Raw genomic sequence first — 112,371 nt, 5'->3', positions numbered from 1 at the left:
AGGCGATCACCGATCCGGCCAACACCGCGATCACCGTGGCCGCGCCGTTCGCCGGGTCCGACGTCGACGCCGACTTCGTGATCCTGGTGGCCAACCAGGCCAAGTCCGTCGGCGCCGAGCAGGCCAAGGCGGCCCAGGACCGGGCCAACGAGGCACTCGACGCCGCCACCAAGGCCGCCGACGCCGCGGCCAAGGCTGCCGCCGAGGTCAAGCCCGCCTTCGACGCCGCCGCCGCTGCGGCCAGGTCCTCGGCCGACGCCGCCCGCTCCGCCGCCGTCGCCCAGCAGGCGGCCGCCGACGCGGCCGTCGACGGGGCGGCCGCCCGGGCTGCCGCCGCCAAGGCCGACGACGCCGACGCCCAGGCCCACGCTGACGCCGTGCGGGCCCGCCAGGCCGCCAACGCCGCCAGCAACGACGCCGCCATCGCCGGCCGCAGCGCCTCGGCCGCCGAGGCCGATGCCTCCGCCGCCCGCAGCGCCGCCTCCGCCGCCGAAGCCGACGCCGCCACCGCCCGTGGCGCCGCCGACCAGGCCGAAGCCGACGCCACCGCGGCCAACACCGCCGCCGACAGCGCCCAGAAGCACGCCGACGCCGTCGCCGAAGCGGCCAAGAACGCCCGCGACAGCGCCGTCCAGGCCCAGCAGGCCGCCGACCGCGCCGAGGAGGCCGCCCGCAAAGCCGAGGAGGCCAACCGCAAGCAGCAGGCTGACGGTCTCAACGGCGCGCCGCCGCCGGGGATGACCGCTGATGAGGAGGAATACCTCTGGGCCGAGGGCGGCGACGCGTCGGTCAACGAGTTCCAGGACTCGTTGACCGAAGCGTCCCAGGGCATTCTCGACTTCATCAAGCAGAACGGCGCGGATGTCCTGCTCGAGATCATCGGAGTCAAGGACGCCCAGCGATGCTTCGGCGAGGGCGACATCGTCAGCTGCCTGTGGACGGTGGTCAACGCGGCCTCGCTGGTCGCGCTCATCGCCAAGATCCCGGCCGTCGCCTCGGCCATCGCCAAGATCACCGGCGGGGTGACCAAGTTCCTGGAGGCGACCGCCGCCGGGCAGAAGTTCCTCGAGCTGGCCCGCAGCAAGATCGGTCAGGGAATCGCGCGCTGCGCGGAGGGTTTCGCGGCGTTCCGGGCGGCCGCGGCCGGCTGTCTCGTCATCCTCAAGGATTACAAGACAAAGTACTTCAACTTCGACGGCCTGGGCGCGTTCAAGGTCATCAAGAAGGACATGGACCACATGCTGGTCGGTCACCATCCCAAGTACTTCGATCCGGCACAGCGGGTCACCAAGGCGAAATCCACCATGTTTCCGCCGAACATCGACACCGTCGAGGACGTCCAGGAGGCGATCTACTCGATTCTCGCGCAGAACAAGAACCTGCTCAATCCCAGCGTCAAGACCGAAATCAGGGGGATCTACAAGGGGCAGGAGTACCAGGTCGGCTGGATGCCGGGCGGTAAGATCGGCCAGTTCTACCCGGTGGAACCCTAGGTGGTCGGCTTGGACGTGCGGATCTGGACTCTCGTCGAGTCGAAGGGCGAGTTGGTCCGCCTGGATGACAACACCCCGGAGCTGCGCCTGCGGCGCGCCGAGCACTACGACGGCGCGTTGGTGGTGCAGGTCAAGGACAGGCCGCTGATCGATGAGACGACAGTGTGCGACATCGATTGGTTCTGGGGCTCGCTTTGGCGTGACACCAAGGAGTTCGCCAACGGCTCCGACGTGGTGACCTGGCTGCCGGACATCCCGTACGAACTGGCGTTCACCCACCTGACGGAGGGGAACGCGAGGATCTCCTTCTCCGGTCGGGGCACCACGGTGCAACGGTTCTGCGGGGCGCGTGAGCTGGTCGAGGCCATCACTGCCGAGGCGGATTCGTACTACCGGAACATGATCAGGCTGGCCAAGAAGCAGCAACGCATCTGGGTCGACACGCTCGACGACATCCGCGCCTTCCCGGGGCATCCGCGGTGACGGCGAGAGTGACTCGGACCATCGAGTCCCGGCCCGGCGCTGTCAAGGGCTGACCGCGCGTCACCGGAGTGAGGTGGATGCGGCGCTGGATGTCGACCTGGTGGTGACCGAGGACGGGCGTGAGCTGTCCTCGGAGATCCAGTTCCCGGTGGCGCAGGTGCTGGCGTCGCTGCGGGAATGGCAGCGCACGCGGGGAGTCTTCGAGTTCTGGGACCTGTCCTTCGTCCGGGATCGGTGGGGCGTGCGGTTCCTGCCGGTCGGCGACGGGTGGCGGCTGGTCAACGACGATGAGGAGCCGGCGGGGGGGCCCCCGCGGGGGGGGCCCCCCCCCACCCGGCGCGCCCCCGGCGCCGGGGGGGGCGCGGGGGGGGGGGGCCGGGCGGGGCGGCGCGGGGGGGGGGGTGCTCACCCCCGTGGCGGGGGGGGGGGGGCCCGGCGGGGGGGGGCCCCCCCCCGACCTCGACGCCGCCATCGACGACTTCGGGGTCCGGCTGCGGGCGACGTGCGTGGCGCTGCTGGGTGACTGGATTGTCCAGTTCGTCTGAGGGATGACGCCGCCGGCAGGCGAGGCGGACCGGTGGTCTGGTAGACGTGTCCTATGAGCGATGTCATTGACCTGACGGGCAAAACGGTGATCGTGACGGGCGCTTCGTCCGGTATCGGCGCCGCGACGGCGCGGGCCCTGCACGCCGCCGGGGCGGTTCCGGTGCTGGCGGCGCGCCGGGCCGACCGGTTGAAGGAGCTGAGCGAGGAGCTCGGCGGGGCGCTGGGCGTGGCCACCGATGTGACGGACGCGGAGCAGGTGCGCGGCTTGGTGGCCGCGACCCTGGAGCGGCACGGGCGGATCGACGGCCTGGTCAACAATGCCGGCGCCAGCATCGGCGGCCCGATCGCCGATGTCGACCTGGACGAGTACCGCCGGATCCTCGACCTCAACGTGGTCAGCCTGGTCGGCGTCACCCAGGCGGTGCTGCCGGCCATGCGGGAGCAGCGGTTCGGCCGGATCGTCAACGTCAGCTCGGGCACCACCCGGCACACGCTGCCCGGGGTCGGCGCCTACGCGGCGACGAAGTCGGCCGTGAACATGCTCAGCGCGGTGCTGCGCGCGGAGCTGGCCGGCGACGGGATCGCGGTGTCGCTGCTGCTGCCGTCCATCACCGCCACCGAGTTCGGCGACGGCATGTTCCAGCTCGGCGTCGCGCCCCGGCCCGGCATGGTGGTGCACCGGGCGGAGTACGTGGCCGACATCGTGCTGCGCCTGCTGCGCACCGGCGAGGACACCGTCGACATCCCGCGCGGCCCGGAGCAGCCCGACCTCGCCAAGGTGCCGGAGTGAGCCGGCTCAGGTCAGCTTGAGCGTGGGATTGTGCAGGTCCAGCCAGACGCTGACGTCGAGGAAGCGTTCCAGGCCGGACCGCTGGACGGTGGAGATCGACGCCACCGAGGCCGCGCAGGCCTCCAGGATCGCGTCGCGGTCGTAGAACTCCAGGACCGAGTGGCCGGCCGACACGAGGTCGCGGGCGTGGGCCTGGATCGCCGCCAGGTACGCCGGGTCGAAGCTGCCCGGGTAGCCGCTCTTCTTGCGGTCGGCCACGGAGGCCGGGAGGACGTCGCGGGTGGCGCCGCGCAGGATGCTCTTCTCCCGGCCGTCGTAGGTCTTGAGCGACCACGGGGTGTTGAAGACGTACTGGACCAGGCGGTGGTCGCAGAACGGCACGCGGACCTCCAGCCCGACCGCCATGGACATGCGGTCCTTGCGGTCCAGCAGGGTCTGCACCATGCGGGTCAGGTGCAGGTAGCAGACCTCGCGCATCCGGTGCTCCAGACCGGTTTCCCCGTCCTTGTGCGGCACCTCGGCCAGCGCCGTCCGGTAGTGGTCGGCCCGGTAGCCCTCGACGTCGAGCCGGCCGGCCAGCTCCGGGTTCATCAGCCCGACCGGGCTGATCGAGGACTTGGTGGCCGACAGCCACGGGAACGTGTCGACCAGACGCCGCTCGTCGTGGAACCACGGGTAGCCGCCGAAGACCTCGTCGGCCGACTCGCCCGACAGCGCGACCGTCGACTCGTCGCGGATCGCCTTGAACAGCAGGTAGAGCGAGTTGTCGCGGTCGCCGATGCCGATCGGGAAGTCGCGGGCGCCGACCGCGGCCGCGCGGACCGACGGGTCGGCCATCGCCGAGCCGTCCAGCACGATGTCCCGGTGCTCGCAGACGATGTGCTCGGCGACCGCGTGCACGTACGGCGTGTCCAGCTCGGGGGCGATGTCCTCGGCCCGGAAGTTCTCGGCCTGGTTGGCGAAGTCCACCGCGAAACTGCGCACGACCTCGCCGTTGTCCTGGAGCTGCGCGGCGGCGATGGCGGTCATGGCCGAGGAGTCGAGGCCGCCGGACAGCAGCGTGCAGCGCGGCACGTCGGCGACGAGCTGGCGGCGGATGATGTCGTCGAGCAGCTCCCGCACGTGCGCGACGGTCTCCTGCTGGCTGTCGGTGTGCTCGCTGGCTTCCAGCCGCCAGTAGCAGGTCTCGCGCAGGCCGGTCCGGTCGACGACGGCGAGGTGGCCGGGACGCAGCTCGCGCATCCCGTCCCAGATGGCGTGGCCGGGCGTCTTGGCGAACGCGTAGAGCTCACGCAGCCCGTCCAGGGTCACGACCCGCTCGACCATGCTGTTGGCCAGGATCGCCTTGGGCTCCGAGCCGAACAGCACGCCGTCGTCGGTTTCGGTGTAGTAGAAGGGTTTGATGCCCATCCGGTCGCGGATCATGATCAGTTTCTCGGTGCGCGAGTCCCAGATGGCGAAGGCGTACATGCCGTTGAGCCGGTCGACCAGCGACTCGCCCCACTCCAGGTAGCCGCGCAGCACGACCTCGGTGTCCGAGTCGGTGGTGAACCGCGCGCCGCGGGCCCGCAGCTCGTCGCGCAGCTCGGTGAAGTTGTAGGCCTCGCCGGAGTAGACCATCGTGACCGGGCCGTCCGGGGTGTCGACGGTCATCGGCTGCGCGCCGCCGGGCAGGTCGATGACGGCGAGCCGGCGGTGCCCCAGCGCCGCGTGCGGCGCGAACCAGGTGCCCGACGCGTCCGGCCCGCGGCAGGCCATCGTCGCCGTCATCCTGTCCAGTTCCCGTTGCTCCTGTCGCAGGTCGCGCCGGAACGCCACCCAGCCGGTGATCCCGCACATCTCGTGACCGCCTCATTACGTAGAGATGTTGTATTTGTAAACTAATTACTAGGCGGCGGTTGGCCGAGTGGCCATCCGGCAAACGGGTGATGGTCGCCGCTCGACCGGTCACGCAGCGGGGTTATCGCAGGTCAATTCGCGTGTCGCAGGTCATAAAACGAGGAAGCCGCATCCCCGGACGGGGGATGCGGCCTCCGGGTGGCGGAGCTGCCCGTTATGTCGCGCGGATCACCGTGCGGCAGCGGTCGACGACGGTCTCACCCGGGCCGGCGGCGACGCTGTGGTGTTCGAGTTCGGCGTAGCCGCCGTAGTGGCCGTCGTCCTCGAAGACCTGGATGACGTCGCCGGTCTCCTGGTACGGCCCGTCGAGGTAGACGCCCCCGGGCCGGACGTCGATGTGGCGTTCCATCACCAGTCCCGGCCGGGTGTAGCGCAGCAGGCCGGTGGCGACGTCGGAGGTGACGCCGAACTTGGTCATGTGCCGGCCGTGCAGGTCGATGGCGGCGATCCCGCGCGACACCGTGAAGCGGTCGGGGTCGACGGGCTCGGGAAGGTGGTCGCGGAACGAGAACCCGCCGGTGACACCGATCTCCAGGCGGCCGCCGAGAGGGACCTGGACCACGGACCAGGCGTCGACCGGCTGTCCACTTTGGACGTGCAGGACGGTTTCGGTCTCGTACTCGGCGACATAGCGGGTGTCGGCGTGCACGGTGACGTGCCGCTCGACGACGACGCTGGTCTCGGCGCCGGTGTCGCGGTCGACCAGGGTGGCGGTGAGCACCATGTCGAGCCCGTCGGTGGACTGGTGCACGGCGTCCCAGTTGCCGGGATCGATCTCGGCCGGCACGGTGTGGTTGGCCAGGTCGTCCCGGGCCGTGCCGCGCCAGAACCAGTTCCGCTCCGGGCCCAGCCACAGCCGGTCGCCGCCGAGGTTCCAGTCGACCGGCCCGCCGGTCCAGTCGGTCGGCGCGACCCAGAACGCGTCGCGGCCGCGCACGCAGGCCTGCAGGACGCGGCCGGACGAGGGGCCGAAGGTGATGGTCAAGACCGCTCCAGCACGATCACGTCGGCGTCGGTCGACTCCCAGCTCACCGGCAGGCCGGCCGACATCAGGTGGGCGCCGGTGTACCGGCCGTAGCGAGCCGTTGGGTCCAAATCGGACAGTCGGATCCGGGGCTGCCGGGCCGAAAGCGCCGGGGCGCCGTCCAGGGGGCCGGTGTTCCAGGCCAGCACGACGACCTGGTCGGGGCCGGTGTACTGGAGGGCGAACGTGGGATCGGCGGGGGTGCCGATCATCGTCACCGTCGCCGAGCGCAGGAATTCCCGGAGTTCCTTGTACTGCGCCACACACCGAGCGGCCTCGGCTCGTTGGTCGCCGGTCCACGACCGGATGTCCGCGCCGATGCCCAGCGCGCCGGCCATGGCCAGCACGAACCGGAACCGCAGCGAGCGCGGCCGGGGATCGAACATGCCGGGCGCGTCGGTGACCCACGAGCTCATCACGTGCGGGGCGTGGGCATGCAGGAAACCGTACTGAATGGACAGTCGGTCCAGCGGGGCGGTGTTGTCGCTGGGCCACACCACATCGGTGCGGGCGATGGTCGCCAGCTCGACCCGCGCCCCACCGCCGGCGCAGCCCTCGATGGCCACGTCGGGGTGCGCGGCCCGCAGGTGGTCGAGGACCCGCAGGTAGTTGCGGGCATGGGCGCCGTCGAGATCCAGCGACTCCGGCTCGCCCGCGCCGGGGCGGCCGCGTTCGGTCGGCGGCCGGTTCATGTCCCACTTGAGGTATCGGATCGGGTACTCGGTCAACAGGCCGTCCAAAGTGGACAGCACGAACTCGAAGACGTCCTCCCGGCCCAGATCCAGCAGCAGCTGGTTGCGGATCAGGGTCGGCTCGCGGCCGTCGAGATGATAGACCCAGTCGGGATGCTCAGCGTACAGCCGGGACTTCGGGCTGACCGACTCCGGCTCCACCCACAGCCCGAACTCCAGGCCCAGCGCCCGCACGTCCTCGACGAAGGCGCCGAAGCCCTGCGGGAACTTGGCCGGGTCGGGCGTCCAGTCGCCGAGGCCGCCGGTGTCGTCGGGCCGGCCGACGAACCAGCCGTCGTCCACCACGAACAGCTCCGCGCCGAGGTCGGCGGCCACCTTGGCCAGCTCCAGCTGGCCGGCCGCGTCGACGGCGAACTCCGTTGCCTCCCAGGAGTTGTAGAGCACCCGCCGGCCGCCGCGCGAGATCTGGCGCTCGTAGGCGTGCCAGGCCTGAGCCAGGCCGTTGAGGCCGCGAGAGCTGTAGGCGGCGGCGACCTGCGGCGTCTCCAGCGAGGCCCCCGGCGCCAGCAGCACCGCCGACTCGTGCGGCTGGCGGCCGACCCGCACCCGGCAGGAGCCGCTCAGCTCGATGTCGGCGTCGATCCGCCAGGAACCGGGCCACGCCAACGAGAATCCCCACGTCGGGCCGTCGGGCGCGGAGTCGTCCTGCACGGCCAGCCAGGGGGAGTACCCCTGCCCGGCGACGCCCTGCCGGCTGCCGATCTCGAACCGCCCGGCCGGCAGCACCAGTTGCCGCAGCTGGAACTCCTGGGCCCACCGTCCACTCAGGAACGACAGTCGGGCGGTGTCGACCGGAAGGCAGAAGCCGGCGGAGTCGAAGCGCTCCAACCGGATCGGCGTGGAGCCGGTGTTGGTCAGCTCGGTCCAGCGCAGCAGCACATCGGTGCCCGGCACGACCTCGTAGTGCAGATCCGTCCGCAGGCCGCTCAGCGGGTCGGCGAAGGTCAGCCGCAACGACGTCTGCTTGGCCGAGGCCGAGTCGAACGTCCACCACGATTCCCGAGCCGCGCCAACGGGTCCGGCCACCAGATCGGCCCCGGAGAACGGCCGCAGGCCGAACGGGGCGTACTCCACCGGCGCCCCGTCGGCCTCGGTCAGGTACGGTGTGCGGCCCACGTTGGCCAGCGGCGAGGGCCCCTCCTCGACGCCGGCCGGGCCCCACGAACGCAACTCGGCCCAACGCCGATGTTCCGGCAGGCCAACGGTGTAGGTGGTGGTCGCGAGCCGCAGAGTCCACTCCGTCACTTGACCGCCCCCAAAGCGAGCCCGGCCACGAAGTGCCGCTGGAAGCGGAGGAAGACCGCGACGGTGGGAATGGCGGCGATCACTGAGCCGGCGGCGATGACGTTCCACTGCGACACGAACTGTCCTTGCAGGCCCAGCAGGGCGGAGGTGATGGGCATCTTGGTGTCGGTGCGGATCACCGTGATCGACCACAGCAGGTCGTTGAACACCCAGGTGAAGGCCAGCGCGGCCAGCGAGGCCAGCGCCGGCCGGGTCAGCGGCAGGATGATCCGCCAGAAGATCTGCGACGGCGAGGCGCCGTCGATCACCGCGGCCTGCTGGATCTCGCCGGGGATGGCCCGCATGAAGCCGTACAGCACGAAGGTGTAGAAGCCGAGCCCGAAACCGATCTGCACGCCGATCAGCGCGGTCAGGGTGTCGTAGATGCCCAGCATCTCGGCCATCTTCGACACCGGGACCAGCAGGATCTGCGGCGGCAGCAGGTTTCCGGCCAGCATCACCAGCAGCACGGTCCGCCGCAACGGCAGGTCGTAGCGGCTCAGCGCGAACGCCGAGATCGCGCCAAGGGCCAGGGTGACCACCACGGCCGGGATGGTGACGATGAGGCTGTTGACCATGGCCTGGAACTCGCCGCCGTCCACCCACGCCTGGGCGAAGTTGTCCAGCGTGAACGAGTGCGGCAGGGCCCCGACGCCGTTGGCCGCCAGGTCGTCGAAGGTGCGCAGGCTGGTCACGATCACCAGCAGGATGGGCAGCAGCCACAGCAGCGAGATGCCGCCGGCCACGAGGTGGAAACCGCCGGTCTTCCAGGCTTTCGCGCGGCTCACTGCGGCACCTCGCTAGCGCTCGGTGTCCGCGTTCGCGGACGCGCTGTGTCCAATGATTGGCTCGCGAGCTCGCTCATGCGTCGGCGTCCCGGAACGCGCGGACCAGGTAGGTGAGGATGACCCCGAAGGCCAGCACGAAGATCACCACGGCGAGCGCGGAGGCGTAGCCCAGGCGCAGCGACTGGAAGGCGGTGGAGTACATGTAGGTGCTCAGCAGTTCCGATGAGTGGTAGGGGCCGCCGCGGGTCAGCGCCCACACGACGTCGAACGAGCGCAGCGAGTCGATGATGATCACCGACAGCACCACCGAGTTGACGCTGCTCAGCTGGGGCAGCGTGATCTTCGTGAACTGCTGCCACCTGGTGGCTCCGTCCACAGTGGCCGCTTCGTACAGCGTGGGGTCGATCCCCTTGAGGCCGGCCAGATACAGCACCATCACGTAGCCGATCTGCCGCCACAGCGCCGGCACGATCACCGCGTACAGCGAGGTGTTGGCGTCGGCCAGCCACGAGTGCTGCCAGCTGTCCAGGCCCAGCGCGCCCAGAACGGTGTTGACCAGGCCGTCGGGCTGGTAGATGGCCTGCCAGATCAGCGCGGTGGCGACCAGCGAGAACACCACCGGCGTGAACAGCGCGGCCCGGTAGAAGCCGACGCCCTTGCGGTCCTTGAGCAGCAGCAGCGCCATGCCCAGGCCGCCCAGCGCCGACAGGCCGCCGAACAGCACCAGCCACAACACCGTGTCCAGCAAGGCCTTGCCGAAGGTCGGGTCGCTGAACAGCTCGGCGTAGTTGCCGAAGCCGACGATCTCCGCCGGCGAGACGCCGTCCCAGCTGGTGAACGACAGGTACACGCCCTGGATGGCCGGCCAGAACACCCAGAACGACTCGACCAGCAACGGCACCAGCACGAACGCCAGCAGCGTCGGGGACAGGGCGCGGCGCCGGCGGCGCGGCCCCGCCGGCGAGGGCGGGGCCACGGCCGGCGCCGTGAGGGTGGCGGTCATGTCAGGCGGTCCAGATCTTCTTCGCGTTGGTCTGCCACTCGGTGAGGATGGAGTCCACTTGCTCCGGGTGCTGGATGAACTTGATCAGCGCCGTGTCGGCGGTGGGTTGCAGGGCGTCGCTGGAGTCGCGGTTGAAGAACTGGGTCAGGTCGGCCGCCTTGTTCAGCATCTGCTTGCCCTTGGTGATCAGGGCGGTGCCGGCGTCCTTGGCCGCCGGGTTGGCCGGCAGCGAACTGCCCGACGACGACTTCAGGTACGCCTCCTGGGCCTCGACCGTGGTCAGGTACTTCAGGAACTCCTTGGTCTGCGCGGTGCGCTTGGTGCGGGAGCTGGCGAAGAAGCCGTCGGTCGGCGCCTCCTCGGCCAGCGGCACCGACGGGTCGATCACCGGGAACCGGAAGAACCCGATGTCGTCCACGTCCTCCTTGGGCGTGGTGTCCAACAGGAACGTGCCGATCAGCATCATGCCGGTGCGGCCCTGCAGCAGGTTCGTGGTGGCGTCCTGAAAGGACAGTGCCGTGCCCTTGGGGTCGAAGTAGGGCAGCGCCGTCTTCCACTGGTCGAACACCTTGTGCACCTGCGGGTCGGCGAAGGAGTGCTTGCCGGCCAACAGTTCCCGGTGGTAGTTCGCGCCGTTGATGCGGATGTTGAGGTAGTCGAACCAGCCCGAGGCCACCCACGGCGTGGAGTTGTCCGCGCCCAGGCCGATCGGGGTGACGCCCTTGCCCTTGATGGTCTCGCAGGCCTGGAGGAACTCGGCCCAGGTGGTCGGCTCGGACACGCCCCACTTGGCGAAGTTGGACTTGCGGTAGAACAGGCCCCAGAAGTAGTAGCTGGTGGGGACGAAGATCTGCTTGCCGTTGTCGGTGCTGATCTGCTTGAGGGCGTCGCTGTAGCCGGTGACGCCGTTCCACACGTCGCTGACGTCGAGCAGCAGGCCCTTGTCGGCGTAGGAGCGGGCCACCGAGCCGGCGTACCAGGTCATCACGTCCGGCGGGGTGGACGAGGTCAGGTAGGACGGCAGCTGGGTGCGGAAGGTCTCCGAGGCCACCGTGTTCAGGCTGGCCTGCGAGCCGCCCTTGGCGTTGAACGCGTCGATGAGGGCCTGCATGGCCTGCTTCGCCGACGGGGCGGAGAGGTTGGACTGCACGGTCACCGGGCCGGTGGCCGACCCGCCGCCGGCGCCGCTGCCGGTCGAGGTCACGCAGCCACCGAGGGCGGTGGCCGCGCCTACGGCGCCGAGTCCGGCCAGGAAACTGCGCCGTGAGAAGCCCGTGGTGGTCATCAGCGACCCCTGTCCGTTCACGTGAGGTGGGAAGTGACAGTGAGGTTGCAGCGGCGCGGCGGCGGTGTCAAGATATATTACTAAATTAGTATCTCCGGTGGCTGGGCGATACTGTGTCGACTTCACACACGGTGGGGGAGGGGCTCGTTGGCCGGTTACCAGCTCAGGGGCGTGCACGGGCAGACCGTCGAGGCGCTGGCCCGGCGCATCCTGTCCGGCGAGATCCCGGAGGGCGCCACCCTGGACCTGCTGGCGCTGCGGGAGGAGCTCGACGTCAGCCTCACGGCGCTGCGCGAGGCGCTGAAGGTGTTGGCGGCCAAGGGCATCATCGACGCCCGGCAGAAGCGCGGCACCTTCGTGCAGCCCCGCAGCGGCTGGAACATGCTCGACGGGGACGTGCTGCGCTGGCGCTCGGCCGGACCGCCCGACCCCGACCTGCTGGAGCACCTGGCCGAGGTCCGCTCCATCGTCGAGCCGGCGGCGGCCAAGCTCGCCGCCCAGCGGGCCACCGACGCCGACCTGGCCGACCTCGACGCCGCCCTGACCCGCATGGCCGAGGCCGCCGGCAACCCCGGCCGGCTCGTCGACGCCGACCTCGACTTCCACCGGGCCCTGCTCGGCGCCACCCACAACCAGCTCGTCGTGCAGATGGAGCGGGTCATCGCCAGCGGCCTGGCCATGCGCGACCAGGTCGTGCACAACGCCGACCCGGCCGACGATCCCGTGCCCAGCCACCGCAAGGTCCTCGACGCCATCCGCGGCCGCGACGCCGAGGGCGCGGAGCAGGCCATGCGGGCCCTGGTCGACAAGGCCAGCGAGGACCTGCGCCGGATTTCCGGGAACTGACTCCGCGACCGGGCTTCGCATCTCCGGGCAGTGATTGCCCACGGCGAGCCGTGCCGGCCGGCCGCGCTGGCAGGATCGGGACATGACCGACGTATCGGCGCAGGCCGCGCAGGTGCTGCGCACGCTGGCCCTCGACGAGGACCTGAAGTGGCGTGTCCCCGAGGATCTGGTGCTGGGGCCGCTGGTGCGGCGGGTGGCCCGGCGCTACGTGGCCGGTGATCGGCTGGCCGACGCGCTGCCGCGGGCGGCCGAGATCCAGGCGGCGGGGCATCGGGTGAACGTGGAGTACATGGGGGAGAGCTGCCGGGACGCCGAGCTCGCGGTGGCGGAGACGCAGGTTTTCCTCGACGCGGCAACGCAGTTGCCGGCCGGCTGCTCGCTCTCCCTTGACCTGTCCCACATCGGCCTGGCCATCGACCCGGATCTGGCCCTGGACAACGCCGTCCGCATCGCCCGGGCCACCGCCGACACCGGTCGGGAGATGGTGATCTCGGCCGAGGGCTCGTCCCGCACCGACGCGGTGCTGGCCGTGCACGGGCGACTGTGCGAGCAGTTCGAGCACGTCGGCGTGACCGTGCAGGCGCGACTGCACCGCACCGCCCAGGACCTGCCGCGGCTGCTCGACCGGCCCGGTCGCATCCGGCTCGTGAAGGGGGCCTTCCTGGAGCCTGAGGCCATCGCCTGGCCGCGTGAGGCCCCGGAGCTGGCCGAGGCCTACCTGCGCTACGCGGAGCAGCTCAGCGGGCATCTGTGCTCGTACGCCACGCACGACTGGGACCTCATCCGCACGATCGCCAAGGGCCTCGACGCCCGCCCCGACGCCCCGTGGGAGTTCGAGACGCTGCTGGGCCTCGGCCCCGACCGGCTGGCCGAGATGGCCGCCCTCGGCCATCCCACCCGGGAGTACATCGTGTTCGGCACCGAGTGGTGGCTCTACGTCTGCAACCGCATCGCCGAGGACCCGCAGCGCCTGCTCCAGGCCCTGGTCGACGCCGCCGGTCCGAAATAGGGGGATATGTCCCGCTATGGGCGGCTGACCCGTTACGGTGGACCGCTATGGAGCCGCACACCGTCGTGCTCGTGGCACTGGCCGCCGTGCTGGTGATCGCGCTGGTCGGCGCCATCAGACCCCGCCTCGTGCTGCCCGCCGGCGCCGCCGAGCACCAGGTGCTGCTCACCCGGCTGATCACCTTACTGGTGGCCTGCGTGTGCGCCGCCCTCCTGTTGGTCGAGGCCCTATGACCCGGCCAGCTCCACGAAACGGGCCGCGCGGGCGGCGGCAGTTCGGTCAGCTCACCGCCTTCGCGCCGCCGCCAGCGAATACCGGTCGCGGCATGAGCTGTGAAAACTCGTTTACGTCAGATCCTTCCGAATGCCATGGCGCGCTTCCCTGGCGCCATTTGATCTGAATATAGTAGGCGGGTTGTATGCCGCTATTTATAACGTGGACTGTGAATGAATGCACGCCCTGAAGTGCTGGAACAGGTCCTTGTTGAATCCACAAAAAGACCTGAGCAGCCTGAGCGCGTCGTCGCTCCAGGGCCTCGCGTTCGCGGTCGCCAGCAGCGGCGAGCAGCTCCGCGACCTGCGCGTCGTTCAGCTCAGCGCGGCGCAGGCCGCGGAGACGGGGAGGAGTCACCGCAGTTCCTTCGGCGCGATCCTCAGCTCCAGCGCGATCATGTCGCAGACCGACTGGTACATCGAGCGGCCGTCTCGCTTCTCGACGTCCACGAGGTAGTCGTTGGCCGAAGACCAGTCGCCGATGCTCAAGAAGCCCAGACAGAACTGGAGATGGACCTGGGCACGATTGGCCGCCTGCTCCTGCTCGGTCACGCAGCATCGCCGCCGACATGGAGCACCCGCGCGAACCACGACGGTCGTCGATGCCGATGCGGCTGGATCCGCTGCTCCAGGGTGCGCAGCGACTCGCGGGCGTTGAGAAAGGCGACGCATCGCGCGCAGCACGGGCCGGGCGGCGCTTCCATCGGCGCGAGTGTGATCACCGCGCCACAGACCGCCTCGGGCTCCGGCGACTGGGCGGCGAAGGCCTCGTCGGTCACCGCGTGGTCGATGCGATCCGTGCTGGTCAGCCAGCTGGTGAAGACCTTTTCTGATTCCCCGGGCATGTCACAACCATCGGGCTGGCCGGCACACCGACGAGATGTCACCAGAGGGGGCAATCGGGGTCATTGGTGATCAAATCGACGTGCGCCGGACCGGCACCTCGCGTCACATGGCTTCGGCGGCCACGATGTACACATGGCCGAGCCCAACCACCTGCTGCGCACGCGTCGGGAGTCCACGCCGTCGCGCGTGATCCCGAGCGAGGGGATGTCCCGGCCGGAGTTGGCGAAGGCGATCATGCGGTGGCTGTGGGACACCACGAGGACCCGTTACGACCTCGACCCTCGGCTGATTGCGAAATGGGAAAACGGCACGGTGAAGTGGCCAGCCGCGCACTACCGGGCCGCACTCCGCGCGGTTCTCAATGCCAGCTCGGACGCAGAGCTCGGATTCGCGCCATCCGGCCAGCTCGCGTCTGCGGCGACGAGTGCGCTCGGTCCCGCCGTCGAGGCCATGGAGCCGTGGAAGCTGACCGACGTCCTGACCCGCTCGGCGATTTCCGGCGCCGCTTTGGAGCACATGGAGCGGACCATCTTGAGCTACGCCGCGCGTTATCCGACGACCCCGCCGGACGAGCTGCTGCCGCTGGTGTCCGCGCAGCTCCGCCGGCTTCACGACGCCCTGGCCCAGCCGCAGAACCTGTGGGAGCGCCGCAGGTCCGTCGTCCTGCTCGGGGTGCTCGCCGGTCTGTCGGGGAACCTCTGGCTGGACCTCGGGCGGTCGACGACCTCGTCGGACTTCTTCGACCTCGGCGAGCAGGCCGCTCAAGAGGCTGGCGACCCCGACCTGGCGGCGTGGGTGCTGGCCGCGCGCTCGGTCGGCCCGTTCTTCGCCGGCCATCACGCTGTGGCCGGCGAGCTGCTTGCCCGCGCCGAAGACCTTGCCGCCGCGCGGTCCAGCTATCGGAGGCGGGCGTGGATCGCAGGTCTGCGCTGAGGCGATGACCGGCGATCGCGAGGGCAGCCTGCGGGCGCTGGACCGGGCGTACGCCGTGCTCGGCAGCGGCGGACAGCCCGCGTCGGGCACGGACTTCTTCGACGGTCCGCGGCTGAACGGCGTCGCCGGGACCGTCTACCTGGCCCTCGGCGACACCGCGCACGCCGTGCCGCTGCTGGACGCGGCGCTCGACCGACGGGCGCTGACTGACGCGAAGGGGCGAGCACTGATCACGCTGGATCTGGCGGAATGCCGCATCGTCGAGCGCGAGCCCGAGGAAGCGGCACGGCTGACGATGGGCGCGCTGCGGTCGGCCGCCGGCTCCTTGGTCGGGCCGATCGTCGACCGGGCCCGCGGACTTCATGCCCAGCTCGCGCCCTGGCGCACGACGGGCGCGGTGACCGACCTCGACGCGCATTTCAAGGAGCTGCCCCGTGGCTGACTCGTCCCTCTGGATCACCCACGGCTCGCGCAGGATGTACGAGTCGCCCTGGGTCAACGTCGACTTGGACGACGTCGAGGTGCCAGGCGGCCCGCGGTTCGAACACCACGTGCTGCGCTTCCCCCGTGCGTCCGTCGGGACGGTGGTCGTCGACAACGACCGCGTCTTGTTGTTGTGGCGTCACCGTTTCGCCATCGACCGCTGGGGCTGGGAAATCCCGGCGGGGTGGTCGGACGAGGGCGAGGACCCTGTGGAGGCAGCCAGCCGCGAGGTGCTGGAGGAGACGGGGTATCGAGTGTCCGCGGTGGAGCTGCTGACCACCTATGCGCCGATGGCCGGCATCAGCTCGCAGATCTACCGCGTCTTCGTCGCGACCGGGGCGACGCTGGTCGGGGAGCCCGAAGCCGGCGAAGCGGACCGGGTCGAATGGGTGCCGCTGGCCGAGGTGCCGAAGCTGATGACCTCGGGTCAGGTGCCGGACGGGCCGTCGGTGACGGCGCTGGGGTTCTACCTGGCGACGAGGTGACGGTGTGGACGTCCTGTTGGACCTCGCGAAGCTCCTCGTCGGTGCGCTGCTGGGCTACGTGTTGAGCCAGCGAGGCTCGGCACCCACTCCTGCACGACCCCGGCCGCCGTGCTGGTGATCGCGCTGGTCGGCGCCATCAGACCCCGCCTCGTGCTGCCCGCGGGCGCCGCCGAGCACCAGGTGCTGCTGACGCGGTTGATCACCTTACTGGTGGCCTGCGTGTGCGCCGCCCTCCTGTTGGTCGAGGCCCTATGACCCGGCCAGCTCCACGAAACGGGCCGCGCGGGCGGCCAGGGCGGTGAGGTCGCCGCCGGAGGCGGCGTCGCCGACGAGCGGCGAGCCGACGCCGACGGCGATGGCCCCGGCCGCCAGGTAGGCCTCGGCCTCGGCCACGCCGACGCCGCCGACCGGCACGAAGGGGACGTCCGGGAACGGTTGGCGCAGCGCGGAAAGGTAGGCGGGGCCGCCGGCGGAGGCGGGGAAGAGCTTGACGGCCTCGACCCCCAGCGACAGGGCGGTCTCGATCTCGGTGGGGGTGAAGGAGCCGGCCAGGATGGGCAGGCCGGCGTACACGCAGGCGGCGACCGACGGGGACAGCGCGGGGCTGACGGCGAAGGTGGCGCCGGCGGCGATCGCGGCCGAGGCGTCGGAGGTGGTGCGCACGGTGCCGGCCCCGAGCCAGCAGCCGTCGGGGACCTTGGCCGAGGAGATGGCCTCCAGCGCCCCGGGCCCGGTCAGCGAGACCTCGACCAGCCGCACGCCCGACTCGAACAGGACATGGACGGCGTCGCGGGTGGGACCGACGCCGTCGCCGCGGACGATGCCGACCAGGCGGGTCTCCCGCAGCACACTTCCGAAAGTCACCATTCCGCCAGGCTCCCGTCCTCGTGCCGCCACACCGGCGACCGCCACGCGTGCCCGGCCTCGGCGGCCCGGCGCACGGCGTCCTCGTCGATCTCGATGCCGAGTCCGGCCCCGGTCGGCCGGGCCAGCTGCCCGTCGACGAAGGCGAACGGGCTGGTGTCGGCAAGATACCCGGTCAGTTCGCTGCCGGCGTTGTAGTGCAGGTTCAGACTCTGTTCCTGGATCAGGAAGTTCGGCGTGGCGAAGGCGACCTGCACGCTGGCCGCCAGCGAGATCGGCCCCAGCGGGCAGTGCGGGGCGATGCTGGCCCCGTAGATCTCGGCCAGCGAGGCGATGCGGCGCAGCTCGGAGATGCCGCCGGCGTGCGAGGGATCGGGCTGGGCCACGGCGATGCCGGCGTCCAGCACCGGTTTGAACTCCCAGCGCGAGTACAGCCGCTCGCCGGTGGCGATGGGCACCGGGGAACTATCCACAACGGACTTGAGGACCGAAGCCGGTAACTCCGGCAGGATCGGCTCCTCGACGAACAGCGGCTGCACCTCCTCCAGCCGGGGCAGCAGACGCTTGGCCATCGCCGGCGAGACGCGGCCGTGGAAGTCGATGGCCAGCCCGCGGTCGGGGCCGAGCACGTCCCGGGCCTCGTGGGCTCGTTCGAGCACGCCGTCGACGTCGGCCGGGGTGGCGATGGCGTCCATCGGGCCGCAGGCGTTCATCTTCACGGCGGTGAAGCCGCGGTCCACCTGCCCCCGCACCGCCTCGCGAATCCCTTGTGGACGGTCGCCGCCGACCCAGGAGTAGACCCGGATCCGGTCGCGCACCGGGCCGCCGAGCAGCTCGTGCACCGGCACGCCCCGCACCTTGCCGGCGATGTCCCACAGGGCCTGGTCGTAGCCGGCCAGCGCGCTGGACAGCACCGGCCCGCCGCGGTAGAAACCGCTGCGGCGCAACATCTGCCAGTGCTCCTCGATGCGCAGCGGGTCCTGCCCGCGCACCAGGTCGGCCATCTCCCGCACGGCGGCCCGCACGGTCTCGGCGCGGCCCTCCACCACCGGCTCGCCCCAGCCGACGACCCCTTCGTCCGTGCTGACCTTCAGGAACAGCCAGCGCGGCGGCACGAGGAACGTCTCGATGTCAGTGATCTTCACAAGCCCCCGCCTCACGCCTGGTCGCCGGTCGTCGCTCACTGTACTTCAAATCATTAATTATGGATACATCGGGCCGCTGGCATGCCCGGCATCGACCTTTGTGCTTGGAAGGGGGCTTTCCTCCACTCCGAGTGGAGGAAAGCCCCCTTCCAAGCGGGGGGATCGTTATGCTGAGTCCTTGTGGACGGTCCAGCCGCCGTCGACGGCGATGTCGGCGCCGGTGACGAAGGAGGCCTCCGCCGACAGCAGGAACGCGATCACCGACGCCACCTCGGCCGGGTCGCCGAGCCGGCGCAGCGGCGTGGAATCCTGGCTGCGCAAGCGGTCCTCTTCGGACACTCGGTCCCACGCCCCGGTCAGCACCGGCCCCGGCAGCACGGTGTTCACCCGCACCTCCGGGGCGTACTCCACGGCCAGCTGCCGGCCCAGCGACACCAGCGCGCCCTTGCTCGCGGCGTACGCCGGATGCCCGGGCAGCCCGGCCCGGGCGTGCACCGAGGACACCAGCACGATCGCCCCGCGCCGCTGCCGCAGCGAGGGCAGGAACTGGTGCGCGGCAAGGTAGGCAGCGGTCAGGTTGACGTCGATCTGACGCGACCACTCGGCCGGCGTCTGCTCGTGCAGCGGCTTCACGACGACGGTGAAGGCGTTGCTCACCAACGCGTCCACCGGCCCGGCGGCGGCCTCGGCGGCGAGATCCCAGGTCGCCTGCGCGCTGACGTCGCCGCGGACGGCGACCTCGGGGCCGTGGGCGATGTCCACGCCGACCACCCGGTAACCGTCCGCGGTGAGCCGCCGGGCGGTGGCCGCGCCGATACCGGACGCGGCCCCCGTCACGACAGCAATCCGTTCAGACAACAGAACTCCTCGTCACAGCACGGTCTGGTGCACGTGGTCGTCCACACCGCGGACGGCCACCCACGCCGAGCCGTTCGCGCCGGCGGCGACACCGAGGGCGCCGACGATGGCGTTGCTGGCGTATTCGCCGCGGGGGAACCATCCTCCCCACGACCCGTCGGTGAAGTTGCGCTGCCACAGCGTGTAGTCACTGGCTCGGGCGAACAGGTACAGCCGACCGGAGGTGGCCAGCAGCGTCGGCGAGGTGCTGATCACGCCGCCCAGGCCGGTCCAGCCGGTGCCCTGCTCCCACAGCCAGACGCTGTCGTCGAAGGCCCGCACCACGATGTGCGTGCCGTTGGCGTCGGCGACCGCGCTGGGACGGCCGTAGATCGGCTTGTCGCTCGGCGAGCCCAGCGAGGTCCAGGCGCCGTAGCCGCCGCTGCCGCGCTGCCACACCTTGCCGTCCGCGCCGCGGGCCACCAGGGTCCACTGCGTGGGCGAGGTGAACGCGACGGTGGGGGAGTCGCTCAGGTTGCCGCCGAGCTTGATCCAGCTGCCCCAGTGCCCGTTCTGGAACGTGCGCTGGTACGCCGCGTTGTCGGTGCCCCGCACGAAAACGTCGACCCGGTCGGAGCCGGAGGCGTAGGCCGCGGGCTGGCCGACGATCTGGTCGTGGGTCGGGCCGCCGAGCTTGGCCCACTTGCCGCTGCCGACCGTGCTCTCGGCGAGCTGGCCGGAGGCGTCGCGCACGAAGGTGTACGCGTGCGTGTCGTCGAAGCGGACCAGGGCCGGGCTGTCGCTGGCATTGCCGCCGAGGTCGTTGCCGGCGGTCAGGTCGGCGCCGGACAGCTTCAGCATCACGGTGCCGTGCGCGGGCACGGTCGCGGTGTAGGAACCGGTGGCCGTGCCCTTGTCGGCACGGGCCCGCAGGTCACGCACCTTCACGGCGCCGCTGAGGCCGGCCTTGGCGAAGTCGACCGTCATGTCCGAGGGCGTCGTGCCGCGGTTGAACAGCACCACCGCCCGGTTTCCCTTGCCCGACAACACCTTGCTGTACACGTTGCCGCCGCCGGAGTCCGCGATCCGCACGCCCTGGATGGCCAGCGGATCCTGGTCCACGGCGAGGATCTCGGGGTTCTTCATCGTGTTCAGCATCGACTGGGGCAGCGTGCGCGGGTCCGACCCGATGATCAGCGGCGACGCCATCTCGGCCCACATCACGAACTGCGTGGTGGACTCCTCCTCGGTCAGCTCCGTGCCGCCGGTGGGGAAGGGACGCATCGGGATCAGGTAGTCCGGGTCGTTGTAGTGACCGGGGCTCTGCGCTTCCGGGTGCGCCGCGTTGTCGTCCATGTTGCGCACGACCGCCGGCCACTCGCCCTGGGTCGCGTTGCCGAAGGCCACGTCGGTGTCGGTGCGCCAGGAGGTCGCGTTGCCCGGGCCCCAGGTGTAGGCGTAGCCGGCCTGGCGGGTCGATGGCCAGTCGGGCACGCCCCACTCGCCGGTCACCGGGTCGCACAGGTTGAGGATCATCTTGCGGCCACTGGTGGCCACGGCCTGGGCGAACTGCGGGAAGACGACCGCCGGGTCGAGCTTCTGGGCCAGCCCGCACAGGAAGTCGATCTTGACGGCGTCGAAGCCCCATGTGGCGAACTGGTCGGCGTCGCGCTGGTAGTAGCCGCCGCCGCTGCCCAGGCCGCAGTTCTTGCCGTCGTAGGCGCCGGCGTCGGTGTAGATGCCGGCCTTGAGGCCGAGCCCGTGGAGGTACTTGACCAGGTTGTCCAGGCCGTGCGGCCAGCGCGCCGGGTCGACGACCAGGTTGCCCTTGCTGTCCCGGGGAGTGCCGTCGGCCTGCCAACCGCCGTCCAGCCACACGATGTCGTAGCCGGCCTTGGCCAGGCCGCTCGACACCAGGAAGTCGGCGACGCCGTGCACGTTGTCCTCGGTCGGGCGCCCGACGCCGAAATAGGTGTTCCAGCCCATGTACGGGGTGGGGGCCACCGCCGGCGCGCTCGGCTGCGGGTGCTCGGGCTCCGCGGTGGCCGTCGGGACCGCCAGCGAGCCGACGCCCAATGTGATCGCGCAGGCGAGCGTGAGTCTGCGTAAGAACATCGATTCCCTCGTTCCTGGCGGCAACGCTGCTGCCGGGACGAAGGTTGCCGGGGTGGGACCGGCGGTGTCAATAATTATTCCTAATTTAGTACCAGGGCCGGCGCCCGAAAAAACCCGCCGCCGGGATCCGGCGACGGGTCGTTCCGAGGCTTGCCTAGCGGCTGGGCCAGTCCCAGCGGATGCCGAACACGCCGGGGCCGAAGCCCAGGGCGACCGAGTGCACCCCGCCGGACGGGTCGAGCGTGAGGTTGCGGCGACGCGAGGGACCCTCCTCGCCGGCCGGCACGGCGTACTGCTGGCAGCGGGCCGGCAGCCGCGACTGGTCGAAGCGGACCTCGATCACGTACTCCCGCACCGGCAGCCGGAACTTGCGGCAGTAGGCGTTGCCGCTGGCCGGGAACTGCGGACCGGTGTGGTTGAGCTGGTACTCCATGATCACGGTGTCGCCGCGGGCCAGCGTGCGGTCGAAGACCAGCTCGGCCACCAGGATGCTGGACTCCTCGTCCACCGCGGTCCGGCCGACCCGGCAGTTGCTCAGGTTGGCCAGCTCGGGGATCACACCCGGGCCCGACTCGGCGTCGTAGACCATCACCCAGCGGTCCGCGCCGTCCTGCTCCGCGCGCAGCACCTGGCGCACCCACAGGGAACGCTGGCCGCCGTCGGGGGCGATCTCGATGCGGTCGTGCTGGCTGAGCCGGCCGAGCCGGCAGTCGGAGCTGGTGTCGACCCGGTTCAGCAGCGTGGCCAGCCGCTCGCGACGGGACCACAGCGCGTCGATCGGCAGCACCCGGGTCGGCCGGCTGCGGCGACCCCGCGGCCGTGGCGGCCCCAGCAGCGCCGTCAGCGAGCTCGGCGGCACACCGAGCACGGCCTCCAGGTGGCGCAGTGCCTCAAGCGACTCCGGGCGTTCCGGGCGTCTGCGGCCGGACTGCCAGTAGCTGAGAGTGGCGACGCTGATGGTGATGCCGCGCAGCCCGAGCCGGTGCTGGATGCGGTCCAGACTCAACCGGCTGGTCTTGATCGCGGCGCGCAAGGCGTCCGGAAACGGTCCGGTGGCCAGCAGGCCGACCAGTTCGTCCCGGTCGGCTGGCACGGTGTCGGCGAACGACAGGTCCGGATGACCAGCAGCGATCGTCATAGTGACTCCTCGCTGTCAACTTGTCACGCAGCAGTGACACTACTGGGTGAGCACGTGACCATGGCACCTCTGAACGGAGGCTGTGTGTACTCCTATTGGCGTAAAGTATTACTTGGAGTCGCCAGGTGTCCAGTCATACCCGGTTCGACGGTCACGCTTCCGGGTTGGTTCACCTTAGTGTCGGCCCTTGGGCAAGCCCCCAACCGGCCGCCCCGTAGGCTGGCTCGGTGACCGCCCCGAGACCCGCGGGCGACCGCGTGTTCGCCGACGTGGCCACCGCCGTGCTGGGCCCCGGGGACCACCGGTTCGCCGACCTGCTCGACGTGTTGGCCCAGATGCCGGCCGGTCAGCTCGATGTGGTGCATGCCAACGACGACCTGCTGCCGCGGCTGGCCCACGAGAACGGCCTCGACGCCGCGCTGGCCGCCGCCCGCCTCGCCCTGCGGCCCGGCGGCCTGTTCATCGCCGCCGTGCCCGAGCTCGACAAGCTCCGCCGCCTGCGCCCCACCGCCCCGCCGCCCCGGGTCTCCGGCCGCGGCGACCAGCGCCAGGTCACCGTGCAGATCTGGGACTGGGCCGAGGACGGCCAGTCCTACGGCCTGGAGGTCCTGCAACTGGCCCGCTCCGGCAGCGAGTGGGAGCTCATCCGCGCCGTCTCCACCCGCCACCAGGTGATCACCGGCGCCCAGGTCACCGCCGGCCTCACCGCCGCCGGCTTCGCCGCCGTGCAACGCCTCACCCCCAAGGAGAGCGGCCACCCCCTCCCCCTCTGGGTGGCCGTCGCCCCTTAGCAACTGCAAACCCCAATCCCGCATGTGGCAAAAAAGAGGGAGCGGGCGGGTGCGGGGAGGGGATTAGCCGAAGGTGACGTGCTTGGACCAGAAGGCGAGCAGGTCGGCGTCGCCGGTCACGCCGGTCGGCTCCTGGCGGCGGTAGATGATCAGCAGCAGGTCGGTGAGCGGGGCTTCGACGGTGACGGCGGCGTCGGCCAGGCCGCGCTGGTTCACGATGGCGTCGCCGGTGAGGTCGACGTGCCAGGCGAGGTCGGTGTCGGTGGCCCGGAACGAGAGGGTGCGGCCGGGACCGAGGAGATCTCGCTTGGCCGGGTTGTACTCGAAATGCTGAGGGAGGGCGTCGAGTGCCATCCACTCGTCGATCGCGTTGGTGACGACCTCGGGCGCGGCGGTGAACGGCCGGCCGGCGGCCTGCATGGCGTCGGCGCGGTGGACGAGGGTCTCGTGGGTCATCCGGCGGGCGAAGAACGACACCGGCAGCGGGCTCAGCGGCGTCCACACGACGGTGTCCGGCCCGGCGTCGCGAATCGAGGCGGCCAGCTGTCGCGCCCCGTCCAGCAGCCACCGCACCGGCGGCTCGCCGGAGTCGTCGCCGTCGACGTCGCGGCTCGGATCGGGCACCGGCTCCTGGGCCCGGGTCCGGGCGATCTCCTCGATCCACGCGTGCGCCCCGCCGAGGTGGCGCAGCAGCCCGCCCAGGCTCCACTCGGGGCAGGCCGGCACCCGGGCGGTCAGGTCCGCGCCGGCCACGTCGGCGGCCAGCAGCTCGGTCTGGGTGACGATCTCGGCGCAGTGGCGCTCGAAGTCCATCGGTCGTGTCCCCTCAACGAATTGGCATCGGTCACCCTAAGGTCGGGGCCACTTCCGCGTCCTCGACATTACGATTCATCCGCATGTGGGGGATTGTCCTGGTGCTCGTGGCGCTGGCTGGGGCCGCGCTGGCGATTGTCGACCTCTATCGGCGGGCGGCCGCGATGCGGCAGGCCGGGTACGCGATGTTCAGCCGGCTGCCGCTGTCGGAGCTGCCGCGCCCGGTCCGGCGCACGCTGCTGCGCACGATCCTGCGCGGCGAACCAGTGCCGCCCGAGCTGCTGCCCAACGCCCGCAACTGGGCCAACTACATGGCGCTGTCCGCGGGTTGGCGCATGACCTACGTCTGGCTCGCGGTCACGCTCGCGGCCCTGCTGCTCAACATCGTCACGAGCGGCGACCCGCTGACCAACCTGACGTTCTGGCCGTTGGTTGGCTGCGCGGTCGTCCTGGCGGTCAGCGGCATGCTGGCCTCGCAGTACCGTCGCGCGGCCCAGCGGCTGCTCAGGGAGACCTGACCGGCGCGAACCGTTGCGCCAGCTGCATCGCGCCGAACAGGTTGACCCCGACCGTGCCGCGCAGGTCGTCCAGGCTCAGGCTGAACACCCGGATGCCGGAGTCCTTGAGCGAGCGGCACAGCTGCCGGCCGAGCTCCCGGGACACACCGGTGACCACAGCGGTCGGCCTCACCGGTCGCCCCCAGGGCGGGACAGGTCGTAGGCGCGGGCCTGCAGCCGGTACAGCTCGCTGTAGCGCCCGCCGGCCGCGAGCAGCTCCTCGTGGCTGCCCTGTTCGACCAGCCGGCCCCGGTCCATGACCAGCACCAGGTCCGCACCGGCCACTGTGGACAGTCGATGCGACACGATCAGCGTGACGGCGCCAGTGCTCGCGGCCAGCCGCCGGGCCCGGGCCATGTAGTGCTGGAAGATCGCCTGCTCGCTGGGCGCGTCCAGGGACGCGGTCGGCTCGTCCAGCATCAGCAGCACCGGCTCGGTCCGCATGCTGGCCCGGGCCAGCGCGGTCTTCTGCCACTGGCCCTCGGACAGGTCCAGCCCGCCGTACGCCGGCGACAGCCGCGTCCGCATGCCGTGGGGGAGCCGGCCGACCAGGTCGACGGCGTCGGCGTCGGCGATCGCCCGGGCCAGCGCGTCGGGATCGTCCAGGTGGTCGATGTCGCCCAGCCCGACCGCCTCGGCGAAGGTCATCTGCTGGTAGCGGCCGAAGTCCTGGTAGGCGGCGCTGGTGTGGCGCCGCCAGTCCGGGGTGTCCACCGCCCGCAGGTCGACGCCGTCCACGGTGATCCGGCCCGAAGACGGCTGGTAGAACTTGCTCAGCAGCTTGACCAGCGTGGACTTGCCGGAGCCGAACTCGCCGACCAGCGCCACCACGCTGCCGGCCGGCAGCAGCACGGTGACGTCGTCGATGACGCGGCGGTCGGTGCCCGAGTAGCTGAAGCCCAGGTGCTCCACCATGATCCCGGTGGTCAGGCGGGACGGCGCCGGCGCGTCGCCGGCGATCGCGGCCCGCTCGTCGGCGACGTAGGACCGCAGCCAGAGCAGCGGCTCCAGATAGATGCCGGCGTTCATCGTCGTCGTGAGCTGGCCGACCGCGGTCTGCACGGTCTGCTGCAACGTGATCGTCAGCGTGACGACGAGGACCACGTCGCCGGCCGCCGACGCGCCGGACCGGGCCAGGTTCATCACGACGGCCAGCAGGGCGGTGAACGCGACCACGAACACCGTCCAGCCCAGGGCCCGCAGCCAGGCCGCCCGCACCCGGGCGGCATAGCGGCCGGCGGTCGCCTCCCGCATCGCGGCGGCCTGCGCCCGCGCCACCACCGGACCGGCCTGGGCGGTGCGGATCTCCTTGCCGGCGTTGGCATCCGTGGCGATGTCGAACAGGTGCTGCTGGAGCCGGAAGGCCTCGGCCGTGTCGGTCTCGGCCCGGCTCTCCAACGCCCGCGCCCGGCGGTCGCACCACAGGGGAGCCAGCGCGAACACGAGCAGCACCAACAGCCACGGGCTGACCGTGCCCAGCAACAGCAACGTCAACACCAGCTGCACGACGGTGAAGCAGGCCCGCACCGCGGTCCACATGCCGCCGACGATCCGCCGTGGCGCGTTGCGCAGCACGGTGACGCGGTCCAGGTAGTCGCCGCGTTCGAGATGCTCGATCTTCTCCAACGTGGCGATGTCGCGCAGGATCCGTTCCTCCAACGCCACTGCGGCCTTCTCCACCACCATGAACAGGCCGACGAGGCCGTGCAGGCGGTTGAGCACCAAGACCGTGGTGCAGCACAGCGCGGCGATCACCGCGGCCGTCACCGCGACGCCGACGTGCGCGGTGACCAGGTTGTTGACGGCGGCCCGCATCGCCAGCGAGACGCCGATGTTGGCCGCCACCAGCCCGATCTCGGTGGCGAAGACGGTGATCGTGAGCCCCCGCGCCACCCGCCACGAGATGCCGAGCAGCTCCAGCCACAGCCGCGGATAGCGCATCATCACAGGAGGTCCCCCTCGTCGAATCGGTCGTCGAAGCCCTGGTTGAACCGTTCGGCCTGGGTCGTGAACAGCGTGGCGTACCGGCCGTCGAGGGCCATCAGCTCGGCGTGCGAGCCGGACTCGACGATGCCGCCGCTGTCCAGCAGGACGATGCGGTCGGCCAGCCGCACGGTGGACAGCCGGTGCGAGATCAGCACCACCCCGGCCTGCCGCTTGTGCTCGGCCAGCCGGTGGAAGACCTCGAACTCGGACTTCACGTCCAGGTGCGCGGTGGGCTCGTCCAGCACCAGCAGCCGGGCGCCGCTGCGCAGGGCGTACATCGCCCGCGTCAGCACGACCTGCTGCCACTGGCCGCCGGACAGGTCGGTGCCGCCGGCGCGGGACCGCGTCAGCGGCGTGTCCCAGCCGCCGGGCAGCCCGGCGGCGATCCGGTCCAGTCCCGACTCGGCGGCCGCCTGCCGGGCCCGCTCGGGGTCGGCCGGCGTGCCCGCGTGCCCCAGGGTCACATTGTCCATAAGCGACAGTTGATAGCGGACGAAGTCCTGGAACACGATGGAGATCCGGCCGCGCCAGCCGTCGGGGTCGAGCCCGGCCAGGTCCTCGCCGTCCACGGTGATCCGGCCGGCCGTGGGGGTGTACAGGCCGGCCAGCAGCTTGATCAGCGTCGACTTGCCGGCGCCGTTGAGCCCGACCACGGCCAGCAACTCGCCGGGGTGGATCTCCAGGTCGAGACCGTCGAGCACGCGGCGACCCGAGGCCGGGTAGGCGAAGGAGACGTCCTCGAACCGGACCAGCGGCGCCCCGCGCTCCGCCTGGGACGCCGGCTGCCGACCGGTGACCGGGGACGGCGCGAGCTCGGTCCGGAGCTCGGCATAGGCCCGGCAGCCGGGAATCGCGCCCTCGATCTCCAGCGCCTCGGCGAAACCGAGCAGGTTGAGGATGGACCACCCCGCGCCAAGGACCGCCGCGGCGGCGGCCACGTTGCCCAGCGGACCGGCCGCCTGCCAGACGATCAGTCCGAACGCGACGGTCAGCGGCGGCGCGACGATCGCGGCGATCTGCCACTGGTCCACCGCGCTGCGCCGGCCGGCGTGCCACTTCGGGGCCAGCATCGCCATCAGCTGTTCCCGCCAGCGCCGCACCGCCCAGTCCTGCAGGCCGAAGGTGCGGCTCTCCTTGCCGTCGGTCCAGTCCACGGCCAGCTGCCGCCAGTGGTTGGCGGCGATGCCGGCCAGCACCCCGTCCCGCTCGATCTCGATGTGCTCCATGAACTGCCGGCGCCACAGCGACCGGCTCAGCAGCGCGGGCACGATCACCAGCGGCGCCAGCCACCAGGCGAACTCGGCCAGCACGACCGCGGAGGCGAGCACGCCCAGCCACCGCGTCATCAGGTCCAGCTGGGCGGTCGTGCCCTGGCCGGGCGTGCGCTCGGCCCAGAACTCCGGGTCGGCCCTGGCGATCCGGAGCAGTTCGCGCACCCGCGGCCGTTCCAGCGGGGCGATGCCCGGGCTGGACGCGGCCAGCTCGGTGATGGACGCCCGCCGGGCCGCGTCGATCCGTTGCGCCACCAGGTAAGTCACCGGAGTGGCCACGGTCTGGGCCAGGCGGCTGAGCAGCACCACCGCGCCCAGCAGCACCAGTGGGCCGGTCGTGGACCGGCCGGCGAGCAGCCCCGCGACCAGATTCTCCATCGCCAGCGCGGTCAACGCCGGCACCGCGCTGGCGGCCAGCTGGGTCAGCGCCAGGGTCGCGGTCGCCAGCGGGCCGGCGTGCCGCAGCTGGGCCAGCAGCATCATGCGGTCCCGCAGCAGCTGGGCCGCCCGGTGGCGGGAATTCGTCGGTGTCATCGGGGATCCATGTCTGCGGTCAGGACGAGTCTCGTGTGGTCAGTGAAGAAGATCGTCCACTGTAGACACATGGGGCGCTCCTACGTCAGGTAGCCCAGCTCGATCGCTCGGCGCGTGAGCAGGGCCTTGTTGTGCGCGCCGAGCTTGCTGCGGACGCGCTTGAGGTAGGTGTTGACGGTCTCCTCGGTCAGCCCCATGCGGGTGCCGATCTGCCGGTGGGTGAGCCCCTGGGCCACCCACCGCAGGGCCTCGACCTCTCGTCGGCCGAGCCTCGGCGGCGGGTCCGCGTCGCCGGCCGCCCGGAGCACGGCCGCGACCAGGCTCTCCGGCACGGCCTGCGCCGGGTCGGACGTGACGACCACGGTCCGCGGCCCGGGCGGATGGTCCGGGCCGCACACCACCACGTCCGCGTCCTCGCCGGGCGCGACGACCAGGGTGCGCCCGTGCGCGGCGAGCAGGTGTTCCACTCCCAGCCGGACGAGCGGATGCGGCAGCACAACCGCGACCCTGATCACCCGGAACCCCAGTGGCTCAACGAGTCCCGCAGCTCGGCGACCCGCGGCCGCTCGCCCGCGGCCAGCCGGCCCAGCTGGGCGTCGAACCAGTCGAGCACGCCCAGCAGTTCGGCCGGCGTGGCCAGCCGTGGGTCGATGCGCAGGTCGGTGCGGGTCTGCGGGCCCTGGAAGACCTTGAGGTCGAACGGCGCCCCCTCGTGCATCCTGGGCCGCACCCAGGTGTCGCCGTCGGGCGCCGGGGTTTCCGGCGTGTTGACGCCGGGCTCCTGCGTCATCACGTTCAGCGAGCAGTCCACGGCCGGCAGCGGACCGTGGGTCTCGACCAGCCGCGCCAACTCGTCGACGTCGTAGCAGCCGTGCCGGAACGCGGTCAGGCCGGCCAGGGCCGCCCGCTTGGCCAGCGCCACGAAGTCGGTCTCGGCGGTGACGTCCAGCGCCACCCAGGTGCGCTGGTTCATCGAGCTGACGATCCCCTGCCACTCGGGGGTGAGCCGGTTGGAGGCCATCAGCCCGAACACCGGGCGGCCGGTGTCCCGCAGGCGCGCCACCACCAGCGCGCTGAGCGCCAGCATGGCCGCCTGCGGGGAAACCCCCATCGCCGCGCTCGCGGCGGCCAACCGGGCGGCCGACGGCGTCGCCAGCCGCCGGGCCTCGACACGTCCGCCGGACACGGCCGACGACGAGCCGGCCGTGGCGTCGATGATTCCGCGCAGATACTCCATGGCCCGCTGCCGCCGCGTCGCCCACTGCTCGCCGTGCTGCTGCTCGGCCAGCCGGCGCGGGGACAGCGGGTGCTCGGTCGTGATCCGCGCGCTCTCGCGCACGAGGGCGCTGAACTCGTGGGTGATCCGGTCGAACGCGTAGCGGTCGACGAGGACGTGATGCATCGAAACGGCTACGTAGCGGGGAAATCCGTCCGCGTCGAGCAGGGGACGCGCCCGCCAGCCGTACTCACGGGCCAGGTCGAACTGCTGTCGGCCCAGTTCTCCCATGCGCCGCAACGCATCGGCGTGCGTGGTCCAGTCGTCCGCCGCCGGCTCCGGGTCGGGGCCGGCGCCCGGGTGGACGATCTGGCCGTCGGCGGTGAAGCGGGTGCGCAGGCCCTCGTGCCGGACGGCCAGCTGGCGCAGGGCCGCGTGCACGGTCTCCCGCGAGGCGCCGGCCGGGACCCGCCACAGCCGAACCTGGTGGTGCAGCGGAAGTTCTTCGCGCGGGACGGACTCAAGGGAGCGCAGCACGGACAGTTGTCCGAAGGTGAGCGGGGCCGTGGTGCTCACGTCGCCGGCTCCGGGTCACGCAGGCCCGCGATGACCTCCCACAGCCCGGCCGGGGTGGCGAACGTGTCCTCGGACAGCAGATGGTCGGGGATGGTGACGGCGAACGTCTCCTCCAGCTGCAGCAGCAGGCTGACGGTGGCGAGCGAGTCCAGGCCGTGGTCGGCCAGGTTCAGCGTCGGTGTCACCTGCTGGTCGTCGGCCAGCAGGGGCAGGAAGCCACGCAGGGTCTGTTCGAACGGGTCGGCCCACTGCGGTCGGCTCATCGGGACACTCCTCTCGGAAAAAGGGCGAAAAAAAGACCGGTGGGCGGCCAGTGCGGCCGCCCACCAGTTCTCTGTCAGCCGCAGATGGAGCGGGCGCACGTGCTGCGCTTCTTCATGGCTGACCTCCTCTCGTAGTGGGTCGGGTCGTGACCCGGGGCCTGGGCCCCGAGGGTTCAGGGGAGCCGGCCGGCGCCGTCGAGCACGGTCAACGTGCCGATGGCGGTCAGCAGCCGGTCGTTGGCGTAGTTCAGGCTCGCCGAGCGCAGGTCCCGGAAGTGCCGCTCCAGTGGCACCTTCGCGTCCCGCTGATAGCCGGTCATCGCGCCGCCCAGCTGGACAAGGCGGTCCACCGCGGCGAAGGTCAGCTCGGAGGCGGCGACCTTGAGCGCGTCCAACCTGATCTGGAAGGAGTAGCCGCCCAGTGCTCGGCCGGCGCGTCGGGCGTCGACGACCTCGTCGCGGATCCGTGCCAGGTAGGTCCCGCACAGCTCCAGCTCCATCCGGCTGCGGGCCAGCCGGTGCCGGACCAGGTCGCCGGCCGGGTCCATGCTGGACGATCGTTTCGGCGACCGGATCACGCCGACGATGCCGTCCAGCGCCGCCCGCGCCGCGCCGAGCCAGCACGCCGACCAGGTCAGGTGCCCGACCGGGATCATGCTGTCGGTGGCCACCGCGCGGAAGCCGCCCGGCTCGCCGACCACGTGCTCGCGGGGCGTGGCGCCGGACAGCGTCATGCCGACGCTGCGCGTGCCCCGCATGCCCATCGCGTTCCAGTCCCGCACGATGGTGGCGTTCACGTCGCCGCGGTCCAGGTGCACCAGGCTGACCCGGTTGGCCGGGGCGTCCGGCGCGGCTCGCATCGTGACCAGGAAACCGTCGGCCACCTCGCCGCCGGTGACCACGGGGGCGTCCCGGCGGACGCTGACCCGCGGGCCCTCGTCGACCACGGCCGAGCCGGCGGTGAGCAGGCTCGCGCCCTTGCCGGGTTCGGTGGTCACCGAGGCCAGGTAGTAGCCGTCCCGGGCGATCCGCGGCAGCAGCGAGGACCGCAGCGGATCCTTGGCGTGCCGCACCACCGCGTCGACCTGCTGGCAGTGCATCGCCCAGATCATCGCCGTGGACAGGCAGCTCCCGGCCAGCACGGCCGCCGCCGCCACCAGGTCGGTCAGGTCGCCGCCCATGCCGCCGTACTCGGTCGGCACCAGCAGCCCGAACAGGCCGGCCTCCCGCAGTTCGGCCACGCTCTCGTGCGGGAAACGGGCGGTGGCATCGACATCGGCCGCGTGGCGGGCCAGGACCGGCGCCAGCTCGGCGGCGATCGCCTCAGCCTTGCTCATGACACCTCCAGCGCGAGTTCGTCGAGGATCGGGGCCGCGGTCCGGGCCAGCCGGAGCCGGCTCGCGTCCGTGACTTCGCCGTTGGCCAGCACCACTTCCGTGGGCGCGTCCCGGCCGAGGAAGGCGATCAGGCTCGCGCTCAGCCCGTACGCGCCGACATTGGGCACGACCAGGCGGTCGCCCGGCGTGGGCACCGGGGCCGGCACGTCCCGGCCGAGCACGTCGGCCGGCGTGCAGAGCGGCCCGACCAGGGTCACCTTGGCGGTGACGCCGTCGCCGCCGTCCGGGGTGACCGCCGGCCGGGCCAGCCGGCCCAGCCCGGTCATGCCGCCCAGGTGGTTGATGCCGGCGTCGAGCACGACGTAGGTGTGCCCGGCAGTGGTCTTCACGTCCTGCACGGTGGTCACCAACCGGCCGCTGTCGCCGACGAGATAGCGACCGGACTCGAACGCGATCTCCATGGCGTCGGTCCGCCAGCCGGGCACACCGTCGTCCAGCGCCTCGGCCAGGGCCGCCCGCAGCCGGTGGTATCGCGGCCTGGCCCCGGGCCGGGCGTAGGGCGTCGCGAATCCGCCGCCCAGGTCCACAACCGCCAGCGGCAGTCCGGCCCGGTCCCGCAGTCGCGCCGCGAGGGCGATGCTCGCTCGGAAGGCGGCGATCAGACTGTCCTCGTCCCGAGCGTTGCTGAGCGGGAACAGGTGCAGCCCGACCAGCCGGGCCCCGGGCACAGCGGTGAACCGCGCCGGGTTGGCCAGCACCTGCTCCTCGTCCACGCCGAACTGGGTCGGGACGCCGGTCATCCGCAACCCGGTCGCGCCGTCGGACGCACCGTTGACGCGGAGCAGGACACTGGCCTCGACGCCTCGGGCGATCGCCGCCCGGCCGATCCGGTCCAGCTCGCCGGCGGACTCGGCGGAGAACCGCCGCACCCCGGCCGCGATGGCGTGCTCGATCTCCGCGATCGTCTTGCCCGGACCGGTGTAGAGGCAGTCCTCGGCGCGGAATCCGGCGGCCAGCGCGGCGGCCAGCTCCCCGGTCGAGCTGATCTCGGCCCGGCAGCCGGACCGGCGCAGTTCACGGGCCACCGCGACGTGCGGGTTGGCCTTGAGCGAGTAGTAGAGGACGGACTGCGCGGGCAGCGCGGCCCGCAGGTCGGCGAGCGCGCCGGCCACGGCGTCCAGTTCGTAGACGTAGTAAGGACTTCCGTAGCGACGAGTCAGGATGTCGAGGTCAGGCACGGGTCATCTCCGCGTGGTCGATCAGCGCGGCCAGCGCCGTGCGGTCGGTCTTTCCGTTGGCGCTCAACGGCATTCGGTCCAGCACGAGGCAGCGGGCAGGAACCTTCAACGGCTCCAGCCGGTCACGCAGCCGGCGCAGCGCCTCGGCCGGCTCCAGCGTGGTGACGGCGCACAACACCGCCTCGCCTTCGCCCCGCGGCGGCAGCACGGCCGCGTCCTCGATCTCCGGGACGGCTCGCGCCGCGGCCTCGATCTCGGACACGCTCGTCCGGACGCCCCGGTGCTTGAACAGCTGGTCGCGCCGGCCGTGGAAGTACAGGTGGCCATCCTGGTCGACGTGGCCGTAGTCGCCGGTGTGCAGCACGCGGTCGCCGGTGATCGGGTCGCGGGGGAACGGCTCGTCCGGCCAGTAGCCGGCCATGACATGCGGACCGTGCACCGTGATCTGTCCTTCCTCGCCGGGCGGCACCGGGGCGCCGTCCTCGCCGAGGATCCGCACCGTCGTGCCGTCCAGCGGACGGCCCACGGAACCGGGACGGACCAGGTCGTCGTCGGGCTCGCCGATCGTGACACGCTTGCATTCGGTCGTGCCGTACATCAGCTGCACCGCGGCTCCCGGAAACGCTTGCCGCAGCGCGGAAATGTGGTCGGCGGTGAGTTCCTGGCCGGTGTTGGTGAACAGCCGGACCGGCGGCACGTCGCCGCGCTTGGCCAGCTGCGCCAACATGGTGGCCAGCGACGGCACCAGCGGCACCACCGTCGCGCCGTGCTCGACCGCTGTGCTCAGCAGCCGGCCGTCGGCCCGTGAACCGCACAACACCAGCGTCCCTCCACTGTGGGCGGTCAGAAAGACTTGGTAGAGCCCGTAGTCGAAGGACAACGGGAGTCGGCACAGCACCACGTCGTCGGGCCGGTACCGCAGCCGGGCCGCGATCGCCTCTACGGCGAACAGCACCGACCGGTGCGGGCAGACCACGGCCTTGGGCGTGGAGGTGCTGCCGGAGGTGTACATGAACAGCACCGGGGCGTCGGCGTCGGTCGGGTGTGGTGGCGGCACGGCGACCGGCGCGGTGGCCGGCGGAGCGGTCAGCACGAGCGCGGGGCGCGCGTCCTGGCCGATCTGCTCCCATTGCGCCGGGCGCAGGTCCGAACCGAGCGGAACGGCGATCGCGCCGAGGCGGGAGCAGCCGTGGATCGCGGCCACGACCCAGCGCCGTGATTCGGCGCCGATCAGGACCCGATCGCCGGCCTTGACGCCGGCCGCGGCCATGGCCGCGGCGTACTGCTCGGTGTGTCCGGCCAGTTCCGCATAGGTCCACGCCCCGTCGGCGTCCACCACCGCAACGGTTTCCGGCCGACGTGCGGCCGCCATCGTGATGATGTCGTGCAGATAAAGTGGTTTCGATTCGCCGGTCATGTTTTCCGACCTCCCCGGTGACGAGATGAAACCTATCCGCCGGCGGCGAGAAGCGGCAACCACTGTTTCACGGTGCGATTTTTTGCTGCCTCGCGCTGGTGGATCCGTATGCTCCAAGGAAAGCGCTCGTCTTGACCGTTCGTCGGCCGGGCGCGTTCATCCCGTTCACCAATTCGCACACGTGAGGAACTTCAATGACCGCCGTACACTCCAGCACGATCCGCGTTCTGCCCGGTGACGCCGCCGACATCGAGGACCTGCCGTACGAGCTGGTCGAGCGCAAGGGCGTCGGGCACCCGGACACCATGTGCGACGCCATCGCCGAGCGGGCGTCCCGACGCTACTCGGAGTACTGCCTCACCGAGTTCGGGCGCGTCGCGCACCACTGGTTCGACAAGGTGATGATCTACGGTGGCGAGGCCGACATCGACTACGGGCGCGGCGAGATGACCAAGCCGTACACGGTGCTGTTCGCCGGCAAGGGCGCGTACCGCTTCGGCGACCGGGAGATCCCGCTGCGGCGGATCCTGTTCGACGCGGCCGCCGAGGTGCTGGCCGAGGTGACCACCGGCTTCGACCCGAAGCGTCACCTGGTGGTGGAGTGCGCGGTCGTGGACCACCAGGGCGCCGGCCGGGGCCACTCCCGCTACCAGCCGCAGGTGCTGGACGACCTGATCGAGATCGGCGACCCGCGCCTGGTCTCCAACGACTGCAACCTGTTGCACGGCTACGCGCCGCTGAGCCGGCTGGAGCGGCTGGTGCTCGGCGTGGAGCAGCACATCAACGGCCCCGAGTTCAAGCGGGTCAACCCGGACACCGGCTGGGACGTCAAGGTGTTCGGCAGCCGCAGCGAGGACCGGTTCAAGCTGATCGTGAACATGCCGTTCCTGGCCTCCCGGATCTTCTCGCTGGAGCAGTACTTCGAGCGCAAGCGGGAGTGCGAGCAGCAGATCGCCGCGTTCTGCCAGCAGCTGCTGGGCGCGCGGCCGGAGCTGCTGGTCAACCCGACCGACCGCAACGGCAAGCCGTACCTGACCGCGCTGGGCTCGGTCGCCGACACCGGCGACGTGGGCGTGGTCGGCCGGGGCAACCGGATCAACGGCCTGATCACGCCGATGCGCTCGATGAGCATCGAGGCGCCGGCCGGCAAGAACCCGTTGGACCACACCGGCAAGCTGTACGGCGTGCTGGCCCGCGACCTGGCCGCCGAGATCAGCCGGGAGACCGGGCTGGCGGTGGAGACGCACGTGTTCACCTCGAAGGAGGCCCCGCTGGGCTCGCCCGACGAGGTCATCGTGCGGGTGGCCGGCGGCGAACCCGCGCCCGAGACGCAGGAGCGCATCCACGAGATCGTGGCCCGGTCGCTGGCCGATGTCTCGGGCATCACCAAGGAGTTGGTCAGCACCGGGATCGTGATGTGGTGACCGAGGTCCGCCAGTACGTGGTCGGCTCCCGGTTCGCCCGGACCGGCCTGACCTGCGACGCGGAGGTGGCCGAGCAGATCGGCCGCCTCGCCGCGCCGTATCTGGAAGTGACGCCGGAAACCGTGACGGCGTCGGGCGAAGTGCCGGTCGAGTACGCGGTCGAGGGCTGGCTGCGCGACCAGGTCGCCGCCGGCCAACCCGTGCCATGAGCGGGCAGTCGCCGTCTGTGGCCCGGGTGATGGCGGCGGTCGCCGGCGGCGACGCCGAGCGGTTCGACGGACGTGGCGTCAACGCCTCCTACCGGGTCGGGCCGTTGTCGGTGAAGGTCCACCATCCGGCGATGTCCTCGGGGCTGACCGGCGACCGGATCCGGCTCGTCGACTCGGCTTTACGGGGCGCGCCTTGGTATCCGCCGGTGCTGGACCTGGGCTGGCACGGACTTGCCCTCGTTGTGGTCCGGCCCTTCGCCGAGGGACGGCCGGCCGACGACGGCCGCCGGCACGTCGGCGCGCTCGCCGGTGTCCTGGCCGGCCTGTCCGAACGGGCCGACGGCCTGGATGTCGCCGAGGAGCTGATCGCCGACTACGCGTCCCCGTGGCTGGCCGACACCGATCGGGAACTGGCTCAAACCCTGACGGTGCTCGGTGAGCACACCGCGCTGGCGGAGGCGCTGCGGGCGCGGCTGCCCGGTCTCGCTGCCGCGGCGAGCCGACTGTCCGGTGTGGACGCCTCGGTGCACCACGGTGATCTGCACGGCCGCAACCTGGTCTTCGCCGCCGGCCGGTGCACCGTGATCGACTGGGACGAGACCGGATTCTCCCGCCGGCCGGCCGACGCGGCCAAGGCGATGTGGCTGTCCTGTCGGCGCGCCCGCGGCGACTTCGAGCTGGATCACCTGGCTGTGCAACGGTTTCTGCGCGCAGTTCCGGGTGTCGACGCCGTCGACCTTGCCCGGCTCGGCGCGTTGTGGTTCGTGCCGAGCCGGCAGCACGTCACGCTGCTGGGACAGCGCGACGCGTCGTTGGCGCTGTGGTATCTCGGCTGGGTGTCCCGGTTCTGGTCCCGGCTCGGCCGCAATCTCGACATGCTCAGCGAACTGGCCGGCTGACCACGGGGTCAGCCGGCCAGTTCGGCGATCGCTTATTCGGGTAGGTGCCGGGTGTCGCCGAGCGTGACCACCTGTCGGTTGTGGAAGAAGTCATCCTCCCGCAGGGTGGTGATGCTGCCGGAGGCCCCGCGGAAGTTGACCAGCCCGCAGGCTTCCAGTGGCATCCCGATCCACGCCGCGATCACGAAGGTCAGCGCGAACCCGTGTGTCACCACGATCTGGTGCGAGCCGGGCAGCCGCAGCACGTCGTCCATGGCGGCGTAGACACGCCGGCCGAAGACCGCCTTGGTCTCCGCGCCCGCCACTCCTTCCTCGTGGCCCATGCGGTCGCCGACCGCCGGCGGGGGCACGAACCGCTGGTCCAGCCACGCCTGTGGCCGGCCCTCGGCCTCGCCGTACGACTTCTCCCGCAGCCGGCGGTCCAGCCGGGGCGACACGCCGAACGCCTCGGCCACCGCGTCCGCCGTCTGCCTGGTGCGCAGCAGATCCGAGCTGATCAGTTCCACTGTGGACTCTGCTGGCACGGCGGCCCGCAGCGCGGCGGCGATGGCCGACGCCGCCTTCTCCCCGGCCGGGGTGAGGGCGGAGTCGTGCCAGCCGCCGACCACGTGATCGATGTGATGGGTCGCCTCCGGATGGGTGACGACGTGGATCGTGCGCACGGTGTCGGGCGCCTTTCTGTTGTGGACAGCGGAAAATCAGGGGAGGGACAGCTCAAGGAGCGTCAGCCCCCACAGCAGGCGTGCTCGGCCAGCAGCCGCCGCAGCGTGGGGCCGGCCAGGAAACCGGACGCCACCAGGCGCGGCCGGGCGAGCACGTCGCGGACGAAGTCCCACAGCGGCCCGCCGGGTAGCTGGGCGTCCCGGGCGGCCTCCAGCAGCGCCACGTCGAACGCGCACCCCAGGTACCCGTAGATCCGGCACATCAGGCCGACTTGTTGTTCTCGCCGGCGGGCGCGAGGCGGCCGGCCGCCCACTCCCGCAGCGGCAGACCGTGCTCGACCGCACCGCGCTTCTCCAGCGCCGCCAGCACTTCGCGCAGCGACGGCAGGTCGTCGGCGGCCTCCCGGGCGCGGAAGCAGTACTCGTTGGAGATCTCGGCGTTCCACCCGATGGTCTCGTGCAGCTCGCCGCGGAGCAGGTCGAGGAACTCGTCCCGGCCGACGAAGGACGGCCGGTCGTCCCGGACCCGGCGGATCTCGGCGAACGCCTCGTCGATCAGGTCCAGCCAGGCCAGAATCGCCTCGGGCGCGTCGGCCGGCTCGGCGACGCCGAAGGCGTGTAGCCGACGGAACCGGGTGGCCAGGTCGGTCAGGTGCGCGGGCAGCCGGGCCAGGAACCGGCTGAGGTACTTGGGATTGCGGTTGGTGTTGCCGTAGACGTGGGTGAGGCCGCGGAACGTGTCCTGGCCGAGCTTGCGCGCGGCCACCAGCGCGGACTCGTGGTCGCCCTGCACCCACATGCCGGCCAGGTCGCGGAAGTCCGGGTAGCTGCCGACAGCGACGCGGAAGGCCGTGTAGCAGACCTCGCCCGGCGCCAGCTCGGCGGTGATCTCCTCATATGCCTCGGGATTGGTCAGTGGCACGCCGTAGGTCAGGCGGGACAGCAGCCGGAAGTCGACCGCCGACGACGCGAAGCTGGACGACTTGCGGGCGCGGCGCGTCATGCGCTGGTACAGGATGTGGTGCGCGGCCAGCATGTCCTTGACGGCCTGCGCGGTCCAGTACTCCACGTCCACGCCGAGCAGGCTGTCCGGGAGGTAGTCGAAGCTGGCCTTCACCCGGTCGCCGCTGGTGTAGTAGCGCATGTGCTCGGCCCGCGGGAAGGTCTCGCGGTGGAACCGCTCGTCGGGCTGCTCGGCGATCACGCAGAAGTCGAAGTCGGATGACGGCGTGCCGGAGCCGTCGACCAGGGAGCCGGACAGCATCAGCACGTCGCTGTCGACCAGATGGGCCTTGGCCAACACGGCGTTCTCGTCGAACTCCTCCATGCCGCGGATGCCGCTGGCGATGTGGTGGCGGAAGGTGATCATGGCCTCTCCTTAGACGGCGTGCCGGAAGTCGGTGGCCAGCTTGGCCAGGTCGGCGGCGCTGCCGACCTGGCAGCGCAGCACCGGCAGCCGGGCGATGTGGTCGAGGAAGTCGTCGAGCGAGGGCGGGACGGCCCGAGCGGCCACCGGGACGCGCAGCCAGTCCTCGCCGTAGAGGTTGTCGTCCAGCGAGAAGCAGTTGCGTTCGAGGACCTCGGCCACGTGGTCGGGCTTGGCCGCCTCGCAGCAGTAGTCGGCCTCGCGGTCCACCCGCGGCAGCAGCACGCCGGCCAGCACCGACTCCGCCACCACGTCGACCTCCAGGTAGCGGTTGACCTCCCGCGAGCTGAGCTTGAGCTTGTCCTCGCCGTGGAACTGGTCCCAGTCCGACTCCGGCCCCGGGATGCCGGCCCGCACGTCCCAGCCCGAGAAGTCGGTGATGCCCATGACGTCCAGCGATCCCTTGTTCACGGCCAGCGGCAGCGGGCACGCCGTCACCCGGTACTCGTCGCCGACCACGTCGAGGTGCATGCGGTCGTTGCCCATCCAGCCGGCATTCGGCAGCAGCCGCGACAGCGCGATCGCGGTGGTGGACTTGCCCGCGCCGGAGTCACCGATCACCAGATAGGCCCGACCGTCGAACACGAACGCCGACGAGTGCATGACCAGCGAGCCAGCCGCCGTGGCCCGCCGAGTGGCGGTGTCGCGCACGATCCGGGTGAGCCACCGGTCGCCCAGGCCGGAGTCGGGCCGCACGACGGCGATGCTCCGCTCGCCGCGAATCACCGCGGCGACCTCGTCGGAGTTCTCGTCGCGCAACGTGAACACGGTGTGGCCGTCGACCTCGTACTTCGGCTGGCGGAAGCCGCGCGTCAGTTCGTACGTGCCGGCCACGCCGGTCGCCGCATGCCACAGCAGCGCGGCGATCTCGGCCGGCGTGCGGATGTGGTCGACGATGGTCAGCTCAGGCTCGTCGCTGGTCTCGCGCACGTTGAGCATGCCCGGCGGGTAGAAGGTCTCGTCGAGCAGCGCTGCCGCGCCGTCCGTGCCGGTGTGGATCTCGACCGGCAGGTCGCGCACACTCAGCCGACGAGTCGCGCCGGTCGGGCCCGGCGTCGTGAACTGCTTGATGTCCATGGGTTTTCTCCCTCGTCTGTCTCGGGTTCGGCGGGTCAGACCGCCAGATAGCCGCCGTCCACCGGGAGATCCACGCCGGTGATGAAGCTCGCCTCGGGGGAGAGCAGGAACGTGACCGGCGCGGCCACCTCGGCCGGATCTGCGAACCGCTGAAGCAGGAATTTGCCGCCGTGCTCCGGGGCGGCCTCGGCGGTGGCCCGGTCCAGCCCGAGCACCTCGCGGTGGTAGCGCTCGTTGTTGGCGTTCCACACCGTGCCGGGGCTGACCGAGTTCACGCGGACGCCGCGTGGCGCCAACTCCTGGGCCACGCAGCGGGTGAACCCGAGCACGGCCGCCTTGCTCGTGTTGTACGTCAGGTAGCCGTCCTGCGCGATGTGCGCGGAGATCGAGGCGATGTTGACGATCGCGGCGTCGGCGTCCCGCTCCGGCAATCCGTCCGCGAACGCCCGGGTGACCAGCGACAGGCCGACGATGGTCGGGTCGAGGGCCGCGTGCCACTGGTCGGGAGTGGCCGCCAGCCCCTCGAACACGAAGCCGGCGGCGCAGTTGACCAGCAGCGTCGGCGTCGGCCAGTGCGCCGGCGCCGCGGCGAAGGCGTCCCGGATCGCCACCGGGTCCGTCACGTCGCCGACCGCCAGCGCGGCGGTGAGACCCACGCTGCGTAACAGCTCCTGCATCGCCTTGCCGTGCTCGGCGCTCTTGTCGAAGATCAGCACGTGGCAGCCCTCGGCGCACAGCCGTTTCACCACCGCCGCGCCGATGCCCTGAGCGCCGCCGGTCACCACGGCGGTCCGGCCCCGCAACCCGTTCGGATACCTGCTCATGCCGCGTTCCCCTTCCTGAGGGCGGTCCATCGCCGAAGCAGGTTGACAACCTCGTCGCGACCGAGGTCCTCGGTCGCGCCGTGCGGGGACACCAGGTCCCCCGACTCGTCCACGATGTTGTGATCGGCGGCGAACGCCGCGGTCGGCACGCCTGCCTCAGCCAGCGACCGGCCCAGCGGGGTGTGGTCGAGACCGTGTCCGTCGGCGGCGGTGAAGTACCGCCAGGCCTGGACCATGCCTTCCAGGTGGCCGGCGGACAGGTGCACGCCGTTGCGGCCCTCGGACAGCGCGATCCCGGGCCGCCCGCCGAGTGCCGCCGCCAGCGCACCGCGCAGCGAGGTCGGCGCGGCGGCGTTCGGGTTCAGGCTGCCGAGCAGGTTGGCTCGCAGGTCGGCGATCTCCCGGGTGCTGTGGCATTCGATCAGGCCCACCGAGGCCGGCGAATCCAGGTAGCCGGCCGCCAGCGCGGGCACGAAACCGTTGAGCACCACCGCCGCGCGGCCGTGCAGTTCGATGACCGACGCGTAGGAACCGGAGCCCAGCTTGTGGATGCCGGCCTGCCGGCAACGAGTCTCGACCGATGCGGCGGTCAGCTCGGGGTCGTGGGCGGCGACCTCGTACGCACCCACCACGGTCGTCGCGTCGAACCGCTGCCGCAGCGCGTCGAGTTCGCGGCGCGCCGCAGTGGACAGGGCTCGCTCGCCGTCGGCGGCCACGCGGTGCAGACGCGGGTAGTGCGCAAGGAGAAAGCCCAATTCGCCGTAGTCACGGGCCGGCATGACCGCGCAGCGCAGCACGGTCACATCGCCGTCGGCAAGCACCCGCACCGCTTCGGTCAACGACACGGCCGCGGTCTCGGCCGCGAGCACCTCCGGCTTCAGCATCGTCACGAAGTGCGTGCCGCCGACGGGAAAACCGGGCCGCAGCGGGCCGGTGTCCCGGCGCCGGCCGGGCCGGTCGAGCAGCGCGGCCAGGTCCCCCTGCGTTGTCGTCACTTCGCCCCCAACACGGGAATCCGCAAATCGCCGCCGAGTTCGCCCGGCCTGCGCACGTCGAACACCCGCCGCGAGATCGGGCCGCTCCACCGGTGCACCACCTGCTGGCCGTCGAGAACCTCGTCCAGGTAGGCCAGATCGTCCGGCCGGAGCTGGTCGAGCAGGGCCGGCGGCACACGGCCGGGGAACACCGCGTCGGTGTAGTGCAGTCCGAAGTAGACCTCGCGGGCGAAGCCCAGTCGCCCGGCCCGTGCGGTCAGCTCGGCGAAGTCGTCCAGCGTGAGCAGGGCCAGGATGTCCACCAGCTTGTACAGCACCAAATCCTTCAGCGCCAACACCTCGTGGCGCTGCCGGGCCTCGCGGGCCAGGTGCAGGCAGGTGAACACCAGCATGTCGGTCGGCGAGATCACGCTCAGGCCACCGAGGTCGGTGCGCGCGTCCAGCAGCGCCGACACCGCCTCGTCGCTGCGGTTGCCGGTCATCAGGTCGATGGAGAAGTGCATGTCCAGGCGATGGCACTCCAGCAGCGACGCCTCGGGGGTCGGCTTCATGTAGGTGTACGTCTGGTGCGAGTGCGCGGCCATGTGCAGCACCTGGCGGCGGGCCGCCGGCCGGACCGTGCCGGTGGCGTAGTCCCAACTTCCTTGTGTGTAGCCGTCTTCCCGCAGGGCCGCCGTCGCGTCGGGCAGCCGGTCGCGGTCGACCAGGATGTCGTTGTCGTGGAACGCCCGCATGCCGGCGTCGGGATAGGCCATCGCGGCCACGGCCGCGCCCTTGAGCACCGCGCTGCGCACACCGGCCCGCGCCAGCGTCTCCTGGACGTGCGCGGTGCGAATGGCCTGCTCCTGCGCCATCTGGCGTTGCCCGCCGGCGGTCACGCCCAGCGACTTCAGGAAGTAGGCCGACCGCAGCGTCTGCCGGTGCTGGATCGCGTGCCGCAGCACATTCTGCCAGGCCACGCCGAGGACGCGGTGCATGGTGAGCATCCCCAGCACCTGGTTCCAGTCCAGCGGCGCGTCGAGCAGCGTGAGCATCGCGTCCACCTCGTCGGGACGCGGATCCGGCAGCGCCAGCAGCAGCACCAGCCGGACTTCGGGGGACACCGGTTCGGACACCGGACTAGCTCCCTTCGGGACGGAAGTCGTTGAGGAACGCGGCCAGATCGCCGCGGAGGTGGTGGGTCGCGGCGGCCGCCGCCACCCGGTCGGCCCGCTCGGGGGCCGCGCTCACCGCGCAGGCGCTGAGCATCGGCACATCGGACGCCCCGTCGCCGACCGCCAGCGTGCGGCTCAGGTCCGGCTCGCCGAAGCGCTCCCGCAGATGCCGGGCCAGCGCGGCGGCCTTGCCGGTGCCGCTCGGTCGAACCACCCGCGCCCCGAACGGCCCGATCGGCTCCACCGCGCAGCCGAGGTCAGCCGGGATCTCGCCGCGGAACACCGTGATCGCCGTGAGCCGCGCCCGGGTCGACAGTGCCCGGGCGTTGATGCCGATCTGCCGTCGCGGCAGTCGGTACGCCATGGCGAACTGCGCCGCCGCCCGCGCCGTGGTGGCGTGGAACTCGCCCGAGGACTCGGCGACCAGGTCGGCCGCCGGATCGGCGAGCAGCCGCGCCAGCGCCTCGGGCGGGCAGGTTCGCAGGCAGTCGAGCCGGTTGGCCCGCCGGTCCAGCCGGGAGTTCCCCTCGCTGACCAGGACCGCGTCGTCCACCTGCCCGAACAGTTCGTCCAGATGCACCAGGTTGCGGACCGAGCGCGCGGCCCGGCCGGTGACCACGATCGGCAGCACGCCGCGCGCCCGCAACGCCCCGAGCCCGCCGACGATGCCGTCGTACGGCTGGTCGGCCTCGTCGATGAGCGTGCCGTCCAGGTCCAGCGCGGCGTAGCGGATGGTCACGACAGCGCGGCCACGAAGGACTCGAAGTCCCGCAGTCCCACCGCTTCGGTGGCCGGCCGCAGCGGGCTCTTGAACAGGAACGCGCACACCTCGTCGACCACGCCGGCGACCCCGTTGCCGCGGGCCGCCGCGGCCACCCGGATCGCGTTGGCCAGCACACCCGCGGCGTTGGGGCTGTCCTCCACCTCCATCCGGATCTCCAGCGACAGCTGGGAGTTCAGCACCGAGTCAGCCTCGATGCGCAGGAAGCCCACCTTGCGGTCAAGCAGGTGCGGCACGAACCCGTTGGGGCCGGCGGCGACCGTGCTCGCGTCGATGCCGGCGGCGGTCAGCGCGCGGCGCTTGGACTTCTGCTTGCTCGCGGACCGGCCGGGGTCGGCCAGGTTGAGGAAGTCGGTGTTGCCGCCGACGTTGAGCTGGTAGGTGTTGACCACGCGCAGCCCGCGCGAGTGCAGCAGGTCCAGCAGCGCTGTGTGCAGCGTGGTCGCGCCCAGGTGGCTGCGCAGGTCGTCGCCCAGCAGCGGCACGCCGTGGCGCTCGAACAGCTCGACCAGCTCCGGTTCGTGCGCCACCGGCTCCGGCGTCGCGTTGACGAAGGCCACGCCGGCCAGCGCGGCGGCCCGGGCGTAGGCCTGCACGGCGTCGGTGGATCCGGTCGGCAGCAGGCACACCAGCACCTCGGCCCCGGTCTCCACCAGCCGGCGGCGCACCACGTCGGGTTCCATGCCGACGCTGTCCGGGTGCACGGTCACGATCCCGCTCAGCGGCCCCTGCACGCCGTCCAGCAGCGGCCCGGGCTCCACCAGCACGCCGGTGGTGTCCACGGTGACGTGCTCGGTGGCCGCGACCGGCGACTGGAAGATCGCCTTGCTCAGGTCCAGCCCGACCTTGCCGGCGTCCACCTCGAACGCGGCGACGAACTCCAGCTCGCCCAGCCCGTAGCCGCCGATCCGCGGATGCATGATGCCGGCCAGCGGCACGGTGCTCTGCCGCGCCAGCGCCGCGACCTGGACCAGACTGGAGGAGCAGGAGCCGACTCCTGCGATGGCGACTCGGAGAGACCTGTTCATGGCGTCACGAACTCCTGTAGGTGAGGGACACTCGGAAAATCGAGCACGGCGGCGTCGGCCGGGACCGGAGGGTTTCGCCGCGAGGTCACGAGATCGCCTCGGCCAGCGGCGACCGAGCGGCGGTGGCGTTGTCCCGGATCCAGGCCAGGACCTCCGGGCGTCCCGGGATGCCGAAGTGGCCGTTGAGGAAGTCGGGCGTGCCGACGACGTAGGGGTAGCGGTCGGGCACGCCCACCCGCAGGAACGGCACGCCGCGCCCGGTGCCCGCGATGGCCTCGGCCACGGCGCTGCCCAGTCCGCCGATCACCGAATGGTCCTCCAGCGTGACGATCGGCAGCCCGTCGGCGACCAGGGCCGCCACCGCGGCGGTGTCGAACGGCTTGATGCTGGGCATGCTGACCAGCCGCACCCGCACGCCGGCCGCGGCGAACTCGTCGACCCAGCCGCGGGCGACCGCCAGCATGTTCCCGGTGGCGATCAGCGCGGCGTCGTCCCCGTCGGTCACGGTGACGGCCTCGCCGATCCGAATCCGCGTGCCAGGCGGGTGGATCTCCGGCAGATCGTGGTTCTCCAACCCGAACCGCACGTACACCGGCCCGTCCACGGCGCGGCACTGGGCCAGCAGTTGACGGGCCTCGGCCAGGTCGCCGGGGCACACCACCGTCATGTTGGGCAGGGCCCGCGCGACGGCGATGTCCTCGATGGCGATGTGGGCGATGCCGGAGGCGCTGCGGGTGAGCCCCGAGCTGGTGCCGATCAGCCGGATCCTGGTGCGGGCGAACGCGGCGTCGACCCGGATCTGGTCGAACGGCCGGTAGAGCAGGAAGGTGCTGCAGTTCCACAGGAACACCTGCTTGCCGGCGTAGGCCAGGCCGGACGCGATGGACACCGCGTTCTGCTCGGCGATGCCGACGTTGAGGAACCGGTCCGGGTGCTGCTCGATGAACCGCTCGGTGCCGTCCAGCTTGCCGTCGGCCACCACGAGATACGTGTCGTCGGCGCCGGCCGCCTCGGCCAGCAGCAGCTCGGCGACCAGTTCGCCGACGGCGGTCACCGCAGCTCCCGCAGACTGGTGACCAGCTCGCCGAAGCTGAGCCGCCGGTAGTGCCACTCGGCCTTGTCCTCCATCATGGACACTCCTTTGCCCTTCACCGTTGTCGCGATGACCGCCTTCGGCCGGTCCTGCGGCGCCCGCAGCGCCTGCTCCAGCTCCTCGACCGAATGCCCGTCCACCCGGTGGCACTGCCAGCCGAACGCGGCGAACCGCTCGCCGAGGTCGGACCGCACGACGCTGCTGGTCACGAACGAGCCCTGCAGCCGGTTGTCGTCGACGATCACGGTGAGGTTGTCCAGGTCCAGGGACGGCGCGAGCATCGCGGCCTCCCAGATCTGGCCCTCCTGGCACTCGCCGTCGCCGACCAGCACGTAGGTGTGGTAGTCGCGGCCGTCGTGCTTGGCCGCGAGCGCCGTGCCGATGCCGATGGACGGCCCGCGGCCCAAAGGCCCGGCGTCGGCCTCCAGGCCGGGCAGGCCGTAGCGGGCCAGGATCGCCGGCACCTCGCCACCGTCCACATTGAACTCGTCCAGCCGCTTCCGCTCGATCAGGCCGGCGGCCGCCATGGCCAGGTAGATCGCCGCGGCGCAGTGGCCCTTGCTCGGGATGAACCGGTCCCGGTCCGGCCAGTCCGGACGCCGCGGGTCGAGCCGGAGCACCTTCAGGAACAGGGTGTGGATGATCTCGATCGCGGACAGGTTGGACGGGATGTGGCCGGTGACCGCGTGCGCGGTCATCCGCACCACCTCCCGGCGCAGCTGTTGCGGGGTGGTCATCGGCTGGTCCCTTCGGTCGCGCGCGCCTCGTGGTGCTTGATCTGGCGGCTGGAACGCATGCGCCGCATCACTTCGGTCCGTGGCAACGGATGCGCGTCGTCCCAGGCGATCGTGTTCTCCATCAGCTCCCGCACGACCGGCGTCATGCGGTCGAGGTAGCCCGGCTCCCGCATGTAACGCCACGAGGTGTGGCCGCCGGTCGGCTCGTCGGCGGCCTGCACGTTCACGTGCAGCGTGCGGCGCGGCGTGCCGGCCCGGCCGGTGCCCCGGTGCAGCGCGTGGTGGTTCATGAACAGCACGTCGCCGGGCCGGCACCGGACCGAGATCTCGCCGGGCAGCGGCCCGGTCCCGTTGGCGTCCACCGCCGCGCGTTCCTGGTCGGTCAGCGGCCGTCGGTGGGAGCCGGGCACCACGCGGAAGCAGTCGTCGTCGGTGAGGCAGACGTTGAACTGCACGTGGCTGCTGCGACCGTCCGGGTGGTACCGGTCGTTCTCCATGTTGTCCTTGTGCCAGTTCAGCTCGTAGTCCACACGGGACGGTTCCCACAACGCGTGCGCGGTCCAGAAGCGGAGCCGGTCGCCGAGCACCGCGTGCGCGAAACCCGTCACGCCGGGGTGCTCGAACACCTCTGCGAAGACCGGGTCGTACAGCGAGGGCTCGAAGATGTGGCTGACGCCCCAGGTGTCGCTGCCGTTCTCGCCGCGCAGCGTGTACCGGGTCTCGTACTCCTGTGGCTGCGCGCGGACCTTCGACACAGTGCGGTCAACGGCGGACCGCCACCGGGTCAGCGCCGGTTCCGCGATCGCGCCGGGCACCACGGTGAAACCGTGCTCCCGGAACGCGTCTGCGTGTTGCTCCATCATGGATCGAGCTTGCCGCCGCGACGGGCGTTTGTCCGGCCGGGTATCGCCCTGCGGAACCGATCCGCCGCTTGTTTCGTGCGGTGGAACGAACTCAGCCGCCCGGCGGGAACACGCGGAGCAGAGCGGCCATCCGGCGCCCTACCCGCCGATCGGCGATTTCCTCATGGTCGCCGGCGAGGCGCCCGCGCTCAGGGACATTTCTCCGTCGTCTTGACCACCCCGAAGTCGATCTTCACCCCGACCTGGATCTGCTGACCGGCGGCGATGTTCTGGTCGCACACCTTCCAGTTCCGGTCCAGGATCTGGTGCCGCCCCTGCCCGCTGACGTCGTGCGAGCTGGTGAAGAACACGACGTTGCCGGTGAGCTTCTGGATGGCGTCCTGCGCGTCCTGCAGGCCCGAGCCGACCAGGTTGGGCATGGTCCAGTGCTCCACCGGCCGCGCGGTGGTGACGGTGGTGGCGCCGGGCGTGGGTGTGGAGCCGACCTGGCTCGGCGCGCAGCTGGTGGCGACCGCGGCTAACGCCACGCCCACAGCGAGCTTCAACACAACAACCTCCCCAGTCAGGCCTGTCCCTCGATCGTGGCGGTGATCGGCGGTGAGCGGAACACACGATCGGGTGAGATCACCACGTCACCGGCAGGCTCTTGACGCCGTTCTGGAAGTTGGACCGCAGCCGCACCGGGTCCCCGGCCGGCCGCACCTCGCCCAGCCGGTCCAGCACCGCCGTGAACACCGCGGTCATCTGGGCCCGGGCCAGCTGCGCGCCGAGGCAGAAGTGCGGGCCGTGCCCGAAGGTCAGGTGGTCGTTGGGGGTGCGGCCGACGTCGAACCGGTGCGGGTCGGCGAACACCCGCTCGTCCCGGTTGGCCGAGGCGAACCACACCACCACCTTGTCCCCGGCGCGAATGTCCACACCGGACAGTGTGGTGTCGGCGGTCGCGGTGCGGCGGAAGTGCATCACCGGCGTCCACCACCGCAGCATCTCGTCGACGGCCGTCGGCAGCAGCGACCGGTCGGCCAGCAGCCGACGGTACTGCGCCGGATGGCTCATCAGGGCGACCAGCCCGCCGGGGATGCCGTTGCGCAGCGTCTCGTTGCCGGCCACCGCGAACAGCCAGAACAGGTTCTCGAACTCCTCGATCGACACCCGCCCGCCGTCGTCGTCGACGTGCCGCATCAGGTCGCTCATCACGTCCTCGCCGGGATGGGCCCGCTTGTGCTCGCCCAACGCCGTCGCGTACGCGTAGAGGTCGGGCATGCCGGCCCGGGTGCGGGGATCGGGCATCTCGCCGTTGGGCCCCGGCTTCGGCCGCACGGCCATCGCCGCCCGGGCCATGTCGGTCACGCCCTCGGCGTCCACGGTGTCGATCACGGCGTACTCGGGGTCCTGGAAGCCGATCACCCGGCTGCTCCAGTCGAACATCAGGCGCCGGTCCTGCTCCGGCACGCCGAACACCTCGGCCAGGGTCAGCAGCGGCAGATCGGCCAACTGCTTGGCCAGATCAGCCTCACCCCGATCCTGCACGGCGGCCACCAGACCGTCGGCCCACACGGTGATCCGATCCACCAACCGGGTGACAGCTCGCGGCGTGAACGCTCGTGCCAGCAGGCCGCGCAGCCGGGGATGGTCGGGCGGATCCATGTTGAGCATCATCCGCCGCACATAACGCAGATCCGCCGGCGTGGCCGGGTCCCGGATCTGCGTGCCGCCCAGATTCGACGAGTACAGCTGGGGGTTGCGCAGCACCTGCCGCACCTCGGCATGCCGCATGACCGCCCAGAAATCGTCCACCCGGACCACGGCCGCGTCGCGGCGCAACCCGTCGAGAACCTCGTGCGGCACGGCCCGGACATAGGTCTCGGGATCGGTGATCACGGTGGCGTCCACGGCCACGACGCTAGCCCGTCGGGGCCGTGGTGGGGAAAGATCCGGCCGGTGGACACGCTGAAGGTGCGAACAGGCGGAGCCGGCGGACCGACCGTGCTGCTGCTGCACGGGCTGGGTGCGACCGGCGCGGTGTGGGACGGCTTCACCGAGCGGCTGGACCGCCGCTGGATCGCCCCCGACCTGCCCGGTCACGGGCGTTCGGGCCGGCTGCGGCGGTACTCCTTCGGCGCCATGGCCGGCGCGGTGGCCGAGCACCTGCCGGCCGGCGAGCCGGTCACGGTGATCGGCCACTCCCTCGGCGGCGTGCTGGCGATCGCCCTGGCCAGCGGCTGGTTCGGGGTCGAGGTGCGACGCGCGGTCGCCGTCGGCGTGAAGGTGGAGTGGACCGACGACGAGCTCGCCGGGGCGGCGGCGATGGCCCAGCGGCCGGTGAAGGTGTTCGGCAGCAAGGAAGAGGCGGCCCAGCGGTACCTGAAGGTGTCCGGCCTCGGCGGCCTGATGCCGGCCGATCCCGACGGCCTGGCCACCACCGGCGACGGCTGGCGGCTGGCCCTGGACCCGTCGACCTTCGCCGTGGGCCGGCCCGACATGCGGGGCCTGCTGGCCGCGGCCAAGTGCCCGGTGCTGATGGTGACCGGCGAGAACGACCCGATGAGCTCGCCCGAGCAGGTCCGCGCCCTGGCCGAGCACGTCGAGGTGCTGCCCGGGCTCGGCCACAACCTGCACGTGGAGGATCCGGGCACGCTCACGGAGGTGATCACCCGCACCGGCGGCTGGTAGGAAGGGCCTATGACCGCTCTCGGCACCGTCTTCCGGCCCCAGTTCGCGCCCGAGCTCCTGCGGCCGATGGCCGACGCCGCCGAGGCCACCGGCCTCGAACTGCTGTGGGTGTGGGAGGACTGCTTCTCCGAGAGCGGCATCGCCACCGCGGCCGCCGCCCTGGCGTGGACCTCGACCGTGCGGGTCGGCATCGGGCTGCTGCCGGTGCCGCTGCGCAACGTGGCGCTGACCGGCATGGAGCTGGCCACGCTGCACCGGCTGTTCCCCGACCGGGTGATCGTCGGCGTCGGTCACGGCGTGCAGGGCTGGATGGGCCAGGCCGGCGCCCGCGTCTCCTCGCCGCTCACCTTGCTGCGGGAGCACCTCGACGCGCTGCGGGCGCTGCTGCGCGGCGAGGAGGTCAGCGTCGACGGCACGTACGTGAAGCTGGACCGCGTGCGCCTCGACTGGCCGCCCACGCGGCCGGTCAAGATCTACGCCGGCGGCATCGGGCCCAAGACCCTGCGGCTGACCGCCGAGGCCGCCGACGGCACGCTGACCGTCGCCGACGTGTCGGCCGACGGCATCCGCCAGATCCGCGAGCTCGTCGGCCCCGACCAGGAGATCATCGCCGCCCTCTACGCCGCCACCGGCCCCGGCGCCGAGGAGCGCCTACGCCGCGAGAGCCCCGAGGTCGGCGTGGCCGGCGACGCCGAGGCGATCGCCGCCGGCGTCCGTGAGCTCGTCGCCGCCGGCGCGAACACGGTGATCGTCCAGCCCACCGGCGACGAGCCCGACCCCGTCGCCTTCGTCCACCTCGTCGCCACCCAAATCCGCCCCCTCATCCCCTGACCCCCGCCTTTGACGCTTGGAAGGGGGCTTTCCTCCACTCCGAGTGGAGGAAAGCCCCCTTCCAAGCAAGAAAGGGGTGGCTAGAAGCCGGCGGAGCTGTAGGCGGCGTAGGGGACGGGTGGGGCCTGGTCGACGTCGGCGCACTTCTGGGCGCGGGTCAGGGGCCACTGGGTGAGGTACTGGACGGTGCGGCCGGTGTCGGCGATGGCCCGGCGGATGTTGTCGGCGGCGGTGGCGTCGTCGAAGTAGGTCTCGCCGATGATCCACGGCTGGTGGTAGCCCAGGGAGGTCATCTTCTGGTCGGCGTCGACGAACTGCTGGTACTCGTCGCCGTTCCAGCTGTCGCCGTAGAGGTGCAGCTCGAACACGCTCGGCGGGGTGGCGCCGTAGACGGCGGACATCTGGGTGACCCGGTCGGCGATCCACACCGTCATGGAGAAGCCGACGGTGTCGGCGCTGCCGAAGGCGGCGGTGTAGTCGGCCCACAGCCGCTGGGTGTAGGCCCGCAGCGCCGGCTGGTCCGACATCGGCATGCCCTCGTTGAGCAGGTCGATGCGGTACGGGATGCCGGCGGCGGCGATCAGCGGGTGCAGCCGGGAGATCACGCCCCAGTCCTCCCGGTAGGCCGTCTCGTTCATCGACGACCAGCCGTGCGGGTCGTCGACCCCCAGCGGCATGAAGACGACGTCGATCTCCTGGAAGCCGGCGGCCTTGACCGCGGCGAGCAGGTCGACCAGCTGCTGGCGATCGACAGGGGAGAGGTCGCCGGAGCTGGAGTCCATGACGGTGCCCGAGTCGGGGGCGTGCTGGTGGAAGATCCCGATCCGCAGCCGGCGCTGGCCGGCGTCGTGCATCTGGCCGAGCTGGGCGGTGATGGTGTCGCGGCCGCGGTTGAAGCTGTCAATCACCCCGTACGGCTCGCGGTCGCAGCCGCCGGTCAGGTCGTAGAAGTCGTAGTTGGAGCCGCCGGCGGACAGCGGTCCGGCGGGTGCGCCCGTGGCGGTGGGCGGCACGACGGTCAGCAACAGCAGGGAGGCGGCCGCCACGGGCAGCCACTTGTGCTTACGGCGCAAGGAATTTCCCCTCACCGGTCGGATTCCGGGTGCGCGGCGGCACACAGGGAAAGCGCTTACCCCGGAAAGAGATCAATGCGGCGGAAGATCACGAACAGTTGTTGATCTAGCAAACGGTTTACGCCGACGGAGTGTAGGCATGACCCGATCGGGCTAGTCAATACATTCACATTTGACGGCTCGTGACTGTGTGTCGGGTCACAACTGGGGGGTGGGGCGAAATTGGTTCGCGTCAGCACGTAAACTTGGTGCGTGATCAAGTTGATCTGCTAGGCGGCCGCCGGGCCCGCCGGCCGTGGCCGGTGGGCGGACGAGTCCTGCCCCAGCCGATCCTCCCCGGAGTCTGTCTTGATCACCGTCACCGACCTTGAACTGCGCGCGGGTTCGCGCATCCTGCTCTCCGACGCCACGCTGCGCGTGCAGCCGGGCGACCGCATCGGCCTGGTCGGCCGCAACGGCGCCGGCAAGACCACCTCGCTGCGGGTGCTGGCCGGCGAGGGCCAGCCGTACGCCGGCGAGGTCCGCCGCAGCGGCGAACTCGGTTACCTGCCACAGGATCCCCGTGAGGGCGACCTGTCGGTCACGGCCAAGGACCGGGTGCTGTCGGCTCGTGGTCTGGATCAGCTGCTGCGCGAGATGGAGAAGGCGCAGACGGCCATGGCCGAGCTGGTCGACCAGAACGAGCTGGACACCGCGGTCCGCAAGTACGGCCGGCTGGAGGAGCGCTTCGGCGCGCTCGGCGGCTACGCGGCCGAGAGCGAGGCGGCCCGCATCTGCGCCAACCTGGCCCTGGCCGACCGTGTGCTGGCCCAGCCGCTGCGCACGCTGTCCGGCGGCCAGCGCCGCCGGGTCGAGCTGGCCCGGATCCTGTTCGGCGCCTCGGAGTCCGGCGTCGGCGGCAAGGCCGGCACCACGCTGCTGCTGGACGAGCCGACCAACCACCTCGACGCCGACTCCATCTCCTGGCTGCGCTCGTTCCTCAAGCAGCACACCGGCGGCCTGGTCGTGATCAGCCACGACGTCGAGCTGCTGGCCGACGTGGTGAACAAGGTCTGGTTCCTCGACGCCACCCGCGGCGAGGTCGACATCTACAACATGGGCTGGTCCAAGTACCTGGAGGCCAGGGCCGCCGACGAGAAGCGCCGCCGCCGCGAGCGGGCCAACGCCGAGAAGAAGGCGTCCGCGCTGATGGCCCAGGCCGACAAGATGCGGGCCAAGGCGACCAAGGCGGTGGCCGCGCAGAACATGGCCAAGCGGGCCGAGAAGCTGCTGTCCGGCCTGGAGGAGCAGCGCACCGCCGACAAGGTGGCCAAGATCCGCTTCCCGCAGCCGGCCCCGTGCGGCAAGACGCCGCTGATGGCCGAGGGGCTGAGCAAGTCCTACGGCTCGCTGGAGATCTTCACCGGCGTCGACCTGGCCATCGACCGCGGCAGCAAGGTCGTGGTGCTCGGCCTCAACGGCGCCGGCAAGACCACGCTGCTGCGGCTGCTGGGCGGCATGGAGAAGGCGGACGCCGGCGAACTCGTGCCCGGGCACGGCCTGCGCATCGGCTACTACGCCCAGGAGCACGAGACCCTCGACCACGACGCCTCGGTGTGGGCCAACATCCGGCACGCCGCGCCGGACACCCAGGAGCAGCAGCTGCGCTCGCTGCTGGGCACGTTCCTGTTCAGCGGCGAGCAGTTGGACCAGCCGGCCGGCACGCTGTCCGGCGGCGAGAAGACGCGGCTCGCCCTGGCGGGCCTGGTCTCCAGCGCGGCCAACGTGCTTCTGTTGGATGAGCCAACCAACAACTTGGACCCGGCCAGTCGGGAGCAGGTGCTGGACGCGCTGCGCCGCTTCGAGGGCGCGGTCGTGCTCGTCACCCACGACCCGGGGGCCGTTCAGGCGCTGGAACCCGAGCGGGTGATCCTCCTGCCCGACGGCACCGAGGACCACTGGTCGGATGACTACCTTGAGCTCATCGAGTTGGCGTGATCCGCTGGTCGAGGCGCTGATCTGCCACAATGGTCACAGTGATCACTTCACTCACACCGGTGATCAGCCAGAGGTAACTCAACGATCACCGAGAGATGATTTTGCTTGATCGCCTGGCGTTCGGGCCCGTCGTGTTCGATCATTGCGACGACAGGGGCCGCACGCGGCCCGACCTGCACTCCCACGGAAGGCGGGACAAGGTGGCTGACCTGAAGAAGGGCGCCCGGATCACGGGGCCCACGCGGGACAAGCTGGCCGCTGACCTGAAGAAGAAGTACGAGAAGGGCGCCAGCATCCGCGCGCTCGCGGAGTCCACGGGGCGTTCGTACGGCTTCGTGCACCGGGTGTTGTCCGAGTCCGGCGTGCAGCTTCGGGGCCGCGGCGGTGCCACGAGGACCAAGAAGAAGTAGGGCTGGGCGGCACCCGGACGACCCGAATCCCTTAGGCCGTCCGGGTGATCATCGGGATCAGCCGATCGCGCGCAGGAACGTGCCGGCCACGTCGACCGCGGGACCGGACGAGTTCGCGTGCGGCAGCAGCACCGCGAAGGCCACGTCGTTGCGATAGCCGACGAACCAGCCGTGCGCGGCGCCGTTGTCGACCTCGGCCGTGCCGGTCTTGCCGTAGGTGTTGGGCAGCGAGGCCAGCGAGCGGGCGGTGCCGGAGGTGCAGACCTCGCGCATCATGTCGCGAACCTGCGCGAGCACGCCCGCCGACGCAGGCGCGATCCTGCCGTCGGCAGTGGTCTGCTGGCCCCGGATCAACACCGGCGTCGGCACCTGTCCGTTGTGGACGGTGGCGGCGACCACCGCCATGCCGAACGGGCTGACCAGATCGGTGCCCTGGCCGAAGCCGTCGACCGCCCGCTCCACCTGGTCGGTGGCGGCGTCCACGCGCCCGGTGTTGGTCGTGATGCCCGGGATGTCGAAGTCCACCCCCAGGCCCAGTTGCCTGGCCGCGGTGGGCAGGTCGTTCGCGCCCAGGTTCGCCGCGATCTGGGCGAACGTCGTGTTGCACGAGGCGGCGAAAGCCGAGTGCAGCGCGGTGTTGTGGTCCGGGGCGGCGCCGAGCTGGAGCGTGCCCTCGTTGGGGATCGTGCGCGGTCCGATGTGGATGGTGTTCGGGCAGGACACCGTGGACTTCTCGGACAGCCCGTTCTCCAGGCCGGCCGTGGCCGTCACGATCTTGAAGGTGGAGCCGGGCGGGAAGGTGCCGGTGACCGGGCTCTGGCCGCTGTTGTCGAACGGCGTATTTGTCGCGATGGCAAGGATTTCGCCGGTGGAGGCCTGCATCGCCACCAGTGCGGCCGCGCCGCCGGTGACGCCGTCGACCGCCTTCTGGGCCGCGTCCTGGACGCCGGCGTCGATGGTCAGCGCGTAGGCCGCCTTCTTGGCGCCCTCGGCGTTCTCCAGCGTCTTCACGTCCTTGCCGGCCGCGTCGACGATGGTGATCGCCTGCCCGTCCACCGCCTGTAGATCACCGCCGATCGCTTGCTGCACACCGGCTTTCACCGCCTTCGGCACCGAGTCCAGCGTCATCGCCTTGCCGCCGCGGTCGGTCAGCGTGGAGCCGCCGGGCGTGGTGTGGAAGGCCAGCGACTGGCCCGGGGCCAGGTCCGGCTCGATCACCGCGTCCGACCAGTGCACGAGCCACTTTCCGTTGCTCTGCACCATTGTCAGCTGCACCTGGTAGACGAGGTCGACCCTGCTGGCCCGCCAGTCCACCGAGGCGGTCACGCCGTCGGCGGTCATGCTGGCGCTCAGTCGAGCACCGCTCATGTTCTTGTAGACGGCGGTGAGCGCGGTCGTCGCCGCGGTCGGGTTGTCGGTCAGCGCCGCGGCGGCCGAGGCGTTCATCGAGCTGAAGGACTGCACGTAGTCGCGGGCGACATCGTTGGCCGACAACGGTTGCGGCTGCGTGGCCGGCGAGCTGTTGACATAGGTCGACGGCGGTCCGGGCGCGAACAGCAGATACCCGGCGACGGAGATGACAGCCACCACCGCCGTGCCGCCCGTGCCCAGAATCCACCATCTGGTCTTCGACTGCATGAAGTTGAGTCCCCCCTCGGCGCGTCACGTGCTCGCTCGGACGCTAGCCCCTCCGTGACTTCCTTTCCTGGGTATTACTACTCACGACCGGTGTCGGTTCCGTCACGCCAGCACGTCGATGCGGGGGGTGTACTTGGCCAGCAGCGCCTTGTTGGCCGCGTCGCCGCCCGCCACGTTGGCGCTGCGCCACAACGGCAGGTCCACGCCGGCGGTCCTGGCCCGGTCCAGCAGCCGCACCAGCAGCAGGTTCCACAGGAAGGCGTTGGCCAGCGAGGAACTCGGGGCGGTGACCGGGGACGCCTGGGGGTAGGCCGAGTCGCCCGGAATGACCTGGTTGTCGAGCACGAAGGTGGCCTCCTCGGCCAGCGTGCTGCCGGCCCGCTTGGGCGCGACCGAGCTCGTGGCCACCGAGGTGAAGGCCACCACCGGGATGCCGGCCGCCCGGCCCTGCCGGGCCAGCTCCACCGGGTACGGGTTGACGCCCGAGGTGGAGAAGATCACCAGCACGTCGTGCTCGCCCAGCTCGACGCCGTCCAGCACCTCGGCCGCCAGGCCGGACCGGCGCTCCGCCGTCGTGCTGGACACCGCGCCGTGCATGGGCAGCAGCGAGGGATGGTAGAGCGGGCGCACGCAGGCCAGGCCGCCCGCGCGGTAGAAGGTCTCCGCGACCGCCGCCAGCGAGTGGCCGGCGCCGGCGGTGAGCACCACGCCGTCCTGGGTGATGCCGGCCAGCAGCGCGTCCGCCACCTTGTCCAGGGTGTCGGCGTTGTGCTGCTCGATCCGGGCCAGCTCGTCGCGCAGGCTCGACCCGTAGTCCTCGGTCATGCTTCTCCCCTGTGCTTGTGCCGCCCGTGCCGGGCGGGGTGAGGTCGCTCCTGAGCCGGTCTCTTCGCCTTGTCCGGGAAAATCGCTGGAAAGATGCGCTTTTCCCGGACCGCGGCTCCAGAGACCGGCGCGACCTCACGCTAATGGTCCATACCACTCTGCCCCTCGCCGGCCATCCGGTCCAGGTGTTGTTCCAGCGCGTCGAGGCGGTCCGACCACAGCTCCCGGTAGGGCGCGAGCCAGTCGTCCAGCTCGCGCAGCGGTTCCAGGCGCAGCCGGTAGCAGCGGCGCTGCGCGTCCACCCGCACCGTCACCAGGCCGGCCTCGCGCAGCACCCGCAGGTGCTTGGACACCGCCGGCTGGCTCAGCTCCAGCTGGTCGACCAGTTGGCCGACCGAGCGCTCCTCGGCCCGCAGCAGGTCGAGGATCCGGCGTCGGCTCGGCTCGGCGAGCACTTCGAAGGTCGTGGCCACCCGCTTGGAGTACGTCACCGGCTATATGCTTGTCAAGGCATGAGAGTGGCGATCCGGCCCTTCTCACCCGCGGCCCAGCAGACGTCGGGGCAGTCCACGGTGTCGAAGCTCCCGCTGTCGAAGGTCCGCCAGTGCTGGCCGCCGTCCAGACTCACGTCGCTGCCGGTCGGACCGACCGCGATCACCGCCGATCCCAGCCAGGCCACTCCCGACCGATAGCCGCCCACCGTCGCCGCCGAGGCCGACCAGGTCCGGCCGCCGTCCCGAGAAGTGGCCGCCGCCCCCGCGTTCGGCGGCTTGTAGTCCCCGCCCACCGCGACCCCGTGGTCACGGTCGCGGAAGGCCACGGCGAACACGCCCGAGGAGCCGTTGCTGGGCAGGGGAGTGGCCGTCGCGTGCCAGGTGCGGCCGCCGTCAGTCGAGTGGTAAACCCGCGAGTCCGCCCCGCCGCCGCTGCCGATCCAGGCGTCCCGGCCCCGCACGGCCAGGCATTCCCCGCTGGCCGCGAACGCCGCCTCACCCTCCTGCGCCGGCGGCATGCCGTCGCTGGGCAGGATCCGCCAGCTGCGGCCGCCGTCGTCGGTGGCGAGGATCTCGAACCGGCCGTTCTGCGGGTCGCCGAGGATCAGGCCGTGCCGGTCGTCGAAGAACGCCATGCAGTCGTAGAAGCCGGTCGGCAAGGTGTTGGCCTGCGTCAGCCGCCACGACCGGCCGCCGTCGTCGGTGCGGTAGACCCGGGAGCTGTCGCCCTCCCCGGCCGCCATCGCGACCGCGTGCGACGCGTCGAAGGCCTCGATGTCCCGGAAATCCAGCGTCGACGTGTTCGGCGGCCCCACCTGTGCCCACGTTCGGCCGCCGTCCGTGGTCCGCAGCACCGTCCCGCCGCTCCCGCTGGCCCACGCCACCAACGGGCTCACCGCCGACAGCCCCCGCAGCCGAGCGTCGCTGCCGGTCGGGTGCAGCCGCCACCCCAACCCCGGTCTCGCATCGGCCGGGGCCGCCATGGCCACCGCCAGCAGCGCGGCTGCGATTACCGTCGTCCACCTCATGGAAGATCCTCCGGCCGGTCCACGTCCTGCCCGTCCGCCACATCCTCACAGGCGATCTCGGTGACGTCATGCCGCCGGAGGTAGGCCCGCGCGCCTTGATCGCCCCGCGCGACCTCCTTCACGCCCTGCCAGTGCTCCCGTCCGATGAGAACGGGGTGCCCGCGCCGGCCGTGATAGGTCGCCGCCGCGAGGACGTCCGCGTCAGCGTGGGCGATCACCCGCCCGATGGCTTCGGCCGTGACCCCCGGCAGGTCGACCGTCATCACCGCCACCGCGAGTTCCTCTCGCCGGGTTTCCTCTTGCAGGGCCTCGATTCCCCGGCGCAGGGAGGAGCCCATCCCGGTCGGCCAGTCGGGGTTGTCCACCACCTCGGCGTCGCCGAGGTCGGCCGCTCGGACCTGGTCTGCCGCCGCGCCGGCGACCACGATGATCCGGGCGCAGCCGGCCGCGCGCAGGCGATCGACGGTCGACTCCACGAACAGCCGGCCGTGGTGCGGCACCAGGGCCTTCGGCATCCCGTACCGCCGTCCCTCGCCGGCGGCGAGCACCAGCCCGGTCACCCTCGTCACGAGTAAGACCCTAATGCGTTACAGCCTCTTACACCGTGAGCGGGCAACCCTGACGTCGGACTGCTTGATCGGCCGGCGGGCGGCTGGCTTTACTGGATGGGTGAATTCGTCGCCGCGCCGGGTGGTCCTGGCGAGCATGATCGGCACCACCGCGGAAATGTACGACTTTTTCGTCTATGCCTCCGCGGCGGGCCTGGTGTTCGGCCGCCAGTTCTTTCCGGCACTGGACGCCACGGCCGGATTGCTGGCCTCGTTCGCCACGCTCGGGGTGAGCTTTGTCGCCCGTCCGTTGGGTGCGCTGCTCGCGGGTTATGTGGGCGACCGGTTCGGGCGGAAATCGGTTCTGGTCGCGTCCATCGTGTTGATGGGTGTGGCCACGATCGGTGTCGGGCTGCTGCCCGGATACGACACGATCGGTGTGGCGGCCCCGGTGTTGCTGGTGGTGCTGCGTCTTGTGCAGGGCATCTCGACCGGTGGCGAGTGGCCGAGCGCGGCGCTGATTCTGATCGAGCACGCGCCGCCCGGGCGGCGAGGATTTCTGGGGGCGTTCCCGCAGGTCGGCGTGCCGGCCGGGTTGCTGCTGGCCAATCTGGCGTTCATCGCGGTGTCGGCGACGACCAGCCCGGCGGCCTTTCAGGCCTGGGGATGGCGGATCCCGTTCCTGTTGTCGGCCGTGCTGGTGGGGATCGGGTTGTTCGTGCGGAGCCGGGTGTCGGAAAGCCCGGTGTTCGAGGAACTGCGGGAGCGTGGCCGCCAGGTCCGGGCGCCGCTGGCCGTGGTGTTCCGCCGGCACACCCGGGCGGTGCTGACCGCGATCGGGTTGTTCATCGCCAACAGCGCGGTCGGATATGTGCTGATCACGTTCATGAATTCCTACGGCACGACAACGCTGGGCTTGTCCCGTTCCTTGATGCTCACGATGGGCATGATCGGGGCGGCGGCCTGGGGAGGATTCACCATTCTCGCCGGGCGGTGGTGCGATTCCCATGGCCGCAGGCGGATCTATCTGGTCGGCACGATCGCCCTCGCGGCGTGGGCGTTTCCGTTTTTCCTCCTACTCGACACGCGCTCGGTGCCGCTGATCGGGTTGGCCGTGGTGGGCCTCGCCTTCGGTCTCGGGCTGACCTCCGCGCCCCAGGCGGCGGCGTTCGCCGAGCTCTTCCCGGCCGGCGTCCGGTCCACCGGCGTCACCTTCGCCCATGCCTTCGGCTCGGTGCTGGGCGGCGGCTTCGCCCCGTTCCTGGCCACGTGGCTGGTGGACAGCACCGGCACCTCGATGGCCGTCGCCGCCTACCTGGTGGTGACCTGCCTGATCACCCTGGCCGCGGCCGCCGCGCTCCGGGAGCCGTCCGACTTGGCACGCAACACGTATCACCATGTCGCATGAACGCGCCTCGGCCGTAAATAAGTTGCCGGCTGTGGAGGACGAGGAGCGGGCGGAGATCGCCACGGGCCATCGCCCGGCTGGGCCGGCGGCCGCGTGCGGAGCGGTCGCCGGACTCGCTGAGCCTGAACAAGCTCGGTGTGCTCAGCCACCTGCACCGCGTCGGCCCGAGCACGCCCGGGGAGATCACCGCGGCCGAGCGGCGCCGGCCTCAACTCGTGGTTGTCCGCGGATCGGGTGGAGCTGCCGGACCGACGGTCGGGGGCCGGCCGATCCAGTACCGTGATCAGCGCGGTACGTCGCGATCGGAACGGGGTGCGGGTGGACGGCGACAGGGTGGATGGCGACCGGGTGCGCAACGACTTCCGGGGCATCGCCGACACTCTGGTGCAGGCAGATCGGGTGCGCGACATCTACTTCGAAGCGACGGAGCCCGGCCTGCCGAAGGTCGTGCCGGCGCTGGTGCCCGCGCCGCCGGCTCCCTTCACCAACCGGTTCGGGGAACTGGCCCGGGTGCGCGCGTTGCTCGACGGTCCGCGCGACGGCCGCACCCGGCCGGTCGTGGTGGTGGTCCGGGGCACGCCCGGCGTCGGCAAGTCGGCGCTGCTGCGGCAGGTGGCGACGGTGCTCCGGAAGGACTTCCCGGACGGCGCGCTGCACGTGTCGTACGGCGTCGGGGACGCGTCGCCGGCCCAGGCGGCCAGCCGGTTCCTGGTCGCGCTGGGTGTGCCGGAGAAGGCGGTGCCGGTGGCCTACGAGCACCGGGCCGACCTGTTCCGGTCGCTGACCGCCGACGGCCGCATCATCGCCGTCTTCGACGACGTCACCGAGGCCGCGCAGGTCACGCCGTTGCTGCCGAACTCGCCGAACAGCCTGGTGCTGGTGGCCGGGGCGCGGGCCGACGCGCTGGAGGAGCTGTACGTGGACGGGGCCGTCGACGTGCGGCTGGAGCCGTTGACGACCGAGCACGCGATCGAGCTGCTGGAGGCGGTGTTCTCGGACGGGCGCGTCGCCGCCGATCCGGTGGCCGCCGCCGAGCTGGTCGAGGTGTGCGGCCACCTGCCGCTCGCGCTGCGGGTGGCCGCGTCTTGGCTGGCCCGGCGACCGCAGTGGGGCGTGCGCCGACTGGTCGAGCATCTGTCCGAAGTGGACTATGACCCGAACTCGGTCGGCCGGTCGGCCCGGGACAAGGTCTACTCGGTGTTCGACCTGGCCTACGAGGCCCTGCCGGCGTCGACCCGGTCGTTGTACCGGCTGCTCGGGGTCACCGTCGGCGTGCACTTCGGGCCGGCGGTGCTGGCCGCGATGTCCGGGCGGCCGCTGGCCGGGATTCGCGCCGACCTGGACACGCTGACGCAGGCCGACCTGGTCGAGGACCTCGGCGGCGACGTGTTCCGCCTGCACCGGCTGGTCCGGGTGCACGCGCTGCGCCGGGCCGCCGCCGAGGACTCGGACGCCGACCGGGTGCTGGCGCTGCGCCGGGCGGCCGACTGGTGGCTGGACGCGGCGTCGGTCGCCGACATGGTGGCGACCGGCCCGGGTCGGTTGCGGGCGTGGCCGCCGTCCGACCAGGTGATCGCCACGGCGGCGACGCTGCCGAAGACGGCCGGGGTGGCCTGGCTGAACCAGGAGCTGCCCAACCTGCTGGCCGTCATGCGGGCCGCCGCCAAGCAGGGCTGGCACGACGTGGTGTGGCGGACGTTCGAGGCGATGTGGCCGCTGCTGGACGCCCGGCATCCGCACGACGCGTGGCTGGAAGCCGGCCAGCTGGCGGTGACTTCGGCGCAGTTGAGCGGAAACAAGCTCGGCGAGGTGCGCTGCCGGTGCCAGCTGGCCAAGGGCTACCAGGAGCGCGGCTGGTACGACCGGGCGCACGCCGAGCTGGATCGCGCGCCGGCGCTGGCCCCGGGCGGCGACGAGGGTCGGTTCCTGGCGTCCACTTTGGACTTTCGGGGCAATGTGCTGCTGCGGCAGGGCAGGGCCGGCGAGGCGCTGGACTGCTTCCGGACCGCGCTGGAGATCAACGAGCGGCTCGGGCCGGTCCGCGCGGTGGCGCTGATGAGCCTGCTGGTCGGCCGGGCGCTGACCGCGCTGGGCCGGTACGACGAGGCGATGGCGGCGTTCGAGCGGTCACGGGTGATGATCGAGGGCTCCGACTTCGAGTCGCTGCTGCCCAAGCTGCTGGTGAGCCGGGCGAAGGCGTTGTCGGCCAAGGGCGACGACGTCGAGGCCGAGCGGACCCTGCTGCTGGCGGTCGACCGCGCCGGGCCGACCGTGCCCGCGGCCGACGCCCTGGCCGAGCTGAGCGCGTTGGCCGAGCGTCGAGGCGACCGCGACGCCGTCCGGGACTATCTCGATCAGGCCGTTGAGCTGTACAAGAGCATGGGGATCACCCCTCGGGCGGCCGAGGTGCTGGCGGCGCGACCGACAAAGTGAGCGTGCCGGAGTTCGCGCCCACGTCGATTTCCCAACGCTGGTCGGCGTTTTCGCGCCGGTTGCGCACGTCCCACCAGTACACCGCCGAACCGGCCACCGAGGTCGGGACCGAGCCGGTGATCTCGACGCGGGTCCCGTCGCGCAACATCGCCACCGACCCGCAGATGGCCACCCTCGCGCCCGGCCAGTGGATCAGCAGTTCCCCGGGTTCCTCCGGTTCCTCCGACCACACCACTGCCACACGTTGGTACGTACCCGGCACCGAGGTGTCGGCGCGGGCCACCCGGTGGCGACCGGTCGACCTGTCCTCGGCCTCAGGCCGGTCCTCGTTCTCGGCCTTGAGATGCTCGACCACCGGGTATCGCAGCATCACCAGCCTTGTCCCGTCGGCCCGGACCTCGACGTCGAACGCGTCCGGTTCGGACAGTCGCACCACCGGGGGCGGAGCCGGCTCGATGACGATGGGTCGCCGCGGCTTCAACCCGAGAACGGTGTAGATCCGTTGCCGTAGCAGGGTTATCGCCTGCCCTGGCCGGGAGAAGATCGTCTCCGCGATGTCGCCGGCGATGTCGCCCCGGGCCATGGCGTCGTCGAGTTGCGGGTGCAGAGGACTCGCGACGTCGAGTCGGGGCAGCCGTTCGAGCAGGCGGGCCATGGGGGAGCCGGGCACGACCTCGGGCCCGCCGTCGGCGGCCAGCAGCACCGGCCGTCCCGCGCCGACCGCATAGCTGGAAAGCGAGCCATGGTCGGATATGACGACATCGGCTGCCACGATCGCCGCGTGCCACCCCTGCTCGGACGGCACGACGGCCACACCGGACCGGGTGGCTTCCTTCAGCCAGGCGTCGACCTGTAGATCCCCGTGATAGTTCCGGATGTTGGGATGTAGTACGAGGACTACTCGGTTATGGTCGGCCGGCAGCTGCGCGGCGACCCATGCCGGCAGGTCGGTGTCGCCGGCGAGCAGGGAGTTTCTGCCCCAGGTCGAACACAGCAGGACCAGCCGCCGTCCCTCCGCGCCGAGCGCCGCCCGATACCGTGAGCGGCTGGCCATGCTGGCCCGGATCCGGTCCATGCTCGGGTCGCCGGCCACCAACACCCTCGGCACGAGCTCCGGGGCGACGGCCCGAACCGTGTCGATCTGGTTCTCGTGGCTGACGACCAGCGTGTCCAGGACAATTTTTCCTTTGTGCACCAGGCTTTCTGGATTCAGTCCGGAGATCACTCCCGGCTGGTCGAGCGAAAGCCGGTTCAGGCCGGCGCCGTGCGGCATCCCGATGAGCGGCACGCGGATCTCGTGCAGGTCCCCGTTGTCGCTGGCCGTGAGGGCCAGGTCGTACTCGCCCTTGAGGGCTGTCGCCCAGTCCTCGACCACCGCACCGCAGCCGACCAGGTAGTCGACAAGCGGGCCGGAGAACGCTGAGCCGTCGTCCACGGTGAAGGTGAAGGCGACGCGATAGTCCTGGGCGAGGATCGGCACGATGTCCATGAGCCGGCTGACACTGGCCGGGTTGCGGACCAACACCAGCACGTGCTTGTCCGCCTTGACCGTGCTCCAATCCGGCGTGGCCCGCCCTCGTCCCCGCTCGGCGCCCGTCACGTGATCAGTGTACGAACGGCCGCCGGGCCCGGTAATCGCGGTGCGCTCCGGACCCGGGGTGAGCAGACCCGCGATCCGGCGGCTGCCTCATCGGGCGGCGGAGGCGGTGGGCGTTTCCGTTGCCCTGCGGTGATTCCTCGTGGCGGGTAGGCGGCCCGCCACGAGGAATCCCGGGCTAGAGGCCGGTGCCGCGCAACTGTTCGTTCATGATCAGGAACGCGCCGAGGCCGTGCGGATCGTTGGTGGCCCGGGGGCGGGCCAGGTAGAAGGCGGTGTCGCCGACATTGGTGCCGATGCAGATGTCGGCGATGGTGGTCAGGCCGTCGCTGCCGACCGAGACCTGGGCCAGCACGCCGCGGTAGCCGCGCTCGGCCACCGACTGGTAGCTGTGGTCGAGGTAGCCCTTCTGCACGGCCTTGGACAGCGTGTAGGTGAACATCGCCGAGCACGAGGTCTCGGTCCAGTTGCCGGCCAGGGTCGGCTTCTCCGGCACCTGGAACCAGCGGCCGGTCTTGGGATCCTGGTACTTGCGGATGGCCTTGGCCAGGTTCCGCACATTGGTCACGATCTTGGCCCGGTTGGGGTCGGAGCGCGGCGTGTAGTCGAGCACGTCCACGCTGGCCATGGCGTACCAGCCGATGGAGCGGCACCAGAACTCGGGGGAGTGGTGCGTGGTCGGGTCGGCCCAGGTCTGCGTGCCGGACTCGTCGTAGGCGTGCCAGAAGAAGCCGGACGGGTCGGACAGGTGGCTGCCGTAGGTGACCAGCTGCTGGGCGGCTTCCTTGTCGGCGTAGGCAGAATCGTTGAAGGCGGCGCCGTAGCGCTCCAGGAACGGCAGCACCATGTAGGTGCCGTCCAGCCACAGCTGGTGCTGGCGGCTGGTCGCGTGCCAGAAGCCGCCGTCGCTGGTGCGGGGATAGGTGGTGAGGCGGGTGCGGATCTGCGCGGCCGCCTTCTGGTACCGGGGGTCTTTGGTCTCCTGGTACAGCAGCACCAGCAGGTTGCCCGACTGCATGGAGTCCAGGCTGTTGAAGCTGTTGCTCACCTTGCCGTTGGCGTCGACGAAGCGGTCCACCCAGGCCTTGATGTAGTCCAGGTAGGCCTGGTCGTGGGTGCGCTTGTAGACCAGGTACTGGCCGTAGAGGTACAGCCCGGTCTGGTAGCCCCAGCTGCCGAGGGTGGCCGGCGTGAAGCGCTTCATGGTCGAGTCGACGACGGCCCGGGACCAGTCGGTCACCGGCTCGGGGTGGGCGTCGGCGTTGGCCGTGACCGGCAGGATCGGGGCGAGGCAGGCGACCAGAACGATCCCGATCCGTCTGATCCAGCCGCTCCGCGTGCGCGGGCTGGGCATCGTGCTCCTCTCGATGGAGCCCGCGGCGGAAGGCTCGTGGTTCGGCTCCTGAACTCGTACCCCGGTCACGCCGGCAACGTCAAGGCTGGACATCGGATCTATAGTCGTAGTATTCGTACAGAATACGTTTACATCTGCTCAATCATCCGAGGTGTTGGCGTTAGGGCGTTCGGGCCAGTCCGATCGGGCGGGCAAGGCTCCGATCGGTTGAACCGCACGCGGCCTACCTGCGTAAATCCGGAAGTGTGCGCAGTACGTTCGAGCACGGGACAAACACGAGTGGAGTCGAGGCCCGGCCGGACCGGCGAGCCCCGGTCGAAGGGATTCTGGGATCGTGAGGTGGGCGGCCTGCCGCTGCGGGTCGCCCTCCCGGTGGTGCTCGCGCTGGTGACCAGCGTCGGCATCGCCGTCACCACCCTGTGGAGCGGCGCCCCGCAGCCCACGGCGTCGGCCCCGGCCGGTCCGACCGGGCCGTCGCTGGTTCCCTTGCCACCGCCCGTTTCCCCGCCGGTCACCACCACCGCGACGTCGGCCGCGCCCACCACCACTGCGAGCACCGCACCGCCGTCCACCACCGTGAGTCCCAAGCCGCCCGCCGGGCCGTCCCTGCCGGCCCGGGTCGTGACGATGCTGGACGACATCACCGCCGTGTTCGAGCAGGGCAAGACCACCCCGCAGTACGCCACCGTCGTCGACGACCACGACGGCTGCGGATTCAAGGCCGGCTGGGCCAGTTTCTGCACCGCCCGCGGCGATGTGTTCACCGTCGTCAGCCAGTACACCGACGCCGTGCCCGACAATCCGCTGCGCCGGTTCCTGCCGACGTTGCAGAAACTCGGCGAGTCCCACAGCGACGACACCGGCGCCCTCGGCGACGCCTTTGTCAACGACTGGCGCACCGCCGCCGGCGACAAGCGGTTCGACGACATCCAGCTCCGCGTCGGCCACGAGCTGTTCCTCACGCCCGCGCTGGCCATCGCCAACCAGCTCAACATCCGCAGCGCCCTCGGCGCCGAGGACCTGTTCGACACCGCCCTGATGATGGGCCCCAGCAGCAGCGACTGCGACGGCCTGCCCAAGCTGATCACCGAGACCATCATCGAGGCCTCCGGCACCCCCGTCTCCGGCGTCACCGAGCAGGCATTCCTGACCTCCTTCAACCAGGTTCGCGTCAAGCACATGCGCAACCCGTGCACCCCCGGCCGCCAGAAGGTGTGGTCCGCCGCCGTCGACCGCGTGCAGGCCCTGCAACAGCTGGCCGACAAGAACTGCTGGAACCTCTCCCCACCCCTGACCATCGGCGCCGATTTCAACCTGACGATCCGCACCCCCAGCGAATAGCCTTGCCGCCATGCATGTGGCGATCGCGCATGTGGCGTCGTTGGCGACGGGCAAGCCGGCGGATCCGTCGTTGCGGGTGACGTTGCACTTTCATCCCGACCGGCTCGTGGGCGGCGTGCCCATCCTGGAGTGCATGGCCCGGGACGGCGTGTACCGCTCGCAGTTCGAAACCGGCGTGAGCAATGGGGGTCTGACCGCGCATCCCGGCGGGGACCGTTGGCGGTGGGAGAGCCGGCTCTTCGCCGGGGCCTACGACGAAGCGCCGGCGGCCGTACGGCCGAAGTACGGATCGCTCAACTTCCGCCGCCGTCGGTTCGGCGGCTCCCCGCGGTTCGGCTCGGCTCACCTGCGTCTGGCCGGCCATACCTTGGGGCGTAGCACCTTCTGCTATCCGGACAGCGTGTTCGAACCCCGGCATTTCGGTGTGGCGTCGAGGATGTCGGAGCTGGTCGCGTTGGCCGAGGCCGACGACAAGGACCTGCTCGACGACTACATCGAGGCTCATGTGCATGGGGTGGTGGACCTCGGGCGTGATGTCGAGGCGTTGGTGCTCGATCCTTGCTATCGGGCGACTTCGGTGGAGAGCGCGGCCAGGCGGTTGGGGTGTCCGGTCGAGTGGCACGGTGGGTTCGCGCTGGCTGTCGCCGAGCTTTGCCGGCACCCCTCGTATCGTGGGGCCGAGTTCGTGCGCCTTGGCGTTTCCCTTGCGCGTGAAGGCGTCGTCGATCCCCTTGTGCTTGGCGACGCGTCTCGTAGCGGTCTTCATGACGAGCAGGCCCTGAAGCGGGTTTGGCACTATGTGGCCAGGTTCGGCGCTCAGGCGTGAACCAAAGCCGATACGGGACCTCACCCGGCCTGTCGCTGCCGATGGTCGGCCACATACACCCGGGTGGCGCAGCGCGTGGAGCAGAACCGCCGCCGGCCGTTGCGTGAGGTGTCGACGAACACGACGGCGCAGCCTGGCCGATCGCAGACGCCGGCTCGGCCGGAGTCCTCGCAGACCGCATGGGCCAGCCCGCCGGCGGTATAGGCCCGAACACGGTCCACAACGGACCCATCGGCCACGTGGTAGTGCAGGTGCGGTGGACGGCCGTCGTGTCGCGAGATGTAGGGGGCGCTGGCGGAATCGGCCAACAGGCGGTTGAGCAGATCGATCCGAACGTCCACATCGGACTCGGCGAACACCGACCGAAGGCGCTCGCGCCAGGCCATGATCGCCAAGGCCTCGTCCGGGGACATGCTGACGACGGCCATGCCATGGTCGCGCAGCGTCGCCAACACGGCGTCCGGTTCGGAGAGGTTCACCAGGGCGGCCGCCACCTGGGCCCCGGAGCCGCCGTAAGGGTTGAAGTGCACTGAAGCATTACAGCACGCTGGGCTCATGACCGACGAGACCTGTCCCCGCTGCTCATGGCCGGTGGCCGAGCTGCCGCCGGAGGCTCGCCACCCGGGCCGCCGGGGCGTCGAGTACCTGCGCTGCCTTTGCGGCAGCTGGCTGGCCCGGGTCGACGGAGTCATCGTCGGCGCGACCGGGGCCGGCTGACCTCGGCTGCGCGAAACTGCGCGGTTTACCTACTTTCGACGCATGGACACGCAGCCGTGACCACCCGTAGCGTCCGTTCGCGGCGACTACCCGGTGGGAGGCACCGATGGAGATGGGGCGGCGGCGGTTCCTCGCGATCAGCGGCCTGGCACCCCTGGCTGGGGCGATGCCGACCCGGGCCAGCCCGAGCGGCCACAGCTTCGGCTTCGCCGCCGACGGCAGCGGCTTCCTGCTCGACGGCCAACCGTTCCAGATCCGCGGCGGCGAGATGCACCCGGCGCGCATCCCGGTCGAGCACTGGCGGCACCGCATCGCCATGGCCAGGGCGATGGGCCTGAACACGATCTCGATCTACGTCATGTGGAACTACGTCGAGACCCGGCCGGCGTGTTCGACTGGCGCACCGAACGCCGCGACGTCGAGGCGTTCGTCCGGCTCTGCCAGGCCGAGGGCATGTGGGTGCTGCTGCGCCCCGGCCCGTACGTCTGCGGCGAATGGGATCTCGGCGGCATTCCGCCGTACCTGTTGGCCACCAAGGACATCCGCCTGCGCGTGCACGACGACCCCCGCTACCTGGCCCTGTCCGGCTGGACCAAGGGCGTGGTCTGGGTGAACGGCCACAACCTGGGCCGCTACTGGGAAATCGGCCCGCAGCACCGCCTGTACTGCCCGGTGTCGTGGCTTCGGCCCGGCGCCAACGAGATCGTCGTGTTCGACCTGCACCAGACGGTCCCGCAACCGATCAGCTTTGCCCGCACACTGAGCTGAAAGGCAACACGCACGTGCTACCAAAGATCCTGCTCGCCGCGGTGACGGCCGCGTCCTTCCTGACGACGCCCGCCGCCACCGCTGCCGCCGCCACCCCCACCCTCGCGGTGACCCCGCCGATGGGTTGGAACGACTGGGCGCACTACCAGTGCGACTTCACCGAGCAGACCATCCTGTCCAACGCCGACGCCCTGGTCTCCACCGGCCTGGCCGCGAAGGGCTACAACACCGTCACCATCGACGACTGCTGGATGGCGAAATCCCGTGACAGCAAGGGTCACCTCGTCGCCGACCCGGTGAAGTTCCCAGACGGCATGGCCTACGTCGGCCAGTACCTGCACCGCAAGGGCCTCAAGTTCGGCATCTACGAGGACGCCGGCACGCTGACCTGCGGCGGCTATCCCGGCAGCTGGAACCACTTCCAGCAGGACGCGGACCTGTTCGCCAGCTGGGCCGTCGACTACCTGAAGCTGGACGGCTGCAACCTGCCGACCGTGCCGGGCCAGACCGAGGAGCAGACCTACAAGTCGGCCTACGCCCAGCAGGCCGCCGCCCTGGCCAAGAGCGGCCGCGAGATCGTGTTCTCCGAGTCGGCCCCGGCCTACTTCCAGGGTGAGACCTCCTGGTACAGCGTGCTGACCTGGGTCAAGCAGTACGGCCAGCTGTGGCGTGAGGGCTACGACATCGCCACCTACGACAAGAACAAGCCGGACACCGCCCGCTGGGGCAGCATCCTCGGCAACTACGACTACAACCACCCGATCGGCCGCTACTCCGGACCGGGCAACTGGAACGACCCCGACTTCCTCATCGCCGGCGACGGCGGCGTGACCGCCGACGAGTCCCGCAGCCAGGTCGCGCTGTGGGCGATGATGGCCGCCCCGATGATCCTCAGCTCGGACGTCGGCAAGCTCTCGCCGACCGCCGTCGCCACCCTCGGCAACGCCGACATCGTTGCCGTGGACCAGGATCGGCTCGGCCAGCAGGGCACGGTCTACAGCCAGGACGGCGCCACCGACGTGCTCTACCGGCCGCTGGCCAACGGCGACCGTGCGGTGGCCATCCTCAACCGCAGCGGCGTGCCGGTCACCACCAGCACCACCGCCGGCCTGCCGAGCTGTTCCTACGCCGCCAAGGATCTGTGGACCGGCAAGACCTCGAACGCCCTCACCGCAACGGTTCCGGCCCACGGCACCGCCATCTTCCGGGTGAAGCTGGGCAAGGACTGCGGCGCCCCAGGCGCAATCGGCCAGATCTCCGGCACCAGCGGCAAGTGCGTCGACGACTCGAACAGCGGCACCGCCGACGGCAACCCGGTGATCCTGTGGCCCTGCACCGGAAACGCCAACCAGCGTTGGCAGCCGGTCAACGGCGCCGTGCAGAGCCTGGGCAAGTGCCTGACCAACAGTGGCAACAAGGCCGTGCTGTCCACATGCGACGGTGGCAAGGCCCAGCAGTGGTCGTACCGGCTGAACGGCAACCTGGTGAACTCCGGGCTGTGTCTGGACGTCACCGGCGGCGGCAGCGACAACGGCACGGCGTTGCAGCTCTACCAGTGCGGAGACAACCAGTTCAACCAGATCTGGACGCTGCCCAGCTGAGCTAGCCGCTAGCTGAGACCCAGCGCAGCGAGCGTCCGATCCAGCGCGGCGTCCTGCAAGTCCGCGCTGTACATCTCCGGATCGGCCGACGCCATCATCGCGACGCCCTCGGCCAGGCCCATCAACGCCAGGGCGGCCGCGGACACCTGATGGTCCGACCAGGACGGGGCGGCGGCGGCAACGAGTCCGCGGATTCGTTGCCGCCACGCCCTGGTGTTGGCCCGATGCAGCGCCAACAGCTCGTCGTCGCCGACCGCGGCGGCGAGAAACCCCAGCCACACAAAGCTTTCCAGCGTGCCGGCCGCGGTGGTGGACAACCCCTGGGCCAGCACCGCCCGCAGCGCCGCCCGCGGCGAGGGGGCGGCCCGCTCCAACTCCTCGACCCGTTCCCGGGTCCGCGAGTGCAACAGTTCACGGGCGTGCGTGAGCAGGGCCCGTCGGTTGGGGAACCGGTGCATCACCAGCCCGGTGGTGCAGCCGGCGGCCGCGGCCACGGCTCGGATGGTGAGGTGCTCCAGCCCCTGGGTGGCCAGCACATCCCACACCGCCTGGGACAACTGCTCGGCGGCCCGGGGGTTCGCGGCTCGTGACATGACGGCCCTTCTGTCGTAACAGACGTTACCGTAACATCTGTTCCGTGACCACGATCGAAGCCCGCCCCTGGGACGACCCGGCCGGCGTGAGCCTGAGAACCCGTCAGCGCGAAGAGGTCATGGACCGCTACGGCGGCGTCGACACCGAGCCCGGCGCGCACCCCACGGCCGACGACGTCGCCGTCTTCCTCATCGCCTTCGACACTGCCGGCACACCCGTCGGCTGCGGTGCGCTTCGTCAACTCGACCACTCGTCGGCCGAGATCAAGCGCATGTACGTGGATCCGCAGGCCCGCGGCACCGGCGTGGCGACGGCCGTGCTCCGAGCGCTGGAGCGGGCGGCCGTCGACCGCGGCTGGACCACCGTCCGGCTCGAGACCGGCACCGGCCAGCCCGACGCGATCCGCTTCTACGAGCGCGAGGGCTACGTCGCGATCCCGCTCTACGGCGACTACATCGGCAGCGAGCTGTCGCTCTGCTACGAGCGCGTGCTCAGCTCCGGTGCGCCAGCAGATGTTCGATGAGGACCCGGCACAGCTGCTCCGGGGCCTCCTCCGGGATCCAGTGCGAGACGTCCTCGATGATCTCCAGCCGGTACGGCCCGGTCACGTGCTTCTCGGTGGCCATGACCCCGGCCGAGCCGACCGCGTTGTCCTCGGTGCTCCACACCAGCAGCGTCGGCGCCTCGACCGGGCCGACCTTGCCGCCCAGGTCCATCGCCCGGTACCAGTTCAGCGCCGCGGTCAGCGCCCCCGGCTGGGTGAACCGGTCGAGGTAGTGCTCGACGTGGTCCTGCGGGACCTTCCAGTCGTAGATGCGGCGCAGCTTGTCGGCGTTGTCGGCCAGCAGCGTCTTCTCCGCCGACCCGGCCGCCCGGAACGTCTGGATGTAGCGGGACCGCTCGTGCTGGTCCTCGTCGGTGGCACGGGCGTGCTCGAACGCCGCCGGATGCGGCACCGACACGGCGGTCAGCGTGCGCACCCGCTCCGGCATCGCGGCCGCCGCCGCCCAGGCGACCGCCGCACCCCAGTCGTGCCCGACCAGGTCGAACCGCTGCCAGCCGAGCTCGTCGGCGATCGCCGCGACGTCGCCGACCAGCTCCTCCATCCGGTAGTCGCTGACGTGTTCGGGACGCACCTCGGGGGAGTAGCCGCGCTGGTCGGGCGCCACCGCGCGGCAGCCGCCGCCCCCGAGCACCCGCAGCTGCTGCTCCCACTCCAGCGACGACTGCGGGAAGCCGTGCAGCAGCAGCACCTCGCGGCCGTCCTCCTCGCCGCTGGCCAGCGCGTCGAAGGTGCCGGCCGGCGTGGCGATGCGCGTCTTCTCGATCACATGGTCGACTCTAGCGCCGCCTCATGCCGTGCTGATGTCCAGCTCTCCCTGGTCGGTGAGGATCGAGACCGTGGCGCCCGCGGTGGGGCTGCCGTTCTTCACGATCTCGCACTTGAACGTGGCGCCGACCACGATCGGGACGGCATTCGGGCAGGTCACCGTGAGGCCCGTGCCATCGCCGTCGAGCTGCGCCTGCTTGGTCACCTGCTGCTCAAGGGCGGTCTGGTCCAGCACCCGCGGCGCGACCGCATTGTCGTCGGCAAGCACCTTGATCGTCACCACCGCCGCGCAGGCGGCGAGGACGATCGCGGACACCGGCACCGCGAGACGGGCAAAGCTGCGCTGGTGGGCCATGCGCGCATTCGTACCGTCAGCGGGCGGCGACTGCCGGCGATTGAATCAAGCTGTGACGCGGATCACTCGACCGGCGCCAGCTCGCGTTCCTCGACCACCGCGTACCGGATGAGGAACGCGTTCTTCCACAGCAGCGTCGCGCCCCACACCGCGAGGCCGGCGATCATCGCGATCAGCGCGCCGGCGGTGATGTCGGCCGGGTAGTGCACGCCGACGAACACCCGGGAGATGGCGACCAGGGCGGCCACGCCCATGAACCACGGGCCCCACTTGGCCGACACGAAGAACCACATGGCGATGGCCAGCGCGAACGACGCCGTCGCGTGGTCGCTGGGCAGTGACACCCCGGGCTCGTGCGTGATCAGCATGTGCACCTGGTGGGTCTGGAACGGCCGCAGCGACAGGCCGAACATCCGCACCACGACCGACATCACCAGGCCGATGGCCAGGGTCAGGCCGACCTGCCCGATCCGCCACGCGCCGGCCGGCCACCAGCCGTCCTGCCGGGCCCGCACGAAGGTCGCCACCGCGCCGGCGGCGAACAGCAGGAAGATCAGGTACTTGGCGGCGAAGACCATCAGCAGGTCCAGCGGCCCGAACTGGCCGGCCACACCGTTGACCAAGCTGAAGATCTCGTAGTTCACCCGTGCTCCTCACGTCCGTTGTCGATCAAGGATGCCGCACCCGCGGTTCACCCTGTGGACACCAGAACCACACTGCCAGGACATCTGCGGTCGGGTGTGTACGGAAGGTCACACCGAACCGGATGATCGTGGCGTGCGAATGCCCGGCATGCCCAGTTCAGTCGCCCCCGGCCTGCGGGAACGAGGTGAAGGCCGCCGGCCGACCGGCGTGGCGCTGCTGCTGCACGGCGGCCGCGCCCGCAGTCACGACCCGGCCACCCGGTCGAAGCTCACCTACCAGCGGATGATCCCGTTCGCCCGCGACCTGGACCGGCACGGACGCCGCCACGGCCTGCTGGTGGCCCAGCTCAGCTACCGGTACCGCGGCTGGAACGCCCCCGACCTCGACCCGGTGGACGACACCCGCTGGGCCCTTGACCAGCTCCGCCGGCACGAGGCCCCGGTCGTGCTGGTCGGCCACTCCATGGGCGGGCGAGCGGCCCTGCACGCGGCCGACGACCCGTCGGTGCTGGGCGTGTGCGCGCTGGCCCCGTGGACCGAGCCGGGGGAGCCGGTCGAGCAGCTGGCCGGCAAGTCGCTGCTGATCGCGCACGGTGACCGCGAGCGCTGGACCGACCCGGCCCTGTCCTACGACTACGCGGTGCGGGCCAAGTCCGTCACCGCCGACGTGTGCCGCTTCGACGTGCTCGGAGACGGGCACGCGATGCTGCGCCGGGCCGGCGAGTGGACGAGGTTGGTCCGAAGTTTTGTCCTTGGTCGCCTGGGCTACGAACCGATGGCCCCCTGGATCGCGAACGCTGTGCGTGAACCGTCGCCTCGGGGCCTGCGGGTCCCGCTGAGCCTGGAAGGGGCCACATGAGGTCAAGGGTCGCCGTGATCGGGGCCGGCGTCGCTGGGCTGACCGCCGCCTACCTGCTGCAACGGCGCCACGAGGTGGTGCTGTTCGAGGCCGACGCCCGGCTCGGGGGCCACGCCCACACCCACGACCTGGCCACGCCGGGCGGCGGCTACACGGCCGTGGACAGCGGGTTCATCGTGCACAACGAGCGCACGTATCCCAACCTGATCCGGCTGTTCCGGGAGCTCGGCGTGCCGACCCAGGACTCGGAGATGTCGATGAGCGTGCGCTGCGACGGCTGCGGCCTGGAGTACGCCGGCTCGAAGCGGCTGCCGGGGCTGTTCGCCCAGCGGGCCAACCTGGTCCGCGGCCGCTACCTGCGGATGCTGGCCGAGGTGACGAGGTTCCACCGGCACGCCCGGCGGGTCATGGCCGACGAGCGGGCCGGCGACGTCACCCTCGGCGCGTTCCTGGCCGTCGGCGGCTATTCGACGTACTTCACGCAGCACTTCATGGGCCCGGTGGTGTCGGCGGTGTGGTCGGCGGGGGAGTCGGTGTCGCTGAGCTACCCGGCCCGCTACCTGTTCACGTTCCTGGCCAACCACGGCATGTTGTCGGTCGGCGGGTCGCCGCAGTGGAAGACGGTGGTCGGCGGCTCCCGGCGCTACGTGGAGCGGGCGGCCAAGGGGCTGTCGGCGGTGGAGGTCTCGACGCCGATTCGGTGCGTGACAAGGACTTCCGAGGGGGTGGTGATCCGGGACGACGCCGATCAGACGCACGAGGTGGACAAGGTGGTGATCGCCACCCACGCCGACCAGGCGCTGCGGCTGCTGGGCGCTGCGACTTCGCTGGAACAGGAGGTGCTGGGGGCGTTCCGCTACTCCCGCAACGAGACCTGGCTGCACAGCGACCCGTCGGTGCTGCCGGTGAGCCGGGCCGCGCGGGCGTCGTGGAACTACCTCAAGACCAGCTGTCACGACGCCGGCGGGCCGGTGCTGGTCAGCTACGACATGAACCGGTTGATGCGCCTGACTTCTCCGGTCGGCTACGTCGTGACGCTGAACGCGACCGACCGGGTGGCCCCGGACTCAGTGCTCGCCAAGATGGTGTACGAGCACCCGATCTACACCCCGGAAGCCCTTCAGGCCCAACGGAAGTTGCCGTCTCTCAACGACGGGACCGTGGCCTACGCCGGCGCGTACCACGGCTGGGGATTCCACGAGGACGGGTGCGCCGCCGGAGTGCGGGCGGCCGAGTCGTTGGGAGTCACGTGGTAGCGCCCGCCCTGTACGACGTGGAAGTCGCGCACGCGCGGCGTGAACGCGTCGACTACGCCTTCAAGCACCGGGTGTTCCTGTGGCTCGTGGACCTGGACGAGCTGCCGAAGCTGCCGCGATGGCTGCGGCCGCTCGCCCGCTTCGAGTCCCGCGACCACCTCGGGGACCCGGCCCGGCCGATCCGGCAGAACGTGGACGCTTTCCTGGCCCAGCACGGCATCGAGTGCTCGCGGGTGCTGATGCTGGCCAACGCCCGGTCGCTCGGGCACGTCTTCAACCCGCTGACCGTGTTCTGGTGCTACCAGGGGGAATCGCTGGCCTGCGTGGTCGCCGAGGTGCACAACACGTACGGGGAAAGGCACAACTACCTGCTGTTCCCCGACGACGCCGGCCGGGCCCGCACCGGCAAGCGGTTCTACGTCTCGCCGTTCCTCGACCTCGGCGGCGAGTACCTGATGCGGTTCGGCGAACCCGGCCCGCGGCTGTCCGTCACCATCGCGCTGCGCCAGGGCGGGGCCACCCCGCTGACCGCGACCCTGCGCGGCCACCGCCGCCCGGCGACCCCGGCCGCGCTGGTCGGGCTGCTGATCCGCCGGCCGTTCACCACACACCGGGTGTCCGCCCTGATCCGCGCCCACGGCATCGCCCTGTGGCTGCGCCGGATTCCGCTCGTCCCCCGTTCCCCGCACCAGGCCCAGGAGCTCCGATGACCAAGACCAGGACCGCCATTCCGTTGCCCAGCAAGGGGATCTGGCCCGGGCTGGCCACGCCGCCGCGATCGCCGCTGCGGGCCGTGGCCGCCGAGCGCCTGTTCCGGCACGCCGTGCGCACGATCCCGGTGCGCGTCGAGTTCCCCGACGGCCGCGTGCTCGGGGCCGGCGGCCCGGACGCGCCGGTGATGCGGCTGCACCGGCCCGGGGCCTTCTTCCGCCGGCTCGGGGCCGACGCCAAGATCGGCTTCGGCGAGGCCTACATGGTGGGGGACTGGTCCAGCCCCGACGTGGCCGACGTGCTCACGCCGTTCGCCGCCCGCATGGCGACCCTCGTGCCGAGGCCGTTGCAGGCCCTGCGGCGGATCGCCGAGCGCACCCAGCCCGAGGTGGAGGACAACGACCTGGCCGGGGCCAGGGAGAACATCCACCGGCACTACGACCTGTCCAACGAGCTGTTCTCGATCTTCCTCGACGAGACCATGACCTACTCCTCGGCCTGGTTCGACGACCCCGAGCAGCCCCTGGTCGACGCCCAGCTGCGCAAGATCGACGGCGTGCTGGACTTCGCCGAGGTCGCCCAGGGCACGCACCTGCTGGAGATCGGCACCGGCTGGGGCGCGCTGGCCATCCGGGCCGCCCAGCGCGGCGCCCGCGTCACCACTCTGACCCTGTCGGCCGAGCAGAAGACCCTCGCCGAGCAGCGCATCCAGGCCGCCGGCGTGGCCGACCGGGTGCAGGTGCTGCTGCGGGACTACCGCGAGGCCCACGGCAGCTACGACGCCGTGGTCAGCGTGGAGATGATCGAGGCCGTCGGCAAGGGCTACTGGCCCACCTACTTCGCCACCCTGGACCGGTTGGTCCGGCCGGGCGGGCGGATCGGGCTGCAGGCCATCACCATGCCGCACGACCGGATGCTGGCCACCGCCAACGCGTACACCTGGATGCACAAGTACGTGTTCCCGGGCGGGCTGATCCCCTCGGTCGAGGCCATCGAGGACGCCGTGGCCCAGCACACCGGGCTGCGGATCCTGCACGACCGGGCGTTCGGCCAGGACTACGCGCTGACCCTGCGGCGCTGGCGGCGGCGGTTCCTGGACCGCTGGCGCGAGGTGGCCGGGCTCGGCTTCGACGAGACGTTCCGGCGGATGTGGGAGTTCTACCTGGCCTACTCGGAGGCCGGCTTCCGGGCCGGCTACCTGGACGTGCGGCAGTTCGGCCTGGCCAAGTGACCCGCCCGGGTGACGTTGATCTTGGTCGGCGTGCGGTGGCCGCCTAAGGTGCCAGGGGTGGCAGAACAGAGCCCGAAGTTCGACGTGCTGCTGTCCGGGACGGTGTTCCTGGACATCATCTTCACCGGCCTGGCCCACCAGCCGGCGGCCGGCACCGAGGTGTGGTCCACCGGGCTGGGATCCAGCCCCGGCGGCATCGCCAACCTGGCCGTCGCGCTGAGCCGGCTCCAGCTGCGCACCGCGCTGGCCGCCGCCTTCGGCGAGGACGTCTACGGCGACTTCTGCTGGGAGGTGCTGGCCAACCAGGAGAACGTCGACCTGTCGTGCAGCCGGCGGTTCTACGGCTGGCACTCGCCGCTGACCGTGTCCATGGCCGTGGACCGCGACCGCAGCATGGTCACCCACGGCCATCCCTCGCCGGTCGGGCCGGACGAGCTGCTCAACCCGCCGCCGCCCACCCGCGCCGCCTACGTGCACGTCGACCTGCAGGAAGAGCGGTGGGTCAGCGCGGTCAAGGCGCAGGGGGCGCTGCTGTTCGCCGACGTCGGCTGGGACCCCACCGAGAAGTGGGCCCCGTCCATGCTGCGCAAGCTCGACGGCTACGACGTGTTCCTGCCCAACGCCGTCGAGGCCATGAGCTACACCCGCGAGGACACCCCCGAGAAGGCCGCCCGCAAGCTGTCCGAGCTGGTCCCGGTGGTCGTGGTGACCCGCGGCGGCAACGGGGCGTACGCCGTGGACGCCGCCAACGACGTCACCGTGGACGTCGGCGGGCTGAACATGGCCGCCCTCGACCCGACCGGGGCCGGCGACGTGTTCGGCGCCGGTTTTGTGGTCGGCACCCTGGCCGGCTGGCCGCTCGCCGACCGGGTGAACTTCGCCAACCTGTGCGCGGCCCTGTCGGTGCAGCACTTCGGCGGCTCCCTGTCCGCACCCGGCTGGCACGACATCGCCAGCTGGTGGCGCCACCTCGGCCGCCGCGACGCCGCCGAGCTGCACTCCTACGAGTTCCTCAACAACGTGCTGCCCACCGACTCGGCCGCCATGGTCCGCCGCGCCAGCGCCACCATCGGCCTGCGCGGCCTCAACTGACCACCCCCGCGCCGGTCACGCTCGGGGCCAGATCGGGCCGGGAGGACCACCACCTACCTCCTCACTGTCCCGCTCAGCGTCACACCGAATGCGGGTTTCCCCACATTCGACTCCCAGCGCGGACCACATGTGGCGAAACGGGGGGTGGGGCGGGGGCTTTACCCGGGGGCAACGGCGGAGTGGGTTAACTGTGGGGGTGGGGATCGATGGGTTCGCGTCGCCGGTGTGGTTCGCGCTGCTGATCGGCGTGGCGGCGGTGTTCGGCGCCTACTTCTGGATGCAGCGCCGCCGGCGCCGGCACGTGGTGCGCTTCGCCAACATGGCCGTGCTGGACCGCGTCGCCCCCAAGCAGCCGACCCGGTGGCGCATCGTGCCGCCCATCCTGTTCCTGGTCGCCTTCCTGGCCCTGACCGCCGCCCTGGCCGGGCCGATGGCCGAGGCCAAGGTGCCGCGCAACCGGGCCACGGTGATGCTGGTGATCGACGTGTCGCCGTCGATGGACGCCACCGACATCCAGCCGTCCCGGATCAAGGCGGCGCAGGCCGCGGCCAAGCAGTTCGTGGAGAACATGACCGGCGGCGTCAACCTGGGCCTGATCACCTACGGCGGCTCGGCCACCGTGGACGTGAGCCCGACCACCGCCCGCAAGCCGGTGGCCGACGCCATCGACAACATCCAGCTCCAGCCGGCCACCGCCACCGGCGAGGCGATCGCCGCCGCCCTGCAGTCCATCCAGCAGTTCGAACGCGGCCTCGGCGGCCCGGCCAGCGCCCCGCCGGCCCAGATCGTGCTCATGTCCGACGGCAAGCAGACCGCCGGCCGGGACGAGTTCGCGATGGCCAAGGAGTGCAAGGACGCCAAGATCCCGATCAACACCATCTCCTACGGCACCGCCGACGGCGTGGTGCTGCTCCAGAACCAGGAGCAGCCGGTGCCGGTGGACGACGAGTCCCTGCACCAGCTGGCCGACATCTCCGGCGGCCAGTTCTTCAAGGCCGACACCAGCGACAAGCTGAACCAGATCTACGCCTCGCTGGGCGAGCAGATCGGCTACGAGACGCAGGAGAGCGACGTCAGCAAGCCGTTCATCGCGCTGGGCGCGGTGCTGGCGGTGCTGGGCGCGGCCGGCGCGCTGGTCCTCACCCAGCGCCTGCCCTGAACCTGAGCCGCCCTGAACCTGAGCCGCCCTGAACCCTGGGGGCAACCAGCACGTGTGACCACACGTCCCTATTGTGGACATCTGGTCTACGTGGAGGTGCTCTGTGCGCATCGGGCGTGTCATCGGGATCGTGCTGGTGGTCCTGATCCTGCTCGTGCTGGGTGTGTTCGTCTACGCCGACTTCTCGCTGAAGCGGACCGACGCCCTCCAGGACTACGGCGGCCGCCCGGCGGCCGGGGCCGGCACGAACTGGCTGCTGGTCGGCTCGGACAGCCGCGAGGGCCTGACGGATGCTCAGAAGCAGGAGCTGGCCACCGGCTCGGCCGAGGGCTCCCGCACCGACACCATTCTGCTGCTGCACATTCCCGGCAGCGGTCCGTCCACGCTGGTCAGCCTGCTGCGGGATTCCTATGTGGACATTCCGGGGCACGGCAAGAACAAGCTCAACGCCGCCTTCGCCTTCGGTGGCGCCCCGCTGCTCCAGCAGACGGTGGAGGGCGCGACCGGCCTGCACGTCGACCACTACATGGAGATCGGCTTCGGCGGCTTCTCCAGCGTGGTCGACACCATCGGCGGCGTGAACATGTGCATCGACAAGGCCATGGTCGACCCCAAGGCCGGCCTGAACCTCCAGCCGGGTTGCCAGGACCTGACCGGGGCCCAGGCCCTGGGCTACGTCCGCACCCGGGCCACGCCCGCGGCCGACCTGGACCGGGTCGTGCACCAGCGGCAGTTCCTGTCCGCCGTGGTCAGCAAGGTGACCAGCCCCGGGGTGCTGTTCAACCCGTTCCGGATCATCCCGCTGATGTCGAGCGTGCCGGCGGCCCTGACCGTCAACAACGGCGACCACGTCTGGAACCTGGCCAGCATGGCCTTCTCCCTGGCCAGCAAGGACCTGGTGACCACGACCGTGCCGATCTCCAGCACTCCCACCATTTCCGGGGTGGGGTCGGTGGTGCTGTGGAACAAGGACAAGGCGACCCGCCTGTTCGACGCCCTGCGCACCGACGCGGCCGTGCCCACGGACGTGCTCACCGGCCACTAGAATCGGCCGGGTGCCGTCACTCCAGGACATTCTGCGCAGCCGGCAAGCCGGTGGCTTCATCGGCCGGGAACGGCAGTTGGCGCTGTTCGCGGAGAACCTGCGGCTCCCGGTCGCCGATCGGCAGTTCCTGTTCAGCGTGCACGGGGCGGCCGGCATCGGGAAGTCCTTCCTGGTCCGGCAGTTCCGGCGCATCGCCGCGGATCATGGCTGCGCCGCCGGGCAGGTCGACGAGTCCGCCTACGACCTGCCCTCCGCCCTGGCGGCCTTGGCGGCGGGTTTGGGGCCGTGCAAGGAGTTCGCCAAGCGCCTGGCCGCCTACCGGCAGCATCGCCAGGACCTGGACTCCGACCCCACCGCCCCCGAGGGCCTGTCGTCGCTTCTGACCCGCTCCACCGTCCGCGCCGGTCTCGCCGCCGCCGGCGAGGTCCCGGTGGTCGGCGCGCTGGCCAAGGCCGTCGACTCCAAGTCCGCCGCCGAGGACGTCGACCGCCTGCGGGTCTTCCTGTCCCGCAAGCTCCGCAGCCGCGACGACGTCGAGCTCGTCATGTCGCCCGCCGACGTCCTCACCCCCGCGTTGGTTCGCGACCTCAACTCCCTCGGCAAGCCCCTGGCCCTCTTCTTCGACACCTACGAGCGGACGTCCCCGTTCCTGGACCAGTGGCTGCGCGACCTCTTCGCCGGCAAGCACGGCGATCTCCCGGCGGACATCGTCTTCGTCGTCGCCGGCCAGAAACCCTTGGACCTCAACCACTGGGGCGACTTCCTCAGCGTCCGCACGGATTTGCCGCTGGAGGTCTTCACCGACGACGAGGCCCGCCGCTTCCTGACGTCCCGCAACGTCACCGACCCCCGGGTAGTGGAGGTCATCCTCGGCCTCTCGGGTCGGCTGCCGGTCCTGGTCGCCATGCTGGCCGAAGCCCACCCCACGGAGGTCGCCGAAGTCGGCGACCCCAGCGGCAGCGCGGTAGAGCGGTTCCTCAAATGGGAACCCGACCCCGCCCGCCGCACCGCGGCCCTTTTCGGCGCCCTCCCCAGGAGATTCTCCTCCGAGCAGTTCGCGACAGCGGCTGGCTCGACGGATCACCTGTCCTGGCTGGTCCAACAGCCCTTCGTCACGGAACAGTCGGACGGCTACCGCTACCACGACGTGGTGCGGACCCAGATGCTCCGAGTCCTGCAACGCCGCAACCCAGCCGAATGGCGCACCCGCCACCTGGCCCTGGCCGAGCAAGCCGAGCCCTTGGAGCGGTCCTACCACCGCCTCTGCGCCGATCCCGCGACTTTGCCCGAGGCCCTGTGCGGCTTGATCGCCGCCTTCGCGGTCCGCCGATCCCAAGCCCCGTTATGGTCCCGGATGATCCTCCAAGCCGGCCGCGAGATTGACGCCCCCGAGGTGCTGCGACGCGGCACGGAACTGGTCGAGAACGCGGACTACACGGCATTGATCGGCCTCCTTGCCGGCGATCCGTCCCTGCCCGCTGCGTCCCGTGCACTCGCCTACGCCGAACGGGGTGTTCTGCTCCGTGCCGCCCGCGACTTCGACGCGGCCCTGGCCGACCTCCGGTCCGCGATCGACCTGGCCCCGGACGAAGTCCGCTACATCGGTGAACGCGGCGAGACCCTCCGCCGCATGGGCCGATCCGACGAGGCACTTCCCGACCTCGACCGTGCGCTGATCGACTACCCCGAGGACAGCTGGCTGCTCGGCTGTCGTGGGGCCGCGCTCCAGGCACTCGGCCGGTTCGAGGAGGCCCTTCGGGACCTCGACAAGGCGATCGAGCTTCGGCCCGGCTACACCTGGGCCCTTGGCGCTCGCGCCGACACGCTGTTCCAGCTGGGCCGGTACCCCGAGGCCCTCGTCGATGCCGATCGAGCTATCGGTCAGTCAGCCGACTACACCTTCGGCTTGGCCTGCCGCGCGGCCATTCTGATCGCGATGGGCGAGCCGCAGCGGGCTGCCGCCGACCTGGCACGCATTGTCGAACTCGGCAATCCTCAGACCTTCGCGTTTTTCCTGCTGGCGCTGGGCAGCGGCTCGGTCCCGGTGATCGAGGCGGCGCTGGCGGCCAGTCCCGGCCCGGTCGACCGAGCCATCCGGCTGTGGGAGCTCGGCCGTGCAGAGCAGGCCGCAGCCGCGATCGAGCAGGCGCTGGAAGAAGGCATGCCGGCGGCCTTCGTCATCACCGAGTTCCGGCGGCTCAACAAGATCACCGGTCGGGATGTCGACGCGGCGATCGCCTTGCTGGAGTAGCTAGGACAGCACCTTGCCTTCCCGGACCAGCTCGCCATACGTCTCCGGGTCCACCGGGCTGGCCAGGATGAAGTCCAGCAGCTCCTTGGCCGCCTGGGCCGGGGTCTTGGCCTGGCTGAAGTCGTCGAACCACGGCCGCGAGGTCGGGGTGTCCACCAGGCCCGGGCACACCGAGGCGATCAGCCGATCGGCGGCCAGATCCTGCTCGCGGCGCTCCCGGGCGACGGCCCGGACCGCCGCCACCTGGGCGACCTTGGAGGGGATGTTGATCCACTCGGACCAGCCCTGGTCCGACGCGGTGCCGTCGTGGATGGCGGCCTGCCACTGGGCCACGGCGGCCTCGACCTGCTCCAGGGAGGCGTCCTCGAACAAGGGGCGCAGGCGGGCGTCGAGGTGGTCCAAGGTGCCGAGCGAGCTGGCGACGACGATGAGGCGGCCGCCGGGGCGGAGGATGGGGGCGAAGGACCGCAGGACGGCATGGGTGGCGCCGTTGGACACGGCGATCAACTCGTCGGCCTGCTCGGCCTGGCTGCGGTCGGGGGTCATGCGCATGGTGGCGTTGGAGATCACCACATCGACCGCGCCCAGCGACGCGGCCAAGGCGGCGATGGCGGCGGAGTCGGTGACGTCGAGGACGCGGCCCTCGACGCGGGCGCTGCCGTGGACGGCCGCGGCGGCGTCGGCGACGCGGGACGGGTCGCGGCCGGTGAGCAGGACGAGATCGTCGGCGGACCAGCGGGTGGCGAGGTCCTCGACGAGGGCGCGGCCGATGCCCTGGTTGGCCCCGGTCACCACAGCGATGCGTGTCATGCCGTCGACGCTACGAGCGGACACGGGCATGAGTCCAACGAAAGTATGGCAACCGTGGTATGCGTGAACGTCATGGAATTCACGCTGACCGGGCTGCGGGTGGTCCGGGAGATCGCGGAGCGCGGCACGTTCAGCGCGGCGGCGGAGTCGTTGGGCTACACGCAGTCGGCGGTGTCCCGGCAGATCGCGGCGGTGGAGAGGGCGGCCGGCGCCACCGTCTTCGAGCGCACCCGGGACGGCGCGGTGCCGACGCCGGCGGGCCGGGTCATCCTCCGGCACGCGGCCACCGTGCTCGACGCCGTCGACGCCGTGGAACGAGAACTCCGAGGCATGCCGGCGGAAACCGGGCACGTGCGGCTCGGCGCGATCCCCAGCGCCGGCGCGGTGATGCTGCCCCGCGCCCTGACGATCCTGCGCCGAACCCATCCGGGCATCGCCGTCACCAGTCGCGAAGGCTCGACGCCGGCGCTGACCCGGTCGCTGCGGGCCGGCACGATCGACCTCGCGATCCTCGCCGTCGGCCCGCCCTTCCGCGCCCTGGACGCCGAAAAGCCGGCGCTACGCACGGAAACGCTGCTGGAGCGCGAGCTCTGCGTGGCCGTGCCGGCCTCGGATCCGTTGGCCGGCAACGACTCCGTGCACATCGACGACCTGGCCGGTCGCCGCTGGATCGCCAGCGTCGGCGCCGGCGGCGAGGACCTCCTGGGCGTGTGGCCCGGGCTGGCGGAACGGGCGGAGATCGCCCACGTCACCCGGAACTGGCTGACCAAGCTCCAGCTCGTCGCCGCCGGCTGCGGCCTGACCACGGTCCCGGCCTCGATGATCACGGCGATGCCGGCCGGCGTCCGCGTGCTGACGGTCCGTGGCGGCCCCAAGGAAAGCCGCCGGCTGATCGCGGCCTGCCCACCCGGCCGTCAACCCGAATCCGTCGTGCGCGTTCTGACGGCCCTGCGCGCGGCCAGTCGGCAGGTCTGACGACAGTCCGTCCGGCGGTGTCGGGCGGCTGTGCGGCGTCGAAGAATCGCCGGTGGAAGGCCTTCCGGAGGTGGTTCGACGCCATGCGCCCGCATCGGCACGCCCGCGCGTCGCGGCGCCGACTCACCCACTTCCTGCTGCCCGTTCTCGTCGCCCTGCTCGCGGTCACCGCGGTCGTCGCCGCCAACGCCACCAACGCGGCCCGCACCTGCGGCGGCGAACTGCCGCTCCGCGTCACGGTGACTCCCGCGCTGCACCAGGTCGTGCAGCAAGCGGCCGACGCCTTCGAGCAGGACCGGTCGGCGGCCGACGGACTCTGCATCAAGGTCGAGGTCGTCGCCGAACAGGCCGCGGACGTGGTGGCCGAGCTGCCGACCAAGCCCATCGACCCGCCCGCGCTCTGGATCCCCGACTCCTCCCTCTGGGCGACGACCGCGATCCAGAAGGACGCCGCCGTTCCCGGCGTGACGCCGAAGATCGCCCCGCATTCCTCGCTGGCCACCTCGCCGCTGGTCGTGGTCGGCGGCATGGACGAGGTCGCCAAGCTCGGCTGGTCCCAGTCCACCGTGAGCTGGCAGCGGCTGGTCGACCCGGGCGTGGCGGTGGACATCGCCGACCCGCTGACCAACACCGAAGGCATCGCCACCCTGGGGCTGGCCGAGGGCATGGCCCCTGCGCGCGACGGCGCGCCGCCGCCGGAGCTGATCGCCACCCTGCTGCGGCTGCGCGACGCCACCCAGCCCAACATCGACACCTGCTACCAGTTGATGGACAAGAACCCCAAGACCGCGCCGCTGTTCACGGCCACCGAGCAGTCGGTCATCGCGCACAACGCCGACTCCGCCGCACCACCGGCGGTCGCGCTCTACCCCAACGAAGGCTCCGTGCTGTTCGACTACCCGATCGTTCGGGTCCAGACGGCCGCGGAGCCGGCCGGCGCCGAGGCCGCGGCGGCGGCGTTCGAGAGCCGGCTGAGATCGGCCGGCACCACGAAGTCGTTGAGCGACGCGGGATTCCGCGAACCCGGCGGCCGCGCCGCCTGGGCCATGCGCGAAGGCGTCCGCATGGACACCCCGAACCGGCTGCCAGCCCCGACCACCGACCAGGTCGCCACCGTGCTGCGGGCCTGGGACGTGATCCACCTCGACGGCCGCACCCTGGCCGTGATCGACACCTCCGGCTCCATGGCCGACCCCATGCCCGACGGCCAGACCCGCGTCGAGGTCGCCCGCGACGGGGCCCTGGCCGGCATGGCGCTGATGCCCGACACCACCGCGGTCGGACTGTGGACGTTCGCCGACCAGTGGAACGAACTCGTGCCGCTCGGCCCGCTCGGCGGCCAGAGCAACGGCGCGCCGCAACGACAACTGCTGCAACAGGCCGCCACCACGCTGCCCAGCCGGGTCAAGGGCAGCACCGCCCTCTACGACGCCGCGTTGCAGGCCTACCGGGTGCTGCGCCTGGGCTACGACGCCTCCAAGGTCAACTCCGAGGTGCTGATCACCGACGGCAAGAACGAGACGCCCGGCGGCCTGGACCTGACCGGCCTGCTCGCCCAGCTGCGCACCGAGGTCGACCCCACCCGCCCGATCCAGATCATCGGCATCGGGCTCGGCCCCGACGCCGACATGGACGTGCTGCAACAACTGGCGAGCGCCACCGGCGGAAAGGCCTATCAGGCCCTGAACGGGGCCGATTTCCGAAGCGTCCTGTTCGACGCCCTCAGTCGCCGTCCCTGCACCACGCCCACCGCCAACTGCTGACGGCATTTCGGGCAAACGACGTCGCGTTGAACCGATGCCGAACCCCGTCCGTGTGCTGAAGTGGCACCACCGCCACCACACGGAAGGACCCCGGCTTGTCGATCCTCACGCGCCTTCGCCGGCAGCCCGAAGAATCCGGCGATCGCACTCCGCCGTCGACCACCCGCCGCGTCCTCGCCGTCACGGTGACCGTGCTGGCGTTCCTGCTGGTCCTGTTCGCCCTGGTGGCGCCGAACGACCTGAGCAAGCTGACACCGCTGGCGTTCGTGCGCATCCCGGTCGAGGGCCTGGTCGCCGTGGTCCTGCTGCTGCTCCTACCCACCAGCTGGCGCAAGCCGGTCGCGCTGGTCGGCGGCGGCCTGCTCGGCGTGCTCACCATTCTCAAGTTCGCCGACATGGGCTTCTACGCCTCGCTCAACCGGCCGTTCGACCCGATCTACGACTGGAGCTTCCTCGGCCCCGGCCTGGAGTTCATCCAGGGCGAGGTCGGCGACGTGCTGGGCTGGGTAGCCGCCGGGCTGGTGGTCCTGGTCGCGATCGGACTGATTGTGCTGACCGCGCTGGCCGCGACCCGGCTCAGCGGCATGGTCGCCAAGCACCGCACCGGCACGGTCCGCGGCGTCGCGCTGCTGGCCGTGGTCTGGCTGGTGCTGGCCCCGACCGGCGCGCAGCTCACTCCCGGCCAGCCTCTGGCGGCCAGCAACGCGGCCGCGCTGGCCGTCAACGACCTGCGCCAGGTCAGCGCCGATCTCAAGGACCAGCAGGAGTTCGCGCGCGAGGTGAACACCGACGCCTACGCCGGCATGGACAAGGACAAGCTGCTCAGCGGCCTGCGCGGCAAGAACGTGCTGCTGGTGTTCGTGGAGAGCTACGGCCGGTCCGCGGTGATGAACTCCAGCTTCGCGCCCGGCATCGACGCGGTGCTCGACGCCGGCACGCAAACCTTGCAGCAGGCCGGTTTCGCGGCCAAGTCCGGGTTCCTGACCTCGACCACGTTCGGCGGCGGCAGCTGGCTGGCCCACTCCACCGTGGAGTCCGGTGTGGACGTCAACAGCCAGTACCGCTACACCAACCTGATCAACGGCAACCGGCTGACGCTGGCCCGCGCGTTCAAGGACGCCGGCTGGCGGACCTTCGCCGACGACCCGGCCAACACCCGAGACTGGGAGCCCGAGGGCCAGTTCTACGGCTACGACAGCGTCTACGACTCGCGCAACGTCGGCTACAAGGGCCCGATCTTCTCCTACGCCACCATGCCCGACCAGTACACGATGAACTTCATCCGCCAGCACGAGCTGAGCAAGCCCGGGCCGGCGTTCGGCGAGATCGACCTGGTGTCCAGCCACGTGCCGTGGACGCCCTCGCCGCAGCTGGTGGACTGGGACTCGATGGGCGACGGCTCGATGTTCGGGCCGCAGGCCGCCGCGGTCGGCAAGCAGGTCAAGGACATCTGGCCGGACCAGGCCAAGGTGCAGCAGGCCTACGGCGAGACCATCCAGTACTCCCTGAACACCCTGGTTCAGTTCCTCCAGCGCTACGGGGACGAGAACACGGTCATGGTGTTCCTCGGCGACCACCAGCCCGGGACCCTGGTCAGCGGCGCCAACGCCGACCACGACGTGCCGATCAGCATCGTGGCCAAGGACCCGTCGGTGCTGGCCCGGGTGTCGGGCTGGGGCTGGACCGACGGCCTCAAGCCCAGCCCGCACGCCCCGGTGTGGCCGATGAGCGCCTTCCGCGACAGGTTCATGGCCGCGTTCGGCGACCAGGTCGCCAAGTGACCGTCAGCGCCGCCACTGGCCGGCCAGGCTGCCGCCGCCGTCGACCCGGATGACCTGGCCGGTGGTGTAGCCGCCGTCCTCGGACAGCAGCAGGGCGATCGCCGCCGCGATCTGCTCCGGCCGGCCGATGCGGCCGGCCGGGATGCTGGCGAAGAACCGGGTCTCCTGCGGCGAGCCGACGGGGGTGTTCTGCCGGAACAGCTCCGTCTCGGTCGGGCCCGGCGCCACCGAGTTCACGGTGATGCCGGTGCCGGCCAGCTCGCCGGCCCAGACCCGGGTCAGCGCATCCATGGCCGCCTTGGCGGCGGCGTAGGAGCTGCGGCTGGGCGTGCCCAGCGTGACCAGGCTGGTGATGTTGACGATGCGCCCCCAGCCGGCCGCCTTCATCGCCGGCAGCATCGCCTGCGTCACCTGCACGGCCACGCGCACGTTGCCGTCCAGCGTCCAGGCCAGGTCGTCCAGGTCGATCTCGCCGAGCGGGGCCATCCGGGCGAAGCCGACGTTGTTGACCACGCCGTCCACGTCGCCGATCTTGCCCAGCACGTCGGCGGTCGCGGCCCGGTCCAGCACGTCGACCTCGTGGAACTCGCCGGGAAAGTCCGCAGGCGCGGTCCGGGCCAGGCCGACCGGCCGGTCCCCGGCGTCCGCGACCCGCTGGGCCAGCGCCCGGCCGATGCCCCTGCTGGCCCCGGTGATCAGAAATCGCCTCGTCATGGCCATAACGCTACTGTTCTGGTCGACGGCCGTACAATTACTTTCCTGGTATGCGGCCATAACCGATCGGGTATGGAGGCGGCGATGACCCTGGCCCAGCTCCGGGTGCTGCTGGCGGTCGTGGAGCACGGCGGATTCACCGCCGCCGCGGACCGCGTCGGCATGTCCCAGCCCGCGGTCAGCCGCTCGGTGTCGGCGCTGGAATCCGAGCTCGGCGCGCCGCTGCTGGCCCGCGGCCGGGACGGCGTGACCCCGACCGACGCCGGCGAGGTCGTCCTCCGGCACGCCCGGGAAGTGTTGCGGCACTTCGACTTGATGCGCACCGAGGTCGCCGCCCTGGCCGGCGAGGTCACCGGCACGCTGCGGCTGGCCAGCCTGCCCAGCGCCACCGGCACCCTGATCGCCTCGCAGCTGCGCCTGTTCCGCAAACGCCATCCCCGCGTCGCCGTGCGGCTGTTGGAGGGCAGCGACCACGAGGTGCGGGACTGGCTCGACCAGGGCGTGGTCGACGCCGGCGTGGTCACCCTGCCGGCCCCCGGGCTGCGGACCGCGCCGCTGGACACCCACGAGATGGTCGCCCTCGTGCCGTCCGACCATCGCCTCGCCGGCGCGGAAACCGTGACGTACGAAGAGCTTTCTCGCGAGCCGTTCATCCGCTCCACCGGCGGCTGCGCCCGGGTGTTCACCGAGGTCGCCTCGGCCGTCGGCGTCCGGCTCGACATCGCCTTCGAGGCCCGGGAGCCGGCCGCCGTGGTCGAGATGGTCGGGGCCGGGCTCGGTGTCAGCATCCTGCCCACCGTCGGGCTGCCCGAGGATCTCCGCGACGTCGTCACCCGCCCCCTGTCGCCGCCCACCGTGCGCGAGCTCGCCGTGGCCGTCAGCGCCAGCGCCTCGCCCGCCGCCCGCGCCCTTTTGGAGCAGATCGCCGGCGGGTGAATCCCAGTACGGTGATCGAATGCGCGCCTTTCGGCTCACCGAGTGGGGCAAGCCGCCGCAGGTCGTCGACGTGCCCGTACCCGAGCCCGCGCCCGGGCAGGCGCTCGTGCGGGTCGCCGGCTGCGGGCTGTGCCACAGCGATATCACCCTGCCCCAACTGCCGGCCGCCGTGGGGGAGCGGCTCGGCTGGCAGGTCCCCTTCACCCTCGGGCACGAGGTCGCCGGCTGGATCGTCGGCGACGGCGTTCCCGGCTTCGCCGACGGCGATCCCGTCGCCCTCGTCTCGCCCACCTCGTGCGGCCAGTGCTGGCACTGCCAGCGGGGCCTCGACTCCTCATGCCCCAACGGCCGCGCCGGCCGTGGCTACGGCCGCGACGGCGGGCTCGCCGAGTACGTGCTCGTCTCCTCCGCTCGCTCCCTCATCCCGCTCGGCTCCCTCGACCCCGTCACCTCCGGACCCCTCACCGACGCCGGCGCCACCTCGTACCACGCCGTCCGCCGCATCCTGCCCCGCCTGCACCCCGGCGGCCTCGCCGTCGTCATCGGCGTCGGCGGCCTCGGCTCCTTCGCCGTCCAGTTCCTGCGGCTTCTGACCGCCAGCCGCATCCTCGCCGTCGACACCAACCCCGCCCGCCTCTCCGCCGCCACCTCCCTCGGCGCCGACGACGCAGCGTCTTCGTTGAGCGGCCGCCTCGGCGCCGACGCCGTCCTCGACTTCGTCGGCACCGACGACACCATCGCCGCCGGCCTGCGCGCCCTGCGCCCCGGCGGCTCCTACGGCCTCATCGGCGCCGCCGGCGGCCGCCTCGACGCCCCCTGGCTCGGCTCCCTCCCCGCCGACGGCGAGGTCTTCACCTTCCAGGGCTCCTCCCGCACCGACCTCCAGGACGTCATCGCCCTCGCCACCACCGCCGGCCTCCGCAACCCCGTCCAGCGCTTCCCCTTCGCCGACGTCGAGCTCGCCTACTCCCGCCTCGCCGCCAACACCCTCGACAGCCCCCGAGCGCTGATCGAGTTGTGACCGAATTCGCGACCCACCCACTCGGGTCAGTGACTGGAGCCACGGACTCGCCTACGGTCTGACGCGATGACCGATCTGGAGATTCACCCCGTGCGGTCCGACGAAGCACCCGCACTTGTCACGGCGGGTTGCCAGGCCGGATACATCGAAGACCGACTGGCACTGCACGCCGCCGGCCACGGCGTGCTGCTCGCCGCCTGGCTGGACGGCAGTCCCGCCGGCAGCGTCTACCTGTGGCTGGCCCCCGCCGAGGAGCCTGAAATCCGTGAATTCCGGCCCGGCACGCCGCTGATAACCCATCTTGAGGTATTCGAGAATGCCCGCAACAGAGGCATCGGCACGCGGCTGATGGCGGTTGCGGAGTCTGAACTCCGTGCGCGGGGCTTTAGGCAAGTCGCACTGGCCGTGGAACTGTCCAACACGCGAGCCCTTGACTTGTACGAACGCCTCGGGTATCGCGATTGGGGATGCGATTTCGTGGTATGCGCTCGTCGTGACTGGAACGAGGACGGCACCTTCGTCGACACGCCGGAGAAGTGCTACGTGCTTACGAAATCCCTAGCAAAGGCTCCGTGTGACTGACGCCCCCTGGGCATATCGGCCTGCCGCTTCCAGGCCGAGATGATGTAGCATCTCCCCGACGGTTGGCCACTTCCGGTGTCCGAACCGGTATTCCTGGTCCTTCAGGTAGGCGCTCCATCGTGTCCGGTCCTTGTGCCATGCCTGTAGGTACTCCACGAACAGTCCTGGGTCGATCCTTTGACAGCGCCCCCTGGCTGCCATCAGCGCCGCGACCATCCGTGCGCGGGAATTCTCGTCCATCCGTTGCGCGAGGGCGCGGGCGAGCACCTCGTTGATGAATCGCAGTCGCATGTCCAGATACCTTCGCCAGTAGTCGATGTCGGCATCGCGGACGCGTTTTCCGTGATCCAGCAACCAGAAGACACCCTCGGCGAGGCAGTCGCCCAACTCCTCTGACCGGGCTCGGCGGGCATCGGCGAAGGGATCGTACGGCTTTTGTAAGGCAACACCCCTGGTCTTCGCCGTCGGTGCGAGCCGGCTGCGCTCGAGGACGAAGAACCAATCCTCATTGTAGATCTCCGGGAAGAAGGAAACTGACGTCCCGTTCACGGCGAGCGCACCACCACCGATGAACGAATCCTGGCGACCGCCGGTCTCGCGGTGGGCGTGACACACCACGGAGTTGTCCGGATAACCATCGATGGTCAGGCCGACGGCGTCGAAGTCGTGCAGCAGCCGTACAGCATCGACCAGGTCCTGTGGCTCCCGGATGTCGATGTCGTCGTCCAGGAACACGATGTGCTTCCACCGCATCAGCCGGGCGATGAGCAGGCCGAGATTGCGCTTGAAACTGGTGTCGGTGCGCTGTTCCCAGATCGTGTCGGCGAGTAGTGCGCTGGTTTCGAAGGCTGACAGCAGGCCCGACGGCACCGACGCCATGTCAACGGCGACCGCCTCGACGCCGCTCTCCTTCGCCAACTTCGTGACCTGGCCTGGATGGGAATGCTTGCTGCACAGGGCGACCAGCGTGCAGTCCAGTTTGCCCGCGAGTTCGATGGCTCGGCGCAGATACGGCGCCGACCGCGCGGTGGGCACGATGATCGCGTCGACCGAGCAGAGCCCGATAGGCCTTGCGTCGACAACCGTCATCAGGGCGTTGTGATCGCCGTGGTGAACATCGATGCGAGCCATGCCCGGGTATACCTTGGCGCTGTCCGCTGTGGTCAATGTGCTCCCTCCGGCCGCTGGTGGAGGCGCATCTCAGGTTTGGTCCAGTCCGGGGTCAGCGTGTGCCCACGAATGACCCGGACTCTCGTCACCAGGCTGAAGACGCCTTCCTCGTCGAAATTAGCGCGCACGTATTCGTCATTACGGTCCCGGAACCTGGCATCGGTCAACGCGCGGACCACCCCGTAGGTTCCCCGCCCGAACATGCCGTTGCATATCGTGAGAGTGCGTTCGTCGTTGTACGGGTTGGGCAGGCGGTAGAAGTGCGCCACGTCCTCGACGAGCGTGTTGCCCCGCAGCACAGGCCGGAACGACTGCCTGTCAGGGCCGTCCGTGACCTCGAATCCGCCGGGGTCGTCGGTGTCCACCCTGGTTATCTGCCGCACAGGAGGTGTCACGTGCCGCAGCACGTCCTGGGTCAGAGTGTTCCAGTCGACGCCACCGAGCAGTATCAGATGTTTCGTGTAGTCGTCCTCGGTGAGTTTGTCCGAGGTCGTGAACGTCACCCAGCTTTGGGGATTCATCATCCTCAGGTGGCCAAACAGTTCAATGAGCGCATCTGGGTCCGCGTAGGTGTACAGATCGATGTAATCTGCATCTCTGATGTCCGTGAAGGATCCAAGCCGGCTCGCATACTTGTCCGGCAGTGGTGCGCAGACGATGAGGACATCCTGATTCGCGCCGAAATGCCACAAGCTGTCCGAGGCGCCCGACGGGTGAGGCGTCGCGCCAGGCTGGCCGACGGCCAATGCCCGCAGCCGGCTCAGCTCCGCCAGCAGATCCTCGTACCGAGTGAGCTCGGCCCCGGTGAGCTCCTCGGTTCGCAGCAGCTGAGGGTGGCCGTTGCCCATCGACCGCTCGGTCGCGAAGAACCGGGCGTACGCCTCCAGTCGGGCCACCGGGGGAGTCTTGGGGTTGGTGCTGCTTTCCCACGAGGAGATGAGCGGCACGCTGGTGGACCGCTCAGCGCTGAAGGCGCCGGCAAGTTGGCTCTGGGTCACGACCCGCTCCGGCCAGGTCTCCTCCCGCAACGCCTTCAGGCGTGCGGGGAGAGTGACATCCGGGGCAGTGTGTGGGTGCACGGTGGTCGACCCTTCAGTGAACTTCACCGTACCTGCTGAACTTGGCGCCGTACACCGCGAACGAGGTGGAGGGCTGGTGCTCCGCAGGTCCCGGCCTCGATTCGACCTGCTGACCTGGGCATGCGGTCGCGACCTCAGTCAGCTACAGCTGAACTTCATGTTCCTGCGATGAAATCAAGCGGGCCTTTAGGTGTTGCCAGGCCTGATTATTTTAATGCCAGTGAAGTTTGACCGGGTTTAGCTTGTCGACTCCTTATTTAGAGTTCCGACTCGAATGTTACGTGAAGTGCTGGCGTTATGCGATTGTCATTTTGTCTACGCCCGCGCCGGGTGTGATTACCTGTATGGCGTACGGCGACCGTTGATCGGTGTCGCTAATCTTGGGGTGCAGAGATTGGGAGGGCGCCATGGTTGACGACTCCGATGTTCCCGGCGAAGCCCCAATGATCGTCAACTCCATGATCGGGTTGGCGGACTCCGTGGTCCAGGCGGGAACGATCATGGGTGGCCTGCACATCCACAACCACTTCGCGTCGGTGCCGGTGCCGCGTGAACTGCCCGCGGACGTCAATTCATTCGTTGGCCGGGGCGATGAGCTCGGTGAGCTGGACGAATTGCTGGCGGCAGCGGAGGGTGTCCATTACCGTTCACCGGCGGTCGTCGCCGTGGTTTCCGGGACGGCGGGTGTCGGCAAGACGGCATTGGTTTCCCACTGGGCTCATCGGCACAGTGACCGGTTTCCGGACGGACAGCTGTATGTGAACCTCCGCGGCTATGAGCCGGGCAGCCCGCTCGGTGCTGTTCACGCCCAGGCTGAACTGCTGCGCTCGCTCGGGGTGCCGGACCGGGGCCTCCCGAAGGGCATGGATGCCAGGGCGAGATGCCTCCGCAGCCTGATGGCGGGACGGCGGATGCTGGTCGTGTTGGACAACGCGAACTCGGACGAACAGGTGCGGCCACTGCTGCCGGGGGTGCCGTCCGGCCTGGTGCTGATCACCAGCCGGGACAGCCTGACCGGCCTGGTCTCCCGCGACGGGGCCCAGCGGATCGGCCTTGGTCTGCTCGCCAGGGAACAGGCGGTGAAACTGCTCAGGATGCTGGTCGGCCCCCGGGTGGACTGGGAGCCCGCGGCGGCGGACCAGCTGATCGACCACTGCGCGCGGCTGCCGTTGGCGCTGCGAATCGTGGCGGACCTGGCGGTGTCCAACCATGACGCGCCGCTGGCCGAACTGGTCGGAGAACTCGCCGACGAGCAGCACCGGCTCGACCTGTTGAACGCGGGTTCGGATCCATGGACGGCAGTGCGGACAGTCTTCTCCTGGTCATACAGAGGCCTCACCGATGTGGAGGCTCGCGTGTTCCGGCTGCTCGGCCTGCACTCGGGCCGCGCATACACCCTCACCGGTGTGGCGACGCTGGCCGACATCGAACCGATGGAGGCGGCGCGTGCACTACGGGCGCTGGTGCGGGCACATCTCATCGAAAGGGCCGGGAATCGACGATTCCGGATGCACGACCTGCTCCGGGTGTACGCCTTGGAGCTCGCGCTGGCGGCGGGCGAGCTGGCCTGAGTGCCCTCTGACTACGACGCGGCCGCGTTGTTCTCGGCGGGGAGGCCGGTCGGCGCGGTGGCGTTGGAGGCGGCGACCGAGGTCGGGTTGACGAAGGAGCTGCCGGTCGGCCCGGCCTGCACGGCCATGTGGGTGCCGCTCTTGCCGAGCATGGTCGGCCAGGAGTCGAACCAGTCGGTCCAGCCGTCGCCGGCGGTGCCGGCCAGCGGGCTGCCGGTGATGGTCACCGGGTCGCCCATCAGCTCCTCCTGGTAGTAGGTCTGGGCCGCCTCCGGCGCCATGTTGACGCAGCCGTGGCTGACGTCCTCGGAGCCCTGCTGCCCGACCGACCAGTAGGCGTCGTGCAGGTAGTCGCCGCTCCAGGTGAACCGCACCGACCACGGCACCTTCAGGTCGTAGTAGCCGGGAGCGCCGGGGGCGATGTCCGAGGGCTTCATCTCGACCGGGTTGCCCTTGTCGATGGTCAGGTAGGTGCCGTTGGGCGTGTCGTGGCCGGGCTTGCCGGTGCTGATCGCCCAGTCGTACTGCAGGGCCCCGTTCTTGTAGACCTGCATACGGTGCGTCTGCGTGCCGGCGACGACGATGAGGGAGTCGCCGATGCTGAACGTCTGCGTGAGCTCGGCGGCCCCGTAGACGCCGGGGGAGACCTGCACGCCGTTGAGGTGCCCGTCGAAGGAGACCTTGGTGTTGGCCGGCCAGTACTCCCGCGGCCGGAAGTCCAGGTGGGTGTCGTCGGCCCAGGACCACGCGCCGACCACCGGGTTGGAGCTGGTGACCTGCAGCGCCTGCTCGACGGCGGCCTTGTTCTTCACCGGCTTGTCGAAGGTCAGCATGATCGGCATGCCGACGCCGTAGGTCTCGTTCTCGCCCTCGTAGATGTGCGTGTGCACGACGCTGTTCGGGGTGAGCGTGGTGAAGCTGCTGGAGCTGGTGGTGGTCTTGCCGGCGGCGTTGGTGGCGGTGGCCGACACGGTGTACTTCTGCGACACGTTCAGCGTGCCGATGCTCGTCCACGTCTTGCCGTCGGCGCTGAGGTGGCCGTTGACGTGCTCGCCGCCGGAGATCTCCACGTCGGTGACCTTGCCGCCGTCGGCCTTGACGGTGATCGGCGTGTCCGGGGTGACGGCCTGGCCGTTGGCCGCCGGCGTGATGTCCAGTTTGGCCGGGGCGGGCGGCGGCGAGGTGCTGGTGGTCGGCGAGCCGACGTTGGATCCGCCGGAGCAGCCGGCGACCAGTAATCCGCTCACGGCCACCACGATCGCCGGCCACTTCTTCATCACGCCACGCCCTCCCGAGAACACCGCCACCGTTCGATCATGCCGCGCCGGGGCGCGGATCGCACGGTCCTTCTGTGCTTCGGACGCTGACCGGGCCGGACGGGTTGCTCGTCCGGCCCGGTCGGTGGTCATCGCCAGGTGAAGGTGGCGACGGCCTTGGCCGGCAGCGTGTAGCCGAACGACCGGCCGTGCACGGAAACGGTGAAGCCACGGGCGTTCGCGGCGTCGGCGTTGAGCACGATCAGCGCGGTGGATCCATCCGGGTTGCGGAAGGCCACGTCCTCGATGTTGCCCGGCCCGAACGTGTTCGAGTCGATCCGCACCGCCCCCGGCTTGACGAACTTGCTGGCCTGGCCCAGCACGTAGTACTCGGCGTTGTAGGAGACCGAACCCGTGGTGTTGTCCACGGTCACCGCGCCGGTGCAGGTGGTGCAGTGCATGGTCGGGCCGCCGTTCGGGTCGAGCGCGACGTTCCACGTCACCACCGACTTGGCCCAGTTCCGGGTGCCGCCGATGATCAGGTGCTCGGTCTGCCAGTCCAGCGAGTCGGCGAACGTGTTCGCGTGGTCGGCCGACTGCGAGCCCGAGCATTCCGTGAAGTAGGCGTCCTTGTTCGGGAACGCGTCGTGCACGGTGGACTGGGCGTCGGGATTGCCGCCGTAGCAGTGCCAGGCCACGCCGGCGGTGTACTTCGCGGCCTTCGCGTCGCCCAGCACCGCCGACGGATAGGTCGTGTCGTCCCAGTTGTGGTCGTACGCGAGGATTCTCGTGCGCAGCCCCGCCGCCCGCAGCGCCGGGCCGAGGTAGTCGCCGATGAACCGCGCCTGGTCCGCGGCCGTCATCGTCGCGCCCGGGTAGTCGGCGGGGGAGTACTCCGGCTCGTTCTGCGGCGACAGCAGCGACACCGGCACACCGGCCTTTCCGTACGCCTGCACGAACTTCACCAGGTAGTCGGCGTAGGCCCGAAAGGTCTGGTCGTCGGTCTTCACCGAGCCGCCGATCATCGAGCCGGTGGTCTTCATCCAGTCCGGCGCGCTCCACGGCGTCGCCATCACCGTGGTCTTCGGGTTGAGCCGCAACGCCTCTCGCAGGATCGGCAGGATGTAGTCCCGGTCGTGCGCCACCGAGAACCGCGTCAGCTCCGGATCCGCCGCCCCGCTGTCATAGCTGAACAGCGACCGCGAGAAGTCCGACGCCCCGATCGGCTGCCGCAGGAAGCTCAGCCCGATCCCCTTGCGCGGGTCGAACAGCTTGGCCATCACCGCGTCCCGCTGCGGCGAGTTCGCCACCAGCCACGCCGACGAGTCCGTGAACGACGCCCCGAACCCCGTTATGGACTGGTATCTCTTGCTGTCGTCGATGCTGATCGTCGGCGCGCTCGTGGTGCCGCGCCCGAAAACCGTTCCCGGCAACGGCGTCAGCAGCTTGCTCTGATCCGCCGTGGTCGCCCACACCGACACGCCCGTTCCCCAGGCGCCCTCGATGCTCGCCGCGCCGTCGGCACTCCCTGCGCCTGCCGTGCCCACCACCAGCATCGCGGCCACCACGGCCGCCATCCTGCTCCGGGACGCCATCGGCCCTCCTAGGATTGTTGAAACAAAATGGAACAAATCTGGAACAATCGCCGGCGGCGACAGCAAAGCAGCCCCTCCTCGGCACTGTCAACGGCCCGCGAATCCAGTCCCGCTCGAAACGTCGGTGGCCAGGGCGGCGGAGACGGGCGCGGGAGAGCGCTCTCCCAGTTACACTGGCCGAATGAAACAATGGGCTGTAACAAATGCCTAGGCAGGCCGGGGGGCGGGCCACGGTGCGGGACATCGCGGCCGACGCGGGCGTGTCGATCGCGACGGTGTCGCGGGTGCTCAACGACAGTGACGACGTGGCGCCGGGCACCCGGGACCTGGTGCTGGCGGCGATCGAGCGGCTGGGCGGGCTGGCCCCGGTGCCCAGGGCCCGGCGCAGCCGGATCGCCGAGGGCGCGGTGTACGTGCACTGCCCGTACGTGCTGGCCGACTACTTCGGACTGATCGTCTCCTCCATCGCGGAAACCCTCGACCTGCACGGCCGCCGGCTCATGTTGAACGCGGGGGAGGCGGTGCAGGGCAAGTCGGTGCTGCCCGGCCTGCCCCTGATGAGCGGTGTGGCCGGCGCGATCATGCTGCTGCCGCCGGAGCCGAGCGAGCAGCTCGTGACCCTGCGCAGCGCCGGATTCCCCTTCGTGGTGGTGGATCCCCGCACCGCGCTGCCCCGCGACATCGCCGCCGTCTCGGCGGCCCACTTCACCGGGGCCCGCCGCCTCACCCAACACCTCGTCGAACTGGGCCACCGCCGCATCGGGGTCATCGGCGGCCCCCGCAACTGGCTCGCCGCCGACGGCCGCCGCGCCGGCCACGCGGCCGCGCTGTCGGAGGTCGGCGTGCTGGCTTCGCCCGAACTCGTCCGCAGCGCCGAACCGACCGCCGACAACGGATTCCGGCTGGCGAACGAACTGCTGGCCCTGCCCGATCGGCCCACCGCCCTGCTCGGCTTCAACGACAAGATGGCGGTCGGCGCGATGGCCGCCGTGGCCCGGCTGGGCCTGCGTGTGCCCGAGGACATCTCCATCGCCGGCTTCGACGACATCGACCTGTCCCGCGCCACCAGCCCGCTGCTGACTACGGTTCGCCAGCCGCTGGAGGAGATGGGACGCATGGCCGTCACGCTGCTGGTGCGCCTGCTGGAACGCCACCAGCTGGAGGCCCTGCACGTGGAGCTGGCGACGGAGCTGATCGTCCGCGACTCCACCGGTCCGGTGTCGGCCTAGAGTCCCGTTTTCGCCCTAGGCTCCTGGGCATGTTCACGGACGCCACCGCCGCCGCGATCGCCCGGGCCCGCCAGCACGGTGTCGGGGATCTGTTGCACCGCACGGCCCGTCGCCACCCGGACAAGCTCGCCGTGATCGCGGGCGACCTGCGGATCACCTACGCCGAGTTCGACGCGGCGGTGAACCGCTGCGGGAGAGCGCTCTCCGGGCGTGGCCTGGGCAAGGGCGATCGGCTGGCCCTGTTGTCGCACAACTGCTGGCAGTTCGCGGTCCTGGTGTTCGCCACCGCCCGGCTCGGAGTCGTGCTGGTGCCGGTGAACTTCATGCTGGGCGCGGACGAGATCGCCTACATCCTCACCCACTCCGGCGCGACCGGAATGGTCTCGGAGAGCGCTCTCCGAGCGACGGCCGACCAGGCGTTGGCCAAGGCCGGCATCGAGGGCGGGATTCGGGGCGCGATCGGGCCGGCGCAGGAAGGCTGGGAGGACGTCGACGCCTGGTGGCGCGAGGGCGACGACAGTCCGATCGACACGGTGGTGGCCGACGACGACCCGCTGCGCCTGATGTACACGTCCGGCACCGAGTCCCGGCCCAAGGGCGTGCTGCTGTCGAGCCGTTCGCTGATCGCGCAGTACGTCTCGTGCATCGTCGACGGCGGCATGACCGCGGACGACGTGGAGCTGCACTCGCTGCCGATGTACCACTGCGCGCAGCTGGACTGCTTCTTCTCGGTGGACGTCTACCTCGGAGCCACCTCGATCATCCTGCCCGGCCCGGACCCGGCGGCCATCCTGGCCACGATCCAGCGCGAGCAGGTCACCAAGCTGTTCTGCCCACCGACGGTGTGGATCTCGCTGCTGCGCCACCCGGATTTCGACCGGACCGACCTGTCCAGCCTGCGCAAGGGCTACTACGGCGCGTCCCCGATGCCGATCGAGGTGCTGCGCGAGCTCCAGCGCCGGCTGCCGGACGTGCGACTGTGGAACTTCTACGGGCAGACGGAAATGGCTCCCGTGGCCACCATCCTCGGACCGGACGAGCAGCTCACCCGCCTCGGCAGCGCCGGCCGCGCCTGCCTCAACGTGGAAACGACCCTGGTCGACGGCTTCGGCGAGCCGGTCCCGCCCGGCCAGGTCGGCGAGATCGTCCACCGCAGCCCCCATGCCGCGCTCGGCTACCACCGCGACGAGGAGAAGACCGCCGAGGCCTTCGCCGGCGGCTGGTTCCACTCCGGCGACCTCGGCGTCATGACCTCCGACGGCTATCTGTCCGTTGTGGACCGTAAGAAGGACATGATCAAGACCGGCGGCGAGAACGTCGCCAGCCGCGAGGTCGAGGAGGCCGTCTACGAACTCGACGGCGTAGCGGAGGTCGCCGTCTTCGGCATCAGCCACCCGCACTGGATCGAGGCCGTCACCGCCGTCGTCGTGCCCCGTGCCGGCTCCGCCCTCACCGCCGAGGACGTGCACACCCACGTCAAGGCCCGCCTCGCCGGCTACAAACGCCCCAAGTTCGTCGTGCTCGCCGACGCCCTGCCCAAGAACCCCAGCGGCAAGATCCTCAAGCGCGACCTGCGGGCCGCCTACGCCCACCTGGCCACCGAGGACTGAGCTACTGGCCGATGAAGCGGCCGTTGCCGAGGGGCCAGCGGGTGGACCAGGACAGGATGTCCTCGTCGGGCACGCCGGCGGTCCACAGGACGGCCTGTCGGATCAGTTGGCGGAACCACGGGTTGCCCCAGGCGCGCGGGTCGTGGCCGAGGGCGGTGTAGCAGACGCGGCCCTGGCCGTGGGGGCGGGCGTAGGCGATGGGCTGGGGGCCGTCGGGGGTGTCGCGGGAGGCGAGCACGTCGATGTCGGGGGCGCAGTCGATGAGGTAGTACTCGTCGTCGATGGCGAAGTCGCCGAGGTGTCGGGTGACGGGGTGGTCGGCGGTGACGTGGACGTCGAAGCGGCCCTCGGAGCCGGCGTTGCCGTGGGAGAGGTAGCGCGAGCCGACCAGGTCGATACCGGGGCGGTCGGCCTCGACGCCGCCGGGGCCGAAGCCGAACAGGTTGCTGGCGTGGATGGCGACCAGGCCCTTGCCGGCCGCGACGAGATCGGAGAGCGCTCTCTGCTCGGCGGGGTCGAACCGGGGGCCGGACAGGTAGAGCACGTAGACGTCGGCCTCGGCGGTGGCGGGCATGGGATCGGCGAAGCGGTGCACGCCGACACCCCGCGCGGCCGGGAGCCCGGCCTCGGTGACGATCTCCTGTAGCGCCAGGGCGGCGCCGATCAGGTCGTGGTGCAGATCGGTCCCGTCGACCAGCACCAGCGTGGACGGAACGGCGCGCAGCTTCACAGTGAGCGACCCTACTGGCACTACCCACCGTCGACAATACAAAGGCCAGTCCAGAGCCATACCAGTTGAACCAGAGGGAACCGTGGGCTACCGTCGGTGTGGTGCCGACCACGATCCTGACCAGTCACCTCGGCTACGACTCCGCCGGCAGCAAGAAGGCCGTGCTGCTGCACACCGAACCCACCGAGATTCGCACGGCAGCGGTGGTGGGCGCGGACGGCACGCGGCTGGAGCTGACGCCGGGTCCCGCGGTGACGGTGGACCGCTGGTCGGTCGGCGCCTTCCGCCGTCTCGACTTCAGCAGTGTCCGCGAGCCGGGCAGGTACCAGGTGGAGATCGAGACGGCGGAAGGCGTGCAGCGCGGCGAGCCGTTCACCATCGCCGACAAGGCCATCCCGGCCACGGCGATGTCCGACTGTGTCAACTACTTCCGCGCGGTGCGCTCCACCGGCGAGATCGACCGCAAGGACCGGGCGGCCCGGTTCTACGGCGACGACTCGGGCCGCACGGTCGACGCCCGCGGCGGCTGGCTGGACGCCTCCGGCGACTTCAGCAAGTTCCTCAGCCACCTCACCTACACCCGGATGATGAGCCCGCAGCAGATCCCGTTGTGCGCCTGGGCTTTCTTCGCCGCCCGGGACAACCTGCGGGCCAACGACGAGACGCTGGCCGGCGCGCTCGGGGCCAAGCTGCGGGACGAGGGCCTGCACGGCGCGGACTTCCTGGTCCGCTTCCAGTCGCCCGAGGGCTACTTCTACACCGGCATCTTCGACGCGCTGACCAAGAACCTCGACGAGCGCGTGATCAACGCGCCGCTCCAGGACAGCGTGCGCACCCAGCGCTGGCAGGCGGCCTACCGGCACGGCGGCGGCCTCGCGATCGCCGCGCTGGCCCGGGCCTCCATGGCCGAGGTCAGCGGCGACTTCACGCAGGCCGAGTACCTGCGCGCGGCCCGCCGCGGCTTCGACCACCTGGAGGAGCACAACACCGAGTACAGCTTCGACGGCACCGAGAGCGTCATCGACGACTACTGCGCGCTGCTGGCCGCCACCGAGCTCGTCGGCGCCGGCGAAAGCGTTGTCGTGCATGCGGAATCCCGGGCCCGGTCGCTGATCGGCCGCTACACCGACGGCCCCGGCTTCGGCTATCTCGTCGGCGACGTCGAGGGCCGGCCGTTCTTCCACGCCGCCGAACCGGGCCTGCCGGTCGTGGCGCTGCTCCGGTTCGCCGAGGTCTGCCCCGGTTCGCCGGTCGCCGCGCAGGCTCGCGCCACCGCCCTCACGCTGGCCCGCGATGCCGTGCGCCTCAACGAGGAAGTGGACAACCCGTTCGGCCTCGCCCGCCAGTACGTGCAGCCGAAGGGGGAGGAACCGCGCACCAGCTTCTTCTTCCCGCACGGCAACGAAACCGGCTACTGGTGGCAGGGCGAGAACGCCGGCATCTGCTCGGCCGCCTACGCCGCCCTGGTCACCGCCGCCCAGCCCGAGTGCGACGACCGACTGAGGCAACGCCTGCACGTGCTGGCCGACGACCAGGTGCACTGGGTGCTCGGCCTCAATCCGTTCGACAGCTCGATGTTGCAGGGCCGTGGCCGCAACACGCCCGAGTACCACGCCATTTTCAAGAACGTGCCCGGCGGCATCCTCAACGGCATCACCGCCGGCTTCTCCGACGAGCACGACATCGACTTCATGCCGGCCGGCCCGGTCGCGGCCGGCAATGCCTGGCGCTGGGCGGAGCAGTGGATCCCCCACTCGGCCTGGTTCCTGCTGGCCGCCTCGATGCTGCGCTGATCAACGCTGGTCTGATCAACGCTGGTCTGATCGACGCCGTGCTGACCGATGTCGCAGTGGCCGATACCGCAGTGATTGGCGCTGTGGTGACTGATGCTGTGGTGATTGACGCAGGGCTGGTCGGTGCTGTGGTGAGCGGTGGCGCGTTGACCGGCGGTGGGCGATCAGCGCTGGGGTGACAGCCGCCGCAGCGCCAGCACGACGCCGCCGGCCACCGGCGGCACCTCCAGCAGCCGCAAGGTGAGCGAGGGGTAGAAGTCGGCCAGCTTGGCCCGCAGTCCCTCGGCCAGACGAGGCTGCTGGACGATGACGCTGCCGGCGGCGACCACCGTGTCGCCGACCGCGCCGCGGGTTTTCAGTTGGCACACCAGGAGTTTCAGGCCGCGGGCGGCCTCGTCGACCACACGCTGGGCCAAACCCGAACCGGAGTCGGCCGCCTCGAACACGGCCACCGCCGCCGGCCCCCAGTTCTCGGGCGTGGGAAAGTCGTTGACCGCACGGGCCAAGCTCGGCGCGTCGGGCACCGCGTAGTGGCGCAGCAGCGCCCGCAGCAGGCCGTCATCCGGCCGCCGGTCGTCGTACGCCGCGAGCGCGGCCTTCGTCGCCTCACGGGCAATCGCCGGCGCGCTCGCCTCGTCCCCGAGCACCCAGCCCCAGCCGCCCGCGAACAACACCGTGCCGTCCGCGTCCGCCCCGACCGCGATCGACCCCGTGCCGGCGATCACGCCGATGCCGTCGGCCAATCCCGCCGCCGGCACCAACAGCGCGGCGTCGTTGACCACGGTGGCGTGCACCCCCAGGGCCGCCACCGCCTCGGCCAGCTCATGGCAGTGCTCCTGGGTATCGCATCCTTGCGCCCCAATGCCGGCGGCCACGATCTCGTCCTTCGCCGACACCGCCAGCGAGATCAGCGACCGCAGCCACCGCGCCGCCGCCGGCGCCGGCGACGCCGACCACCCGTCGGCCGGCCACTGGTGGTCGCTGACCACCTCGCCGTCCAGCGTCGCCACCCGAACCGCGACCTTGGTGCCCCCGACGTCGACCCCGACCACGACTCTCATAGCCCCGGCACCTTGATGTCGTTGTTGTGGAAGACGAACTCCTCGATCGCCACCCCGCGCACCGCGGCCACGGCCTCGACCAGGATCTGCACGGCGACGATCTGCGCGATGGCCGCCTGGGACGGCGGCAGCTCGGGCAGGCGAACGAGGTGGACGAGGGGACCGGCGTCGAAGTCCTCGGCCGTGACCAGGATGGCGGGATGGCCGGCGCCGGCGAGGGTTTCGGCGATGCCGAACTCACGGTCCCCGCCGAACAGGACGTGCACGCCGCCCCCCGCTGACTCCATGGCCCCGTGCAGGTATTGCCGAGTGCTCATGCCGGTGGACGGAATCCGCGCCACCTCACGGAACAGCAGGGCCCCGGCCTCGGCGGAGCCGACGAACGGCCCGGCGCCGACGAAGTCGGCGGAGGTGGCGGCGGCGAAAAGCGGGGCCAGGGAACGGATCCGTGGCCCGAGCTCCCGGTCGACGGCGGCGACCACCTCGCCGATCCGCGACCAGCCCTCGTCGATGCGGCCGCCGTGCCAGGCGTCGGCGATCAGGCCGAGCGCGGCGACGGTGGCGGTGAAGCCGATGGTGGAGGCGTAGCTGTCGGCGATGTTGCCCAGGTCGACCAGGCCCGACGCGAGGTCGGCGATCGGCGAGGGCACCACGTTGACCACGGCATACCGCTTCGAGACCGGAATGGTCTCCAGCACGGCCAGCGTCTCCGCGCTGCGGCCGCTCTGCGACACGCCGAACACCGGATGGCTGCTCGGCGGGAACGGCAGCGGGTGGTCGCCCGCTCCCAGCCGCCACGAGTGGATGCCGCGCTCGCGCAGCGTCCACACCGGCGCGCAGGCCGCGGCCAGACTCGCGCCGATACCGACAAAAACCGGCCCAGGACCGGAAAGACGACCCCCAACGGCCAGCTCGGTCACCGAGCCGGCCAGACGGTCGACCGCCGCCGCGAGGTCCGCCGCCTGGGTGGCGCGGGCCCGCGTGTAGGCGATGTAGCCGTCGATCATGTTTGCTCCCCAGCGTTTCTGGTGAAGGACGTGCGCAGCCGGTAGCGGTCGCCCGCGTACCGGATGGTGGACGACAGCAGCGGGCGGCCGGCCCGGTCGCGAACCACTTGGCGCATCTGGAGAATGGGCGTGGCCTCCGGGACGCCCAGGTGCTCGGCGACGGCGGCGGTGGCCGGCCGGGCCTCGATCGTGGTGTCGGCCTGCGCCAGTTGGAAACCGCGGTCGGTGACGATCTCGTAGAGCGAGGCGGTGGTGAAGTCGACGAGTTCGAAGCCGTCGGCGACGTCGGCCGGCAGCAGGGACTCGTCGACGGCGATCGGCACGCCGTCCAGCCGGCGCACCCGTTCGAGGTGGAACAACGGCGTGCCCGGGGCGATCTGGAACATCTCGGCCTCGTCGAAGGTGGCCGGCGCGGCGGCCCCGCGCAGCACCTCGGACGTCGGCGCGAGGCCCATCCGCCGGGCCGTCTCGGAGAACGACTCCAGCGTGTTGGGCCAGTCGCCGCGCGGCGCCGAGGGCGCGGTGACGTACCAGCCCCGGCCGTGGGCCGAGCGCAGCACGCCTTCCTCGACCAGCGCGGACAGGGCCTTGCGCAAGGTGACCCGGGAGATCGACAGCTGCTGGCACAGGTCCCGCTCCGGCGGCAGCCGCGCGCCGGGACGCAGCTCGCCGTCGGCGATGCGGGTGCGCAGCAGCGTCGCCGCCTGCGTCCAGAGCGGCTCCGGGTAGGCGGCGGGCAGCACCGGCTGCTCGGCGGTCACGCTGGCCCCTGCATCGGCTCGTACCTCCTGTCGGCGGATGACCAGAATACCAAGTGGTATTACTTTGGTCTGGTATCGGTCTGCTCGATGAGTCGATCGAACGCCGCGTCCAGGTCCTCGTCGACCGTCCGCAGCCGGGGCTCCTTGTCGTGGTGGGCGACCAGCTCCCGGGCGCCCTCGGCGAACGACACCGCCGGCGCGAAGCCCGGCACCAGCGAGCGCAGCTTGCCGGTGTCGAAGAACATCGAGTGCCGGAAGTCGTGCTCCAGCACGTCCCGCCACCCGGGCAGCAACGCGCCGATGTCCTCGCTGGACCGGTGTCGCAGCACCGGCCGCCGAACCCCGGCCGCCGCCGCCAGCTCCAGGTGGATCTGGTCCCAGGTCAGGATGTCGCCGGAGACCAGGTTCACGCTCTCGCCGATCGCGTGGCCGTTGCCCAGCAGCGGCACGAAGGCCCGCGCGAAGTCCCGGGAGTGCATCAGCGTCCACAGCGAGGTCCCGTCGCCGTGCACCACGACCGGCCGGCCGGCGCGCATCCGCTCGATCGCCGTCCAGCCGGCCAGCACCGGCACCACGGTCCGGTCGTAGACATGCGCCGGCCGCACGATGGTCAATGGGAGAGCGCTCTCCCGATATGATTCCTCCAGGAACGCCTCGCAGGCGATCTTGCCCCGGGGATAGCCGAATACCGGCTGCCGACGCGGCGTCGACTCGGTGACCGGCAGCTGCGGCACCGGCCGGGCGAACACCGAGCAGGTGCTGATGAACACGTACTGCCCGATGCGCCCGTCGAAGACCTCGGGATGGGCACGGAGATCGTCCGGGGTGAAGCCGACCCAGTTCACCACCGCGTCGAAGTCCTCAGCGCCCAGGACCTCGCGCAGCGCGGCGGCATCCCGGACATCGGCCCGCAGGGTGCGGACCCCGGGCGGCGGCGGCCGCCGCGGTTCGGTGCGCGTCACCACGGTGACGTCCAGGCCGGACGCCACCGCCTCGTCCGCGCAGGCGGAGCCGATCATGCCGGCCCCGCCCAGGAACAGCACTTTCATCGCGCCCCCAGCGAGAGTCCGTTGCCGACCAGGTGGTCATAGCTGCGCCGCAGCGCCTCGAAGGTGTCGATGTGCAGCCGTTCCAGCTCCACGATGTGCCAGCGCAGGCCGGAGGGCACGCAGAGCGCTCTCCGCCAGTCGATCCGCCCCTCGCCGATCGGCACCATCACGTCGTTCTCGTAACTCACCGCCGGGCCGTCCTTGACGTGGATGAACCGCACGCGGTCGCCGAGCCGGGCGATGATCTCCGCCGGATCGGCGCCGCCGAGCACGGCCCAGTAGGCGTCCAGCTCGACCAGCACCCGCTCGTCCAGCAGCTCCAGCAGCAGGTCGTAGGCCTGCACGCCGTCGAAGAACTGCGAGAACTCGGCGAAGTGGTTGTGGTAGGCGATCTTCATGCCCCGGGAGGCGGCGTGCTCGGCCGCCACGTTGACCCGCTGCACGCCGCGCCTGACCGCGTCCGGCGAGTCGAACTCCTCCCGTTCCATGCTCCACACCAGCACCTCCGCGCCGAGCTCCTGGTTCTGGTCCAAAATGGACTCCGCGTCCGGGCCGGCCGGGAACGGCGCGTGCGCGCTCGTCACAGCCAGCCCGGCCGCGTCCAGCGCGTCCCGCACGCGCGCCGGTCCGAAGTGCTCGACCAGGCCGTAGGTCTCGACGCCCCGGTAGCCGATCTCGGCCAGCCGGGCGAACGTGCCGTCGAGATCGGCGCGGGCCTGGTCGAGCACGGTGTACGCCATCACGGCGATGTCGGCGGTCACGCCGGCTTCAACCTCAGCGCCACCACCACGTTCGGCACGGCGGTGAAGTACGGGTTGTCCAGGTCCGGGAAGCCGGTCACCTTCGCGGTGCTCCAGCTGCTGTAGGAACCCCAGTAGAACATCGGGATCCACGGCAGCTGCTCCACGAACACGGTCTCGATCCTGTTCAGGATCTCCTGCCGCGCCTCGTCGGTGGTGGCCAGCGGGTACTGCTTGAACAGGTCGGCGGCCTGGTCGTCGCGGAAGCGCTCGATGTTCTGGAACGCCGGCGTGGACTGGCCGATCGGGTAGTACAGGTTGGGGTTCATGGTGTCGTTGTAGAAGGAGAACGCACGCGGTGGCGAGCTCACCGGGTAGCCCATCGTGGAGTCGAAGTCCCCCTTGGCCGTGCGGGGGTTGATGTCGTCCACCGTGGTCGTGTCGATGTTCAGCTTGATGCCGATGTCCTTGAGCTGCGACACCAACACCTGCACCCGGGCGGCGATCTCGGTGTAGGAGGCCGGGAAGCTGCAGCTGAACTCGACCCGCTTGCCATCCTTGGCGTAGTAGCCGTCGCTGCCCTTGGCGTAGCCGGCCGCCTGGAGCGTCTGCTCGGCCTTGGCCTTGTCCTCCACCAGGTCCACGTTCTTGTACTGCGGGGCGACCGAGGACTGGTAGGTGGGCAGCGGCAGGCCGGTGACGCTGGTCGCCGCCTGCTCGCCGCTGGCCGCGGCCACCTGCTTGCGGTTCACGCCGAGGCTGATTGCCTTGCGCACCGCGATGTCCGACAGCGGCCAGCGCTCCAGATTGGGGATCAGGCCGTCGGTGCCGGCCCGTGGCGCCCAGAAGTGGTAGTTCTTGTTCTTGGACGTGAAGGTCTTGTCCGCGTTGGCGATGTAGGTGCCGGCCCAGTCGGCCTGGCCCTGCACCATCGCGTTGGTGATCGTCGAGTTGTCCTTGTACGGCACGAAACGAATGGCGGCGATCTGGGCCTTGGGCTGCCAGTAGTCCTCGTTGCGCACCAGCAGCAGGCTCTGCGCGGAGAACTGGCCGACCTTGAACGCGCCGGTGCCCACCGGGTTCGGGTCCTGGTAGGTGGTCGGGTCCTTGACCGACTCCCACAGGTGCTTGGCCACGATCGGCGCGGACACGATGTTCGGGAACAGCTGCTCGGACGGGTCCTTGAAGGTGAACACGACCTGGTTCGGGGCCGGCGAGCTGACCTCGTTGGCCGGCACGCCTTGCAGGTTCAGCGCCGGGAACTTGGCCAGCAGCTGGTAGCTGAACACCACGTCATCGGCCGAGAACGGCTTGCCGTCGGTCCACTTGGCCTTGTCCTGCAATGTGACCGTCAGCGTCTTGTTGTCGTCCGACCACGTCCAGGACTTGGCCAGCCACGGGATGTCCTTGCCGATGTCGACGGTGTTGACCTGCACCAGCGGCTCGTAGATGAAGCTGCCGTTGTAGGTCACGCCCAGCGCGGTGTTCTCCAGGAACGGGTTGAACACCTGGGTGAGGTTGTCGGACTGGCCGGCGACGGTGATGGTCAGGCCGTTGGCTGAGGAGGAGCCGCCGCCCGAGGAGCAGGAGGCCAGCGCGAGACCGCCCGCCGTGGCGAGCATTCCCGCCAGCAGGCTCCTTCTGGTGATCTGAAATGGTGTCGTCACTGAGCATCGGCCGTTCTATCAGAGAGTTGTGGCTGCTGCGACGGGCTCGGGATTGTCCGCGTACAGCCAGCACCGCGCGGTGTGGCCGTCGGCGAGGGGGAAGGTCGGCGGCGATTCCTGCTGGCAGCGGGCCATCGCGAACGGGCAGCGCGGATGGAACCGGCAGCCGCTCGGCGGCGAGATCAGGCTCGGCGGCTGCCCGATGTCCTTGACCCGCTTGGCATCCGTGCGCGACGGGTCCGGGGCCGAGGAGATCAGCAGCTGGGTGTAGGGATGCGCGGCCCGCTGCGTGACGGTCTCGGACGGGCCGGTCTCGACGATCTCGCCGGCGTACATCACCGCCGTGTCCGCGGCGAAGTAGCGGGCCGAGGCGATGTCGTGCGTGACGTAGAGCATGGCCACGTCCCGCTCCTCGGTCAGGCGCCGCAACAGGTTCAGGATGCCCAGCCGGATTGAGACGTCCAAACTGGACACCGGCTCGTCGGCCAGGAACACCTCCGGGCTGGCCGCGAGCGCCCGGGCAATGGACACCCGCTGGAGCTGGCCGCCGGACAGCTCGTGCGGGAACTTCTCGGTGAACTGCCGTGGTGGCGCCAGGTTCGTCTGGGTGAGCAGGTCGTCGATCACCGCCAGCTGCTCGGCCCCGCGCTTGTCCTCGTGGTGGATGGACACCGCGCGACGCAGCGTGCTGGCGATGGAGGCCACCGGATTGAAGGAGGCGAACGGGTCCTGGAGGATCAGCTGCACCTTGCTGACGTGGTCGCGGAAGGCCTTGCCGCGGGTGGCCCGCACCGCCTGGCCGTGCAGGCGGATCTCGCCGCTGGTCACCGGATAGAGCTGGGCCAGCAGTCTGGCCAAAGTGGACTTTCCCGAGCCGGATTCGCCGACCAGCGCGGTGATCCGCCCGGCGTACAGCTTGAGCGAGACGTTGTCCACGGCGTGCACCACCCGGCCGCCGCCGCGCTTGATCAGGCCACGCACCGGGAAGTGCTTGGTGACGTCGACGGCCTCCAACACCGGTGCGGTCATGCGGTCTCACCCATCCTGACGGCGTGGTTGTCGGAGTAGAGCAGGCAGGCGGCCGCGGCGGAGCCGATCTGGTACAGCGGCGGCTCCTGCTCGGCGCACGCGTCGAAGGCGACCGGGCAGCGGGGTCGGAACGCGCAGCCGCTGGGCAGCCGCCGCAGGTCCGGCGGCGAGCCGGGAATGCCGGACAGCTCCCGCTTCGGGCCGCTGAGCGTGGGGAAGGACTCCAGCAGGCCCCGGCTGTAGGGGTGCTGCGGCCGCTGGTGGAAGTCCTCGGCCGCGGCCAGCTCCACGATCTTGCCGCCGTACATCACCGCGATCGTGTCGGACATCTCGATCAGCAGCGACAGGTCGTGGGTGATGAACACGACCGAGAAGCCGAGCCGGTCCTTGAGCTCCATGATCTTGTCGATGATCTGCCGCTGGATCACCACGTCCAGCGCGGTGGTCGGCTCGTCCATGACGATGATCTCGGGGTCCAGCGCCAGCCCGACCGCGATCATCGCCCGCTGTCGCATGCCGCCGGACAGCTCATGCGGGTAGGAGCCGGCGCGGTCGGCCGCGATGCCCACGATGCCGAGCAGTTCGACCACGCGGGCGGCCCGCTCGGGGGCGGTGCTGCCGGGCCGGTGCGCCACCAGGGCGTCCTCGATCTGCTCGCCGATCCGCATGATCGGGTTGAGCGCGTGCATCGCCGACTGGAAGACGATGGACAGCTCCTCCCAGCGGAAGGCCCGCAGCTGCTCGTCGTCCATCGCCAGCACGTCCACAATGGACCCGTCGGCGTCGGTGTAGCGGATCTCTCCCTGCGCGATCTCGGCCGGCGGCCGGTGCAGGCGAGTGATGGCATAGGCCAAAGTGGACTTTCCGGAGCCCGACTCGCCGGCG

Annotated in this window: 112 protein-coding genes and 1 pseudogene (2 of these 113 cut by a window edge); 47 read left to right on the top strand and 66 right to left on the bottom strand. The window is 70.7% G+C overall.

All coding sequences use genetic code 11. From position 1 onward, the window contains the following. The 3 genes from ACIG5F_RS15105 to ACIG5F_RS15095 form a co-directional block, all read left to right on the top strand. A protein-coding gene (locus ACIG5F_RS15105) for a hypothetical protein (RefSeq protein WP_396518272.1) crosses the window boundary here: on the top strand, positions 1–1,493 show its end. Its footprint begins 2,251 nt before the window's first position; only the last 1,493 of its 3,744 coding nucleotides appear in the window; the start codon falls outside the window, past its left edge; the stop codon is at positions 1,491–1,493. Between the two features lie 9 nt (positions 1,494–1,502). Then, positions 1,503–1,976: a hypothetical protein gene (locus ACIG5F_RS15100; protein WP_396518271.1), complete on the top strand. Its 474-nt coding sequence runs from the start codon at positions 1,503–1,505 to the stop codon at positions 1,974–1,976. 598 nt (positions 1,977–2,574) lie between these two features. After that, complete coding sequence (locus tag ACIG5F_RS15095; RefSeq protein ID WP_396518270.1) at positions 2,575–3,312, top strand: SDR family NAD(P)-dependent oxidoreductase; 738 nt, start codon at positions 2,575–2,577, stop codon at positions 3,310–3,312. 6 nt (positions 3,313–3,318) lie between these two features. Here the strand turns inward: ACIG5F_RS15095 and asnB are convergent, their stop codons facing one another. The 6 genes from asnB to ACIG5F_RS15065 all read right to left on the bottom strand — a co-directional run bounded on the left by asnB (position 3,319) and on the right by ACIG5F_RS15065 (position 11,347). Further along, a complete protein-coding gene (gene asnB, locus ACIG5F_RS15090; RefSeq protein ID WP_396518269.1) occupies positions 3,319–5,151 on the bottom strand; it encodes an asparagine synthase (glutamine-hydrolyzing) in 1,833 nt (610 codons plus the stop codon). Between the two features lie 214 nt (positions 5,152–5,365). After that, positions 5,366–6,196, bottom strand: coding sequence for a hypothetical protein (locus ACIG5F_RS15085; RefSeq protein ID WP_396518268.1), 831 nt, complete (start codon positions 6,194–6,196; stop codon positions 5,366–5,368). After that, positions 6,193–8,232, bottom strand: coding sequence for an alpha-galactosidase (locus tag ACIG5F_RS15080; protein ID WP_396518267.1), 2,040 nt, complete (start codon positions 8,230–8,232; stop codon positions 6,193–6,195). Before ACIG5F_RS15080 ends, ACIG5F_RS15085 begins: the two co-directional genes overlap by 4 nt. After that, the gene (locus ACIG5F_RS15075) at positions 8,229–9,059 is read right to left on the bottom strand and encodes a carbohydrate ABC transporter permease (protein ID WP_396518266.1); all 831 of its coding nucleotides are present in this window, start codon (positions 9,057–9,059) and stop codon (positions 8,229–8,231) included. The genes ACIG5F_RS15080 and ACIG5F_RS15075 overlap by 4 nt, the downstream gene beginning before the upstream one ends. A gap of 73 nt (positions 9,060–9,132) precedes the next feature. Next, entirely contained in the window at positions 9,133–10,062 is a 930-nt protein-coding gene (locus ACIG5F_RS15070) for a carbohydrate ABC transporter permease (RefSeq protein WP_396518265.1), read from the bottom strand. Between the two features lies 1 nt (position 10,063). Continuing rightward, entirely contained in the window at positions 10,064–11,347 is a 1,284-nt protein-coding gene (locus ACIG5F_RS15065; protein WP_396518264.1) for an ABC transporter substrate-binding protein, read from the bottom strand. 147 nt (positions 11,348–11,494) lie between these two features. On the opposite strand from ACIG5F_RS15065, the gene ACIG5F_RS15060 reads away from it, so the two are divergent. The 3 genes from ACIG5F_RS15060 to ACIG5F_RS15050 all read left to right on the top strand — a co-directional run bounded on the left by ACIG5F_RS15060 (position 11,495) and on the right by ACIG5F_RS15050 (position 13,435). After that, entirely contained in the window at positions 11,495–12,193 is a 699-nt protein-coding gene (locus tag ACIG5F_RS15060; protein ID WP_396518263.1) for a FadR/GntR family transcriptional regulator, read from the top strand. A gap of 82 nt (positions 12,194–12,275) precedes the next feature. Then, the gene (locus tag ACIG5F_RS15055) at positions 12,276–13,202 is read left to right on the top strand and encodes a proline dehydrogenase family protein (protein WP_396518262.1); all 927 of its coding nucleotides are present in this window, start codon (positions 12,276–12,278) and stop codon (positions 13,200–13,202) included. 47 nt (positions 13,203–13,249) lie between these two features. Next, on the top strand, positions 13,250–13,435 hold the full coding sequence (locus ACIG5F_RS15050) for a hypothetical protein (RefSeq protein WP_396518261.1): 186 nt from the start codon (positions 13,250–13,252) through the stop codon (positions 13,433–13,435). 46 nt (positions 13,436–13,481) lie between these two features. On the opposite strand, the gene ACIG5F_RS15045 is transcribed toward ACIG5F_RS15050, so the two are convergent. The 3 genes from ACIG5F_RS15045 to ACIG5F_RS15035 are packed head-to-tail and all read right to left on the bottom strand — an operon-like array spanning position 13,482 to position 14,319. After that, entirely contained in the window at positions 13,482–13,832 is a 351-nt protein-coding gene (locus ACIG5F_RS15045) for a hypothetical protein (RefSeq protein ID WP_396518260.1), read from the bottom strand. Then, positions 13,829–14,026, bottom strand: coding sequence for a hypothetical protein (locus tag ACIG5F_RS15040; protein WP_396518259.1), 198 nt, complete (start codon positions 14,024–14,026; stop codon positions 13,829–13,831). Before ACIG5F_RS15040 ends, ACIG5F_RS15045 begins: the two co-directional genes overlap by 4 nt. Then, on the bottom strand, positions 14,023–14,319 hold the full coding sequence (locus tag ACIG5F_RS15035) for a hypothetical protein (RefSeq protein ID WP_396518258.1): 297 nt from the start codon (positions 14,317–14,319) through the stop codon (positions 14,023–14,025). The genes ACIG5F_RS15040 and ACIG5F_RS15035 overlap by 4 nt, the downstream gene beginning before the upstream one ends. Before the next feature lie 133 nt (positions 14,320–14,452). Here ACIG5F_RS15035 and ACIG5F_RS15030 point away from each other — a divergent pair, with 133 nt between their 5' ends. The 4 genes from ACIG5F_RS15030 (at position 14,453) to ACIG5F_RS15015 (ending at position 16,476) form a co-directional block, all read left to right on the top strand. Beyond that, positions 14,453–15,253 (top strand): hypothetical protein, encoded by an 801-nt coding sequence (locus ACIG5F_RS15030; protein ID WP_396518257.1) that lies wholly within the window; start codon positions 14,453–14,455, stop codon positions 15,251–15,253. A 4-nt stretch (positions 15,254–15,257) separates the two neighbouring features. Beyond that, on the top strand, positions 15,258–15,695 hold the full coding sequence (locus ACIG5F_RS15025) for a hypothetical protein (RefSeq protein WP_396518256.1): 438 nt from the start codon (positions 15,258–15,260) through the stop codon (positions 15,693–15,695). After that, positions 15,688–16,221, top strand: coding sequence for an NUDIX hydrolase (locus tag ACIG5F_RS15020; protein WP_396518255.1), 534 nt, complete (start codon positions 15,688–15,690; stop codon positions 16,219–16,221). The genes ACIG5F_RS15025 and ACIG5F_RS15020 overlap by 8 nt, the downstream gene beginning before the upstream one ends. A gap of 108 nt (positions 16,222–16,329) precedes the next feature. After that, positions 16,330–16,476 (top strand): hypothetical protein, encoded by a 147-nt coding sequence (locus tag ACIG5F_RS15015; RefSeq protein WP_396518254.1) that lies wholly within the window; start codon positions 16,330–16,332, stop codon positions 16,474–16,476. Here the strand turns inward: ACIG5F_RS15015 and ACIG5F_RS15010 are convergent. The 5 genes from ACIG5F_RS15010 to ACIG5F_RS14990 form a co-directional block, all read right to left on the bottom strand. Further along, positions 16,471–17,088: a bifunctional 4-hydroxy-2-oxoglutarate aldolase/2-dehydro-3-deoxy-phosphogluconate aldolase gene (locus tag ACIG5F_RS15010; RefSeq protein ID WP_396518253.1), complete on the bottom strand. Its 618-nt coding sequence runs from the start codon at positions 17,086–17,088 to the stop codon at positions 16,471–16,473. The two genes, ACIG5F_RS15015 and ACIG5F_RS15010, sit on opposite strands and share 6 nt — an antisense overlap. Then, positions 17,082–18,230 carry a galactonate dehydratase gene (gene dgoD / locus ACIG5F_RS15005; RefSeq protein ID WP_396518252.1) on the bottom strand — a complete coding sequence of 383 codons (1,149 nt, stop codon included), beginning with the start codon at positions 18,228–18,230 and terminating at the stop codon, positions 17,082–17,084. Before dgoD ends, ACIG5F_RS15010 begins: the two co-directional genes overlap by 7 nt. Positions 18,231–18,395: 165 nt before the next feature. After that, on the bottom strand, positions 18,396–19,088 hold the full coding sequence (locus tag ACIG5F_RS15000) for an SDR family NAD(P)-dependent oxidoreductase (RefSeq protein ID WP_396518251.1): 693 nt from the start codon (positions 19,086–19,088) through the stop codon (positions 18,396–18,398). Between the two features lie 12 nt (positions 19,089–19,100). Beyond that, a complete protein-coding gene (locus tag ACIG5F_RS14995) occupies positions 19,101–21,182 on the bottom strand; it encodes a hypothetical protein (RefSeq protein ID WP_396518250.1) in 2,082 nt (693 codons plus the stop codon). Positions 21,183–21,336: 154 nt separating this feature from the next. Beyond that, entirely contained in the window at positions 21,337–22,320 is a 984-nt protein-coding gene (locus ACIG5F_RS14990) for a helix-turn-helix domain-containing protein (RefSeq protein ID WP_396518249.1), read from the bottom strand. A gap of 227 nt (positions 22,321–22,547) precedes the next feature. Between ACIG5F_RS14990 and ACIG5F_RS14985 the strand changes: the two genes are divergently transcribed. Continuing rightward, positions 22,548–23,111 (top strand): hypothetical protein, encoded by a 564-nt coding sequence (locus tag ACIG5F_RS14985; RefSeq protein ID WP_396518248.1) that lies wholly within the window; start codon positions 22,548–22,550, stop codon positions 23,109–23,111. A 63-nt stretch (positions 23,112–23,174) separates the two neighbouring features. On the opposite strand, the gene ACIG5F_RS14980 is transcribed toward ACIG5F_RS14985, so the two are convergent. Beyond that, positions 23,175–23,924: a maleylpyruvate isomerase N-terminal domain-containing protein gene (locus ACIG5F_RS14980; protein WP_396518247.1), complete on the bottom strand. Its 750-nt coding sequence runs from the start codon at positions 23,922–23,924 to the stop codon at positions 23,175–23,177. A gap of 83 nt (positions 23,925–24,007) precedes the next feature. Here ACIG5F_RS14980 and ACIG5F_RS14975 point away from each other — a divergent pair, with 83 nt between their 5' ends. Then, the gene (locus tag ACIG5F_RS14975) at positions 24,008–24,442 is read left to right on the top strand and encodes a hypothetical protein (RefSeq protein ID WP_396518246.1); all 435 of its coding nucleotides are present in this window, start codon (positions 24,008–24,010) and stop codon (positions 24,440–24,442) included. Here the strand turns inward: ACIG5F_RS14975 and ACIG5F_RS14970 are convergent. From ACIG5F_RS14970 to ACIG5F_RS14930, 9 genes are all read right to left on the bottom strand, one after another. Then, on the bottom strand, positions 24,429–24,614 hold the full coding sequence (locus ACIG5F_RS14970; protein ID WP_396518245.1) for a hypothetical protein: 186 nt from the start codon (positions 24,612–24,614) through the stop codon (positions 24,429–24,431). The genes ACIG5F_RS14975 and ACIG5F_RS14970 overlap by 14 nt on opposite strands. Beyond that, positions 24,611–26,425 (bottom strand): ATP-binding cassette domain-containing protein, encoded by a 1,815-nt coding sequence (locus tag ACIG5F_RS14965; protein ID WP_396518244.1) that lies wholly within the window; start codon positions 26,423–26,425, stop codon positions 24,611–24,613. Before ACIG5F_RS14965 ends, ACIG5F_RS14970 begins: the two co-directional genes overlap by 4 nt. Continuing rightward, a complete protein-coding gene (locus tag ACIG5F_RS14960; protein WP_396518243.1) occupies positions 26,425–28,272 on the bottom strand; it encodes an ABC transporter ATP-binding protein in 1,848 nt (615 codons plus the stop codon). The genes ACIG5F_RS14965 and ACIG5F_RS14960 overlap by 1 nt, the downstream gene beginning before the upstream one ends. An 80-nt stretch (positions 28,273–28,352) precedes the next feature. Next, the gene (locus ACIG5F_RS14955) at positions 28,353–28,787 is read right to left on the bottom strand and encodes a response regulator transcription factor (protein WP_396518242.1); all 435 of its coding nucleotides are present in this window, start codon (positions 28,785–28,787) and stop codon (positions 28,353–28,355) included. Beyond that, positions 28,784–30,064, bottom strand: a complete 1,281-nt coding sequence (locus ACIG5F_RS14950) for a condensation domain-containing protein (protein WP_396518241.1) — start codon at positions 30,062–30,064, stop codon at positions 28,784–28,786. Before ACIG5F_RS14950 ends, ACIG5F_RS14955 begins: the two co-directional genes overlap by 4 nt. Further along, complete coding sequence (locus ACIG5F_RS14945; RefSeq protein ID WP_396518240.1) at positions 30,061–30,327, bottom strand: phosphopantetheine-binding protein; 267 nt, start codon at positions 30,325–30,327, stop codon at positions 30,061–30,063. Before ACIG5F_RS14945 ends, ACIG5F_RS14950 begins: the two co-directional genes overlap by 4 nt. 173 nt (positions 30,328–30,500) lie before the next feature. Continuing rightward, positions 30,501–31,664 carry an acyl-CoA dehydrogenase family protein gene (locus tag ACIG5F_RS14940; protein ID WP_396518239.1) on the bottom strand — a complete coding sequence of 388 codons (1,164 nt, stop codon included), beginning with the start codon at positions 31,662–31,664 and terminating at the stop codon, positions 30,501–30,503. Further along, on the bottom strand, positions 31,661–32,902 hold the full coding sequence (locus tag ACIG5F_RS14935) for a type III PLP-dependent enzyme (protein ID WP_396518238.1): 1,242 nt from the start codon (positions 32,900–32,902) through the stop codon (positions 31,661–31,663). The genes ACIG5F_RS14940 and ACIG5F_RS14935 overlap by 4 nt, the downstream gene beginning before the upstream one ends. Next, complete coding sequence (locus ACIG5F_RS14930; RefSeq protein WP_396518237.1) at positions 32,895–34,319, bottom strand: class I adenylate-forming enzyme family protein; 1,425 nt, start codon at positions 34,317–34,319, stop codon at positions 32,895–32,897. The genes ACIG5F_RS14935 and ACIG5F_RS14930 overlap by 8 nt, the downstream gene beginning before the upstream one ends. 194 nt (positions 34,320–34,513) lie before the next feature. On the opposite strand from ACIG5F_RS14930, the gene ACIG5F_RS14925 reads away from it, so the two are divergent. From ACIG5F_RS14925 to ACIG5F_RS14915, 3 genes are read left to right on the top strand one after another with little or no spacing between them, the layout of a single operon-like run. Continuing rightward, positions 34,514–35,743, top strand: coding sequence for a methionine adenosyltransferase (locus tag ACIG5F_RS14925; protein ID WP_396518236.1), 1,230 nt, complete (start codon positions 34,514–34,516; stop codon positions 35,741–35,743). Beyond that, on the top strand, positions 35,740–35,952 hold the full coding sequence (locus tag ACIG5F_RS14920) for a hypothetical protein (protein ID WP_396518235.1): 213 nt from the start codon (positions 35,740–35,742) through the stop codon (positions 35,950–35,952). The genes ACIG5F_RS14925 and ACIG5F_RS14920 overlap by 4 nt, the downstream gene beginning before the upstream one ends. A 17-nt stretch (positions 35,953–35,969) precedes the next feature. Then, entirely contained in the window at positions 35,970–36,851 is an 882-nt protein-coding gene (locus tag ACIG5F_RS14915; protein WP_396518234.1) for a phosphotransferase, read from the top strand. A 32-nt stretch (positions 36,852–36,883) separates the two neighbouring features. Here ACIG5F_RS14915 and ACIG5F_RS14910 read toward each other — a convergent pair whose 3' ends face one another. From ACIG5F_RS14910 to ACIG5F_RS14845, 14 genes are all read right to left on the bottom strand, one after another. Next, positions 36,884–37,513 (bottom strand): histidine phosphatase family protein, encoded by a 630-nt coding sequence (locus ACIG5F_RS14910; RefSeq protein ID WP_396518233.1) that lies wholly within the window; start codon positions 37,511–37,513, stop codon positions 36,884–36,886. A gap of 62 nt (positions 37,514–37,575) precedes the next feature. Next, positions 37,576–37,776 (bottom strand): hypothetical protein, encoded by a 201-nt coding sequence (locus tag ACIG5F_RS14905; protein ID WP_396518232.1) that lies wholly within the window; start codon positions 37,774–37,776, stop codon positions 37,576–37,578. Next, the gene (locus tag ACIG5F_RS14900; RefSeq protein WP_396518231.1) at positions 37,776–38,882 is read right to left on the bottom strand and encodes a hypothetical protein; all 1,107 of its coding nucleotides are present in this window, start codon (positions 38,880–38,882) and stop codon (positions 37,776–37,778) included. Before ACIG5F_RS14900 ends, ACIG5F_RS14905 begins: the two co-directional genes overlap by 1 nt. A 9-nt stretch (positions 38,883–38,891) precedes the next feature. Continuing rightward, positions 38,892–40,016 carry a hypothetical protein gene (locus ACIG5F_RS14895; RefSeq protein ID WP_396518230.1) on the bottom strand — a complete coding sequence of 375 codons (1,125 nt, stop codon included), beginning with the start codon at positions 40,014–40,016 and terminating at the stop codon, positions 38,892–38,894. A 35-nt stretch (positions 40,017–40,051) separates the two neighbouring features. Then, positions 40,052–40,840 (bottom strand): SDR family NAD(P)-dependent oxidoreductase, encoded by a 789-nt coding sequence (locus ACIG5F_RS14890; RefSeq protein ID WP_396518229.1) that lies wholly within the window; start codon positions 40,838–40,840, stop codon positions 40,052–40,054. After that, entirely contained in the window at positions 40,837–41,835 is a 999-nt protein-coding gene (locus ACIG5F_RS14885) for a hypothetical protein (protein WP_396518228.1), read from the bottom strand. The genes ACIG5F_RS14890 and ACIG5F_RS14885 overlap by 4 nt, the downstream gene beginning before the upstream one ends. After that, on the bottom strand, positions 41,832–42,950 hold the full coding sequence (locus tag ACIG5F_RS14880; RefSeq protein WP_396518227.1) for a nucleotidyltransferase family protein: 1,119 nt from the start codon (positions 42,948–42,950) through the stop codon (positions 41,832–41,834). Before ACIG5F_RS14880 ends, ACIG5F_RS14885 begins: the two co-directional genes overlap by 4 nt. Positions 42,951–42,954: 4 nt before the next feature. Further along, positions 42,955–43,728 (bottom strand): HAD family hydrolase, encoded by a 774-nt coding sequence (locus tag ACIG5F_RS14875; RefSeq protein WP_396518226.1) that lies wholly within the window; start codon positions 43,726–43,728, stop codon positions 42,955–42,957. Beyond that, the gene (locus tag ACIG5F_RS14870) at positions 43,725–44,798 is read right to left on the bottom strand and encodes an inositol-3-phosphate synthase (protein WP_396518225.1); all 1,074 of its coding nucleotides are present in this window, start codon (positions 44,796–44,798) and stop codon (positions 43,725–43,727) included. The genes ACIG5F_RS14875 and ACIG5F_RS14870 overlap by 4 nt, the downstream gene beginning before the upstream one ends. Before the next feature lie 85 nt (positions 44,799–44,883). After that, positions 44,884–45,852 (bottom strand): transketolase family protein, encoded by a 969-nt coding sequence (locus ACIG5F_RS14865; RefSeq protein WP_396518224.1) that lies wholly within the window; start codon positions 45,850–45,852, stop codon positions 44,884–44,886. Then, entirely contained in the window at positions 45,849–46,628 is a 780-nt protein-coding gene (locus tag ACIG5F_RS14860; protein WP_396518223.1) for a transketolase, read from the bottom strand. The genes ACIG5F_RS14865 and ACIG5F_RS14860 overlap by 4 nt, the downstream gene beginning before the upstream one ends. Next, positions 46,625–47,491 carry a phytanoyl-CoA dioxygenase family protein gene (locus ACIG5F_RS14855; RefSeq protein ID WP_396518222.1) on the bottom strand — a complete coding sequence of 289 codons (867 nt, stop codon included), beginning with the start codon at positions 47,489–47,491 and terminating at the stop codon, positions 46,625–46,627. Before ACIG5F_RS14855 ends, ACIG5F_RS14860 begins: the two co-directional genes overlap by 4 nt. Before the next feature lie 188 nt (positions 47,492–47,679). Continuing rightward, complete coding sequence (locus ACIG5F_RS14850; protein WP_396518221.1) at positions 47,680–48,039, bottom strand: PASTA domain-containing protein; 360 nt, start codon at positions 48,037–48,039, stop codon at positions 47,680–47,682. A gap of 76 nt (positions 48,040–48,115) precedes the next feature. Then, complete coding sequence (locus tag ACIG5F_RS14845) at positions 48,116–49,381, bottom strand: cytochrome P450 (RefSeq protein WP_396518220.1); 1,266 nt, start codon at positions 49,379–49,381, stop codon at positions 48,116–48,118. A 48-nt stretch (positions 49,382–49,429) separates the two neighbouring features. Here ACIG5F_RS14845 and ACIG5F_RS14840 point away from each other — a divergent pair, with 48 nt between their 5' ends. Together ACIG5F_RS14840 and ACIG5F_RS14835 are read left to right on the top strand one after the other, a co-directional pair. After that, positions 49,430–50,161 (top strand): alpha/beta fold hydrolase, encoded by a 732-nt coding sequence (locus tag ACIG5F_RS14840; protein ID WP_396518219.1) that lies wholly within the window; start codon positions 49,430–49,432, stop codon positions 50,159–50,161. Positions 50,162–50,170: 9 nt separating this feature from the next. Next, positions 50,171–50,992 carry an LLM class flavin-dependent oxidoreductase gene (locus tag ACIG5F_RS14835; protein ID WP_396518218.1) on the top strand — a complete coding sequence of 274 codons (822 nt, stop codon included), beginning with the start codon at positions 50,171–50,173 and terminating at the stop codon, positions 50,990–50,992. 80 nt (positions 50,993–51,072) lie between these two features. Here the strand turns inward: ACIG5F_RS14835 and ACIG5F_RS14830 are convergent, their stop codons facing one another. Then, positions 51,073–52,065 carry a hypothetical protein gene (locus tag ACIG5F_RS14830; protein WP_396518217.1) on the bottom strand — a complete coding sequence of 331 codons (993 nt, stop codon included), beginning with the start codon at positions 52,063–52,065 and terminating at the stop codon, positions 51,073–51,075. Positions 52,066–52,413: 348 nt separating this feature from the next. Here ACIG5F_RS14830 and ACIG5F_RS14825 point away from each other — a divergent pair, with 348 nt between their 5' ends. Continuing rightward, positions 52,414–54,042 carry an ABC-F family ATP-binding cassette domain-containing protein gene (locus tag ACIG5F_RS14825; protein WP_396518216.1) on the top strand — a complete coding sequence of 543 codons (1,629 nt, stop codon included), beginning with the start codon at positions 52,414–52,416 and terminating at the stop codon, positions 54,040–54,042. A gap of 200 nt (positions 54,043–54,242) precedes the next feature. Next, positions 54,243–54,452 carry a helix-turn-helix domain-containing protein gene (locus tag ACIG5F_RS14820; RefSeq protein WP_025357225.1) on the top strand — a complete coding sequence of 70 codons (210 nt, stop codon included), beginning with the start codon at positions 54,243–54,245 and terminating at the stop codon, positions 54,450–54,452. Between the two features lie 57 nt (positions 54,453–54,509). On the opposite strand, the gene ACIG5F_RS14815 is transcribed toward ACIG5F_RS14820, so the two are convergent. From ACIG5F_RS14815 to ACIG5F_RS14795, 5 genes are all read right to left on the bottom strand, one after another. Beyond that, the gene (locus ACIG5F_RS14815) at positions 54,510–56,090 is read right to left on the bottom strand and encodes a penicillin-binding transpeptidase domain-containing protein (RefSeq protein ID WP_396518215.1); all 1,581 of its coding nucleotides are present in this window, start codon (positions 56,088–56,090) and stop codon (positions 54,510–54,512) included. Positions 56,091–56,192: 102 nt separating this feature from the next. Next, positions 56,193–56,915, bottom strand: coding sequence for a sugar isomerase domain-containing protein (locus ACIG5F_RS14810; protein WP_396518214.1), 723 nt, complete (start codon positions 56,913–56,915; stop codon positions 56,193–56,195). Between the two features lie 140 nt (positions 56,916–57,055). Further along, on the bottom strand, positions 57,056–57,388 hold the full coding sequence (locus ACIG5F_RS14805) for an ArsR/SmtB family transcription factor (protein ID WP_396518468.1): 333 nt from the start codon (positions 57,386–57,388) through the stop codon (positions 57,056–57,058). A 32-nt stretch (positions 57,389–57,420) separates the two neighbouring features. Continuing rightward, positions 57,421–58,437, bottom strand: a complete 1,017-nt coding sequence (locus ACIG5F_RS14800) for a WD40/YVTN/BNR-like repeat-containing protein (RefSeq protein WP_396518213.1) — start codon at positions 58,435–58,437, stop codon at positions 57,421–57,423. Next, positions 58,434–59,006: an NTP transferase domain-containing protein gene (locus tag ACIG5F_RS14795; protein ID WP_396518212.1), complete on the bottom strand. Its 573-nt coding sequence runs from the start codon at positions 59,004–59,006 to the stop codon at positions 58,434–58,436. The genes ACIG5F_RS14800 and ACIG5F_RS14795 overlap by 4 nt, the downstream gene beginning before the upstream one ends. Before the next feature lie 136 nt (positions 59,007–59,142). Here ACIG5F_RS14795 and ACIG5F_RS14790 point away from each other — a divergent pair, with 136 nt between their 5' ends. Together ACIG5F_RS14790 and ACIG5F_RS14785 are read left to right on the top strand one after the other, a co-directional pair. Then, positions 59,143–60,393: an MFS transporter gene (locus tag ACIG5F_RS14790; protein WP_396518467.1), complete on the top strand. Its 1,251-nt coding sequence runs from the start codon at positions 59,143–59,145 to the stop codon at positions 60,391–60,393. A 318-nt stretch (positions 60,394–60,711) separates the two neighbouring features. After that, a complete protein-coding gene (locus tag ACIG5F_RS14785; protein WP_396518211.1) occupies positions 60,712–62,826 on the top strand; it encodes a tetratricopeptide repeat protein in 2,115 nt (704 codons plus the stop codon). Here the strand turns inward: ACIG5F_RS14785 and ACIG5F_RS14780 are convergent. Both ACIG5F_RS14780 and ACIG5F_RS14775 read right to left on the bottom strand, forming a co-directional pair. Continuing rightward, a complete protein-coding gene (locus tag ACIG5F_RS14780; protein WP_396518210.1) occupies positions 62,780–64,426 on the bottom strand; it encodes a hypothetical protein in 1,647 nt (548 codons plus the stop codon). The two genes, ACIG5F_RS14785 and ACIG5F_RS14780, sit on opposite strands and share 47 nt — an antisense overlap. Before the next feature lie 175 nt (positions 64,427–64,601). Beyond that, complete coding sequence (locus ACIG5F_RS14775) at positions 64,602–65,870, bottom strand: glycoside hydrolase family 105 protein (RefSeq protein ID WP_396518209.1); 1,269 nt, start codon at positions 65,868–65,870, stop codon at positions 64,602–64,604. Positions 65,871–66,056: 186 nt separating this feature from the next. Here ACIG5F_RS14775 and ACIG5F_RS14770 point away from each other — a divergent pair, with 186 nt between their 5' ends. Both ACIG5F_RS14770 and ACIG5F_RS14765 read left to right on the top strand, forming a co-directional pair. Next, on the top strand, positions 66,057–67,118 hold the full coding sequence (locus ACIG5F_RS14770) for a chitosanase (RefSeq protein WP_396518208.1): 1,062 nt from the start codon (positions 66,057–66,059) through the stop codon (positions 67,116–67,118). Positions 67,119–67,128: 10 nt separating this feature from the next. Next, positions 67,129–67,944 (top strand): DUF3626 domain-containing protein, encoded by an 816-nt coding sequence (locus ACIG5F_RS14765; protein WP_396518207.1) that lies wholly within the window; start codon positions 67,129–67,131, stop codon positions 67,942–67,944. Positions 67,945–67,964: 20 nt separating this feature from the next. On the opposite strand, the gene ACIG5F_RS14760 is transcribed toward ACIG5F_RS14765, so the two are convergent. Beyond that, positions 67,965–68,474, bottom strand: a complete 510-nt coding sequence (locus ACIG5F_RS14760; protein WP_396518206.1) for a CGNR zinc finger domain-containing protein — start codon at positions 68,472–68,474, stop codon at positions 67,965–67,967. A 25-nt stretch (positions 68,475–68,499) separates the two neighbouring features. Between ACIG5F_RS14760 and ACIG5F_RS14755 the strand changes: the two genes are divergently transcribed. The 4 genes and pseudogenes from ACIG5F_RS14755 (at position 68,500) to ACIG5F_RS14740 (ending at position 71,030) form a co-directional block, all read left to right on the top strand. Beyond that, positions 68,500–68,661 (top strand): hypothetical protein, encoded by a 162-nt coding sequence (locus tag ACIG5F_RS14755; protein ID WP_396518205.1) that lies wholly within the window; start codon positions 68,500–68,502, stop codon positions 68,659–68,661. A 106-nt stretch (positions 68,662–68,767) separates the two neighbouring features. Continuing rightward, positions 68,768–69,204: pseudogene (locus ACIG5F_RS14750) on the top strand (beta-galactosidase); the annotation flags it as partial. Between the two features lie 9 nt (positions 69,205–69,213). Continuing rightward, positions 69,214–69,429, top strand: coding sequence for a hypothetical protein (locus tag ACIG5F_RS14745; RefSeq protein WP_396518466.1), 216 nt, complete (start codon positions 69,214–69,216; stop codon positions 69,427–69,429). A gap of 14 nt (positions 69,430–69,443) precedes the next feature. Next, positions 69,444–71,030: a ricin-type beta-trefoil lectin domain protein gene (locus tag ACIG5F_RS14740; protein ID WP_396518204.1), complete on the top strand. Its 1,587-nt coding sequence runs from the start codon at positions 69,444–69,446 to the stop codon at positions 71,028–71,030. Positions 71,031–71,038: 8 nt separating this feature from the next. Here the strand turns inward: ACIG5F_RS14740 and ACIG5F_RS14735 are convergent, their stop codons facing one another. Continuing rightward, a complete protein-coding gene (locus ACIG5F_RS14735; RefSeq protein ID WP_396518203.1) occupies positions 71,039–71,623 on the bottom strand; it encodes a TetR/AcrR family transcriptional regulator in 585 nt (194 codons plus the stop codon). A gap of 44 nt (positions 71,624–71,667) precedes the next feature. On the opposite strand from ACIG5F_RS14735, the gene ACIG5F_RS14730 reads away from it, so the two are divergent. Continuing rightward, on the top strand, positions 71,668–72,147 hold the full coding sequence (locus tag ACIG5F_RS14730; RefSeq protein ID WP_396518202.1) for a GNAT family N-acetyltransferase: 480 nt from the start codon (positions 71,668–71,670) through the stop codon (positions 72,145–72,147). Here ACIG5F_RS14730 and ACIG5F_RS14725 read toward each other — a convergent pair. The 3 genes from ACIG5F_RS14725 to ACIG5F_RS14715 all read right to left on the bottom strand — a co-directional run bounded on the left by ACIG5F_RS14725 (position 72,116) and on the right by ACIG5F_RS14715 (position 73,953). Further along, the gene (locus tag ACIG5F_RS14725) at positions 72,116–72,955 is read right to left on the bottom strand and encodes an alpha/beta fold hydrolase (RefSeq protein ID WP_396518201.1); all 840 of its coding nucleotides are present in this window, start codon (positions 72,953–72,955) and stop codon (positions 72,116–72,118) included. The genes ACIG5F_RS14730 and ACIG5F_RS14725 overlap by 32 nt on opposite strands. Positions 72,956–72,976: 21 nt before the next feature. Continuing rightward, complete coding sequence (locus ACIG5F_RS14720; RefSeq protein WP_396518200.1) at positions 72,977–73,309, bottom strand: DUF4333 domain-containing protein; 333 nt, start codon at positions 73,307–73,309, stop codon at positions 72,977–72,979. A 62-nt stretch (positions 73,310–73,371) separates the two neighbouring features. After that, complete coding sequence (locus ACIG5F_RS14715; protein WP_396518199.1) at positions 73,372–73,953, bottom strand: phosphatase PAP2 family protein; 582 nt, start codon at positions 73,951–73,953, stop codon at positions 73,372–73,374. A 148-nt stretch (positions 73,954–74,101) separates the two neighbouring features. Between ACIG5F_RS14715 and ACIG5F_RS14710 the strand changes: the two genes are divergently transcribed. The 8 genes from ACIG5F_RS14710 (at position 74,102) to ACIG5F_RS14675 (ending at position 83,557) form a co-directional block, all read left to right on the top strand. Next, positions 74,102–74,812 (top strand): alpha/beta hydrolase family protein, encoded by a 711-nt coding sequence (locus tag ACIG5F_RS14710; protein WP_396518197.1) that lies wholly within the window; start codon positions 74,102–74,104, stop codon positions 74,810–74,812. Continuing rightward, positions 74,809–76,068, top strand: a complete 1,260-nt coding sequence (locus ACIG5F_RS14705; protein ID WP_396518195.1) for an NAD(P)/FAD-dependent oxidoreductase — start codon at positions 74,809–74,811, stop codon at positions 76,066–76,068. Before ACIG5F_RS14710 ends, ACIG5F_RS14705 begins: the two co-directional genes overlap by 4 nt. Next, a complete protein-coding gene (locus tag ACIG5F_RS14700; protein WP_396518193.1) occupies positions 76,062–76,778 on the top strand; it encodes a DUF1365 domain-containing protein in 717 nt (238 codons plus the stop codon). The genes ACIG5F_RS14705 and ACIG5F_RS14700 overlap by 7 nt, the downstream gene beginning before the upstream one ends. Further along, positions 76,775–78,010, top strand: a complete 1,236-nt coding sequence (locus ACIG5F_RS14695) for a class I SAM-dependent methyltransferase (protein ID WP_396518192.1) — start codon at positions 76,775–76,777, stop codon at positions 78,008–78,010. The genes ACIG5F_RS14700 and ACIG5F_RS14695 overlap by 4 nt, the downstream gene beginning before the upstream one ends. A gap of 57 nt (positions 78,011–78,067) precedes the next feature. Continuing rightward, on the top strand, positions 78,068–79,102 hold the full coding sequence (locus ACIG5F_RS14690) for a carbohydrate kinase family protein (protein ID WP_396518190.1): 1,035 nt from the start codon (positions 78,068–78,070) through the stop codon (positions 79,100–79,102). 196 nt (positions 79,103–79,298) lie between these two features. After that, positions 79,299–80,261 carry a VWA domain-containing protein gene (locus ACIG5F_RS14685; protein WP_396518189.1) on the top strand — a complete coding sequence of 321 codons (963 nt, stop codon included), beginning with the start codon at positions 79,299–79,301 and terminating at the stop codon, positions 80,259–80,261. Between the two features lie 103 nt (positions 80,262–80,364). Continuing rightward, a complete protein-coding gene (locus ACIG5F_RS14680) occupies positions 80,365–81,306 on the top strand; it encodes an LCP family protein (protein WP_396518187.1) in 942 nt (313 codons plus the stop codon). Between the two features lie 10 nt (positions 81,307–81,316). Further along, positions 81,317–83,557 (top strand): tetratricopeptide repeat protein, encoded by a 2,241-nt coding sequence (locus ACIG5F_RS14675; RefSeq protein ID WP_396518186.1) that lies wholly within the window; start codon positions 81,317–81,319, stop codon positions 83,555–83,557. On the opposite strand, the gene ACIG5F_RS14670 is transcribed toward ACIG5F_RS14675, so the two are convergent. After that, on the bottom strand, positions 83,558–84,367 hold the full coding sequence (locus tag ACIG5F_RS14670) for an SDR family NAD(P)-dependent oxidoreductase (protein WP_396518185.1): 810 nt from the start codon (positions 84,365–84,367) through the stop codon (positions 83,558–83,560). A gap of 72 nt (positions 84,368–84,439) precedes the next feature. Between ACIG5F_RS14670 and ACIG5F_RS14665 the strand changes: the two genes are divergently transcribed. The 3 genes from ACIG5F_RS14665 (at position 84,440) to ACIG5F_RS14655 (ending at position 88,886) form a co-directional block, all read left to right on the top strand. After that, positions 84,440–85,342: a LysR family transcriptional regulator gene (locus tag ACIG5F_RS14665; RefSeq protein ID WP_396518465.1), complete on the top strand. Its 903-nt coding sequence runs from the start codon at positions 84,440–84,442 to the stop codon at positions 85,340–85,342. An 83-nt stretch (positions 85,343–85,425) separates the two neighbouring features. Further along, the gene (locus ACIG5F_RS14660) at positions 85,426–87,105 is read left to right on the top strand and encodes a substrate-binding domain-containing protein (protein ID WP_396518183.1); all 1,680 of its coding nucleotides are present in this window, start codon (positions 85,426–85,428) and stop codon (positions 87,103–87,105) included. Positions 87,106–87,200: 95 nt separating this feature from the next. Continuing rightward, entirely contained in the window at positions 87,201–88,886 is a 1,686-nt protein-coding gene (locus ACIG5F_RS14655; protein ID WP_396518182.1) for a sulfatase-like hydrolase/transferase, read from the top strand. A 3-nt stretch (positions 88,887–88,889) separates the two neighbouring features. Here the strand turns inward: ACIG5F_RS14655 and ACIG5F_RS14650 are convergent, their stop codons facing one another. Next, a complete protein-coding gene (locus ACIG5F_RS14650) occupies positions 88,890–89,600 on the bottom strand; it encodes an SDR family oxidoreductase (protein WP_396518181.1) in 711 nt (236 codons plus the stop codon). Positions 89,601–89,684: 84 nt separating this feature from the next. On the opposite strand from ACIG5F_RS14650, the gene ACIG5F_RS14645 reads away from it, so the two are divergent. The 3 genes from ACIG5F_RS14645 (at position 89,685) to ACIG5F_RS14635 (ending at position 92,139) form a co-directional block, all read left to right on the top strand. After that, positions 89,685–90,536: a LysR family transcriptional regulator gene (locus ACIG5F_RS14645; protein WP_396518180.1), complete on the top strand. Its 852-nt coding sequence runs from the start codon at positions 89,685–89,687 to the stop codon at positions 90,534–90,536. A gap of 19 nt (positions 90,537–90,555) precedes the next feature. Further along, a complete protein-coding gene (locus ACIG5F_RS14640; protein WP_396518179.1) occupies positions 90,556–91,557 on the top strand; it encodes an alcohol dehydrogenase catalytic domain-containing protein in 1,002 nt (333 codons plus the stop codon). A gap of 66 nt (positions 91,558–91,623) precedes the next feature. Beyond that, the gene (locus tag ACIG5F_RS14635; RefSeq protein WP_396518178.1) at positions 91,624–92,139 is read left to right on the top strand and encodes a GNAT family N-acetyltransferase; all 516 of its coding nucleotides are present in this window, start codon (positions 91,624–91,626) and stop codon (positions 92,137–92,139) included. Here the strand turns inward: ACIG5F_RS14635 and ACIG5F_RS14630 are convergent. Together ACIG5F_RS14630 and ACIG5F_RS14625 are read right to left on the bottom strand one after the other, a co-directional pair. Further along, positions 92,116–93,270, bottom strand: coding sequence for a hypothetical protein (locus ACIG5F_RS14630; protein WP_396518177.1), 1,155 nt, complete (start codon positions 93,268–93,270; stop codon positions 92,116–92,118). The genes ACIG5F_RS14635 and ACIG5F_RS14630 overlap by 24 nt on opposite strands. A 32-nt stretch (positions 93,271–93,302) precedes the next feature. Further along, positions 93,303–94,415: an XRE family transcriptional regulator gene (locus tag ACIG5F_RS14625; RefSeq protein ID WP_396518176.1), complete on the bottom strand. Its 1,113-nt coding sequence runs from the start codon at positions 94,413–94,415 to the stop codon at positions 93,303–93,305. Between the two features lie 380 nt (positions 94,416–94,795). Between ACIG5F_RS14625 and ACIG5F_RS14620 the strand changes: the two genes are divergently transcribed. Then, positions 94,796–95,959, top strand: coding sequence for an NB-ARC domain-containing protein (locus ACIG5F_RS14620; RefSeq protein WP_396518174.1), 1,164 nt, complete (start codon positions 94,796–94,798; stop codon positions 95,957–95,959). Between the two features lie 11 nt (positions 95,960–95,970). Here ACIG5F_RS14620 and ACIG5F_RS14615 read toward each other — a convergent pair whose 3' ends face one another. Together ACIG5F_RS14615 and ACIG5F_RS14610 are read right to left on the bottom strand one after the other, a co-directional pair. After that, positions 95,971–97,266, bottom strand: a complete 1,296-nt coding sequence (locus tag ACIG5F_RS14615) for an Ig-like domain-containing protein (protein ID WP_396518173.1) — start codon at positions 97,264–97,266, stop codon at positions 95,971–95,973. Between the two features lie 98 nt (positions 97,267–97,364). Then, positions 97,365–98,810, bottom strand: coding sequence for a glycoside hydrolase family 30 beta sandwich domain-containing protein (locus ACIG5F_RS14610; protein ID WP_396518172.1), 1,446 nt, complete (start codon positions 98,808–98,810; stop codon positions 97,365–97,367). A 203-nt stretch (positions 98,811–99,013) separates the two neighbouring features. Here ACIG5F_RS14610 and ACIG5F_RS14605 point away from each other — a divergent pair, with 203 nt between their 5' ends. Then, positions 99,014–100,039: a LacI family DNA-binding transcriptional regulator gene (locus tag ACIG5F_RS14605; RefSeq protein WP_396518171.1), complete on the top strand. Its 1,026-nt coding sequence runs from the start codon at positions 99,014–99,016 to the stop codon at positions 100,037–100,039. 29 nt (positions 100,040–100,068) lie between these two features. After that, positions 100,069–101,649: an acyl-CoA synthetase gene (locus ACIG5F_RS14600; RefSeq protein ID WP_396518170.1), complete on the top strand. Its 1,581-nt coding sequence runs from the start codon at positions 100,069–100,071 to the stop codon at positions 101,647–101,649. 1 nt (position 101,650) lies between these two features. Here ACIG5F_RS14600 and ACIG5F_RS14595 read toward each other — a convergent pair whose 3' ends face one another. Next, positions 101,651–102,379 carry a ThuA domain-containing protein gene (locus ACIG5F_RS14595; RefSeq protein WP_396518169.1) on the bottom strand — a complete coding sequence of 243 codons (729 nt, stop codon included), beginning with the start codon at positions 102,377–102,379 and terminating at the stop codon, positions 101,651–101,653. A 101-nt stretch (positions 102,380–102,480) separates the two neighbouring features. Between ACIG5F_RS14595 and ACIG5F_RS14590 the strand changes: the two genes are divergently transcribed. Further along, the gene (locus tag ACIG5F_RS14590) at positions 102,481–104,172 is read left to right on the top strand and encodes a glycoside hydrolase family 9 protein (protein WP_396518168.1); all 1,692 of its coding nucleotides are present in this window, start codon (positions 102,481–102,483) and stop codon (positions 104,170–104,172) included. Further along, entirely contained in the window at positions 104,121–104,351 is a 231-nt protein-coding gene (locus ACIG5F_RS14585) for a hypothetical protein (protein ID WP_396518475.1), read from the top strand. Before ACIG5F_RS14590 ends, ACIG5F_RS14585 begins: the two co-directional genes overlap by 52 nt. Here the strand turns inward: ACIG5F_RS14585 and ACIG5F_RS14580 are convergent. From ACIG5F_RS14580 to ACIG5F_RS14545, 8 genes are all read right to left on the bottom strand, one after another. Then, a complete protein-coding gene (locus tag ACIG5F_RS14580; protein ID WP_396518167.1) occupies positions 104,337–105,233 on the bottom strand; it encodes a BadF/BadG/BcrA/BcrD ATPase family protein in 897 nt (298 codons plus the stop codon). The two genes, ACIG5F_RS14585 and ACIG5F_RS14580, sit on opposite strands and share 15 nt — an antisense overlap. Continuing rightward, positions 105,230–106,240, bottom strand: a complete 1,011-nt coding sequence (locus tag ACIG5F_RS14575; RefSeq protein WP_396518166.1) for an SIS domain-containing protein — start codon at positions 106,238–106,240, stop codon at positions 105,230–105,232. Before ACIG5F_RS14575 ends, ACIG5F_RS14580 begins: the two co-directional genes overlap by 4 nt. Then, a complete protein-coding gene (locus tag ACIG5F_RS14570; RefSeq protein WP_396518165.1) occupies positions 106,237–107,001 on the bottom strand; it encodes a GntR family transcriptional regulator in 765 nt (254 codons plus the stop codon). Before ACIG5F_RS14570 ends, ACIG5F_RS14575 begins: the two co-directional genes overlap by 4 nt. Before the next feature lie 59 nt (positions 107,002–107,060). Next, entirely contained in the window at positions 107,061–108,050 is a 990-nt protein-coding gene (locus tag ACIG5F_RS14565) for an NAD-dependent epimerase/dehydratase family protein (protein WP_396518164.1), read from the bottom strand. Beyond that, positions 108,047–108,811, bottom strand: coding sequence for a sugar phosphate isomerase/epimerase family protein (locus ACIG5F_RS14560; RefSeq protein WP_396518163.1), 765 nt, complete (start codon positions 108,809–108,811; stop codon positions 108,047–108,049). The genes ACIG5F_RS14565 and ACIG5F_RS14560 overlap by 4 nt, the downstream gene beginning before the upstream one ends. After that, complete coding sequence (locus ACIG5F_RS14555) at positions 108,808–110,412, bottom strand: ABC transporter substrate-binding protein (RefSeq protein ID WP_396518162.1); 1,605 nt, start codon at positions 110,410–110,412, stop codon at positions 108,808–108,810. The genes ACIG5F_RS14560 and ACIG5F_RS14555 overlap by 4 nt, the downstream gene beginning before the upstream one ends. A 63-nt stretch (positions 110,413–110,475) precedes the next feature. After that, the gene (locus ACIG5F_RS14550; protein ID WP_396518161.1) at positions 110,476–111,486 is read right to left on the bottom strand and encodes an ABC transporter ATP-binding protein; all 1,011 of its coding nucleotides are present in this window, start codon (positions 111,484–111,486) and stop codon (positions 110,476–110,478) included. Then, a protein-coding gene (locus tag ACIG5F_RS14545; RefSeq protein WP_396518160.1) for a dipeptide/oligopeptide/nickel ABC transporter permease/ATP-binding protein crosses the window boundary here: on the bottom strand, positions 111,483–112,371 show its final stretch. Its footprint extends 1,109 nt past the window's final position; only the last 889 of its 1,998 coding nucleotides appear in the window; its start codon lies beyond the right edge, outside the window; its stop codon occupies positions 111,483–111,485. Before ACIG5F_RS14545 ends, ACIG5F_RS14550 begins: the two co-directional genes overlap by 4 nt.

The organism is Kutzneria sp. NPDC052558, assembly GCF_044547355.1.
Lineage (GTDB): Bacteria > Actinomycetota > Actinomycetes > Mycobacteriales > Pseudonocardiaceae > Kutzneria.
This window is presented reverse-complemented; position numbering and strand designations above follow the sequence as displayed.

Excerpts from the sequence above, each read along its gene's own strand:
- ACIG5F_RS14635 (WP_396518178.1), top strand. The coding sequence starts at position 91,624 with ATGACCGATCTGGAGATTCACCCCGTGCGGTCCGACGAAGCACCCGCA.
- ACIG5F_RS14995 (WP_396518250.1), bottom strand. The coding sequence starts at position 21,182 with ATGTTCTTACGCAGACTCACGCTCGCCTGCGCGATCACATTGGGCGTC.
- ACIG5F_RS14670 (WP_396518185.1), bottom strand. The coding sequence starts at position 84,367 with ATGACACGCATCGCTGTGGTGACCGGGGCCAACCAGGGCATCGGCCGC.
- ACIG5F_RS14975 (WP_396518246.1), top strand. The coding sequence starts at position 24,008 with ATGTGGGGGATTGTCCTGGTGCTCGTGGCGCTGGCTGGGGCCGCGCTG.
- ACIG5F_RS15025 (WP_396518256.1), top strand. The coding sequence starts at position 15,258 with ATGACCGGCGATCGCGAGGGCAGCCTGCGGGCGCTGGACCGGGCGTAC.
- ACIG5F_RS14580 (WP_396518167.1), bottom strand. The coding sequence starts at position 105,233 with ATGAGAGTCGTGGTCGGGGTCGACGTCGGGGGCACCAAGGTCGCGGTT.
- ACIG5F_RS14890 (WP_396518229.1), bottom strand. The coding sequence starts at position 40,840 with ATGAGCAGGTATCCGAACGGGTTGCGGGGCCGGACCGCCGTGGTGACC.
- ACIG5F_RS14610 (WP_396518172.1), bottom strand. The coding sequence starts at position 98,810 with ATGGCGTCCCGGAGCAGGATGGCGGCCGTGGTGGCCGCGATGCTGGTG.
- ACIG5F_RS14575 (WP_396518166.1), bottom strand. The coding sequence starts at position 106,240 with ATGATCGACGGCTACATCGCCTACACGCGGGCCCGCGCCACCCAGGCG.
- ACIG5F_RS14895 (WP_396518230.1), bottom strand. The coding sequence starts at position 40,016 with ATGGACATCAAGCAGTTCACGACGCCGGGCCCGACCGGCGCGACTCGT.
- ACIG5F_RS14620 (WP_396518174.1), top strand. The coding sequence starts at position 94,796 with ATGGTTGACGACTCCGATGTTCCCGGCGAAGCCCCAATGATCGTCAAC.
- ACIG5F_RS14720 (WP_396518200.1), bottom strand. The coding sequence starts at position 73,309 with ATGGCCCACCAGCGCAGCTTTGCCCGTCTCGCGGTGCCGGTGTCCGCG.
- ACIG5F_RS14705 (WP_396518195.1), top strand. The coding sequence starts at position 74,809 with ATGAGGTCAAGGGTCGCCGTGATCGGGGCCGGCGTCGCTGGGCTGACC.
- ACIG5F_RS14695 (WP_396518192.1), top strand. The coding sequence starts at position 76,775 with ATGACCAAGACCAGGACCGCCATTCCGTTGCCCAGCAAGGGGATCTGG.
- ACIG5F_RS14960 (WP_396518243.1), bottom strand. The coding sequence starts at position 28,272 with ATGACACCGACGAATTCCCGCCACCGGGCGGCCCAGCTGCTGCGGGAC.
- ACIG5F_RS14565 (WP_396518164.1), bottom strand. The coding sequence starts at position 108,050 with ATGAAAGTGCTGTTCCTGGGCGGGGCCGGCATGATCGGCTCCGCCTGC.
- ACIG5F_RS15065 (WP_396518264.1), bottom strand. The coding sequence starts at position 11,347 with ATGACCACCACGGGCTTCTCACGGCGCAGTTTCCTGGCCGGACTCGGC.
- ACIG5F_RS14815 (WP_396518215.1), bottom strand. The coding sequence starts at position 56,090 with ATGCAGTCGAAGACCAGATGGTGGATTCTGGGCACGGGCGGCACGGCG.
- ACIG5F_RS14640 (WP_396518179.1), top strand. The coding sequence starts at position 90,556 with ATGCGCGCCTTTCGGCTCACCGAGTGGGGCAAGCCGCCGCAGGTCGTC.
- ACIG5F_RS14905 (WP_396518232.1), bottom strand. The coding sequence starts at position 37,776 with ATGTGCCGGATCTACGGGTACCTGGGGTGCGCGTTCGACGTGGCGCTG.
- ACIG5F_RS15095 (WP_396518270.1), top strand. The coding sequence starts at position 2,575 with ATGAGCGATGTCATTGACCTGACGGGCAAAACGGTGATCGTGACGGGC.
- ACIG5F_RS14665 (WP_396518465.1), top strand. The coding sequence starts at position 84,440 with ATGGAATTCACGCTGACCGGGCTGCGGGTGGTCCGGGAGATCGCGGAG.
- asnB (WP_396518269.1), bottom strand. The coding sequence starts at position 5,151 with ATGTGCGGGATCACCGGCTGGGTGGCGTTCCGGCGCGACCTGCGACAG.
- ACIG5F_RS14765 (WP_396518207.1), top strand. The coding sequence starts at position 67,129 with ATGCATGTGGCGATCGCGCATGTGGCGTCGTTGGCGACGGGCAAGCCG.
- ACIG5F_RS14855 (WP_396518222.1), bottom strand. The coding sequence starts at position 47,491 with ATGATGGAGCAACACGCAGACGCGTTCCGGGAGCACGGTTTCACCGTG.
- ACIG5F_RS14630 (WP_396518177.1), bottom strand. The coding sequence starts at position 93,270 with ATGGCTCGCATCGATGTTCACCACGGCGATCACAACGCCCTGATGACG.
- ACIG5F_RS14900 (WP_396518231.1), bottom strand. The coding sequence starts at position 38,882 with ATGATCACCTTCCGCCACCACATCGCCAGCGGCATCCGCGGCATGGAG.
- ACIG5F_RS14735 (WP_396518203.1), bottom strand. The coding sequence starts at position 71,623 with ATGTCACGAGCCGCGAACCCCCGGGCCGCCGAGCAGTTGTCCCAGGCG.
- ACIG5F_RS14940 (WP_396518239.1), bottom strand. The coding sequence starts at position 31,664 with ATGAGCAAGGCTGAGGCGATCGCCGCCGAGCTGGCGCCGGTCCTGGCC.
- ACIG5F_RS14965 (WP_396518244.1), bottom strand. The coding sequence starts at position 26,425 with ATGATGCGCTATCCGCGGCTGTGGCTGGAGCTGCTCGGCATCTCGTGG.
- ACIG5F_RS14860 (WP_396518223.1), bottom strand. The coding sequence starts at position 46,628 with ATGACCACCCCGCAACAGCTGCGCCGGGAGGTGGTGCGGATGACCGCG.
- ACIG5F_RS15050 (WP_396518261.1), top strand. The coding sequence starts at position 13,250 with ATGGAGCCGCACACCGTCGTGCTCGTGGCACTGGCCGCCGTGCTGGTG.
- ACIG5F_RS14870 (WP_396518225.1), bottom strand. The coding sequence starts at position 44,798 with ATGAACAGGTCTCTCCGAGTCGCCATCGCAGGAGTCGGCTCCTGCTCC.
- ACIG5F_RS14645 (WP_396518180.1), top strand. The coding sequence starts at position 89,685 with ATGACCCTGGCCCAGCTCCGGGTGCTGCTGGCGGTCGTGGAGCACGGC.
- ACIG5F_RS14660 (WP_396518183.1), top strand. The coding sequence starts at position 85,426 with ATGCGCCCGCATCGGCACGCCCGCGCGTCGCGGCGCCGACTCACCCAC.
- ACIG5F_RS14650 (WP_396518181.1), bottom strand. The coding sequence starts at position 89,600 with ATGACGAGGCGATTTCTGATCACCGGGGCCAGCAGGGGCATCGGCCGG.
- ACIG5F_RS14600 (WP_396518170.1), top strand. The coding sequence starts at position 100,069 with ATGTTCACGGACGCCACCGCCGCCGCGATCGCCCGGGCCCGCCAGCAC.
- ACIG5F_RS14550 (WP_396518161.1), bottom strand. The coding sequence starts at position 111,486 with ATGACCGCACCGGTGTTGGAGGCCGTCGACGTCACCAAGCACTTCCCG.
- ACIG5F_RS14605 (WP_396518171.1), top strand. The coding sequence starts at position 99,014 with ATGCCTAGGCAGGCCGGGGGGCGGGCCACGGTGCGGGACATCGCGGCC.
- ACIG5F_RS15010 (WP_396518253.1), bottom strand. The coding sequence starts at position 17,088 with ATGGTGACTTTCGGAAGTGTGCTGCGGGAGACCCGCCTGGTCGGCATC.
- ACIG5F_RS14835 (WP_396518218.1), top strand. The coding sequence starts at position 50,171 with ATGACCGCTCTCGGCACCGTCTTCCGGCCCCAGTTCGCGCCCGAGCTC.
- ACIG5F_RS15035 (WP_396518258.1), bottom strand. The coding sequence starts at position 14,319 with ATGCCCGGGGAATCAGAAAAGGTCTTCACCAGCTGGCTGACCAGCACG.
- ACIG5F_RS14800 (WP_396518213.1), bottom strand. The coding sequence starts at position 58,437 with ATGAGGTGGACGACGGTAATCGCAGCCGCGCTGCTGGCGGTGGCCATG.
- ACIG5F_RS14990 (WP_396518249.1), bottom strand. The coding sequence starts at position 22,320 with ATGACGATCGCTGCTGGTCATCCGGACCTGTCGTTCGCCGACACCGTG.
- ACIG5F_RS14930 (WP_396518237.1), bottom strand. The coding sequence starts at position 34,319 with ATGACCGGCGAATCGAAACCACTTTATCTGCACGACATCATCACGATG.
- ACIG5F_RS14755 (WP_396518205.1), top strand. The coding sequence starts at position 68,500 with ATGACCGACGAGACCTGTCCCCGCTGCTCATGGCCGGTGGCCGAGCTG.
- ACIG5F_RS15070 (WP_396518265.1), bottom strand. The coding sequence starts at position 10,062 with ATGACCGCCACCCTCACGGCGCCGGCCGTGGCCCCGCCCTCGCCGGCG.
- ACIG5F_RS14775 (WP_396518209.1), bottom strand. The coding sequence starts at position 65,870 with ATGTCCAGCCTTGACGTTGCCGGCGTGACCGGGGTACGAGTTCAGGAG.
- ACIG5F_RS14555 (WP_396518162.1), bottom strand. The coding sequence starts at position 110,412 with ATGCTCGCCACGGCGGGCGGTCTCGCGCTGGCCTCCTGCTCCTCGGGC.
- ACIG5F_RS14945 (WP_396518240.1), bottom strand. The coding sequence starts at position 30,327 with ATGAGCCGACCGCAGTGGGCCGACCCGTTCGAACAGACCCTGCGTGGC.
- ACIG5F_RS14925 (WP_396518236.1), top strand. The coding sequence starts at position 34,514 with ATGACCGCCGTACACTCCAGCACGATCCGCGTTCTGCCCGGTGACGCC.
- ACIG5F_RS14810 (WP_396518214.1), bottom strand. The coding sequence starts at position 56,915 with ATGACCGAGGACTACGGGTCGAGCCTGCGCGACGAGCTGGCCCGGATC.
- ACIG5F_RS15030 (WP_396518257.1), top strand. The coding sequence starts at position 14,453 with ATGGCCGAGCCCAACCACCTGCTGCGCACGCGTCGGGAGTCCACGCCG.
- ACIG5F_RS14710 (WP_396518197.1), top strand. The coding sequence starts at position 74,102 with ATGCCCAGTTCAGTCGCCCCCGGCCTGCGGGAACGAGGTGAAGGCCGC.
- ACIG5F_RS14790 (WP_396518467.1), top strand. The coding sequence starts at position 59,143 with ATGATCGGCACCACCGCGGAAATGTACGACTTTTTCGTCTATGCCTCC.
- ACIG5F_RS14980 (WP_396518247.1), bottom strand. The coding sequence starts at position 23,924 with ATGGACTTCGAGCGCCACTGCGCCGAGATCGTCACCCAGACCGAGCTG.
- ACIG5F_RS15055 (WP_396518262.1), top strand. The coding sequence starts at position 12,276 with ATGACCGACGTATCGGCGCAGGCCGCGCAGGTGCTGCGCACGCTGGCC.